This window comes from Micromonospora avicenniae (genome assembly GCF_900156065.1).
In the GTDB taxonomy this organism is placed as follows: Bacteria; Actinomycetota; Actinomycetes; order Mycobacteriales; family Micromonosporaceae; genus Micromonospora; species Micromonospora avicenniae.
In genome coordinates this window covers 1-92699 of the sequence record NZ_FTNF01000022.1, presented here as the reverse complement: position 1 = coordinate 92699, position 92699 = coordinate 1, and the positions used below count along the sequence as shown (strand labels likewise).

The window sequence follows — 92699 nt, the reverse complement described above, 5'->3', positions numbered from 1 at the left end:
AACATCGCCGGCACCACCACCGACACCGACGGCAACACCCACTCCTTCGAAGGCGGCCACTACATCAGCGTCACCGGCTACCACGACGGCGGCAAGACCGTCACCATCGCCGACAGCGCCGACCCCAACATGGCCTCCTACCGGATCAGCGTCGACCACCTCGCCGACTGGATCGCCACCCGCGGCTACTCCACCAACTGACCCGGACCCAACCGAAAGGGCCGACCCCCACAAGGGGCCGGCCCTTTCGCCGTCTCCACGTCACGACCGATGTTGGACAGGTCAGCCGCCGGAATCGGCGAGTTCGGCGCCCTCCGGCACGGTGTCGTCGTCCCGGCTCGCGAGCCAGCCGTCGGGCAGGAAGACCTTGCCCGGCGAGTTGGTACGGCCACGTGGCTGGCCCAGCGTCTCCACCGGGAAGGGTACGGTCGGGTCGAGCTTGGCGAGCAGGTCGTCGAGTTGGGACAGGCTCTCGATCATCGCCAGCTCGCGGCGCAACTCGCCGCCGATCGGGAAGCCCTTCAGGTACCAGGCGACGTGCTTGCGGAAGTCGGTGCAGCCGTCCCGCTCGCCCCGGCCCGGAGTACGCTCGCCGGCGCTGAACTGCTCGACCAGCAGCTCGGCGTGCCGGCGCATGGTCGACGCCACCTCGCCGAGGTTGGGCAGCCGGCGTTCGGGGCGGCCGTTGAACGCGGCCTCCAGGTCGGCGAAGAGCCAGGGCCGCCCCAGGCAGCCGCGGCCGACCACCACCCCGTCCACGCCGGTGTGCGCGACCATCCGCAGCGCGTCGTCCGCCTCCCAGATGTCGCCGTTGCCTAGCACCGGCACGTCCAAGGCCTGCTTGAGGGTGGCGATCGCGTCCCAGTCGGCGGTGCCCGAGTAGCGCTGGGCGGCAGTACGCCCGTGCAACGCCACCGCCGCCACCCCGGCGTCCTGGGCGGCGAGCCCCGCCTCGACGTACGTCAGATGGTCGTCGTCGATGCCCTTGCGCATCTTGACCGTGACCGGCACTCCGGCGGGCGACGCGGCGTCCACCGCCGCCTTGACCAGCCGGGCGAAGAGCCGGCGCCGCCACGGCAGGGCCGCTCCGCCGCCTCTGCGGGTCACCTTCGGCACCGGGCAGCCGAAGTTCAGGTCGATGTGATCGGCGAGATCCCGTTCGACGATGATCCGCACGGCGGCCGCGGTGATCTCCGGGTCCGTGCCGTAGAGCTGGAGGCTGCGGGGCTGCTCGTCATCGCCGAAGGCGATCATCCGCAGCGTCTTCGGGTTCCGCTCGACCAGCGCGACGGTCGTGATCATCTCGCAGACGTAGATGCCGCCGCCCTGCTCCCGGCAGAGCTGCCGGAATCCGACGTTGGTGATGCCCGCCATCGGCGCCAGCACCACCGGCGGCCACACCTGGTGCCGCCCGAGGGTGAGTGGTCGCAGCGCAGGCAGGGTCGGGGCGGTCACCCGACAAGTGTACGGGGCCCCGGCGGAGGCTCTCGCTCGCCGCCGGGGCCCGCCTCGCAGCTCAGCAGCCGGGCAGGCGCTCGATCAGGTAGCGCTCGACCTGGTCGAGAGAGACCCGTTCCTGGCCCATGGTGTCCCGGTTGCGTACGGTAACCGCGTTGTCGTCCAGGGTGTCGAAGTCGACAGTCACGCAGAACGGCGTGCCGATCTCGTCCTGCCGGCGGTAGCGGCGGCCGATCGCCTGCGAGTCGTCGAACTCCACCACCCAGCGCTTGCGCAGCGTGGCGGCGAGCTCCTTGGCCTTCGGCGAGAGCGCCTCGTTGCGGGACAGCGGCAGCACCGCGACCTTCACCGGCGCGAGCCGCGGGTCGAAGCGCATGACCGTCCGCTTGTCCACGCCGCCCTTGGTGTTCGGCGCCTCGTCCTCGTCGTACGCCTCGAGCAGGAAGGCGAGCACCGCGCGGGTGAGGCCGGCGGCCGGCTCGATCACGTACGGCATCCAGCGCTCGTTCTTGGCCTGATCGAAGTAGGACAGGTCGACACCGGAGTGCTTGCTGTGCGTGGAGAGGTCGAAGTCGGTCCGGTTGGCGATGCCCTCCAGCTCAGCGAACTCGGTGCCACCGAACTGGAAGCGGTACTCGATGTCGACGGTCCGCTTCGAGTAGTGCGACAACTTCTCCTTCGGGTGCTCGTAGAAGCGCAGGTTCGCCTCCGACAGGCCGAGGTCGATGTACCAGTTCCAGCGCTCCTGGAGCCAGTACTCGTGCCACTTCTCGTCGGTGCCCGGCTCGACGAAGAACTCCATCTCCATCTGCTCGAACTCGCGCGTACGGAAGATGAAGTTGCCCGGTGTGATCTCGTTGCGGAACGACTTGCCGGTCTGCGCGATGCCGAACGGCGGCTTCTTGCGGGCGGCGGTCGCCACGTTGTTGTAGTTGACGAAGATGCCCTGGGCGGTCTCCGGCCGCAGGTAGTGCAGACCCTCGTCGCTCTCCACCGGGCCGAGGTAGGTCTTCATCAGGCCGTTGAACATCTTCGGCTCAGTGAAGGTGCCCTTGTTGCCACAGTTGGGGCAGTTCAGCTCGGCCAGCGAGGTCAGCGGCTTGCCGTGCTTCTCGGCGTACGCCTCCTCCAGGTGGTCGGCGCGGAACCGCTTGTGGCAGGACTGGCACTCGGTGAGCGGGTCGACGAACTCGGCGATGTGACCGGAGGCCTCCCAGACCTTCCGGGCCAGGATCACGGCCGAGTCCAGGCCGACGACGTCGTCCCGCCCCTGGACCATGGTCTTCCACCACTGCCGGCGGACGTTCTCCTTGAGTTCCACGCCGAGCGGACCGTAGTCCCACGCCGACCGGGTGCCTCCGTAGATCTCGCTGGAGGGAAAAACGAAGCCCCGGCGCTTGGCGAGGCTGACGACGGCGTCGATACGGTCGACTGGCATGTTTCCTCCTACGCCGGCTGGCGGTCGGCGGGGACGTGATGGGGACGGAACGAGCAGTTCGGGACAACGCTAGCGACGGCAGCGTCCTGAGCCCAGCAGAATACCGGGGCGGGTTCAGTTGATCCCGCAGACCTCCAGGCCACCGGTCTGCGGGTCCTGACCGAGGATGACCTGTTGCCGCTCCCGCCGACCACCCTCGAGCATCACGTCGACGGGCACGGTGAGGTTGTTGGTGTCGACGTCGCCGACCCGGTACGCGGTCACCTGCGGCTCCGCGGCCACCCGGCTCTCGAAGTCCGGCCGCGACTCGCGGCGCTGCGCGTCGTCGCAGAGCTGGTCGTACGCCTGGCCGAAGTTCTGGTCGACGAGCGCCTGGTAGTAGTCGGTGGAGACCGTGCGGCCCTGCTCACGGACCGCCTGCACGCCGCTGACCGCGAGACCGACCACTGCACTGCCGCCTCCGCCGCAGCAGAGCAGCACGGCCAGGGCACCGACCCCGAGGCCCAGCCAGAGCCGGGCCCGGCGACCCTCGGTGGGCGGTGCGGCGAACGGCGGCGACACCCCGGGACCAGGCGGCGGGGCGGGCACGGCGGGAGGTTGTTCTTCGCCGGGCGGCCCGGGCGGCGAGGGGTGCGGCGGTGGGGCTGCCGGTCCGGGATCGGTCATACGAGCAATCTAGTGCCCGCGGGCTCAGCGGTAAGGACCAGCGGCACGATCACTGGCACTGACCACCACCGCCCCGCCGGGCGCGGCGGTGGCGAGTGCCTCGTACGCGGACGGCTCGTCGAGCGACTGGGCGAGCAGCGGAACAGCGGCGACCTTGACCTCGAAGCCGCCGAGCGCCCGCCGGTACGCCCCGACCGACTCCCACTCGGTGACCAGGCACCAGTGCGTCGGGTCGTCGAGCGCCCGGACCAGTTGGCCGCGCAGGTAGCCGGGGCGGGCGGCCAGCGCGGTGAGGGCGGCGTGCGCGCGTTCGGTGAACTCGTCGGCGACATCGACGTCGACCACGAACCTGTTGGTCACCAGCACCGGCATCCTCCTCGTAGAGTCTGTGGGATGCAGCGTACGCAGAGCCCTGTGTTGGGCCGACTGGCCCGGGTGAACCCCACGGCGGTGTTCCTGATCACCCTGGCGCTGGTGCTGGTCGCCCTCTTCGCACCCGGCGTGATCGGCGGGGTGCTGCTGCTGGCGCTCGCCGCGGTCCTGGTCGCACTGCTGGCCACCACCTGGCCGGTGCAAGCGCCGCAGACGCGCCTGGTGCGGCTGCTGATGCTGACGCTGCTGGTGGCGGTGGCCCTGGTCAAGCTGCTGTGACATGCACTCATGCGTTTTTGACAATCATTATCGTTACGACGGACAGTTGGCGTCATGAACAACCGCCGCACCGTCCGCGCCCTGGCCGCCGCCACCACCGCCCTACTCACTCTCGGCGGCGCCGCCGCCTGTTCCTCCGGCGGGCCGGCCGGCGCCGACCCGCAGCGGGTGGACGTGGTGGCCGCGTTCTACCCGCTCCAGTTCATCGCGGAGCGCATCGGCGGCGACGCGGTCCGGGTCACCAACCTGGTCAAGCCCGGGGCCGAGCCCCACGACCTGGAGCTCACCCCGAGCCAGGTCGGCGAGGTCAGCCAGGCCGAGCTGGTCGTCTACCTGAAGGGCTTCCAGCCGGCGCTGGACGAGGCGGTCCAGCAGAACGCCGGCGATCGAGCGTTCGACGTCTCGACTGTCGAGCCGCTGCTGGACGCCACCACCGGTGGCCACCAGCACGACGGCGAGGAGGCCGAGGAGGAGGAAGCGGCACTCGGAGGCAAGGACCCGCACTTCTGGCTCGACCCGACCCGTCTCGCCACCGTCGCCGACCAGCTCGCCGACCGGCTGGGCAAGGCCGACCCCGACCAGGCCGCCAGCTTCACCTCCCGCGCCAAGGAACTCCACGCCGACCTGGCGAAGCTGGACACCGAGTACGCCACCGGCCTGAAGACCTGCGAGCGCCAGGAGATCGTGACGAGCCACACGGCCTTCGGCTACCTGGCCAAGCAGTACGGGCTGGAGCAGGTGGGCATCACCGGCCTCAACCCGGAGAGTGAGCCCTCTCCCCAGCGGCTCGCCGAGGTGGCCGAGGAGGCGCGGGCACACAAGACCACCACGATCTTCTTCGAGACTCTGGTCAGCCCGAAGATCGCCGAGACCATCGCGTCGGAGGTCGGCGCGAAGACCGCCGTGCTGGACCCGATCGAGGGCCTCACCGGCGACAGCGGCTCGTCGGACTACCTTTCAGTCATGCGTACGAACCTGCAAGCGCTGCGCACCGCGTTGGGCTGCTCGTGAACCCTCCCGTGATCGCCGTCGCACACGCGGCCGTCGGCTACGACGGCCGCGCCGTGCTGCGCGACGTCTCGCTCACCGTCACCGCCGGTGAGGTGGTCGCCGTGCTCGGCGCCAACGGCTCCGGCAAGTCCACGCTCATCCGGTCCGTGCTCGGGTTGGTGCCGCTGAGCGCCGGGTCGGTCAGCCTCTTCGACCGCCCGCTGCGCCGCTTCCGGCAGTGGGAGCGGATCGGGTACGTCCCGCAACGGCTCGGCGCGGGCGGCGGCGTACCGGCCACCGTCCGGGAGGTCGTGGCCGCGGGCCGGCTCGCCCGGCGGGGCATCCTCCGCCCGCCCGGCGCCGCCGACCGGGCCGCCGTGGACAGCGCGCTGCGCGCGGTCGGGCTCACCGACCGGGCGAACGACGCCGTCGCCACCCTCTCCGGCGGCCAGCAGCAGCGCACCCTGATCGCCCGGGCCCTCGCCGGCCGCCCCGAACTGCTGGTGCTGGACGAGCCGACCGCCGGAGTGGACGCCGCCAGCCAGGAGGCGTTCGCCGCGGCGCTGCGCGACTTCGTCACCGACGGCGGGACGGTGCTGCTCGTGGCGCACGAGCTGGGCCCGCTGCGGCCGGTGATCAGCCGGGCGATCGTCGTCCACGAGGGCGGCATCTGCCACGACGGCCCGGTGCCGGAGCCGGCCGGTCACCACGCCGAGCCCGACCACGACCACGTGCACCCGCACTGTCCCGACGAGCCGGCCCGGCTCTGGAGCATCTGACCATGGAACTCTTCCAGTACCCGTACATGCAGCGCGCCCTGATCGCGGCGCTGATCATCGGCCTCGCCGCGCCGGCGCTCGGGATCTACCTGGTGCAGCGCCGGTTGGCGCTGATCGGCGACGGAATCGGGCACGTGGCGCTGACCGGTGTCGGCGCCGGCCTGCTGCTCAACCGCTCCCCGGTGCTCGTCGCGGTGATCGTGGCGACCCTCGGCGCGATCGCCATCGAGCTGGTCCGCTCTCGTGGGCGCACCTCCGGGGACCTCGCCCTGGCGCTGCTCTTCTACGGCGGCATAGCCGGCGGCGTGATGCTCGTCGGGCTCTCCCACAGTCCCAGCGCGAACCTCAACGCGTACCTCTTCGGGTCGCTGACCACCATCTCGCCGGGCGACCTGACCACGATCGTGGTCCTCGGCGCGGTGATCCTGGTGGCCATGCTCGTGCTGCGCCCGGCGCTCTTCGCGGTCAGCCACGACGAGGAGTACGCCCGGGTCTCCGGTCTGCCGGTGCGGACGCTGAACATGCTGATCGCGATCACCACCGCGGTCACCGTGACGATCGCCATGCGGGCGGTCGGCGTACTGCTGATCAGCGCGCTCATGGTGGTGCCGGTGGCCAGCGCCCAACAGGTGACCCGCGGTTTCCGGACCACCATGACGGCGGCGATGGCGCTCGGCCTCTTCGCCGCCGGCTCGGGCGTCTGGGTGGCGGCCACCGCCGACACCGCCCCCGGCGCATCGGTGGTGCTGATGGCGATCGCCTCGTTCCTCGTGGTCGCGCTGGCCGCAGCCGGCTGGCGGGTGCTGCGCCGCCGGCGCGTGCCCGCGGCGGCGGCGCCGGCGGCCCCGGAGCCGCACGAGGTCGTACTTGGCTGACCGCGGCGGGCGCGATCCGGACGGAACTGGTTACCGTTACGGGGTGAGCGGCGGATCCGGCTACGACGGCTTCGAAGGTGCCAGCGAGCTGTTGCGCGCGCTGTCGGCCCCGATCCGGTTGGCCATCGTCAGCGAACTCGCCACCGGGGAGCGGTGCGTGCACGAGTTGGTGGAGAAGCTGGGCGTGACGCAGCCGCTGGTCTCCCAACACCTGCGGGTGCTACGGGGAGCCGGTGTGGTGCGGGGCTCCCGGCGGGGTCGGGAAATCGCGTACTGCCTGGTCGACGAGCACGTCGCGCACATCGTGGCGGACGCGGTCAGCCACGCCGGGGAAAGATCATGAGGCGGCGACGGGTCGGAGGTGTCACGTGGTGAGCGAGAGCAGCGCAACCCTGCGCAACACCCGTCAGCGCAGTGCGGTCAGTGCCTTGCTGGCCGAGGTCGAGGGATTCCACAGTGCGCAGGATCTGCACGCGATGCTGCGCACGCGGGGTGAGCGGGTCGGCCTCACGACGGTCTACCGGACGCTGCAGGGGCTCGCCGACGCCGGCGAGATCGACGTGATGCGCCCGCCGGGCGGCGAACACCTCTACCGCCGGTGCAGCGAGGGGCACCACCACCATCTGGTCTGCCGGGCCTGCGGGCGGACCGTCGAGGTCGAGGGCCCCGCCGTGGAGAGCTGGGCCGAGCGGGTCGCCGCCCAGCACGGCTACGCCGACGTGAGCCACACCATGGAGATCTTCGGCACCTGCCGCGGCTGCGCCGGCTGACCTCCCCAACCGGCCGCCGGCCGTGACACGCTGTCCGGCGTGAAGATCTATGCCGATCGCTTTCCGACCGCCGCCCGACAGTTCCTCACCGACCTGCTCGTCGTGGTCTGGGTGTACGCCGCGATCCGCGGCGCGCTCTGGCTGCACGATCTGGTGCAGAAACTCGCCGTACCCGGTCAGAAGCTGGAGGGCGCCGGCGGCGGGCTCGCCGACAACCTGGCCGAAGCCGGCGGCAAGGTCGGCCGGGTACCGCTGGTCGGCGACGAGCTGACCGCCCCGTTCGAACGCGCCGCCGGCGCCGCCCGGGCGCTGGCCGAGGCCGGCCGTGACCAGCAGGAACTCGTCGACCAACTGGCCGTCGCGCTCGCCGTGGCCGTGCTGATCTTCCCGCTCGGCCTGGTGCTCGTCGGCTGGCTGCCGCTGCGGGTGCGCTGGATCCGCCGCGCCGGGTCTGCCGCGAAGCTGGCCACCGCGCCGGCCGGGCGAGATCTGCTCGCGCTGCGCGCACTGGCCGGCCAGCCGCTGGATCGGCTGACCCGGATCGCGCCCGACGTGGCCGAGGCGTGGCGCCGCGGCGACGACGCCACCGTCGAGGCGCTCGCCGCGCTGGAGCTGCGCAGGCTCGGCCTACGGGCGGGCCGCTAAGGTCTTCGGGTGTTCTACTTCCTGGTCGTCATCGCCGTTCTGCTGCTCGGCTACGCCGCCGTACTGGTCAGCCTGGTCCGTAAGGGCCGTCGCATCCCGCCCGCGGCCTACCTCGGCCTGGCGGCACTCAACGGGCTGATCCTCGCGGCGGTCCTGGCCTGGGCCATCGCCCGCTGACGCTGCCCGGTGCCCGGCGGCCTCCCGCCGTCGGCGACCTCCCGGAACGGCGACCCCCGGGGATGGCGACCTGCCGGAACGGCGACCCCGGGGATGGCGACCTCCCGGGACGGCGTCCCCTCAGCGCGGCGTCCCCTCAGGGCGGCGTCCCCCAGGGCGACGTTCCCTGGGATCGGCGGACTGCGGGGAAGTGTGGCTCAGCCTGGAGGCAGGTCTCTCCAAAAGCCTGATACCTCAGAGGCATAAATATGCCTCTGAGGTATCAGGCTCATTTCAGAGATGCTTGTCCACCGCCGCGGCGAAAGATGCCGGCACGTCGTGCATCATGACCGGCCGTCTCCACGTGCTGCGCGACCGTCGTGACTGCGACCGGACGGTGCGAGCCGACCGCGGCGCAGCCCGAGAGACGCCCGGGGGACGGCTCAGGTCACTGGGGCGGTGGGATCCGCCGGCGGACGTCGGCCGCGACGGACGGGCCGGGCGACCAACGGGCGACCCAGGGCAGCTCGTCGGGCGGGGTGATCACGCCGGACTCCAGGTCGGCGTAGCGGCCGGCGAGGATCCGCTTCGCCGCCGCGACGTCGACCGAGTCGGTGTTCTCCCAGAGCGCCGTGAGGAGAGCGTCGACCCGTACCCGGGCCTGCCGGCAGAAGAGGTCGGCCAGTTCGACGTTCTCCGGCCGGGTGTCCCGCTCGGCGTGCGCGCGGACGCACACCGCGGCCATCGCGAACAGCTCCGCGCCGATGTCCACGATCCGCCCCAGGAACGCCTGCTTGCGCTCCATCCGGCCCTGCCAGCGGGACATCGCGTAGAACGTCGAACGGGCGAGCTTGCGCGAGACTCGCTCCACCTGCCGCAGGTGACCGGCGAGCGGCCCGAACTCGGCGTACGCCCTGGGGCTCTGACCCCGGCCGACGGCGAGCGTGGGCAGCCACTTCGCGTAGAAGGCCCCGGCCCGGGCCCCCGCCTTAGCCTTACGACCGAGGCCGGCGTCCGGGTCGATGACGTCCCCGGCGACCGAGAGGTGCGCGTCGACCGCCTCCCGGGCGATCAGCAGGTGCATGATCTCGGTCGAGCCCTCGAAGATCCGGTTGATCCGTACGTCGCGCAGGAGCTGCTCGACGGCGGCGGGGCGTTCACCACGGGCGGTCAGCGACTCGGCCGTCTCGTAGCCGCGACCGCCGCGGATCTGGATCAGGTCGTCGGCGATCCGCCAGGCCATCTCGCTGGCGTAGAGCTTGACGAGCGCCGCCTCGATCCGGATGTCGTTGCGGTCGTCGTCGGCGAGCCGGCAACAGATCTCCAGCATGGTCTCCATGCCGTACGTCGTCGCGGCCATGAAGGCGAGCTTCTGGGCGACCGCCTCGTGCGTGCCGACCGGCCGGCCCCACTGCACCCGATCGGCGGCCCAGTTCCGGGCCACGTTCAACGACCACTTGCCGGCGCCCACGCACATGGCCGGCAGCGACAGGCGGCCGGTGTTGAGCGTGGTCAACGCGATCTTCAGCCCCTTGCCCTCACCGCCGATGACGTTCTCCCTGGGCACGAAGACGTCGTGGAACCGCGTGACGCTGTTCTCCAGCCCGCGCAGTCCGAGGAAGCCGTTGCGGCGCTCCACCGTGATGCCGTCGGCGTCGCCGTCCACCACGAAGGCGGTGATCCCACCGCGGCGCCCCTCACCGGCCGGCACCCGGGCCATCACGACGAGCAGGGTGGCCACGGTGCCGTTGGTCGCCCAGAGCTTCACACCGTTGAGCCGGTAGCCGGTGCCGTCCTCGGTCGGCTCCGCAGTGGTCGCCAACCTGGCCGGGTCGGAGCCGACGTCCGGCTCCGTCAGCAGGAACGCGGAGACCTCACCGGCGGCCAGCCGGGGCAGGAAGCGCTGCTTCTGCTCCGCCGTACCGAACATCTTCAGCGGCTGCGGCACGCCGATGGACTGGTGCGCGGAGAGCAACGCGCCGATCGCCGGGCTGACCGAACCGGCGAGCATCAGCGCCCGGCAGTACTGGAGGTTGCTCAGTCCGAGCCCGCCGTACGTCCGGTCGATCTTCATGCCGAACGCGCCGAGGCGGCCGAGCCCCTGGAACACCTCGTCGGGGATGCGCGCGTCCCGCTCGATCGCGGCGCCGTCCACCTCGGTCACGAGGTACTCCCGGAGCCGGGCGAGGAACTCCTCGGCGCGGGCGTCCTCGTCCGCATCGGAGCTCGGCCAGGGGTTGATCAGGTCGAGTCGGAACCGGCCGAGGAAGAGCGACTTGCCGAAGCTCGGGCGGTCCCAGGTGGACTCACGGGCCGCCTCGGCGACCTGGCGGGCCTCCTTCTCGGAGACGTGACCCGCCTCGCTCGGCAGCAGGGCGGCGGTGCCGCCGCTGGTCTCGGTTGGCTCCGGAGTGCCGCCGGAGGCGTCCGGCTCGGGTCGGCTGTTCTGCGTCGTGGTCACGGCTGCCCCCTCGAACCTCGGTCCGCTGCGTCAACGTGCTCGACAAACGCCACGCTACCCCCGGTTGTTACCCAGAGGTAGCTCTCCGTAAAGATCGAGTTCCGGCGATGGGGGCCGGTCGGGCGTACGCCTCCGGTCGGCGCCTCGGGGTCAGTCGCCGGTGAGCGTACGGGGGTCGTCGTCCTCGTCGTCGATGTCGTCCTCGCCCCAGTTGCGGCGGACGAACGGCAGCAGCCCCCAGAAGGCGAGGAACCAGAGCCCGGTCAGCCCGCTGATCACGAACGCGAACGGACGGTCGAGGACGAAGTCGGTGATCAGCAGCACGGCGCTGACCATCGAGACCAGCATGAAGGCGAGCCCGTAGGAGGCCATCCGGTGGGCGAACCGGACCAGCTCCGGCTTGCGCCCCTGGCGGAAGAGCGCCCGGTGGAACGCCACCGGCGAGATGATCAGCGCCGTGGCGGCCGCGGCGGCCAGCAGCGCGACGACGTAGACGTCCTTCTGGAAAGCGGTCGTACGCGTGAAGCCGTTGCTGAACGGCAGAGTCAGCAGGAAGGCGAACAGGATCTGCACGCCGGTCTGCGCCACCCGCAGCTCCTGGAGCAGGTCGGCGAAGTTGCGCTGCCAGCGCTGCCGCTCGGTCTCCTTGGACACGCGCTACCTCCTGCTCCGACGCTACCGCCGGCGGAGCCGGCCGCCGGCGGTAGCGCCAGTGCCCGATCGCCCGTCATCCGAAACGGGCTCACAAGAAGTCGGGTGGGACCCCACCCGGTCGGGCGGCCGGGGTCAGGAGCCCCGGCGGATACGACCGGCGTACCGGGCCTCGAGCGCGTGGTTGTGCTCGTCGCCGCCGGCGATGTTGGCGGACAGGTAGACCGGGGGCTGCTGCCCGGCGGCGAGCAGCCGGGCCACCACCTCGACCGTGATCTGCTGCGCGAGCAGGGCGGCGGTGATGGAGGAGACCGCGCCGACCGCGCCACCGCCGGGCAGCGGCAGCGTCGCGTCGCCGTACGGAGCGCCGTTGTCGAGCACCACGTCGGCGAAGTCGGCGAGCTTGCGCCCGGACGGGTGGCGGGACGTCATCTGGCCGGAGTGCTGCGCCGAGGTGATCGCCACCAGAGCGTGACCGTTCTCCTTGACGACGGATGCGAACTCCACCATCGCGCCGTTGACCCCCGAGTTCGAGGCGAGCACGAAGACGTCCTGCGGGCGTACCGGGGCCAGTGCGTAGAGGCGGTGCGCGACCGTCGGATCCCGCTCCAGGGTGGGGCCGAGCACGTCGGCCGGAGCACCGCCGAGCAGTACCAGGTCGCGCAAGGCGATCCGGTTGGTGGGCACCAGCCCGCCGGCCCGGCCGGCGATCTCCATGGCGAGCGCCTCGGAGTGCCCGGTGCCGAAGGCGTGCACCACCCCGTCGGCGCGTACCGCCTCGGCGATCAGGTCAGCCGCGCGGCCGACGGCCTCCCGCTGGCTGCCGGCCACCCGGTTCATCGTCTCGGTCACCATCGCCAGGTAGCCCTCGGCGCTCAGTGTCATCGTTCCTCCGTCCCATCCGTGCTGATGTCCCCCACCGAACCCGGGTACGGCCCCGCTCAGGCCGTGCCGCGTACCCGGGTCAGGATCGCCTCGGCCAGCGGCGCCGGCGCCTCGTCCGGGATCCAGTGGCTCACCCCGGGCAGCTCCACGAAGCGGTAGTCGCCGGTCACGTGCTGCGCACACAGCTCCGCGACGCCTCGGCCGATCGCGTTGTCGCGGTCGCTCCAGACGTACGTGGTGGGCACGGTCACCGGCCCGACGGCGCCCAGCGCGGCCCCCGACATCGCCCGGTACCAGTTCAGCGCCCCGGTCAGCGCGCCGGGTTCGCGCATCGGCTCCGCGTACGCCGCCACCCGGGCGGTGTCGCCGACGCCGCGGAGCAGCCGGCGCAACCCTGCCGCCCGCAGCCCGAGCAGCGCCTTCTCCGCCTTCCCGGCCTGGCGGAACAGCACCATGTACGACGAGCGGGCCTTCTGCTTCGGGTCGTGCGCGAGCGCGTACGCCATGGCGGCCGGGTGTGGCACCGAGACGGCGGTGAGCGTCCGCACCCGCTCGGGGTGCGCCGCGGCGACCGCCCAGGCGACGGCCGCGCCCCAGTCGTGCCCGACGAGGTGCGCCGCCTCGACGTCCAGCGCGTCGAGTAGCGCCACCGTGTCGGCCACCAGTTCCGGCAGCTGGTACGCCTCGACCTCCGCCGGCCGGGCGCCGGGCGAGTAGCCGCGCTGGTCGGGGGCGTACGTGCGTAGCCCGGCGGCGTGCAGGGCGGGCACCACCTCGTCGAACTCTCCGCCATGTTGCGGGAAGCCGTGCAGCAGCAGGACGGGTTCGCCGCGCTCCGGGCCGCCGGCGCGTACCACGAACTCCAGACCACGGGCGTCGATGCGCATGATCGGCAGCCTACCCAGGTCGGGCGGCATGGCCCGGCCCCTGCACGCAGTGCTAGCGTCTCCGTATCAATTTCACATCCGACAGGGGAGCGCACAGCGCTGAGAGTGCGGGCACGCCCGCAGACCCTCGAACCTGATCTGGGTAATGCCAGCGCAGGGAGTTCGGTCGACCTCCAGCCGCGTCGCCGTCCGGTGAAAACCGGGCGCGGCGTGCGTCTTCTCCTGGTTCCTGCGGCTGAACTGGGAGCAAACAGATGAAAAGCAACGACACCAATCGCTGGCGAACCATCGACATCGTCGTCGCGTCGGTGATCGCCGTCGCCTTCGGCGTCATCTTCTGGGCCTGGAACCTGGTCTGGAGCGCCACCGACGCGGCGTTCGCCTTCTTCCCGCCGGCCCAGACGCTGATCTACGGCGTCTGGCTGGTCCCGGCCGTGCTCGGTGGCCTGGTCATCCGCAAGCCCGGTGCGGCGCTCTACTGCGAGACGGTGGCCGCGATCCTGTCCGCGCTGCTGGGCAGCCAGTGGGCGAGCATCACGATCGTCCAGGGCGTGATGCAGGGCATCGGCGCCGAACTGGCCTTCGCAGCGTTCCGGTACCGCTCGTTCCGCCTGCCGGCGGCGGTGCTGGCCGGCGCGCTCACCGGCGTCAGCGCGGCGGTCTTCGACTTCGTCTACTGGAACACCGAGACCGACCTGGCGAGCTACCGACTCCCGTACGCCCTGCTCACCGTCGTCAGCTCGACGATCGTGGCCGGCGTCGGCGGCTGGGCGCTGACCCGCGCGCTCGCGAACACCGGCGCCCTGGACCGCTTCCCCGCCGGCCGCGAACGCGCCGCCATCTAACCCGACCCCCGACCCCCGACCCCGTTGATCAAGAGGTTTGCGTCAACGGTGGTCGCGATCCTGACGCAAACCTCTTGATCAACGTTGCTGGGCGACGGGCGGGGCAGCCCGCCGGGTGGATGGGTGGGGAGGAGGTGGCGGTGGTGAGCGGTGTCACGCTGCGGGGGTTCGGGTGGCGGCACGCCGGGCGGAAACGCTGGGCGGTCCGCGGCGTCGACCTGCGCATCGAGCACGGCGAGCGGGTGCTGCTGCTCGGTCCCTCGGGCGCCGGCAAGAGCACCCTGCTCGCGGCGCTCGCCGGGCTGCTGCCCGAGGACTCGGGCGAGCAGAGCGGCACCGTCGAGATCGACGGACTCGACCCGCGTAAGGCCAGGGAACGCGTCGGCATCGTCTTCCAGGACCCGGAGAGCCAACTGGTGATGGCCCGCTGCGGCGACGACGTGGCGTTCGGGCTGGAGAACCGGGGCGTGCCGACCGACGAGATCTGGCCCCGGGTCGACGAGGCGCTGCGCCGGGTCGGCTTCCCGTACCGCCGGGACCGGCTCACCGCCCAACTGTCCGGCGGCGAACAGCAGCGGCTGGCGCTGGCCGGCGCGCTCGCCCTGCGGCCGGGGCTGCTGCTGCTCGACGAGCCGACCGCCAACCTCGACCCGGCCGGCGCGACGCTGGTGCGTTCGGCGGTCGCCGGTGCGCTGGACGCCGACACGACGCTGATCCTGGTCGAACACCGGGTGGCCGAGGCGCTGCCCCTGGTCGACCGGGTGGTGGTGCTGGAACCCGGCGGCGGCGTACGCGCCGACGGCACGCCGGAAGCGGTCTTCGACGTGCACGGTGACGCGCTCGCCGCCGAGGGTGTCTGGGTGCCGGGTCGCACCGTGCCGTCGCGCCGCGCCACCGTCGCCCCCGGCGAGGCGCTGCTCACCGCCGATCGGCTCGGCCTGCCGCCCCGCCTGGCCGAAACCGACCTGACCGTACGCGCCGGCGAGGCGCTCGCCGTGCTCGGTCCCAACGGGGCAGGCAAATCCACCCTGGCGCTGCTCCTCGGCGGGCTGCTCAGGCCCGGCAGCGGCGCGGTCACGGCGAGCGCGGAGCTGGCCGGCCGGGACGCCCGCACTCCCCCGTATCGCTGGCGCGCCCCGGCCCTGGCCACCCGGATCGGCTCGGTGTTCCAGGATCCGGAGCACCAGTTCGTCACCGGCACGGTCTTCGACGAACTGGCGCTCGGCCCGCGCCGCACCGGCCGGCCCGAGGCGGAGGTCCGCACCACGGTGGACGAGCTGCTCGACCGGCTGCGGCTGACCGCGCTCGCGGCCGCCAACCCGTACACCCTCTCCGGCGGTGAGGCGCGGCGGTTGAGCGTGGCGACGGCCCTGGCCACGGCGCCCCGGCTGCTGATCTGCGACGAGCCCACGTTCGGCCAGGACCGGCGGACCTGGCTGGAGCTGGTGGACCTCCTCGCCGACCTGCGCGACGCCGGGCACGGTGTCGTCACGGTCACCCACGACGCGGAGTTCGTCGCCGCGCTGGCCGACCGGCAGGTCACCCTGACCCGCCCCGTGCCGGCCGACGGTCGGCCGGCGGCCTCGACCGGGGGGCCCTCGTGATCGACCTCGAACCGGTCGCCGTCCCCGGCGCGCCGCTGGCCCGGCGCAACCCGGTGGCCAAACTCGCCGCCGCCCTGCTCTTCTCGTTCGTCCTCGTCGCCACGCTCGACCCGATCGCACCGGCGATCGCCATCGCCGTCGAACTGGTGGCGTTGCCGCTCTTCGGCGTCCGCTACCGGGTGCTGGCCCGCCGTGCCTGGCCGCTGCTGGTGAGCGCGGCCGGCATCGTGGTCACCCTGGTGCTCTTCGCGGCGGAGCGCTCCGGCCGGCTGCTGTTCGAGGCGGGCCCGGTCGTGGTCACCTCGGGCGTGCTGCTGACCGCGCTCGGCCTGGTGCTGCGGATGTTCGCGGTGGCGCTGCCCGGCGTGATCGTGTTCGCCACCACCGACCCGACGGACCTCGCCGACGCGCTGATCCAGAACGCGAAGGCGCCGGCGCGGTTCGCCGTCGGCGCGCTGGCCGCGTTCCGCCTCGTGCCGCTGCTCGGGCACGAGTGGCAGGCGATCAGCATGGCCCGCCGGGCCCGCGGGGTGGACGCCGGACGCAACCCGGTGGCGAAGCTGCGGCTCTTCGTGTCGACCGCGTTCGCCCTGCTGGTCGGGGCGATCCGGCGGGGCACCCGGCTCGCCGTCGCGATGGACGCGCGAGGGTTCGACGCCGGCATTCCGCGTACGGTCGCCCGCCGCCAACGGTTCACCGCCGCCGACGCGTGGCTCGTGATCGGTGCGGTGGCGCTGGCTGCGGCCGCCCTCTCCACCAGCATCGTGCTCGGGACCTTTCGCCCCCTGATCGGCTGACGGGAACCGCGCTGCGGCACCCGCGAGGCGGGCCGGACCGGCGACGCCTCCCGCCCCGACGCAACGCGACGGCACGGGCGGCGAGCCGAAGCGGGTGCGGCCCATCGCCGCGACGATGGGCCGCACCCGGGCCGGTCAGCTGCGTCGGAAGGCGTACCGGCGGGGCTGGCCCGCCCGCTGGCTGCCCCGGCCCGACCCCGAACGGCCGTGTGCGACCGGCGGACCGGCCTTCGGCGGCGCCGTACGTGACTGCGGCTCAGCCAGGCTGTCCGGCAGCGGCACCACGGCGGGCGCCACCGACAGCCGGTCGAGGTCGACAGGCGTCAGGTCCTCGACGGTGCGGGCGGTACGGGTCGTACGGGACTTCGCAGTGCGCTTGGCAGGCATCCGGGCCTCCTTCTCCGCGGACCGGCCGGGCGGGACGTGCCGACACCGACGGTCACGGCGCCGCACGGCCCGGCCGGTCATCGGCTGGGCGGGAACCGGGCTGGAGTGAGCCACGGTCGGGACGGACAGGGACTGGTCCCGGGATCGGCCACGCCCGGCACACCACTACGGCGGCGGGAAGAGATGCGGACGCCCGGGAACGCACGGACCGCGCGCACGGGCGGCGGGCCGGCTCGGAACTGGACGTCATCAGCGCATGGACGGACCCTATCCACCACCCGGGCGTACGCGCACCCGAATTAGGATCTGTCCATGCTGATCGCGTTCTCGATCACCCCGCTCGGCGTCGGCGAATCCGTGGGCGACCTCGTCGCGGACGCGGTCCGGGTGGTCCGCGAGTCCGGCCTGCCGAACCGGACCGACGCCATGTTCACCACGATCGAAGGCGAGTGGGACGAGGTCATGTCGGTGGTGAAGCGGGCCGTGGACGCGGTCGCCGAGCGCGCGCCGCGGGTCAGCGTGGTGCTCAAGGCAGACGTCCGGCCGGGGGTCACCGACGCGCTCAGCGGAAAGGTCGCCCGGATCGAGGCCCGGCTCGCCGAGGGCTGATCGAAGGCACGCCCCTACCGACGGTGACGGGATCACGATCACTGGTATCCGTCGCCGTCCGTCGCGATAGGTTCGAAACGCGAACAGCGACAGTGAGAGGTGGCGGCGCATGGCCGAGCAGGCGAAGGCGCAGATCGGCGTTACCGGGCTCGCGGTGATGGGCCGGAACCTGGCCCGCAACCTGGCCCGCAACGGGTTCCGGGTAGCGGTGCACAACCGCACGCCGGAGCGCACCCGCAGCCTCGTCGCCGAACACGGCGACGAGGGCACCTTCGTGGCCACCGAGTCGATGGCCGACTTCGTCGCGGCGCTGGAACGGCCACGCGCGGTGATCGTCATGGTCAAGGCGGGCGGACCCACCGACGCGGTCATCGACGAGCTGGCCACGCTGCTGGAGCCGGGCGACATCGTGGTGGACTGCGGGAACGCCCACTTCGCCGACACCCAGCGCCGGGAGGCGGCGCTGCGCCGGCACGGCCTGCACTTCGTCGGCACCGGCGTGTCGGGCGGCGAGGAGGGCGCGCTGCACGGGCCGAGCATCATGCCCGGCGGCTCCGAGGAGTCGTACCAGAAGCTTGGGCCGATCTTCGAGAAGATCGCCGCGCAGGTCGACGGGGTGCCGTGCTGCCGGCACATCGGCCCGGACGGCGCCGGCCACTTCGTGAAGATGGTGCACAACGGCATCGAGTACGCCGACATGCAGCTCATCGCCGAGGCGTACGACCTGCTGAGGGCCGGTCTGGGCGCCGAGCCGGCGGAGCTCGCGGAGATCTTCCGGGAGTGGAACCGCGGGGAGTTGGAGTCCTTCCTCATCGAGATCACCGGGGACGTGCTGGCGCACACCGACGCCAGCACCGGCCGGCCGTTCGTCGACCTCGTGCGCGACCAGGCGGAACAGAAGGGCACCGGCCGGTGGACCGTGCAGAGCGCGCTCGACCTGGGCATTCCGATCACCGGCATCGCCGAGGCGACGTTCGCGCGTTCGCTCTCCGGGCACGCCGACCAGCGTGAGGCTGCCCGCCGGGCGTTCCCCGGCGGCGGCGCGAAACTGAAGGTCGACGACCGCGACACGTTCGTCGAGGACGTCCGCCGGGCGTTGCTGGCCTCCAAGATCGTCGCTTACGCGCAAGGCTTCGACCACATCAGCGCGGGCAGCCGCGAGTACGACTGGAACATCGACCTGGGCGGCACCGCCACCATCTGGCGGGGCGGCTGCATCATCCGGGCCCGGTTCCTGGACCGCATCCGCGAGGCGTACGACGAGCAGCCCGACCTGTCCACGCTGCTGGTGGCACCGTACTTCGCCGAGGCGGTCAGCGCGGGCGTGCCGAGCTGGCGTCGGGTCGTGGCCGAAGCGGCCCGGGCCGGGGTGCCGGCTCCGGCGTTCTCCTCGTCGCTGGCGTACTTCGACGCGCTGCGCGCGGAGCGGCTGCCGGCCGCGCTGATCCAGGGCCTGCGGGACAACTTCGGAGCGCACACGTACCACCGGGTCGACCGTCCGGGCACCTTCCACACCCTCTGGGCCGGCGACCGGTCCGAGGTGGAGGCCTGAACGCGCCCAGCCCCGTCTGGCCGCGATTCCCGCGACGCTCGGCGAGGAGAGGGAACTCTTCGAACAAGTAGCACTCGCCCCGCGCTAGGGCCGGCCCGGCGCGCACCACCACCGTCGAGCCATCTCAGCTACTCCTCTGATACCTGAGAGGCATATTTATGCCTCTCAGGTATCAGGCTCGGGGAGAGACTTGCCTCCGGCGGCCACGCCCGGAACGGAAGGCGCCCGAACCGGCGGGCTCGCACCGGACGGCAGACCGACGGGGCCCGGCCTCACCAGGCGCGCTGCGTCTCCTCCGCCGGCGTCGGCGCCCAACCCGCGGCCGGCTCCCCCTGGGCCAGCTCGCCGATCTCACCGGAGCGGATGGCCGGGGTGTGACCGAGTTCGGCGCAGTAGCGCTCGGCGACGTCGGCGCAGATGTCCGCGACCCGTTCCCGCTGCGCGGCGTCGACCAGGTCCGCGACAGCCAGCGCGGCCGTCATCTCGTACCGGAGATCCCGCATGACCACCCCCGCGTCGGGGGCGTACCCCCGCGACACGCCCCGCGCCTCCGATCCTAGGCGGAGATCACCAGAAGCGACGGCGCTTGGACTTCTGCGGGCGTAGCTTGTCCGCGCCCTTGGCGAGCAGCCGGCTGACTCTCGAAGGGCCACGACGGGCCTCCATCTTGCGGCTGAGCTGACGCGCGCCGGCTGCCGCCACCGGAACGGCGATCGCCATCAGCGCCCACTGGGCGATGCGCTTCTGGATCATGTGGGTTCACCTCTCTCAGTGGCTCCTGAGGAGACAGATACCCAGCGTGACGGCGAAGTAAGCCTCCCGGTGGCCCGCCCGGGACCGTGAGGCTCAGCCCTGCGTGGGCGGGGCGACCGGGTTGGGCAGCGCACCGCCGAAGCGCCGGTCACGCTGCGCGTAGAGCTCGCAGGCGTACCAGAGGTGCCGACGGTCGAAGTCCGGCCAGAGCGTGTCGAGGTAGATCAGTTCGGCGTACGCGCTCTGCCAGAGCATGAAGTTCGAGGTCCGCTGCTCCCCGGACGGGCGGAGGAAGAGGTCCACCTCGGGGACCTCCGGGTGGTAGAGGTACTTCGCCACGGTCTTCTCGTTGACCTTGGACGGGTCGAGCCGGCCGGCCGCCACCTCGCGGGCGATCGCCGCCGCCGCGTCGGCGATCTCCGCCTGCCCGCCGTAGTTCACGCAGAACTGGAGGGTGAGCGTCGAGTTGCCGCGGGACATCTCCTCGGCGGTCTGCAGTTCGGAGATGACGCTCTTCCAGAGCCGCCCCGCCCGGCCCGACCAGACCACCCGTACGCCGAGGTCGACCAGTTGGTCACGCCGGCGGCGGATCACGTCGCGGTTGAAGCCCATCAGGAAACGGACCTCTTCCGGCGATCGCCGCCAGTTCTCCGTGGAGAAGGCGTACGCCGACAGGTAGGGGATGCCCATCTCGATGGCACCCTCGATCGTGTCGAAGAGGGAGAATTCCCCCGCCTCGTGGCCCTTGGTGCGCGGCAGCCCACGCTCCTTGGCCCACCGACCGTTGCCGTCCATCACCACCGCGACGTGCCGCGGCACCGCGTCCGCCGGCAGCGCGGGCGGACGAGCACCGGACGGGTGCGGTGTGGGTGGCACCGGCTCGCGCCGACCGGCCCTCAAAGATCGAATCACCTGCTACTCCCTGTTCACGCTATCGGCGCCAGGTGCCGGAGCACCCCGGTCTACCAGCGGAAGCGAGCGTAGCGCGCGTTCCAGGTGCCACTGCAGGTGCGCCGCGACCAGGCCACTGCACTCCCGGCGTACACCGGCCTCGGTGGCGTCGGCGATCCGCCAGTCGCCACTACTCAACGCGAACATCAGATCGATGGTGGCGGGCGCCGGATGGGCCGCGCCGGGCGGCCGGCAGTCCGGGCACACGATGCCACCGGCCGGTACGGAGAAGGCCCGATGCCGCCCGGGCGTGCCGCAGACGGCGCACGCGACGAGCGCCGGCGCCCAGCCGGCCAGCGCCATCCCCCGCAGCAGGTACGCGTCGAGCACGAGGGTGGTGGCGTGGCTGCCCTCGGCGAGCGCGCGCAGGGCGCCGAGGGTGAGCTGGAACAGCCGCAGCGAGGGCTCCCGCTCGACCGGGGTGAGCCGCTCGGCCGTCTCGGCGATCGCGCTGGCCGCGGTGTAGCGCGGGTAGTCGCCGAGGAACCGCTTGCCGTAGAGGTCGATCCCCTCGACCTGGCTCACCGTGTGCAGCGAGCTGCCCTGGTTGCCCTTCGGGTCCCCGGCGAGCTGGAGGTCCACGTGCCCGAACGGCTCCAGCCGGGCACCGAACTTGCTGGTGGTGCGCCGCACGCCCCGGGCCACCGCGCGGATTCGACCGTGCCGTCGGGTGAGCAGCGTGATGATCCGATCGGACTCGCCGAGCTTCTGCACGCGCAGCACCACCGCGTCGTCGCGGTAGAGCTGTCGGCGGTACCCGGCCATCCGGCCATTCTCCCTCGGGGTGCGATATCAGGGTTCCTTCGGGGTGCCGCGGCGACGGATCCCCGATGCGCCTCGGGCGGTACCGCCCGTAGCGTGCTCGCCATGACCGCTCAGCCTTCCGGCGGCTCCGCTCGCGCCGGCCGCCGCCGTACCGTCGCCCCCGTCGCGCTCGGTGCCGCCGCAACCCTGATCCTTCTCACCGGGTGCGACAACCTGTCGTACCGGCGGCTGGACTTCGACAACACGGAGACGGCCCGGATCACCACGATCCGGGTGCTTCCCGGCTCGGGGGACGTGGTCGTACGGGCCACCGGCACGGCGTCCGAGGTACGGATCAAGCGGGTGGTGCGCTATCAGGGTGCCGAGCCGAAGGCGAAGTACGAGATCAAGGGCAGCGAACTGGTGCTGGACACCGACTGCGGGTCCCGGTGCAGCGTGTCGTACGAGGTGACCGCCCCCGAGGGTGTCGCCGTTCGGGGCGAGAGCAGCTCCGGCGACGTCGAACTGACCCGGGTCGGCGCGGTGGAGTTGCAGGTCCGCTCGGGAGACGTCCACCTCACCGGCACCACCGGCCCGGTACGGCTGGAGGCCAGCTCCGGCGACATCGAGGTGTCCGAGGCCAGCGGTCCGCTCACCCTGCGCGCCTCCTCCGGCGACATCTCGGCCCGCCGGCTGCAGGGCGAGGTGGACGCCGAGGCCAGGTCCGGAAACGTCACCCTCGAGCTGGAGAAGGCCGCCTCGGTCCGGGCGCACGCGAGCAGCGGCGAGGTCAATCTCGTCGTGCCTCCCGGCCCGTACCAGGTCCGGGCCGACGCCAGTTCCGGCGACGAGCATGTCACGGTCACCGACGACCCGACCGCCAAGCTGGTACTCGACGTGAGCACCCGCAGCGGCGACCTCAACCTCAGCCAGCGGTGACCTCCGCCGTGGCCGACTCCGGGGCGCCGCGCTGCGCGGGTACCCGGTTGCCGGTCGAGGACGACGGCGGCCCGGTACGGGTCGCGGTCCGGCGGCCGCCCGGGAGCAGTTCCGGCCGCCGCCGCGCCGCGATGTCCTCCACCCATCCCACGGCGAGCGTCACCACGCCGACCAGGGCGAAGACCAGCACCACCCGGATCGCCAGCCCGCGCGGATCCTCGTGCGACCAGCCCACCCCGTCGAACAGCGGGGTGAGCCCGACCACGAACGGCATGTGCCAGAGGTAGATCGTCAGCGCCCGCCGGTTCAGTACGGTCACCACCCGCCCGAACACCGCGTTGCGGTCGACCCACGCCGCGCCGGACGGCCCTCGGCCGAGCACGACCAGGATGAACGCCAGCGACCAGAGGGCGTTGCCGAGGTGGTTGTCGTTGAGGTCGAAGCCACGCGGCCCGGGATGCGTGAGGATCCACGCGCCACCGGCCGCGGCGAGCAACAGCACCGCCGGGACGAGCACCCGGTTGGCGAGCCGGCGCAGCATGCCCGCGTGGTGCGCGAACCCCAGCATCCAGGCGCCGAAGTAGAGGCCGAACTCCCGGAACGGGCCGGGCGCGTCGGGCCAGATCCCCGACTCGATCACCACGAGCAGCACGTACGGGGTCAGCAGGGTCGGCAGCGGGGCCCGACGGAACAGCCAGAGCGCGATCGGCGAGGCGAAGACGAACCACAGGTAGTCGCGCAGATACCAGATCGGGCTCAGCGCCAACGCCCCCCAACTGTTGGCGGGCGGGTCCGAGACCGGAAAGAGCCAGAGCAGCACACGTGGTGTCAGTGGCAGCCCGGTGAGCAGCATCGCCGGCACGAAGACGGCGGCCAGCACCCAGAGCGACGGCAGCAGGCGGCGCAGGCGGCGCAGCACCGCCGCTGGGCCGGACCGGTCCAGCGAGGCGGCCATCAGCGAGCCGGCCAGCGCGAACATCACCGACATCGCCGGGAAGACCAGCGTCAGCGAGGCGAGGCCGGTGACGTGGTAGACGACGACTCGAACGATGGCGAGGAAGCGGAGCAGGTCAAGGTATCTGTTTCGCATCAGCCTGCATCTGTCTCGGGGGCGCGACGGATGCCTCCTACCCTCCGCCGCGTCGCCGGCAAACTGCCGCACGCCCCACTCAGAGGTGAAACTTCCCATACGCCCGACCGAGTCGGATCAACGTATCGCGCCGTCCAGCCGATATCTGATCGACTTTCGACCGATGCTGATCAGCCGGACGGCTGCGCCGTCCGGCTGATCGTTGACGTTGAGTACGGGGGCTGGGCGAAACGCCTCAGAAGCCGAGCTTGCGTAACTGCTTCGGGTCGCGCTGCCAGTCCTTTGCCACCCGTACGTGCAGGTCCAGGAAGATCCGGGTGCCCAGCAGCTCTTCAATCTGCCGGCGGGCGTTGGTGCCGACCTCCTTGAGCCGGCTGCCCCGGTGACCGATCACAATCGCCTTCTGGCTGGGCCGCTCGACGTACAGGTCGGCGAAGATCCGGACGAGCTGCCCCTCGGGGATCATCTCCTCCACCACCACGGCGATGGAGTGCGGCAGCTCGTCACGCACCCCCTCCAGCGCCGCCTCCCGGATCAGCTCCGCGACGAGCACCTGCTCCGGGTCGTCGGTGAGCATGTCGTCCGGGTAGAGCTGCGGGGACACGGGCAGGTACCCGGTCATCACGTCGACCAGGGTGTCGATCTGGTGACCGGAGACGGCGCTCACCGGCACCACTGCCGCGAACTCGCCCAGCTCGCTCACCGCGAGCAACTGTTCGGCGAGACGCTTGCGATCCACGAGGTCGGTCTTGGTGACCACGGCCAGCACGGTCGCCTTCAGCTCGGCGAGCTCGCCGCTGATGAACCGGTCACCCCGCCCGATCGCCTCGTCGGCCGGGATGCAGAGCCCGATGACGTCGACCTCGCTCCAGGTCTGGCGGACCAGGTCGTTGAGCCGCTCGCCGAGCAGCGTACGGGGACGGTGCAGGCCCGGGGTGTCGACGAGGACGAGCTGCGATTCCGGCCGGTGCAGTACGGCCCGGATGACGTGCCGGGTGGTCTGCGGCTTGTTCGAGGTGATCGCGATCTTCTGGCCGACGATCGCGTTGGTCAGGGTCGACTTGCCGGCGTTCGGTCGTCCCACGAAGCACGCGAAGCCGGCCCGGTAGGGGCGCTCCTCCGGGTCCCTCACTGGATCACCGTGCCCAGGACGGTGCCGTCCGGCGCGGCCACGTGGATCGGCGCGTCCGCGGCCAGGTCGCGGACCGCCGCGTGCCCGGCGCCGTCCAGCGTCGAGGCTTCGGTCACCACCACGGCGGCCTCCAGCCGGGTCGCGCCGGCGGCCACCGCCGAGGCGACCGCGAGTTGGAGCGCGGTGAGCGTCAGCGAGGGCAGCGCCACGCTGGCGGCCGCGTACGTGCGGCCGTCCTGGTCGCGCACCGCCGCACCTTCCACGGCTCCCACCCGGCCGCGGGCCCCCCGGGCCAGGACGACCAGCTTGGCGTCCTCGGCGCTCAGCTCCGGCACGGCGGACGGGGTCGGCCGCGCCGCGGGCACGGTGGACGACTCAGGCATCGGCGGGTTGCCTCTCCTCGACTCGGTTCTGATTGCCCCGGGACTCGGCTCGCTCGCCGCGCCCCGGGTTCTCCTGCACGTCTGTCGGTTCGACCCGGCTGACGAGCACGGTGTCGATCCGGTTGCGCCGGCCGGTGGTGCCCTCGGCGACCAGCCGCAGGCCGGCCACCTCGACCCGGGCCCCCGGGATCGGCACCCGACCCAGCGACTGGGCCAGCAGTCCGCCGACCGTCTCCACCTCGTCGGTGGGCAACTCGATGTCGAACAGCTCGCCCAGGTCCTCCACGGGGAGCCGGGCGGTGACCCGCACCGACCCGTCCTCCAGTCGCTCGACCGGCGGGCGCTCGACATCGTACTCGTCGGTGATCTCGCCGACGATCTCCTCGAGGATGTCCTCGATGGTGACCAGGCCGCCGGTGCCGCCGTACTCGTCGACGACGATCACCAGGTGGTTGCGGGCCGCCTGCATCTCGGAGAGCAGGTCGTCGACGGGCTTCGACTCCGGCACGAAGGTCGCCGGGCGCATCAGCTCCGAGACCGGCAGCTGCTCGGCCGCCGGATCTCCGCCGCGCACCCGACGGATCAGGTCCTTGAGGTAGAGCACGCCGAGCACGTCGTCGACGCTCTCGCCGATCACCGGGATCCGGGAGAAGCCCGAGCGGAGGAAGAGCGCGAGCGCCTGCGAGAGCGTCTTGCTCTCCTCTATCCACACCATCTCCGTACGGGGCACCATCACCTCGCGGGCGATGGTGTCGCCGAGGGCGAAGACGGAATGGATCATCTGCCGCTCGCCGTGCTCCACCACACCGCGCTGCTCCGCGAGGTCGACCAGCTCGCGCAGCTCGATCTGGGTCGCGAACGGGCCCTCCCGGAAGCCGCGCCCCGGCGTCACCGCGTTGCCGATGAGGATCAGCAACGAGGCGAGCGGATTGAGCGCGCGCCCCAGCCAGCGGACCAGCGGGGCCACCGCCCGGCCGACCACGTAGGCGTGCTGCCGGCCGAGCGTCCGCGGGGCTACCCCGACCACCACGAAGCTGACCACGGTCATCGCGCCGGCGGTGACGAGCGCCGCCCGCCAGCCCGCGCCGAAGGTGTCGACCGCGACCAGCGCCACCAGCGTGGTGGCGGTCAGCTCGGCAAGCAACCGCAGCAGCAGGAGCAGGTTGAGGTGCCGGACCACGTCACCGGCGACGGCCTGCAACGTACGCGCGCCGCGGGCGCCGTCACGGGCCAGTTCGGCGGCCCGCGCCGGCGATACCGCGGCGAGCGCCGCCTCGGTCATCGCGATCAGCCCGGCGAGCACCACCAGACCGGCGGCGAAGACGAGCAGCTGCGCGTCCGGCAGGCCGGCGGCGGCTGTGGAGGCCTGGGCGGACATCACTGTGACCGGCTCGACCGCCAGCTGGACAGCAGTCGGGCCTGGAGCGCGAACATCTCCCGCTCCTCCTCCGGTTCCGCGTGGTCGTACCCGAGCAGGTGCAGCACCCCGTGCACGGTCAGCAGGTGCAGCTCGTCGGCGGTCGAGTGACCCGCGGTGGCCGCCTGTTTGGCTGCGACATCGGGGCAGAGCACGATGTCGCCGAGCAGGGCCGGCTCACCGCCGGCCGGGGCGCTCTCGCCCGGGCCGTGGTCGACGCTGCCCTCGTCCATGGGGAAGGCGAGCACGTCGGTCGGCCCGTCGCCGCCCATCCAGCGGTGGTTGAGCTCGGTCATGTAGTCGACGTCGACCAGCAGCACGGAGAGCTCGGCGAGTGGGTTGACCCCCATCTCGTCGAGGGCGTGCCGGGCGACGGCGAGCACGGCGTCGGTGTCGACCTCGACACCGGACTCGTTGGCGATCTCGATGGACAACTGTTTCCCCTGATCTAGCGGCGGCGACCGGACCGGCCGCCACCCTGGGCGGTCCGCCCCGGTACGGCGTGCACGCCCTGCGCCTGCTGGTTCTCCCGCTCGGCGTCCCAGCGGGCGTACGCGTCGACGATCTCGCCGACCAGCCGGTGCCGAACCACGTCGGAGCTGGACAACTGGGCGAAGTGGACGTCTTCCACGTTCGCGAGGATCTCCCGTACCACGCGCAGACCGCTGGTCGTCCCGCCCGGCAGGTCGACCTGGGTCACGTCACCGGTGACGACGATCTTGGAATTGAAGCCGAGCCGGGTGAGGAACATCTTCATCTGCTCGGGCGTGGTGTTCTGCGCCTCGTCGAGGATGATGAACGCGTCGTTCAGCGTCCGACCGCGCATGTACGCCAGCGGCGCCACCTCGATCGTGCCCGCGGCCATCAGCTTCGGGATCGAGTCCGGGTCGAGCATGTCGTGCAGCGCGTCGTACAGCGGGCGCAGGTAGGGGTCGATCTTCTCGTTCAGCGTGCCGGGCAGGAAGCCCAGCCGCTCCCCCGCCTCCACCGCCGGCCGGGTGAGGATGATCCGGTTGACCTGCTTGGCCTGGAGGGCCTGAACGGCCTTCGCCATCGCCAGGTAGGTCTTGCCGGTGCCGGCAGGGCCGATGCCGAAGACGATGGTGTGCGAGTCGATGGCGTCGACGTAGCGCTTCTGCCCGAGGGTCTTGGGACGGATGGTGCGTCCGCGCCGGGAGAGGATGTTCAGCGTCAGAACGTCGGCGGGCCGCTCGGCGCTGCCCTGCTCGAGCATGCCGACGGTACGCCTGACGGCGTCAGTGGTCAGGGTCTCGCCTTTCTCGATGAGTTCGAGCAGCTCGGTGAAGAGGCGCTCGGCGAGGGCGTTGTCCGAGGGCGCACCGGAGATGGTGATCTCGTTACCCCGGACGTGCACGTCACTGTTGACCGAGCGTTCGACGAGTCGCAGGATCTCGTCACCCGCACCGAGCAGGTTGACCATGATCTTCGGATCCGGAACGGTGATCCGGGTCTGCACCTGGGGCGGGCCGGGAGGTGGGGTGCCGGTCATAGGTCGGGCCGAAGGGCCCTGTGCCACCTGCTCTCGATCTCGGCGCCGGCCCTGGTGGCGCGGCGTACGGACGTTCCACCCATCGTATCGGTTCAACACCGGCGGCATCGTGCGCATTTCCCCGCCCTGAGGTGGCACGCGCACGGCCTACCAACAGCGACGAAAGACACAAAGAGGCCAAAGCAGCGCAGGACGGTACGAACCCGTCCTGCGCCGCCCGCGGGTCAGTTCCCGGCGCGGAAGTCGAACCGGTCGAACGTCTCCTGGTTGCGGGTGAACCGGTAGGTCGCCCAGTGCATCCGCACCACCGTCCCCCGTTCGTCCCGGCTCAGCCGCAGCAGCTCACCGACCTCCCGGCCGGAGACCGTCCGGAACACGTCCGGCTGGTCGGGCAGCGGGGCGAAGACCGCCGGCGGCTTGCCGGGCGGATCCCCGGCGCCGCGGGCCCGCAGCGACCCGTCGTGCCAGGAGAAGACGTACTCGTACCCCTCGCCCCACCAGCGGCCGAGCATGCCGCGCAGCGGCGCCGGGGCGGGCAGGCCCGGCCGCCACGGCTCGATCTCCGCCGGATCGTGTTCGACCGCCGCGGCGAGCAGCTGGTGCGGCAGGTCGAGGGCTTCGGACGCGCTGCCGGACGAGAGGAGAACGGCGCAGCCCATCGCCCCGGGAGTGCCCGCCCCGCCGCGTCGGCCGTAGACGCCGGCCAGGAAACCCGGCATCGCGCCGTCGTGCCCCACGTGCATCACCCGATCGCCCTGCGGCACCAGGATCAGGCCCAGCCCGAAGCCGCCGGCCCAGAGGGTCTCGTCGGTCACCGTCACCGGCCAGCGCATCTCGTCGAGCGTGGCCGGGGCGAGCACCGTACCGGCCGGCTCGACCGCCGCCGGATCGGCCAGGAAGGCGGCCCAGCGCGCCATGTCCCCGGCGGTGCTCCAGAGCTGGGCGGCCGGCCCCACGGCACCGAAGTCGGTCGGCGGCTCCGGGTGCGCCTCGTCCGAGTACGCGTCGACCAGGAAGCCGGTGGCGGCCGCCGGACCTGGACTCACCGTGGTGTCGGTGAGCCCCAGCGGCAGCAGCACCCGGTCGCTGAGCACCTCGGCCCACGTTCCCCCGCGCAGCCGGCCGACCAGTTGCCCGAGCAGCGCCATGCCGAGGTTCGAGTAGTGGAAGCGGCGGCCCGATGGCAGCACCCGCTCCGCCCGCGCCAGGTCGGCCAGGAGCTGCTCGGTGTCGGGCGCGCGCAGCGTGTCCCACACGTCGCCGTACGGCTCACGTTGCAGACCGGCGGTGTGGGACAGCAGCCGGCGTACGGTCAACTCGCCGTGCGCGGGCAGGTCGAGGTGCCGGCCCACCGGGTCGTCCAGGTCGAGCAGCCCGTCGTCCCGGCACTGGAGCGTCAGCACGGCGGTGAACGTCTTGGTGACCGAGCCGATCCGGAACTGCGTCCGAGGCCCGAGCGGGCTGTCGTTGCCCGTACCGCCGACGGTGCAGGTCCAGAGCGGCCGGTCGGCCCGGTGCAGGGCCGCCGAGACCGCCGGAATCCGGTTGTGCGCCTGCGTCTGGCGCACCAGCCGGTCCAGCCGGTCCGTCACCGCGCTCACGCGAGATCCCGGGCGAGCATCGGGCCGAGCGGCGCCCCACCGAGCAGGTGGGCGTGCACGTGGAAGACCTCCTGGCCGCCGTACGCCCCGGTGTTGAACATCAGCCGGAAACCGTCACCGAGCAGGCCCTCGTCGTCGGCGATCGCGGCCGCGGTGGCGAGCACCTCACCGGCGAGCGCCGGGTCGCCCTGGGCGAGCGTCGCGACGTCGGCGTAGTGCTCCTTGGGGATCACCAGCACGTGCACCGGCGCCTTCGGGTTGATGTCGCGGAAGGCGAGGGTGTTACGGGTCGCCCGGACGACGGTGGCCGGGATCTCCCCGGCGACGATGCGGCAGAACAGGCAGTCTGATCCCATCCGGGCAGTGTAAGGAAGGGCCCCTGTTCGATGCCTCTGCTATGGGAAGGACCGCTTCCCGCCCCCGGAGGCAGGTGCGGCAGGATGGCCGCGTGACTTCACGGGCGGTACTGGTGACGGGAGGCTCGCGCGGCATCGGGCGGGCGGTGGTGAAGGCCTTCGCGGCCGGCGGCGACCGGGTGGCGATCCACCACCGGGACTCGGCGGAGCTGGCCGAGGAGCTGCGGGCGCAACTGCCCGGCGAGGGACACGTGGTGGTGCGGGCCGACCTCGCCGACCCGGACGCGGTCCGGGCGATGGTGGACGAGGCGGCGGGCCTGCTCGGCGGGCTGGACGTGCTGGTCAACAACGCGGGCACCTTCGGACCCGCCGACCCACCGCACCCGGTCTTCGAGAGCACGTACGAGCAGTGGCGGCAGCGCTGGCGTGAGGTGCTGGACACGAACCTGTTCGGCGCGGCCAACGCCGCCTGGTGCGCCGCCCAGCACATGCGCGACCGGGGCGGCCGGATCGTCAACGTCTCCTCCCGGGGCGCGTTCCGCGGCGAGCCGGCGAACCCGGCGTACGGGGCGAGCAAGGCGGGCATGAACGCGATGGGCCAGTCGCTGGCCGTGGCGCTCGCGCCGTACGGCATCGCGGTGGCCACCGTCGCGCCCGGCTTCGTGGAGACCGACATGACCAACGAGCACCTCAAGGCTGAGCGCGGCGTGGCGGTACGGGCGCAGAGCCCCTTCAACCGGGTCGCCCGCCCCGAGGAGATCGCCGCCGCGGTGCACTGGCTCACCTCTCCGGAGGCCGAGTGGGCGACCGGCACCATCGTCGACCTGAACGGCGCCTCGTACCTGCGCAGCTGACTCCTGCCCCGGCTCAGGACGCGGGTGTCACCAGCGGGAGAGGCGGGTGGCGAGGACGGCGAGGGCGGCGACCCCGGCCGTCGAGGTACGCAGCACGGAGGGGCCGAGGCGTACGGGGCGGGCACCGGCGGCGGCGAACGCGTCCACCTCGGCCGGAGCGATGCCACCCTCGGGGCCGACCACCAGCACGATCTCGCCGGCGTCGGGAAGGTCCACGGTGGTGAGCCGGTCGTCGGCCTCCTCGTGCAGCACGAACGCGGCGGCGGACCCGCCGATGCGCCGGGCGACCTGGTTGGTCGACTCGTCCGGGGACCCGGCCACCACCGGCAGCCACGAACGCCGGGCCTGCTTGGCCGCCTCCCGGGCGGTCGCGACCCACTTCTCCCGCGCCCGTACGCCCCGGTCACCGCGCCACTGCGCCACCGAGCGGGACGCCGCCCAGGGCACGATCTCGTCCACCCCGACCTCGGTCATCGCCTGCACCGCCAACTCGCCCCGGTCCCCCTTGGCGATCCCCTGCACCACGACCAGCCGCGGGACGGACGCGTCGACGTACCCCCGGGAGGTCACGTCGAGTTCCAGGCTGCCCCGGCCGACGGCCGTGACCACGGCGGTGGCGGTGCCGCCCTTGCCGTCGGCGAGCAGCAGTTCCTCGCCCACCCGCAACCGCTGCACGGTGGCCGCGTGGTGGCCCTCGGGGCCGTCGAGGGTCAGCGTGTCGGCGGTGGGCAGCGAGTCGAGGAGGAAGAGCGGGGCGGACACGGTCAACAGGCTAACCGCCCCGGCCCCGGCCGGAACGGTCAGCCGGCCGGCTCAGCCCGGCCGGCTGCGGACGGGACCCACCGACCGGCCGGCTCACGTCTCAGGCCCGCCCGGTGTCGGACCGGGCCGGGCGGGCGGGCCGACGCGTCAGGCGTGACCGTTGAAGGCGTCGCGCATCCGGGAGAAGAAGCCGCCCTGCTTGGTCAGCTCGGCGACCTCCTCGCCCCGGGTCTTGGCGAACTCCCGCAGCATCCGCTCCTGTTCGGCGTCGAGCTTGCTGGGCGTACGCACGTCGAGGTGCACGTAGAGATCGCCTCGGCCGGTGCCGCGCAGGTGCGGCACGCCGCGGGCGCGTAGCCGCAGCGTGCTGCCCGGCTGGGTACCGGCCTTGACGTCGACGGTTTCCTCGCTGTCCAGCGTCTTGATGGTCAGCCGGGTGCCGAGCGCCGCCGCGGTCATCGGCACGGTGACCCGGCAGTGCAGGTCGTCGCCCTTGCGGGAGTAGACGTCGTGGGGACGCTCGTGGATCTCCACGTAGAGGTCACCGGCGGTGCCGCCGCCAGGGCCGACCTCGCCCTGCTGGGCCAGGCGGATCCGCATGCCGTCCTCGACGCCGGCCGGGATCTTGACGGTGAGCGAACGGCGGGTACGCACCCGGCCGTCACCGGCGCAGGTCGGGCAGGGGTGCGGGATGGTCGTGCCGTAGCCCTGGCAGACGGTGCACGGCCGGGCGGAGACCACCTGGCCGAGGAAGGTGCGCTGCACGGACTGCACCTCGCCGCGGCCCCCGCACGCCTCGCAGGTGGCGAGGTGGGTGCCCGCCGCGGTGCCGGCGCCCGAGCAGGTGGTGCAGAGGACGGCGGTGTCGACGGTGATCGGCGCCTCGACGCCGAACGCGGTCTCGTGCAGGTCCAACTCCAGACGCAGGATCGCGTCGGCGCCCGGCCGGGTACGTGGCCGAGGCCCCCGCGAGCCGCCGGCGGCACCGCCGAAGAAGGCGTCCATGATGTCCTGGAAGCCGACGAACGGGCCGGCCCCACCGGCACCACCCGGGCCACCGGCGCCACCGCCCCCAGGCGCGAGGGGGTCGCCGCCGAGATCGACGATCTGCCGTTTCCGGTCGTCCGAGAGGACCTCGTACGCGGCGTTGATGTCCTTGAACTTCTCCTGTGCCTCCGGATCCGGATTGACATCCGGGTGGAACTGGCGCGCGAGCTTGCGGTAGGCGCGCTTGATCTCGTCGTCGGAGGCGTCCCGGCTCACGCCGAGAATGCCGTAGTAGTCCCTGGCCACTGCGTTCCGTGTCCTCATGTTCGTTTGCGTTGCGCCGGCCGCCGACCGGATCCGGTCGGACGGTACTGCCTAGTTCTGGGCCAGCAGATCGCCCACGTAGCGTGCCACGGCCCGAACCGTGGCGATGGTGCCTGGGTAGTCCATCCGGGTCGGCCCGAGCACGCCGAGGCCACCCACGATCGTCGAACCCGGGCCGTAGCCGGTGCTCACCACCGAGGCGGCGCGGAGATTGTCGATCTCGTTCTCGTCCCCGATGCGAACCCGCATCGAGCTCTCCTCGACCTCGCCGATCAGCTTCAGCAGGACGACCTCCTCCTCGAGAGCCTCGAGGATCGGGCGTAGCGATCCCTGGAAGTCGAGCAGCCCGCCGCGGGTCAGGTTGGCCGTGCCGGCCAGCGCGATGCGCTCCTCGTGCCGCTCGACCAGCGTCTCCAGCAGCACGCTGGAGAGGGTGGCCATGGCCGGGCGCAGGTCGGGGCTGACCTCGTCGACCAGCGCCTGCACCAGCGGGGGTGTCTCCGACAGCCGGGTGTCGACCAGCTTCTCGTTGACCAGCCGGCGCAGGTCGGTGACGTCGTCGGCCGGGATCGGCCCCGGCATCTCCACGAGCCGCTGCTCGACCCGCCCGGTGTCCGCGATCATGACCAGCATCAGCCGGGTGGTGGAGATCGGCACCAGCTCCAGGTGCCGGACGGAGGAGCGGGCGAGGCTCGGGTACTGCACGACTGCGACCTGCCGGGTCAGCTGGGCCAGCAGCCGGACTGTGCGGTGCACCACGTCGTCCAGATCGACGGCGCCGAGCAGGAAACGCTCGATGGCCCGGCGCTCGGCCGGGCTGAGCGGCTTGACCCGGGACAGCCGGTCCACGAAGAGCCGGTAGCCTCGGTCGGTGGGCACCCGGCCGGCGCTGGTGTGTGGCTGCCGGATGTACCCCTCCTCCTCGAGCACCGCCATGTCGTTGCGAACCGTCGCCGGGGAGACTCCGAGCTGGTGTCGCTCGACCAGCGCGCGGCTACCGACCGGCTCCTGCGTGGCGACGTAGTCCTCGACAATCGCGCGGAGCACGGCGAGCTTGCGGTCGTCGAGACCCATCCTCCCCACCTCCTACGCGCATCGGCCGCCGGCGTTCTGCGTCACGCGCGGCGTTCCTGGCACTCGACTGTAGCGAGTGCCAGTCTACGTCGGCAGGCCCGCCAACGCGATGATCAAGGACGGACCACGGGTGCGGGTCCCGTCCGCGTCAGGGCCGTCCAGCCGCCCGGTGGCGCTCGACAGATCGACCGGGTGCGCCCGTCCGCGCCGCTCTGGCGCGTCCTTGTCGGCGACCCCTACCGTGACGTTCATGACTGAACCACCTCGCCCTCCCGGCGCGGGCGACCCGGGCGACCGCCCGGACCCGACCCCGCCGCCGGTAACTCCCGGCCCGTCCGCCGAGAACGAGCCCACCGCACCACTGTCCGGGGCACCCGGACCGGGTGGCTATCCCCCGCCCGGTGGCTATCCCCCGCCCGGTGGTGGTCAACCCCCGTCGGGCGGCTACCCGCCTCCGCCCGGCGGCGTCCCGCCAGGCGGCTACCCACCGCCGGGGGCCGGCTATCCGACCGGAGGCAGCTACGGCCCGCCGACGGGCTATGCCAGCAACGAGGACAAGACATGGGCGCTGGTCGCCCACTTCGGCGGGGCGGCCGGCGCGCTGATCAGCTTCGGGCCGCTCGGCTTCGTCGCCCCGCTGATCGCCTACCTGGTGCGCGGGCAGCAGTCCCCGGCCGTGCGGGCGCACGCGCTCGCGGCGCTCAACTTCCAGCTCCTCTGGTCCGGCATCGCCTTCGTGCTGCTGTTCATCAGCTGGTGCCTGCTCTTCCTGCCCAGCGTGGCCGTCGTGGTGATCCAGATCGCGTTCGGCGTGATCGCCGGCATGAAGGCCAACGAGGGCAACACCTACCGCTATCCGATGTCCGCGACCTTCATCAAGTGACCCCTGGCCGGCCGCTCCCCCGGTCGGCCCGGGGCACCGACGGCGCACCGGCGAACGCGCCACGGCCCGTTCCGGTTCGGGCACCGCCGGCTCCACGTCCGACCCGGCCGCAGTGCGGCCCGGCGGTGGTACGGGTGCGGCCCGGCTAGGCCAGCAGGTCCCGTACGACGGCGTCGGCGAGTAGCCGACCGCGCAGGGTGAGCACCGCGCGGCCGGCCGCGTACTCGTCCGGGGCCAGCAGGCCGGCGGCGTGCGCCCGCTCGGCGCCGGCGCGCCCCGTGTCGTCCAGCACGTCGAGCGGGAGCCCGGTGGCGAGGCGCAGCCGTAGCATCACGTCCTCCATGTGCGCCTCGTCGACGGTGAGCAGCTCCCGGGCCAGGCCGGGCGACCGACCCTCCGCCAGGCGCTGGGCGTACGCCGACGGGTGCTTGACGTTCCACCAGCGCACCCCGCCCACGTGACTGTGCGCGCCCGGCCCGAGCCCCCACCAGTCCCCGCCGGACCAGTAGAGCAGGTTGTGGCGGCAGCGGGCGGCGGGCGTACGGGCCCAGTTGGAGACCTCGTACCAGGAGAACCCGGCCGCGCCGAGCGCCTCCTCGGCGGCCAGGTAGCGGTCGGCGGCCACGTCGTCGTCGGGGTACGGCAGCTCGCCGCGGCGCATCCGGGCGGCGAGCCGGGTCCCGTCCTCCACGATCAGGGCGTACGCGCTGACGTGGTCGGCACCGGCGGCGACCACCTCGTCCAGCGAGCGGGCGAAGTCCTCGGCCCGCTCCCCCGGCGTGCCGTAGATCAGGTCGAGGTTCACGTGATCGAACCCGGCGTCCCGCGCCTCGGCGGCGGCCGCGGTGGCCCGGCCCGCGCTGTGCTTGCGGTCGAGGATCGCCAGCACCCCGGGCGAGGCGGACTGCATGCCCAGCGAGATCCGGGTGTAGCCGGCCGCTCGCAGCGCCTTGAGCGACTCGGGCGTGACCGACTCGGGGTTGGCCTCGGTGGTCACCTCGGCGTCGGCGGCGAGCCCCCAGGTGCGGTCGACGGCGTCCAGGATCCGGGCCAGGTCGTCGGCGGGCAGCAGGGTGGGCGTGCCCCCGCCCACGAAGACGGTGTCGACCCGCCGGGGCGGACTGTCGCCGAGCACCCGGGCGGCGAGCCGGAGCTCGGCCAGGACGGTGTCGGCGTACCCCTCGCGGGTGGCGCCGCCACCGAGTTCGGCGGCGGTGTACGTGTTGAAGTCGCAGTAGCCGCAGCGGCTCGCGCAGAACGGGACGTGGACGTACACGCCGAATCCGCGTGCGCCGACCTCGCGGGTCGCGCTGGCGGGCAACGAACCGTCGGCCGGTACGGGTTCGCCATCTGGAAGGACGCCGGGCATGGCCACTAGTGTGCCCGGCATGACCTCTCCCGACGCGCTCGTGCGGGTCGCCACGGCCCGTGGGGTGACCACCCTCACCCTGGACAGCCCGCACAACCGCAACGCGCTCTCCACCCCGCTGATGACGCAGCTGCGCGCCGGGCTGGGCGACGCGGTCGCCGACGACGCGGTCCGGGTCATCGTGCTCGACCACACCGGGCCGGTCTTCTGCTCGGGCGCCGACCTCAAGGAGACCGCCGCCGCGTACGCCAGCGGGACGGTGCCGGCCGGGATGCTCGGCGACGTGCTGGCGGCGGTCTGGGAGTGCCCGAAGCCGGTGCTCGCCCGCGTGGCGGGGCCGGCCCGCGCCGGTGGCCTCGGGCTGATCGCGGCCGCCGACCTGGCGGTCTGCGCCGAGGAGGCCACCTTCGCGTTCACCGAGGTGCGGCTCGGGGTGATCCCCGCGGTGATCTCGGCGACCGTGCTGCCTCGGCTGCACCCGCGGGCGGCAGCCGAGCTCTACCTGACCGGGGACACCTTCGACGGTCGGCGGGCCGCCGAGATCGGGCTGGTGACCGCCGCGGTGCCGGCCGACGGGCTGGACGCCGCGGTACAGCGGTACTGCGCCTCGCTGGTGCGCGGCGCGCCGGGAGCCCTGGCCGGGGCGAAGCAGCTGCTGCGCCGCCCCGCGGCCGCCGACCTGCGGGCCGAAATCGCCGACCTGGCCGCGCTGTCGACCGGCTATTTCCTCTCCGACGAGGGGCGGGAGGGCGTGGCGGCCTTCCGGGAGAAGCGGCCGGCACGGTGGGTGCCGGCGGCGAGTTGACCCCTGGCACCCGGTGGGTCTGCGGCGACGGTGGCGGCGACGCCGAACAGGCCGCGTCGATTCTCGCCCCGATCGGCGGGCGATGGCGACGGCGGCCGGGACACCGCCTGGCGGGGCGGTGTCCCGGCCGTCGCCCGGCTCACCACGCGGTCGCGCCGCCGTCGACCGGGTAGTTCGCGCCGGTGATGTAGCTCGCGCGGTCGGACGCGAGGAAAACCACCAGCTCGGCGACCTCCTCGGGCCGCGCGAACCGCTTGAGCAGGGTCTTCGCCGTGATCGCGTCCCGCGCGGCCCGGTCATCGCCGAGGTCGCGCTCGCTCGCCGGGGTCAGGATCGGCCCCGGGCTGATCGCCACCACGCGGATCCCGCTCGGCGCGCCTTCCAGGGCGAGCTGCCGCGTCATGCCGATGATGCCGGCGTTCGCCGCCGCGTGCCCGACCATGGGCGGCACCTGACCACCGATCATGCCGGCCATGGACGCGGCGTTGATGATCACGCCGCCGCCGCGCCGGACCAGGTGCGGCCAGGCGAACTTCGACACGTAGAAGGGAATGTCGAGCTCGCCGGCGATCGTCGCCCGCCAGTCCTCCACCGAGAACTCGGGCATCGGCCCGAAGCGGAGCGAGGCCGCGTTGTTGTAGACCACGTCGAGTCCGCCATAGGCGGCCACGGCGTCCTCGACGAGCCGGCGCACCTGTTCCGGGTCGGTGAGGTCGACGGGTGCGACGCCCGTCATCTCTCCGCCGGCCCGCCGGACGAGTTCGACGGTCTCGTCGTTGGCGTCGACCTTGACGTCGGCTCCGACGACCCGGGCGCCCTCCCGCGCGAAGGCCAGCGCGGCCACGCGCCCCAGACCTCCACCGGTACCGGTGATGAGCACTACCTTCCCATCCAGCGTTCCCATGGAACTCCTCCTTGGTCGTGAGCTGTCCGGACGACTCGGGTACGAGCCGCTCGGGCCGCCTCCGGGGGCTCGCCTCCTGAGCGGGCCGCTCCGGTTATTGACATGTCAACAGCGGAAAGAGCTTGACCGGTCAAACAATTCCGCGTCGCTTCTCCGCAGTGACGCTCATGACAGACAAGCCCAGGGCCACGTACCGTGCTCTGCCAGAGCGCGGTGGATCTCGCAACGGGCGCCGTCCTCCGGCTCGGCATCGCCTGCCCTCGACGTAACGACGCCGGGCGAGAGGGCGATGCGGGCAGGTGAGACCGCAGCCGGGGCGGGAATCCGGTTCGGCCGGGCCGGGCCGGGCCGGGCCGAACCGGTCAGACGACCCGGCCGGACCCACGGCGGACGTACGCTTGTCGAACTGCCGAACAGGGGGTGTGGGTGCGAACTCGGACCGTGGTGGCGGGTGGCGTGGTCCTCGTCGTGCTCGCCGTGGTGGTTGTCGTGGTGCTCGTCCGACAGCTCGGGAGCGAGTTGCGCCTTCCCCTGGCCAGCCGATCCTGCACCGTGCAGGCCGATGGCCGGGTGGTGCTCGACGCCGACCAGATGGCCAACGCGGCGACCATCGCGGCGATCGGCGCGCAACAGGGCATGCCGGAGCGGGGCGTGGTGGTGGCGCTGGCGACCGCTTACCAGGAGTCCGGCCTGCGCAACCTCCCGAATGGCGACCGGGACTCGATCGGCCTGTTCCAGCAGCGCCCCAGCCAGGGTTGGGGCGACCCCGCACAGCTCAGTGACCCGCGGTACGCGGCCAAACGGTTCTATGCGGCGCTGAAGAAGGTCCGCGGCTGGGAGCGGATGCGGGTCACCGACGCCGCTCAGCGCGTGCAACGCTCCGCCTTCCCTGAGGCGTACCAGAAGTGGGCCGACGAGTCGGCCGTGTTGACCCGGGCCCTGCTCGGCGATGCGACGCGGGCCGTGGCCTGCTCGGTCGGGCGGACGCCGGTGATGCGTGGCGCCGCCGCGGCGGCCGCGCTGACCCGCAACCTGGAGCTGGACTGGGGCGTGATCGGCAGCGCCGCGCCGGCGGAGTTGACCGGGCTCAGCCTGGCGACGACCGACCAACGCGACGGCTGGCGGTACGCGCACTGGCTCGTCTCGCACGCCCAGGACCACGGGGTGAAGCGGGTCCGTTTCGGGGACCTGGAGTGGACGGCCCGCGACGGCAAGTGGGTTGAGGTGCCCGGAGGCCCACCGGCCGGCGCCCGGGTGGTGGCCGAGGTCTTCGCCGACAGCTGATCGACCCAATTCCTCTACCGTCGGTCACCGCAAGAACCGGCTAACCGCTCGAACCATCACTTTTGACATCGCGGTCGTGACGCTTGGTATCCAGCTCGCTGCCCCTGGTCCATCCCCGGCCATTCCCGGCCTTCTGCCCTCCCGGTTCACGGTCGACCGCGTTACGATCGGCGCCCTGTGCCAGGAAATCTTTTCGCCTCATGGGGAGGGGTACGACGTGGCGTTCGACTACGGCGGCCGGACCGGTTACGAACCGATCAGTGACGTAGATCGCAAGGAGTTCCACGAGCAGGGCTTTCTCCTGCTGCGCAATGTCCTGACGGAGGACCACCGGGCGGCGCTCGAAGAGGCGGTCGACCGCGTCTACGCCGAGGAGAAGGCCAAGGGCAACACCAAGAAGGACGGCACCCTGCACCTTCTCGGCTTCCTCGAGCGCGACGAGCTCTTCGGCGACCTGCTCACCCACCCGATCGCCTTCCCGTACATGTGGGGCCTGGCCGGGTGGAACATCTACACGCACCACAACCACCTGGACGTGACCCCACCGGCGTTGGAGCCGGAGAAGCCGTACTGGGGCTGGCACCAGGACGGGTACCGGCAGAACTCCGACCCGGAGACCATGGACCCGAACCTGCCCCGGCCGATGTTCTCGCTGAAGGTCGCCTACGTGCTCTCCGACCTCTCGGAGACCGGGCGCGGCGCCACGAAGGTCATCCCGGGCAGCCACCTGTGGAACTCGCTGCCCCGCCCGGACGACGTGACGGTGCACAACCCCGACCCGGAGGGCACGGTGGAGATCACCGCCAACCCGGGCGACGCGTTCATCTTCGACCGCCGCCAGTGGCACTCCCGGTCGACGAACCTGTCGAACATCACCCGCAAGATGCTCTTCGTGGGCTACACCTACCGGTGGATCCGCCCGCTGGACGAACTGCACATCGACCAGGACGGCGAGTGGTGGGCCAACCGCACCCCGGTGCAGCGCCAGCTCTGCGGCGAGGGTGGCCACACCGCGAACTACTGGGGCATCAACTGGGACGGATACGTCGACGACGAGATCCCGCTGCGCAAGGAGCTGAAGGAGCGCGGTCTCCTCGACCGGAACATCCCCTGGCTGCGCTGACCTCGTAGCGAAGGGCCCTCCGCCGTCGCCTCGCGCGCGGTCGGGGGCCCTTCGTCACATGCCGTAGCGCCGGACGTTCATCGTGCGGCGAGCCGGCGACGCACCTTCTCCCGGATCGACTCCGGCAGGTCCGGCGCGTCCAGCAGCCGGGGCAGCAGCTCCGGCTCCAGGTTGGTGGCCCGGAAGACCTCACCGATGGTCACCCCGTGGGTGGGCCGATCCACCACCTGCACCGGGTCGCCGGGGCCGACCTCCCCCGCACGCAGCACCCGCAGGTAGGCCCCGGGGAGCGCGCGGACCGTGAACCGCTTGATCAGATCCGGTACGCCCCAGAAGCCGGCGAAGGTGGCACACGGCGTGCGCGGCTTGGTCACCTGCAGCAGAGCGGATCCGATCTGCCACTGCTCGCCGATCACCGCTCCGGTCACGTCCACCGCGTACGTGGTGAGGTTCTCGCCGAAGCCGCCGGGCCGGATGTCACGCCCCAGCTCGGTCGCCCACCAGCCGGCGTCTTCCTCCGCGTACGCGTAGACCGCCTGGTCGGGGCCACCGTGGTGGGCCCGCTCGCCGATGAAGTCGCCGGCCACTCCGTCGGCGCGGAACAGCACCGGGCCGTCCACCGGCCGCTTGTCGATGCCGCTGCGGCCGCTCGGGTCGCCCGCCCACTCGGCCTCGGTGACCGCACCCAGGTTCACCGCCACCACCCTGCCCGTCATGGCAGTCAGCCTAGCGGGGACGACGGGATGCGACAGCCCAAGATTCTCGGCCGGCCGTCAGCCCTTGACCGCGCCGGCGACCAGCCCCGAGACCATCCGCCGCTGCACCAGCAGGAAGAAGATGATCACCGGCAGGGTGAACAGTGTGGACGCCGCCATCACCGGCCCCCAGGCGGTGTCGTCGCGCCCGAAGAAGAACGTCATGGCCACCGGCAGGGTGTACCGGCCCTGGTCGTTGATGAAGGTGAGCGCGAAGATCAGCTCGTTCCAGGCGGTGATGAAGGAGAAGATGCTGGTCGCCACCAGTCCGGGAGCGACCAGCGGGAACAGGATCCGGCGAAACGTCTGGGCCCGGCTCGCTCCGTCGATCGCCGCTGCCTCCTCCAGTTCCTTCGGCACCGCGGCGACGAAGCCGCGCAGCATCCAGACGGCGAAGGGCAGCGAGAAGCCCAGATAGGTGAGGATCAAGCTGGGCAGCGTGTTGTAGAGCCCGAGCCGCTGGATCATCAGGAAGAGCGGGATGACCAGGGCCTCCAACGGGATCATCTGCACCACGAGCAGCATGATCAGGAAGCTGGTCCGCAGCCGGAACCGGAACCGGGCCACGGCGGTCGCCGCCAGCAGCGCGACCAGGCCGCTGAGCGCCACCGTGGAGACCGCGACCACGGCGCTGTTGAGGAAGAAGTCCGCGAAGGTCACCCCGGGGATCAGGTTCCCGGTCAGGATCTCCCGGTAGTGCTCCAGCGTCGGGTGCGTCGGCACCGGCCGTGGGGTGGCGGAGAAGATCTCCCGGCTGGGCTTCAGCGACGTGGCGATCATCCAGTAGACCGGGAAGGCCGCGAAGAGCGCCACCAGCAGCCCGGCGCCGTTGAGCGCGACCTTCTTCACGACTCGTCCTCCTGCCTGAGCACCATCCGTACGTAGAAGCCGGTCACCACGAGCAGGATCGCGGTGAGGATCACCGCGATGGCCGCGCCGAGGCCGTACTTCGGCGGGGGCGAGAACGCCTCCGCGTACGAGTAGATGGAGAGCATGAACGTCGGCCGGTCCTGGGTGCCGCCGGCCAGCACGAACTGCTGGGTGAAGACCTTGAAGTCCCAGATCGTGGAGAGCACGATCAGGATCCCGAAGACCGGGCGCAGCAGCGGGAACGTGATCCGCCAGAAGACCCGCCAGGCGCTCGCGCCGTCGACCCGGGCCGCCTCGTGTAGCTCACTCGGCACGCTCTTGAGCCCGGCCAGGACGCTCACCGCGATGAACGGGAACGAGTGCCAGACCACCACCAGGGTCAGGATCGAGAAGAAGAGCAGTGGCGAGTTGAACCAGCCGTAGCCCGTCCAGTCGCTGCGCCCGAAGAGCGCCTGCGACAGCCCGTCCGGCAACGCGTTGAACAGCCAGGTGACCAGGCCACTGGTGTCGTCGAAGATCCACTTCCAGACGATGGTGCCGGTCAGCGCCGGGGTCGCCCAGGCGAGCATCACGCAACTGGCCACGAAGGTGGCCATCTTCCGGCCGAGGCGGTTGAGCAGCAGGCCGACCAGGGTGCCCAGGATCATGGTGAGCGCCACGTTCGCCACCGCGAAGAGCACGGTGTTGCGCAGCACGGTGAGGAAGAACGGGTCACCAAGGATCTGGGTGTAGTTCTCGAGTCCGATCCATGGCCACTCCCGGTCCCCACGCAGCTGCCGGACGTTATTCAGCCGGTAGAACGACATGGTCACCACCTGGCCGAGCGGCCAGAGCAGCAGTACGCCGATGATGACCAGGCAGGGCAGGAGCAGCAGATACGGCAGGCGGTCGACCGGGCGACTCCGCCGCGCGGGGTTCTCCCGCGCGGCGGACGTCTCCGGCGCGTCGGTCAGCGTGGTCACTTGGCGTTGAGGATGCTTTCCATCTCCGCGGCCGCGTCGGCGGTAGCCTTCTCGACCGTCTTCTGACCCTTCATGACCGAGCTGTTCATCGCCTGCGTCACCGTCTTGGTACGACTGACCTCCACCCACTTCGGGGTGAGCGGCGTGACCTTGGTGTTCTGCATCGTGGTCGCGAACGCCGCCATGATCTTGTCACTGGCGTACGTGCCGCCGGCTACGAGGTCCTGGTAGACCGGGAAGAAGCCCAGGCTGTCGGCGAACGCCTGACCGTTCTTCTTGTTCAGCAGCACGGTCATGTAGTCCCAGGCGAGGTCCTGGCGCTCGCTGTCCTTCCAGATCGCGATGTCCGAGCCGCCCGCGAAACCGGGCGCGGCCTTGCCGTCGGGGCCAGGGATCGGGAAGGTGCCCCACACCTTTTCGATGTCCGGGTTGTCCTTCTTAATGGCGCCCTGCTGCCAGCTGCCGGCGAACGCCATGGCGGCCTTACCGGTGGCGAACTGGGTCCGGGCGTCGATCTCGTTCCAGCCGGCGGCGGCCGGCGGCGCGACCTTGTGCACGGTCACCAGATCGGTCCAGAACTTGACCGCCTTCTGCGCCTCGGGCGTGGTGTAGCCGGACTTCCAGGTGCCCCCCTGGTCGGTGGCGATCTCGCCGCCCGCCGCCCAGAGGAAGGAGTAGAACGGCAGCTCGGAGTTGCCAGGCAGCGCGATGCCGTAGGTGTTCGGCTTCTTGGCCTGCACCGCCTTGGCCACGGTCACCAACTCGTCCCAGGTGGTCGGCGGCTTCACGCCGGCCTCGGCGAACCAGTCGGTGCGGTAGTAGATGGCCCGCACGCCGGCGTACCAGGGCACGCCGTACTGCTTGCCGTCGAGCTGCGCGTTCTTCACGAGGTCCGGCAGGATGTCCTTGCCCTCGGCCCAGCCGCTCATCCGGCCACTCAGGTCGGCCAGGGCCTCCTGCGCCGCCCAGCCCTGAGTCTCCGTGTTACCCAGTTCGGTGACGTCCGGCCCCTCACCGCCGGCCAGGGCGGCCTGGAACTTCTTCGGCGCCTCCAGCCACGGGATGTACTGCACCACGACGTCGGTGTCCGGATGCTTCTGCCGGAACTCGGCCTCGACGCCGTCGAGGAACTTGGTCTGGGCCTCGCCACCCTCGCCCATCATCCAGACGGTCAACTTGCTGGTGTCGGCCGCCTCGTCGTCGCCAGAGCCGCCACAGCCGGTCAGCACCATCGCGGCCGAAGCCACCAAGGCGGTGACCGGGGCCAGCCGCTTCCACCTGTTCACGCCACATCTCCCCTCGCGCCGCTTGGCACTAACCTTTACCGCCGCACCTTAGTAGGTAAAAATCCTTTACGACAGTGGGCGGTCGAGAGAAGGCGACGCGACCGTATCGCAGGTCGAGGGGCGTAGGGCAGGGGTCGCTCCAGGCGAATCCGGCCGTACGCAGACGAACGGGCGCCCGACCCGTTCGGTCGGACGCCCGTCGCAGTACCATCGCCGGTCGTACGCCGGCGCGGTCGTCACCGGGTGACGCTGCGGCGCCGGCCCACGCCGGCCACCAGAGCCACCGCGATCGCCGCCAGCACGACCTGCACCAGCAGCTCGCCCCAGTCCACCCCCGAGGTCTCCGTCGCGATCCCCAGCGCCCGCGCCAGCACCGTGCCGAGCAACGCGGCACCCACACCGATCAGCATGTGCAGCCACATCGGCATGTCCTGCCGGCCCGGGACGATCAGACGGCCCAGCGCCCCGACGATCAGACCAACGATGAGCGCAGTGATGATGCCCCAAACGGTCAGCTCCATGGCCGCCCTCCTTCAAGAATGAGTCACACGATGTGTGCTTCCTGTGGTGGCCGCTAAGTTCCCGAGCCATCGAAAGGCCAAACCGGACCGGGCACAAAACGTCTGCATGAATGAATGCGAAAGGTGCGGCCGGGCCATCGTCCACCCAGGTCGGAGCCGGTAGGACGAACTCCGCGACCGGCCGTGGGCCGAGGAAAATTTCCTGCCCCGGCGCGCTGGAACGCCGACGGCCGGCACCCACGGCGCGACGTGCCGTAGAGGTGCCGGCCGTCGTACCAGCCGGTTGGTGTGCGCTATTTCTTTCCGGTGGGCTTCCCCTCGGCGGCGTCGGAGGAGAGCGCCGCGATGAAGGCCTCCTGCGGGACCTCCACCCGGCCCACCATCTTCATCCGCTTCTTGCCTTCCTTCTGCTTCTCCAGCAGCTTGCGCTTACGGCTGATGTCACCGCCGTAGCACTTGGCGAGCACGTCCTTGCGAATCGCCCGGATGGTCTCGCGGGCGATGACGCGGCTGCCGATCGCTGCCTGGATCGGCACCTCGAACTGCTGCCGGGGGATCAGGTTACGCAGCTTCGCGGCGATCGATACGCCGTAGTTGTACGCCTTGTCCTTGTGCACGATGGCGCTGAACGCGTCCACCGGCTCGCCGTGCAGAAGGATGTCGACCTTCACCAGGTCCGACGCCTGCTCACCCGAAGGCTCGTAGTCGAGCGACGCGTAGCCCTTGGTCCGGCTCTTCAACTGGTCGAAGAAGTCGAAGATGATCTCGGCCAGTGGCAGCGTGTAGCGCAGCTCCACCCGGTCGGCGGAGAGATAGTCCATGCCCAGCAGAGTGCCCCGCCGGCCCTGGCAGAGCTCCATCACCGCACCGACGTAGTCGTTCGGCGTCAGCACGGTGGCCCGCACCGTCGGCTCGTACACCTCGGCGATCTTGCCGGTCGGGTACTCGCTCGGGTTGGTCACCACGATCTCCACGCCGTCCTCCTGGAGCGCGCGATAGATCACGTTCGGCGCGGTGGAGATGAGGTCGAGATTGAACTCCCGCTCCAGCCGCTCCCGAATGATCTCCAGGTGCAGCAGGCCGAGGAAACCACAGCGGAACCCGAACCCGAGCGCACCCGAGGTCTCCGGCTCGTACGTCAACGCGGCGTCGTTGAGCTTGAGCTTGTCGAGCGCGTCGCGCAGGTTGGGGTAGTCGGAGCCGTCGATCGGGTAGAGGCCCGAGTAGACCATCGGCTTCGGGTCCTTGTAGCCACCGAGCGCATCCGTCGCCGGATTGGCGTTGATGGTGACCGTGTCACCGACCCGGGACTGGCGCACGTCCTTCACGCCGGTGATCAGGTAGCCCACCTCGCCGACGCCGAGGCCCTCGGCCTTCACCATCTCCGGCGAGATGACGCCGATCTCCAGCAACTCGTGGGTGGCGCCGGTGGACATCATCTTGATCCGGTCGCGGGCACTGATCCGACCGTCGACCACCCGGACGTAGGTGACCACGCCCCGGTAGACGTCGTACACCGAGTCGAAGATCATCGCCCGGGCGGACGCGTCGGCGTCGCCGACCGGCGGCTGGAACTGCCGGACGATCTCGTCGAGCAGGTGCGGCACGCCCTCGCCGGTCTTGCCGGAGACCTTGATGCAGTCGGCCGGGTCGCCGCCGATCAGGTGGGCCAGCTCCTCGGCGTACTTCTCGGGCTGGGCCGCCGGCAGGTCGATCTTGTTGAGCACCGGGATGATGTGCAGGTCGTTCTCGAGCGCGAGGTAGAGGTTCGCCAGGGTCTGCGCCTCGATGCCCTGCGCCGCGTCGACCAGCAGGATGGCACCCTCGCAGGCGGCCAGCGACCGGGACACCTCATAGGTGAAGTCGACGTGCCCCGGAGTGTCGATCATGTTGAGCACGGCCTGCTCGCCGGCCCGGTCGCCCTCGCGGATCGTCCAGGGCATCCGGACGGCCTGGCTCTTGATCGTGATGCCACGCTCGCGCTCGATGTCCATCCGGTCGAGATACTGAGCGCGCATCTGCCGCGGGTCGACCACGCCGGTGAGCTGCAACATCCGGTCGGCCAGGGTCGACTTGCCATGGTCGATGTGGGCGATGATGCAGAAGTTCCTGATGCGCGCCGGGTCGGTGGCACCAGGAGCGTTCGCGCCGGAATCGAGCGTCGGAGGCACAGCTGTCCGTTCTGGTCGGCTGACGTGATCAGGCCGGCACGGAGCCGGCCCCCCTATATGCTCCCACGCCGTCTCGGGCGCGGTCGGATCACTCCTCGGGCGGCTCGACGAAGAGCGCGGCGAGGCGCGGCAACCGCTGCCGCGCCGACTCCTCGTCGTCGAAGTCCCAGAAGTCGAGATCCGGCGCGGGCGCCGGGTCGGGCTCGGCCGGCAGATCGGTAGCGGTCGCCTTCCGGTACGCCTCCCAGGGCACCGCGAGCATGTCCTCCGACTCGAACTCCTCGCCGCTGAGCGCGGCGGACCGGATCTGCGGCAGTTCGGCGAGCGAGTCCGGGTCCGCGACCGCTCGGGCGAAGACCTCCCGCCCCTGGGTCATCAGCCAGCCGCGGAAGTACTCGAAGCCGTCGTCGGAGGCACCCCCATTGATCAGGTACGCGGCTCCCCAGAGATCCACCGTCCGGGACGCGACGAGCACCCGCCGCTGGTGGCGCGCGTAGCCGACGATGTCCGCCGGGTCACGCTCGGCCAGCAGCGCCGTCGCCCGCGCGGCCACCGCCGGGGCCTCTCCCCCGCCGCCGGCCCGGGCCCGGTCGATCAACTGCCAGAACTCGTCGGTCCTCATGAGCTGGCAGTCTCTCAGACGACCGGACGCGACAGCGGAAGGATCTCGCGGGGGGCGGGCGCTCGGGGCCGGCTTCGGGCGCACCGGCGCGGGCGAATCACCGACGTGCTGAGGCTGCACGGCGCCGCCGGGGTACGACAGCATGGGGGAATGCCGGTCACGCCACCGCCGTACGACGCCACGGCCGTGCGGCCGAGCTGGACCGATCTGCCACCCGGCCTGCGGTCGGCAATCGCCGCACGGCTGGGCGCACCGGTCACCGCCGCCCGGATCGCGGGGGCGGGCTTCACCCGAGGCTTCGCCGCCCTGCTGAGCACCGGCGACGGCTCGTCGGTGTTCGTCAAGGCGGCGGCGCGGACCGATCAACCGCGGCTGGTCGACTGGTACGTCCGGGAGGCAGCCGTCCTCGCTCGGCTCCCGACCGGACTGCCGGTCCCGCGGCTGCGCTGGACCCTCACCGCAGCCGACTGGTACGCGATCGGCCTCGACGCCGTGCACGGCCGTACGCCCGACCTGCCCTGGGCGCCGGCCGCGCTCGCGGCCACACTGGCCGGGTACGCCGAGGTGGCGTCCGCGCTGGTCCACCCGCCGGCCGAGTTGGTCGGCCTGGGGTTGCCCCACCTCGCCGACCTGGCCCGGGACGACATCCTCTGGTGGGAAGAGGTCGCCACCGGGCGTGAACCGGCGCCGCCGTTGCCCGCGCCGGTACGGGGCCGGCTGCCCGAACTGGTCGCGCTGGAGTCCCGCCTCCCCGGCTATGCCGCGGCCGGCACCGGGCTCATCCACGGCGACCTCCGCCTGGACAACGTGCTGATCGACGGTCACGGCCGGGCCTGGCTCTGTGACTGGACCTGGCTCTGCCACGGGCCGGCCTGGTTCGACCTGGTGACCCTGTTGATCACCGGGTACGCCAGCGGGCTGGACGCCGATGGTCTCTTCGCCGGGCATCCGGCCGCCGCCGGCGCTCCCCCGGACGCGCTGGACGTGACGCTGGCCGCGCTGGCCGGGTACTTTCTCACCACCGCCGCCGCGGCCCCGCCCACCGCCTCACCACAGATCCGCCGGCACCACCGGTGGAGCGGCGAGCAGGCGCTCGCCTGGCTCGCGACCCGGCAGGGCTGGACCTGACGCTCGGCGGCTCGCACACGTTCGGGGCCGGGACGTGTCGGGGCGGGACGTGTCGGGGCGCAATCGGCGGCAGGGTCGGTCGGGTGCCGTTTTGGCTCGTCCCGGCCGACCTGGTAACCTGGCTTTTCGCGTGGTGATGACGCATGCTCGCCGCGCGCAGAAGCTGACCAACCCGAGCTATCAAGACGAGGCTGTCGCGTGGCGAACATCAAGTCCCAGATCAAGCGCAACCGGCAGAACGAGAAGCGCCGGCTGCGTAACAAGTCGGTCAAGTCGTCGCTGAAGACCGCAGTCCGCAAGTTCCACGAGGCCGCCGAGTCCGGCGACGTCGAGCAGGCCACCGCCCTCATGCGGGACGCCTCGCGCAAGCTCGACAAGGCGGTCAGCAAGGGCGTGATCCACGCCAACCAGGCCGCGAACCGGAAGTCCGCGATCGCCAAGCGCGTCGCGTCGTTCTCCGCCTGACCCACGCGGCGTCAGACCTCGCCGGAAGCCCCGGGCGATGCCCGGGGCTTCCGGCTGTCTACGTTCCGCGCCCCAGCAGCACGCCGATCGCGGCGCCCGGGGTGTCCGGTGACGGGTTTGCGCGACTTCGGGTGAGGTCAGCGGATCAGAGACCGGCGCCGGGACCGATGTCGCGACGGGCGGGCCTGGCGGCCTCGTTCGGATCCGGGCGGACGGCGGGGCCGAGCGGTTCCGCCGAGACCACGAGGCCGGGAACGCTGTGCGTGACCCACTCCACCCGGGCCCGTCCGACCACCGGTTCCATCTGCCGGCGGAACCGGTCGCGTTCCTGCTCCGGTACGAGCGCCGCGGAACGGACCACGACCGCGGCCACCACGTCGTTGAGCTTCACCATGACCGCCACGGCGGCCGGCAGGATCAGCACGGCCCACCAGCTGACCAGTTCAGCGAGGGCGAGCAGCACCGCCAGCGCCACCACTCCCTCGAAGAAGAGGAAGCAGAGCACCCCGCCGGGATTGACGAACCGCAGCCCCAGCACGCGCGCGTAGAGCGGCCGGTACTGCTCCTCGTCGGCTGGGAGAGTGGCCCACGCCGTGCGGGGCGGTCCGCTCACCGGGCGCCGCCCTGCCGAGCCGCAGCCATCGAGAAGACGGCGCGTTCCAGGGCGTACGCCCGGTCGTCGGAACCGCCCTTGACGGCCGCGTTGCACTCGGCGGCGGCCTGCATCGCCTGCGCCAGCCCCTCCGGCGTCCAGCCTCGGCCCTGCCGCTGCGCCCGCTCGATCTTCCATGCCGGCATGCCGAGCGTGCTCGCCAGCTGGTACGGGCTACCCCGTCCGGCGGACGCGACCCGGGCCACGGTACGGACGCCGTCGGCGAGCGCGTCGGCGATCGGCACCGGGTCGACCCCGACGTGCAACGCCCAACGCAGCGCCTCGAGGGCGGCCGGCACGTCGCCGATCATCGCGGCGTCCGCGACCGTGAAGCCACTCACCTCCACCCGACCCCGGTAGTACCGGGCCACCGTGTCCGCGCCGATCCGCCCGTCGGTGTCGGCGATCAGCTGGGAGCAGGCGGCAGCGAGTTCCCGCAGGTCGTTGCCGACCGCCGCGAGCAGCGCCTCGGCGGCGTCCTCGGTGCACTTGCCGCCACCCCGGCGAATCTCGTCGCGGACGAAGGCGACCCGGTCCCGGTGCCCCTTCAGCTTCGCCGCCGGCACCACCGTGGCGCCCGCCGCCTTCAGTCCGTCGGCGAACGCCTTTCCCTTGGCGGCGCCGAGGTGCAGGACGACCAGCTGCACGTCCGGGTCGGGGTTCTTCGCGTACGCCAGCAGGGCGGCGACCAGGTCCTTGCGGGCATCCTGACCGGCGCGGAGCACCAGCAGCCGCCGGCCGCCGAACAGCGACGGGCTGAGCATCTCGGCGACTTCGCCCGGGGTGAGCGCACCGGCCTGGTACTCGCGAACGTCCACGCCGGGGTCGACGCTGCGCGCTTTCGCGACGGCTTCGGTCACGGCGCGCGTGGCGAGCAGTTCCTCATCGCCGAGGACGAGCAGAATGGGGGCGAGGCTGGCGGGGGTCACGCGCCAATATTCGCACGGCCCGCTGCGGGATCGTGCCTGCTCACCGGCCGCTCAAGCGGCGGAGCCTGCACTCAACGCAAATCCCGGCATCCATCCTGATTCATTGCCAATTGGGACAAGGTGCCCCCGGATCCGTGCCGCCTGCCGCTCCGGAGAGCACGCGCAGCGCGTCACCGGGTCCGGCGGCCCGCTCACGGCTGCCGGCCGGCCGGCGTACCCCGGGCCACCACCGCGAGGCCGCCCTCGCCGTGAATGGCCGCCACATCACCGTCCGTGTCGGTACGCAGCACCCGCACACCGTCGCGGGCCAGCCGGGCGAGCAGTTCCGGATGCGGATGCCCGTACGTGTTGCCCGTGCCCACCGGCACCAGCGCCACGGCTGGGCGGACCGCCTCGAAGAACGCCGGGTCCTGATAGGCCGAACCGTGGTGCGCGATCTTCAACACCTCGGCACGCAGCGCGCCCTGCGGCAGCCGATCCAGCAGCGCGCGCTGCTCCTCCGATTCGGCGTCGCCGGGGAGCAGGATCCGGACCCCCGCCACCGTCACACGCAGGACCAGGGAGTTGTTGTTCGGATCAGATCTGGTGCCGCGAAGCGGATACGGCGGGCCGAGCACCACGAGTTCCGCACCACCCACCCGGTACGCCCAGCCGACGGACGCCGTCAACAGTCGGGCCCGCCCGGCGTCGGCCGTCGCCTTCACCAGACCCTGCCCACCCTCCGGCTCGTGCTGCGACGGAGTGAGTACGGCCGCCACCCGGCGCCCGTTGAACACCCCGGCGACGCCGCCGACGTGGTCTGCGTGGTAGTGGCTGACCACGAGCAGCGGCACCTCGCGGATCCCCAGGCGGCGTAGGCAACCGTCCACCGCCGCCGGTTCCGGCCCGGCGTCGACCACGACCGCCCGCCCCAGTGCCACCGGCAGCACGATGGCGTCACCCTGACCGACCGCGCACGCCACCACCACCCATCCCGACGGAGGCCAGCCTCGGGCGACCAGCCGTACCGGCAGGGTGCCCAGCACCGCCGCGACGGTCACCACCGCCACCAGTCGGCGCACCACCGGCCGCCGGACGGCGACCAGCAGTGCCACGGTCGACGCCGCCAGCAGCAGGGCACCCCACACCCCGCCCGGCCAGGGCAGCGTGCCCGCCGGCAGCCGGGCACCGTACCTGGCGACCAGTACCAGCCACCACGCCGGCCAGCTCGCCAGCCAGGCCGCGAACTCGGCACCGGCCGGCCAGAGCGGTGACACGGCGGCCGCCAGCACACCGAGCACAGTGGCCGGAGCTATGGCCGGCACCGCCAGCAGGTTCGCCGGCACGGCGACCACGCTGATCGTCCCGGAGATCCCGGCCACGACCGGCGTGCAGGCCAGCTGGGCGGCGGCGGGCACCGCGAGCGCCTCGGCCAGCCCCGACGGCACACCGCGGCGACGCAGGCTGTCGCGCCAACGCGGGGCGAGCAGCAGCAGTCCAGCCGTGGCCAGCACCGAGAGCGCGAAACCCGCGTCCCCGGCGAGGGCAGGGTCCACGAGCACCAGCACGGTCACCGCGGCGGCCAGGGCCGGGAGGGCTGCTCGGGGTCGACCGGCAGCCAGCGCGGCAAGCCCGATCGCGCCCATCGTCGCGGCGCGGACCACGCTCGGCGAGGGGCGGACCAGGATCACGAAGCCCACCAGGGCGACCCCGCAGAGAGCTGCGGCGAGCCACGGGCCCGCCCGGCACCAGCGGGCTAGCAGCAGCACCGCACCGACCACGATCGCCACGTTGGAGCCGGACACCGCGTTGAGGTGGGTCATCCCGGTGGCCCGGAAGTCCTCTTCGACGGTGGGCAGCAACCGGCTGGTGTCGCCCACCACCAGACCGGGCAGCAAACCACCCTGCTCGTCGGGGAGCGGCGCGCAGGCACGCTGCAGCCCGGCGCGGAGCGATCCGGCGGCACGCTGAGCCCACGACGGTGCGCCCCGCCGGACCGGCGGCCCGCTGGCGCTGAGCACGGCCGCCGTGAGGTCGCCGCCCCGCGCGACGCCGAGCCGCCCCTGGGCGGTCAACCGCTGCCCCGGCAGCAGCCCCCGCCAGGCCGGGTTCGCGGCCAGCACCAGTACCTGGACCGGCGCGCTGAGCCGCCGGCCGTCCGACTCGGTGAGAGTGACCAGCTCGGCGGTGACCAGCAGGGTGGCCGGGCGACCGGGAGTGCCGCTGACCGGCCGGGGATCGTCGCGGACCACGAGTTCGGCGGTGATGCTCGCGCGCTGCTCCGCGAGGGACCGCAGTGCCTCGGCGTCGCGTACGGCCAGCCGGGCGGCGCCGGCCGTGCCACCGCAGACGATGCCGAGGCCCACCGCGACGGCGATCCAGCCGTACCGCCGGGCGCGCCGACCGGGGCGTCCGAGCAGGCCGACCAGGTGCAGCGCGCCGGCTGCGGAGAAGACGCCCGCCAGCACCGCGGCCACCAGCACCGTCGCCGCACCGAGGTGCAGCCCGGCCAGCGCCGTGAGCCAGGCCGCCACCGCGAGCCCGGCCAGCCGCAGATCTGGCACGCCGCCGGCCACGATCGGGTCGTCGCTTCCGCCTGGTGTCGCCCTCACACCGTCACCAGTTCCTTGAGCTGCTCGTAGCGGGCGTCGCCGATGCCGTCGACCTGGCGGAGGTCGCCGACCGACTTGAAGCCGCCGTGCTGCTCCCGGTGGGCGAGGATGCGTTGCGCGAGCACCGGGCCGACCCCGGGCAACGCGTCGAGGTCCGCCAGGGTCGCCGTGTTGAGGTTGACCGGCGCGCCGGCGGCCGGTCCGGCACCCACAGCCGGCGCTCCGCCGGCGACGGGTTGCCCGGCAGGGGCGGGCGGCGGGGTCACCCCGACTACGATCAGCTCGCCGTCGGCGACCTTGCGGGCCGGGTTGAGAAGCGCCACGTCCACCCCCGGCAGCGCCCCGCCCGCCGCCTCGACGGCGTCGGCGAGACGAGCGCCGACCGGCAGCCGCACCAGCCCGGGGCGGCGGACCTTGCCGGCGACCGCGACCACCAGTTCGGCGCTCGGACTCGCCATTGGTTCGACGACGCCGTCGGCCACCGGGACGGTGGTGCCGGCCACGGGCGGAACCGGCTCCGCCTGCGGTCGCGACCGCCAGGCCCAGAACCCGGCGGCCACCACCACCAGCACGGCGACGGCCGCCAGCGCGCGCACCCCGCGCCGCCCCGGGTCGAACGCCCCTGGGCCGGGCAGCCGGCGGGCGGCCGTCGACTCCGATCCGCCCGGCACCGACGACTCGCCCGCGACGACGCCAGCCGGCGAGGTGGACCCGGACTCCAGTGGCCGGCTGTCAGCGAAGGCCGGCCGCATCAGCCGATCGACGTTCGAACCGGCGAGTAGGTCGGCTCCGGAGTCGGACATCTGCTCGGCGGACAGCCCGCCGGGCACCAGCGCGGCAGACGGCCCGCCGGGCACGGCTGCCGCAGGGGACGCCGGCAACGGGTCGACGGACACCGACCCGGGCGGCGGTTGCGCGGTCAGCCGCAGCAGGCGTCGGCGTACCACGGTCTCGTCGTCGTGTGACACGGCGTGACGCTACGGCGACACTCCATCTCCGCGCGGCTCGCAGTTCGCCACCTGTGGACGGTCGCCTACTTGTGGACAACGCCCCGATCATGGCGGCATCTGCTAGGCAGGCCACCGCCACCGTCGCTGCGTTGCTCCAATGGTTGTGAACTAATGCCTCACTATCCGGAGTCAACGGCGGTGGCGGGTGCGGACGCCACGAGAGCCGGTGACCTGCGCGGACTACAGCTCGGATACGCGAGACCGTGCGCCTACCTGCGCCAGCGCCGGATCATGAGCACGATCCCGATCAAGGCCGACCAGGCGGCCAACCGGCGTAAGCGAGGTCGGCGCGGCGGGCGCGAGTATGCGTTCGAGACCACGCACTACAAGCAGCGTCACGCAGTCGAGCGCGGGATCAGCAACCTCAAGCGACACCGCGTGTCGGTATCACTACGACAAGCTCGCTGTCCGCTACGAGGCCACCGTGCAGATCGCCGCCGCCAATGGCTGGTCATAACCCACTTTGAAGGCACAGCCTAGGCGAGCTTGAGAAGCAGTTCGCTGAGTTCGGCCGGCATGGTGATCATGCAGTCGTGGCCGGTCGGCAGCTCCCAGACCTGCGCGGCAGTCCCGTTGGGTTGGATCGGGGGGACGGGGCGACGGGTCACGCCCGCCGGCATAGCGCCGACATTGTGGATGTGGGTGCGGGGGATCGCGTTCACAGCTGGGTTGTTCAGCCGCACCGGCTGCTGCAGACAGCGCACCGGCTGGTCCGAGAGCATCCCACGCAGCCAGGCAACGTCCGCCGGGTCTGTGACGCCGAACAGGCCGAAGGGCGCGGGCTGCTCGGGCATCGGCGGCACGCGCCAGCCGCTCTCGGATTTCTCGGCGAGCTCGATCAGTTGCCGTGTCACAGGTTGGACGTCGACCGCGGACTCGCCGTCCTCCGGGACCATCGCGTCGAGGTAGACCAGGTGCGCGATGCGTTCCGGAATCTGGTTTGCCGCGGAGGAGATCACCAGCCCTGCGTAGCTGTGGCCGACGAGTACGACGTCACTGAGGTTCTCCTCGGTGATCAGCCCGACCACGTCGTCGACGTGCGTATCGAGCCCCACCTCTGGACCGAGTAGGTGCGCCTTGTCGCCATAGCCGGTCAGGGAGGGTGCGAACATCCGGTGCCCGGCGGCCTCCAGCAGCGGCACCACCCGCTCCCAGCACCGTCCGCTGTGCCAAGCACCGTGCACCAGCAGAAATGTTGACATGAGTGAATCAGTCTTCCTTCCCAGAAGCAGAAGAGCACGGCCAAGCGCATGCCGCCGGCTCGCGGCTCCTGCGGTTACCATTCGTGCCCCGGTACTGTTTGAGTACCAAGAGCATGCTGGTGCACGTGACGCACCGGTGGCAATAAGGCACTTTTCGGTGCCCCGGTTCTCTGGAGGTGACCATGGACGTGACACACGGGGATCCGCCGCCGGCGGCGCAGCCCAGCGACGCGTGCCGGACCCGGGTGGTGCTCGACATCGTCGGTGACAAGTGGTCGCTACTGGTCGTGCGCAACCTCAAAAACGGACCGCGCCGTTTCACCGAGCTCAAAAAGGCCATCGACGGAATCAGCCAGCGCATGCTCACCGTGAAGTTGCGCAGTCTGGAGCGTGACGGAATCCTGACACGCACCGTTCACAACGTGATGCCGCCGCATGTCAGCTACGACCTCACCGAGATGGGCATCACCCTCCGCGAGGCCACCGCACCCCTGCTCGAATGGAGCGTCGCGCACCTCGCTCAGATCGACGATGCCCGCGCCGCCTACGACGCCCGCACGGACACACAAGTGGCCTCGTAGCGGACGGCGAGTCGATTTCACCCGACAATCCCACTTCGAAGACCCGGCCTCGGGACGGTGTCGAAGTCGCTGGCCGGCCACGGGGCGGGCCCGGACGACGACCGGCGGCGCCGGCGGGCGGCCGGGTCGACCCGGCCGCGGGCGAGGCACCAGGCAAGACCCTGCTTCGATACAACACCGGTGTCCGGAGCCGTCTGGACTCCGCCTCCTCGACCGAGGACCTCGACACGGGCAATGGGGCAGTCATCCGTGCCCCCGGCGGTCAGGGCCGGCCGGCGTCACCGGCGGGCGCCGGGTCCGACCGGCGGTGCACGACGACCCCGGCCAGGCCCGGTCCCGCGTGCGCCGCGACGACGGCACCGGCCTCCGACACGTACGTCTCGCGCACCTGGTCGCCGAGCCGTTCGGTCAACGCGGCGAGCAGCGCCGCCGCCCGGTCCGCGGCGGCGAGGTGGTGCACGCCCAGATCGACCTCGGCATCGCCGGCCGCCTCGACGGCCAGGTCGACCAGGCGGGCCACGCCCCGGCTGGCCGTACGCACCTTCTCCCGCAGCACGATCGCCCCATCGGGCATGTGCATGATCGGCTTGACCGACAGCGCGGTGCCGAGCAGTGCCTCAGCCGCGTTGATCCGACCGCCACGGCGGAGGAACTCCAGCGTGTCCAGGTAGAAGTAGATGGTGGTCCGGGCCGCGGCGTCGACCGCGGCGCGACGTACCCCGTCGAGATCCGCGCCCTGTGCTGCGGCCGCGGCGGCCGCGAGCACCGGGAAGCCCAGCCCCATGCCGGTGGAGCGGCTGTCGACCACGGCGACCCGGCCGTTCAGGCCGTCGGCCGCGAGTCGGGCCGCCTCGACCGTGCCGGACAGTTCCGCCGACAGGTGCACCGACACCACACCGTCCGCGCCGGTGTCGAGCAGGCGGCGGTACGTCTGCGCGAACTGCTCGGGGGCGGGGCGGGAGGTGCTCGCCGTCAGCCGGCGGGCACCGAGTGCCCTGGTCGCGTCGGTCGGCGAGACCTCCACCCCCTCCAGCCCTTCCGCGCCGTTGAGCACGACGGTCAAGGGCACCACGGTCAGCCGGTGGGCACGCACCAGCTCGGCCGGGAGATAGGCGGTGGAGTCGGTGACGACCGCGACGGGCATGTCCGGCACGCTAGCCCATGCCGTCCGACAGGACGAGGCCGCGCGTCACGAGAGCGCGGGCGGCCGCTCATGGGCTGGGTCGTGGCGCAGCCGATCCGGACCGGGCACGGCCGTCTGAGCCGGCGAGACGGCGTCGGCTCAGACGGCGTCGGCGACCACCGGGGCGACGACCAGGCCGGCGTTGTGCGCCCGCAGGTGCCAGCCCCGTACGTCGTCGTGGCGCAGCTCCGTCCAGTGGCAGTTCTGCAGCGAGCCCACCGTTCGCAGCACGGATGCGTCCCAGCCGAGCAGGTGTCCCACGCCCTGCCGCGCGCCGCCACCGTGCGTGGCGACCACGACGGTGCCGCCCGGAGCGGCGGCCGCGGCAGCGGTGAGGGCGGCCCCGACCCGCTTGCCGAGATCGTGCAGCGTCTCGATCTCGGCACCCGGGTCCGGGTCCCCGGCGCGCCAGCGGGCGTACTCGTCGGGAAAGCGCTCGGCGACCTCGGTGAGGGTGAGGCCCTGCCAGCGCCCGAAGTAGCGCTCCCGCAGCCGGGCGTCGCTGGCCACCGGCAGTCCGGTCACGGCGGCGAGCGCGGCAGCGGTGTCAGCGGCTCGGCTGAGGTCGCTCGCCACTATGGCGTCCGGGCGCAGCGCGGCGAGCAGCGGCGCGGACGCGCGCGCCTGATCCCGCCCCAGGTCGTTCAGGGGTACGTCGGTCTGACCCTGGACCCGGTTGGCGGCGTTCCAGTCGGTGTTGCCGTGCCGCCAGACGATCAGCCGGGTCATTCGGCCGCGGAGCCGGCGCCGGACTCGGCGTCGACCAGGGCCCGGTCGACGAACGGGATGGTCGGGCAGTCCTTCCACAGCCGGTCGAGGGCGTAGAACTCACGCTCCTCGGTGTGCTGGACGTGCACCACGACATCGACGTAGTCGAGCAGCACCCACCGGCCGCCACGCTCGCCCTCCCGCCGCACCGGCTTGGCCTTCTCAGGCAGCTCCAGCAGGCGTTCCTCGATGGCGTCGACGATGGCGAGCACCTGACGCTCGTTGGGGGCGGCGGCGAGCAGGAACGCGTCGGTGATGGCGAGCTGGTCACCCACGTCGATGATGACGATGTCCTGCGCCTTCTTGTCGGCGGCGGCCTGCGCCGCGGCGGTCGCCAGCTCGTACGCGCGTTCGGAAACTGTCACCGTTCTCCTTCGATCAACCGTGCGACCTCTCAAGCGTCTCACACGTCGCGTCGTCGAGGCTCGTCAGTTCTGGCCGTTAACCCCCTGAATCAGGGGCATACCGGGCTTATCACCGCTGGTAGAGACCTCGCTTGGCGATGTACTGCACCACACCATCCGGCACCAGGTACCAGACCGGCTCCCCCCGTGCGACGCGCGCACGGCAGTCGGTCGAGGAGATGGCCATGGCCGGCACCTGCACGAGACTGACCGTGTCGGCGGGCAGGTGCTTGTCGGTGAGCTCGAAGCCCGGCCGGGTCACACCGATGAAGTGCGCCAGTTCGAAGATCTCGTCCAGGTCCTTCCAGGAGAGGATCTTCTCCAGCGCGTCCGCTCCGGTGATGAAGTAGAGCTGGACCTTGGGGCCGTACGCGGCGTGCAGGTCCCGGAGCGTGTCGACGGTGTACGTCGGGCCACCGCGGTCGATGTCGACGCGGCTCACCTGAAAGCGCGGGTTGGAGGCGGTGGCGATCACCGTCATCAGGTAGCGGTCCTCGGTCGGGCTGACCGGCGTGTCGGTCTTCTGCCATGGCTGACCGGTGGGCACGAAGACCACCTCGTCCAGCCCGAACCGGTCCGCCACCTCGCTCGCCGCGACCAGGTGCCCGTGGTGGATCGGGTCGAAGGTGCCACCCATGATCCCGATCCGCCGGATATCTTCCTCCACCCAGTGATCGTAGGCCGGAGGCCGCCGCGAGCACCCTCGGTGGTGACGTGGTCCGCACCACGCGCGCCCGCCGGGCCGCCCGGGGACGCGACGATCAACGGCAGCCGTGCCACCCGGCTCGCTCTGCACCCACGGCTCCGTGAAGTCAAAGACGTTGCGCTCGCCACACTCGGATCCGTATACTCGTCTACAAGTAATCGTGAACGAAGGAAGGGAGGGCCCGTGCCGAAGCAACGCCGAGTCGGCAACCTGCTCGCCCTTGCCGTGCTGTCCGCCCTCGCCCAGCGGCCCATGCACCCGTACGAGATCGCCACGACCCTGCGCGCCTGGGGCAAGGACCAGGACATGGACATCAAGTGGGGGTCGTTCTACACGGTGATCCGCAACATGGACCGGCACGGCCTGATCGAGGCCGTGGAGAGCGTGCGCGCAGGCCGGCGCCCCGAGCGCACGGTCTACCGGATCACCGACGAGGGCCACGCGGAGATGCGCGACTGGGCGCGGGAGCTGGTGTCCACCCCGGAGCCGGAGCATCACCGGTTCCGGGCCGGGCTCAGCGTGCTGGCCGTCCTTCCGCCCGACGAGGTGGTGGCGCTGCTACGTCAACGCCTCTCGAAGCTGGAGGAGACCCTCCAGGCCGGGCGCGACAGCCTCGCGGAGTACCAGCGGCAGCTCCCCCGGCTGCTTCTGGTCGAGTCCGAGTACGAGCTGGCCATCCAGGAGGCCGAGGCCGCCTGGGTCCGCGACCTGCTCGCCGAGTTCACCGCCGGCACCTATCCAGGGCTCGACCAGTGGCGCACCTTCCACGAGACAGGTGAGCTGCCACCCGAACTGACCGGACCCACCGAGAGGGGCGACGCGACGCAGTGAGACGGACGGCCCCGGCGCGGTGCGCCAACACCGCGCCGGGGCGCATACCTCGGCACCGCACCTGGGAAGGTGCTCGGCCCCGAAGCGGCAATCACGAGGATAGCCGGGCTTCCCTCCCAGGTAGGTGCGCCAAGGCGGACAGCGACGACACCGTCGGTGCCGCCACGCACGCCGACACAGCACGTCGGCGCGACCACGCACGCACCGACGACACCGCGTCGGTGCCACGCACCCGCATCGACCACCAGGGAGAGGAACATGACGACAGTTGAAACCGCCATCGTCATCGGCGGCGGGATCGCCGGCCCGGTGACCGCGCTCGCACTGAACCGAGCGGGCATCACGGCGACCGTCCACGAGGCGTACCCGAGCACCGCCGACGGCATCGGCGGCACCCTCGCACTCGCCCCCAACGGCGTCGCCGCGCTGGGCGCCGTCAACGCCGACCGTGCGGTCACCGCGATCGCGACCCCCGTCCACCGCTCGGTGATGGCCTTCGGCCGGAAATCCGTCGAGCTGCCGGGCCTGGCCGACACACCGCCGCCGCGGGTGGTCCACCGAGCCGAACTCCATCGGGCGCTGCACGACCACGCCGTCGCCGAGGGCATCGTGATCGAACACGACAAACGCCTGGTCGACGTACGGGAGGGCGGGGACGGCGTCACGGCGCTCTTCGCCGACGGCAGTACCGCCACGGCCGACGTCCTCGTCGGCGCCGACGGAATCCGCTCCACGGTGCGTACGCTCATCGACCCGGCCGCGCCGGGTCCCCACGGCACCGGCCTGCTCGGTTTCGAGGCGGTCGCCCGGCACGAGGTGTCCGCCGAACCGGGCACCATGACGTTCGCCTTCGGCCGGCAGGCGTACTACCTCTACTGGCCGGAGCCGGGCGGCGGCACGCGCTGGGGAGCGAACCTGCCGCAGGAGCATCCGATGACGCTCACCGAGGCGCGCGCGGTGCCCCCGCAGGAGTGGCTGCGCCGGCTCCGCACCGCGTACGGCGACGACGACCCCGGCGCCCAACTCGTGGGTACGACCGACCCCGAGAGCCTCCAGACGGTGGGCTCCCTGCTGATCATGCCCCCGGTGCCGCGCTGGCACCGTGGCCGGATGGTGCTGGTGGGTGACGCGGCGCACGCGCCGTCGAACAGTTCCGGCCAGGGCGCGTCGCTGGCGATCGAGAGCGCCGTGCAACTCGCCCGCTGCCTGCGGGATCTGCCCGACGTCCCGTCGGCCTTCGCCGCGTACGAACGGCTTCGGCGGGCCCGGGTGGAGCGGATCGCCGCACGGGCGGCACGGATCAACCACACCAAGGCACCCGGTCCGCTGGCCAGGACGCTCATGCCGATGCTCATGCCGCTGCTCATGCGGACCGCCATGAACCCGGAGCGGACGCTGGGCCCCGAGCAGCGCCACGTCATCGACTGGGACGCGCCGGTCACCACCGAGCCGGCGTTGCGCTGACGGCCCCAGGGGTGCGCACCTGGGGGTGCGCACCCCGCCACCGAAGCACCCCGCCGCCGAAGCATCCGGTCGCCGGGGCGCCCGGTCGGCGGGGCGGCGCGTCCGAGGGTGGGTCAGGCGGTGGCGGCCGCGACCGCCGTGCGGACGATCAGCGCCCGGCGCAGGTCGTCGTCCGCATCGGTGACCACCCGGCGCAGGCCGGGCGTCAGGTCGTCGCGAGCCAGCAGCGCCGCCGCCGCCTCCCGGGTGGGCTGCGCCACCGCGTAACGGGGAAAGGCGAGGCCGGCGACCCGGTCGGCGGTCCAGGGAGTACGCAGCCGCGCGGTGGCCGGCATGTCGGCGAAGTACCGGTCGACGTACGGCGAGGTCAGCTCGGCCTGCTCGGGTTGCCAGAAGCCTTCCGCGGCCGCCTCCACCAGCCGATTGGAGAGCTCCGTGTTGCTCACCACGATCTCCCAGGCGGCGCGCTTGGCGTCCGCGTCAGGGAGCGCGGCGCGGCACCGGGCGGCCTGTTCGGCGCCGGCCGCGCTGCGGTCGGCCGCGGCCTCGGCAACGATCTCCGGCTCGCCGGCCGCACCGAGCACGACCAGGCGGCGCAGCACCGCCCAGCGCAGCTCGGCGTCGACGGACAGTCCCGCCGGCACCGCCCGGCCGGCGAGCCAGCCGACCAGCAGGTCGGTGTCGGTGGTGGCGCTGATCAGCCCGCGCGCGGCGGCGAGTTGAAGCGACCCGCCGGACGGCGCGCCGCGCAGCAGGGTGGCGCAGGCCTCCGCGATCAGGGCGAGCGACGCCTCGCGGGTCGCCGCGTCGAGATAGCGGTCGACCAGCGACCGGCTCTGCGCCAACAGGTCCTCGGCGATGATCACCTCGGTCTCGGCGGGAAGCGCCGCGGCGATCAGCGAGACCAGCCCGCTCACCGGCCGCTCCCCGTCGGTCGCCGCGTCCAAGGCCTCCCGCCAGAGCAGCGCCCGGGCCAACGGATCGGCCAGACCGGGCAGCACCAACGGCACGGCGTCCGCCGAGGCGGGGTCGAGGCGCACCTTCGCATATGTGAGGTCACCGTCGTTGGGCAGTAGCAGTCTGGCGGCCGGGAGGCCGGTCAGCTCGTCCAGCACCGTCCGGCCGTCCGGCGCGTCGGCGGCCACGTCCACCTCGATGCGGTCGACCGTGCCGTCGGCGGCGTACCGGCCGACGCCGATGCGGTGCGGACGCAGCACCGGGTGCGACTCGGGCGCGGTCTGCACCACTGCGACTTCCCGGTAGCGCCCGTCCGCGTCTACGGTCACCTCGGCTCGCAGCGTGTTCACCTGCGCCTGGCGCAGCCAGCGCTCGGCCCAGTCGGCGAGGTCACGACCGCTGGCCGCCGAGAGGTTGGCGAGCAGGTCGGCGAGCGTCGCGTTGCCGAACCGGTGCGTCGCGAAGTGGCGGTTCAACCCGGCCAGGAATGCCTCGTCGCCCAGCCAGGCGACCAGCTGTCGCAGCACGCTCGCGCCCTTGGCGTACGAGATGCCGTCGAAGTTCAACAGGCCCTCCGCCGCGTCGACCACCTCGTGCGGGGCGACCGGGTGAGTGGAGGGGCGCTGGTCGGCCGCGTACCCCCACGCCTTCCGGCGCAGGGCGAACGTGGTCCACGCCCGGTCGAACCGGGTCGCCTCCGCGGTCACCCGGGTGCCCAGGTAGTCGGCGAAGGACTCGTTGAGCCAGAGGTCGTCCCACCAGCGCATGGTGACCAGGTCACCGAACCACATGTGCGCCATCTCGTGCGCGATGGTGGTGGCCCGCCGCTCACGCTCGGTGTCGGTCACCGCGGACCGGAACACGAGGTCGTCGCGGAAGGTGACCAGGCCGGGGTTCTCCATGGCACCGGCGTTGAACTCCGGCACGAACGCCTGGTCGTACTTGCCGAACGGATAGCGCTCGGTGAACAGCTCGTGGAACCGGTCGAAGCTCTGCTTGGTGACGGTGAAGATCTCGTCGGCGTCGGCGTCGAGGTGCTCGGCCAGCGACCGGCGGCAGTAGACGGCGAGCGGGATCCCGTCGTGCTCGTCCCGCCGGACGTGGTACGGCCCCGCGATCAACGTGAAGAGGTACGTGGAGAGCGGCCGGGTCGGGGCGAACTCCCAACGCCCGGGCCGGGGCGTGGCGACGACCTGTTCGTTCGCCGCGACCGTCCACTCCTCAGGTGCGGTGACGGTGAGCGTGAACGACGCCTTCAGGTCGGGCTGGTCGAAGGCGGGGAAGATGCGCTGCACGTCGTCGAGGAACGACATGGCGTAGAGGTAGGTCTCCCCGTCAGCCGGGTCGACGAAGCGGTGGAGGCCCTCACCCGTGTTCGAGTACGCCATCTCCGCCTCGACAATCAGCGTGTTGCGCTCCCGCAGCCCGCTCAGAGGGAGCCGGTTGTCGGTCAGCAGCGCGGGGTCGAGGTCCTCGTCGTTGAGGCGTACCGCCAGCAGCTTCGCGGGCTTCACCTCGGCGAACGTGTCGACGCCGGGAACCGCCCGGAACCGGATCGTCACGTGCGAACGGAACAGCTCCGGGCCACCGGTCAGGTCGAGGTCCACTTCGTAGGACTCGACGGTAATCGCCGCGCCACGCGCGGTCGCCTCTACACGGGTAAGGCTGGGCATCCGCTTATCCTGCCCGATAGGGATCCATATGTGCTTCCCGCCTTCGACCCGTGTGCACTGGAGGAATGACCATGGCTCAGCACCCCAAGGGAGACTTCGACCTGTCCCGGGCGGTCTGGCAGCGGGCCGAGAGTGACACCTCCGACAGCGCCGTGGAGGTTGCCTTCGTCGACGACCTGATCGGCATGCGCAACTCCGCCGAGCCGGACGGGCCGGTCCTGGTCTTCACGCAGGCCGAGTGGGACGCGTTCGTCGCCGGCGCCCAGGACGGCGAGTTCGACCTGGCCTGAGGCCAGCTCCGCACCGGGCCTGACCGACGCGGGTCCGGCGAAGGAGCGGTGCGGGTTCGCCGCGCCGCCCTCCGCCCGGGTAACCGGGTCACGAGTCACCGTCGCCCCAGCCGAGCCCGCCCGGTCCGGGAGCGTGGTGGAAGCCGGGGTGACCGGCCACATCGACGCAGTGCTCACCGTCCGGGCCGACCGCGCCGCAGAAGAGTCGCTCGGCCCGGTGCCAGGCATCGGCCGCCGAGAGGGCTGCCGCACCGAGTGCCAGTTCGGGCCGGAGCAGGCTCAGCGCCTCGGCGTAACCGACGGCCAGTTCGCGGGCCTGCGCCAGGCCGGCCGCGACGAAGCCCAGGTGCACCGTGAAGTGCCGAGGTGGCGGGGCGGGCCGCCGTGGCGGCGCGATCAGCGGGGTCTCCGCAGCACCCGACGCCAGGTCGAGCGGGCGGCCGCCCGCCCTGCCCGGCCCGCCGCCGGGCGCACCGGTCGTCCGCCGCCACCGCGACGAGCTGTTCCCCCGCATTTCCGCCTCCCCGTGATCCGTGTGCCCGCCGGCGTACCCGCTCGCAGCGCCGGACGGCGCTCCACGGGCTGAGCCGCTCACCGCAGCCAACCAGGTTTCCGCGCTCCTGGGAGGGGCCAGCGGATGTCGTGATCCGCTGGCCCCTCCCCCGACGACCACCCACCATCTCCCGTACGCCCGCTCGGGATTCAGCACCCCCGGACCCGGGTAGACGACAGGGGCCGAGGGGGCCGCCCCGCCGCCACCCGCGTCAGGAGGGCCCGATGGCGAGCATCCCGACCGACCGGAGTCCGGACAGCAGCCTCGCGCTGCTCCGCGAGGGTTACCGTTTCATCGGCGCCCGCTGCGACCGGCACGGCGGCGACATCTTCCAGACCCGGCTGCTGCTGCGGCGCACCATCTGCCTGCGCGGGCGGGACGCCGCGACGCTCTTCTACGGCGCCGACCGCTTCGCGCGGGCGGGTGCCATGCCGTTGCGGGTGCAGCGGACGCTGACCGGGCGCGGCGGGGTGCAGGGCCTCGACGACGCCGCGCACCGCGAGCGCAAGGCGATGCTGATGTCGCTGATGACACCGACCGCGATCCGTCACCTGGGCCGGCTCTTCGACGACGAGTGGGCGGCCCGCCTCTCCCGCTGGGAGCAGGCGGGAACCGTCGTGCTCTATCCGGAGCTGGGCCGGATGCTCACCCGGGCGGTCTGCGCCTGGGCCGGCGTGCCCTTGACCGATGCGCAGGTCGACCGGCGCACCGCAGACCTGCACGCCATGATCGGGGGTGGGGCGTCGGTCGGGCCGGGGCACTGGCGAGGGTTGCTCGCCCGTCGCCGGGGCGAACGTTGGCTGGCCGAGCTCGTCGACAGAACCCGCCGAGGCACGTTGCCCGCCCCCATCGGGAGCGCGCTGCGGGTGATCGCCGAGCACCGTGACGAACAGGGCCGGGTCCTTCCCCGCGGGATCGCCGCCGTCGAACTGCTCAACCTGCTGCGGCCGACCGTCGCCATCGACCGGTTCATCGTGTTCGCCGCGCTCGCCCTGCACGACCACCCCGCCTGGCGGCAACGGGTCCGCGACGACGACACGGCCACCGAGAGCCTCGTGCAGGAGGTCCGGCGGTACTACCCGTTCTTTCCGGCGGCCGCCGCGCGGGTCCGGCGCTCCTTCGACTGGCGGGGGTACCACTTCCCGCAGGGCCGGCGGGTGCTGCTGGACCTCTACGGCACCAACCACCATCCGGCGCTCTGGCCCGAACCCGAACGATTCCGTCCGGAGCGCTTCGACGGCCACCGGCCGAACCCGTTCGGTCTGATTCCGCAGGGCGGCGGGGAACACGCCACCGGTCATCGCTGCGCCGGAGAGTGGATCACCATCGAGTTGATGAAGCGCGCGGTGACCAACCTGACCAGCAGGATGCGGTACGACGTGCCACCCCAGGACCTGGCGGTGAGCCTGCGCCGGATGCCGGCGCTGCCGCCGAGCGGATTCGTCATCACCGGCGTACGTCGCGCCGCCTGACCGGTTCCCCTCCCGGACCCGGAATCTCGGGCCGCACCGACCTGGGGCATCCGCGACAGCTCGCGGCCACTGCTCTCCGGCGATGCCGGCAGGTGACCGCGAGCCGCGGCGGACGACCGGTCGGTCAGTTCCGGCGGACCTGCCGCGCCTGTTCCTTCACGTCGTGCCCGGCCGAGCGGGTGTCGTCCCTGATGGTCGAGGCCGCCTGCCGCGCGGTCTCCTTGACCGACCGGGTGGCGTCCTCGGCGGGTTCCCGCAGCTCCTCCTTGAGCTCGCTCGCGACCTCGGTCAGCTTCTCCGTGACGGCGCCGCCGTGCTGCGTGGCCTTCTCCCGGACCTGGGTGGCCAACTGCTGCTCGCGACGCGTCGCCGGAACGAGCGACGAGGCAAGCCAGCCCACGCCGAAGGCGATGAGACCGGCCGCGAGCGGGTTGCCCTCCGACTTCTGCCGGATGACGCGCGGTGCGCGTTCGGCGGCGTCACTCACCGTGGAGCCGGCCGAGTGCGCTGCATCGCCGACGGTGGAGGCGGCCGACGCGGCCAGCTCGCCCATCGAATGCGCCGCCTGGCCGGTGCCGTGGCCGATGTCCGACGCGGTTCCCATGACGCTGTCCCTCACCTTCTGCAAGGCGGTACGAGCCCGCTGCTTGCGGTCGTCGACGATCCGGGCGGGACTGACCTTGTAGGCCAGCGCGTCCACATCGGAGCTCAGGTTGTTGCGGGTGGCTTCGATCTCCCGGCGGATCTGGTCGGGGTCGGTGCTCATCGGGTGACTCCCTCCGGGTGGGGCTTGAGCGCGTCGGGGATCCGCTGCACGCTGTCGCTGGTCCGCGTGAGTCCGCGTACGCGCCGCGCGTGCCGCTTGGCCGTCGAGTAGAGGAGCGCGGCGATCGCCGCCCAGATGACGGCCACGATCAGCCCTGCCCAGCCGCCGTCCATCACGTTGGACAGGCCGGCCCAGAGCGCGAGCGAGAGGAACAGCGCGACCATGTAGCCGCCGAAGCCGGCGCCGCCGAAGAGGCCGGCGGCCTTGCCCGCCCTGCGGCCCTCCTGCCGGATCTCGGCCTTGGCCAGCTCCACTTCCTGCCGCATCAGGGTGGACAGGTCGGTGGTGACCTCACGCAGTAGCTCGCCGAGTGAACTGCCCCGGACCTCGTCCGCGGTGCGCGTGCTCCCGCCGTCCGGTCCGGCTGCCTGCGTGGGCGTGCTCATGCCGCCACCTCCCCTCGTCCGCTCGGGGCGCTCACGGACGCACCGCCCCACTCGACGGCACCCCGGGCAGCGGGTCGGTGCGGGTCGGCGGCGGCAGCGGCTGACCGGTCCCGCCAGGCGGATCGGCGTAGCTGGTGGTGGTGGCTGGGTCGGGGTACCCGGTCGGGGCCGGGTCGACGTAGCCGCCCGGTGGCGCCTGCTGCCGCACGTGCTGCGGAGTCGGCAGGACGGCGGTCCGGTCCGGGTCGTCGTCGTACCCGCTGCGGTCCTGCTGCCCGGTGTCGCCGGCGGCGGAGAGGTTGCGGGTCAGCCGGCCGGCGAGCACGCCGAGCACGGCCGCGCCGACGAGGAAGGTGCCGGGGCTGCGCCGGGCGTAGTCGCGCACCTCGGTGATCAGGTCGCCGGGCTCGCGCGACTCCAGCCAGCCGGCGACGCCGTGCACCCGGTCGGCAGCCTGGCGGGCCAGTTCACTCACCGGGCCGGCCTGGCCGCCCTGCTCGGCCATCGCACGCATCTCGTCGGCCAGCGAGCGCAGCCCGCCGGCGGCTCGGTGCTGCTGCTCACCGGCCTGCGCGGCGAGCTGGGTGCGGGCCTCCCCGTAGAGGTCGCGGGCCTGCCGGACGGTTTCCCGGCCGACCTCACGGCCCTGTTCCCGGGCGGTCCCGGCAACCACGCCGCCCGCGTGCGCGGCCTCAGAACCGACCTGGCGGGCCTGCTCGCGCACGCCGCCGCCGTTGGCCGAGTCCTGACCGTACGGGGAGGCAGTGGGTGACAGATCGTAGGTCATGATGTCCCTTCCGCTCGAAGAAGTCGTCGCGGTGGTTTTGGGGGATGCGGCGATGTTCGTCACCGCTGTCGGATCACCTACCCTGCGTCGTCCCGTCCACACCTGTTCCGGCATTCCGCTGCGCCGCGGGGCACCTCGACTACAAAATTGAGGACCGTCGGGCTGTGTCACGTCACCACCTCGGACCACGAGGTGAACGCTCCTCACGACCGGCGCCCGACGACCGCGGGCGAGACGAACCTCGGAGGTGGCATCGATGGCACGGGACGCGCGCGGCGGCCGACCGGCCGGGCCCAAGCCCCGGGTGCAACTGGCTGCCGTAGCGGTCGCCGTGGTCTTTCTCCTGGTAGGCGCGCTGGGCTTCGTTCCCGGTGTGACCACCGGCTACGACCAGCTGTACGGCGCGGGGCACCAGTCGGGCGCGAAGCTGTTCGGCGTGTTCCAGATCTCGATCCTGCACAACGCGGTGCATCTGTTCTTCGGCCTGCTCGGCCTCGTGATGGCCCGCAGTCTCGCCGGTTCCCGGCTCTACCTGGCCGGCGGCGGCGCGGCCTACCTCGGCATCTGGCTCTACGGGTTCGCGATCAACCAGCACGGCGCGGCCAACTTCCTGCCGGTGAACAACGCCGACAACTGGCTGCACCTCGGGCTGGGCTTCGGCATGCTCGTCCTCGGGCTGCTGCTCTCCAACCGGTACGGCACCGGCGGACGCCTGGACACCCCCGCCGATCGCCGTTGACGTCCCGACGCCACCGGTACGCCTCGCGCGGCCCCCCGACCGCTCGGTCACTCCTGTCCGTCGCCGCCACCCGATCGGGTGCTGCCCGCGCCGGCCGGCGCTGGTCCGGTTTGCCCGCTGAGCCCACTGGGCAACGGACAGTTGCCGGATCACCGCCGAGGAGGTCGAGATGCCGCGCTGGTTGCGGGACAACGCCCTGGCAGTCGCCATGTTCGGGGCCTTCTTCGTCTTCCTCGCACTGCAGAGCGTATTCGGCTGGCAGAGCCACAACGAGGAACTGGCCGAGTTCGGGGCCGCCCCGCTGAACTGGCCGGCGTACCTGTCCACCGGCCACTTCGTTGAGGCGATCTTCGAGAACTGGGAGTCGGAGTTCCTCCAGATGGGCGGCTATGTCCTGCTCACCGCGTACCTGGTGCAGCGGGGTTCGGCGGAGTCGAAGCCGGAGGGCCAGAGCGACCGGCCCGAGGACGACGAGCGCCGCGCCACTCCGGCCTCACCCTGGCCGGTGCGCCACGGCGGACTGCCGCTCGTGATCTACCGGAACAGCCTCGCCCTCGCGCTACTACTGATCTTCGCCGGCTCGTTCGTCGGGCACCTGCTCGGCGGCACCGCGCAGTACAACGCGGAGCAGGCGCTGCAGAGCGGCGCTCCCCCGGTCAGTGCCCTCCAGTTCCTCGGCACCAGCGACTTCTGGTTCCAGTCGATGCAGAACTGGCAGAGCGAGTTCCTGGCGGTCGGCACCCTGATCGTGTTGAGCATCTTCCTGCGTCAGCACGGGTCCCCGGAGTCGAAGCCGGTCACCAGGGCGCACGCCGAGACCGGCGCCTGAGCCGTACCCGGGCCGCGGCTCGGCACCGGCGTGGCGCACGAGCCGCCCGAGCGCCGGGGGCAGGTCAGGCCAGCACCGGCAGACGCTTGGCGAAGCAGACGCTGTACGGATTGCCGACGTACTCGCCGTAGGCCGGGATGGGCTCGTACCCGCACGAGGTGTAGAGACCGACCGCCGCCGGCAGGTACGTGCCGGTCTCCAGGCGGACGCTGCTGTGCCCCTGCTGGTACGCCAGTTCCTCCAGCGCCGCCAGCAACTGGCGGGCGATTCCCCGACCCCGGTACGCCGGCCGGACGTACATCCGCTTTATCTCGCCGGATTCCTCGTCGAGGGCCTGGACGCCGCCGCACGCGACCGCCCGACCGTTGACCACGACGGCGAGATACCGGATGTCGTCGTGGGTCTGGGTCACCTGCCCGTCCAACCCGCCGTCGGCTTCCCGCAGCTCACGCTGCTGGGCCGTGACCAGGGCGGCGACCTCCGGATCGGTGGCGGCGCGGGACTCGATCAACATCGCTTCACGGTAGGCCGGGCGGATTTCCGCCAGGTTTCCGCAAACCGACCCGATTGCGGACGGTACCGGGCTATTCGGAGTCCTCGACCTCGTCCGCCACGTCGGTCTCGACCTCGTCGGCCACGTCCGTCCCGATCTCGTCGGCGGGCCGTTGCCGGCGCGCCTTGCGGGCGGCCAGCCGCTCAGCCGCCGAGGCGCGCGTCGGCTTCTCTTCCAACCGCTGGTCGGCGCCGCGTACGCCGGGAACGAACTCGGCACCGGCGTAGAGCGTCGGCTGCCAGTCGAACTCGCGCTCCCCGATGCGGACCAGGTCACCGGGCTGGGCGCCGGCCTTCGCCAGCTTCTCCTCGACGCCGAGCCGGGCCAGCCGGTCGGCGAGGTAACCGACCGCCTCGTCGTTGTCGAAGTTCGTCTGCCGGACCCAGCGCTCCGGACGCGCCCCGCGGACGGTGTAGGAGCCGTCCGTTTCCGCCTCGATCGTGAAGCCGGTGTCGTCCACGGCGGCCGGCCGGATCACGATCCGGGTCGGCTCGATGATCGGCGTCGCGGCGCGGGCACCCTCGACGAGTTCCGCCATGGCGTACGTGAGTTCCTTCAGCCCCTCGCGGGTGGCGGTGGAGACCTCGAAGACCCGGAGCCCACGCGCCTCCAGGTCCGGCCGGACCATCTCGGCCAGGTCCCGGCCGTCCGGTACGTCGATCTTGTTGAGCGCCACCAGCCGGGGCCGGTCCGTCAGGCCGCCGTACTCGTTCAGCTCGGCCTCGATGGCATCGATGTCGGCGAGCGGGTCCCGGCCGAGCTCCAGGGTGGCGGTGTCGATGACGTGCACCAGCACGGCGCATCGCTCGATGTGCCGGAGGAACTCCAGGCCGAGGCCCTTGCCGCTGGCCGCACCGGGGATCAGGCCGGGCACGTCGGCGACGGTGAAGGTGTGGTTGTCGACCCGGACCACGCCGAGGTTGGGCACCAGCGTGGTGAACGGGTAGTCGGCGATCTTCGGCTTGGCCGCGGAGATCACGGAGATGAGCGAGGACTTGCCGGCCGACGGGAAACCGACCAGGCCGACGTCGGCGACGCTCTTCAGCTCCAGCACCACGTCGAGCGTCTCGCCCGGCTCGCCGAGCTCGGCGAAGCCCGGCGCCTTGCGCCGGGAGTTGGCCAGCGAGGCGTTGCCCCGGCCACCCCGGCCGCCGCGCGCCGCCTCGAAGGTCGTGCCGGCGCCGACCAGGTCGGCGAGCACCGTGCCGTCCTGGCTCTGCACCACGGTGCCGCTGGGGACCTTGAGCACCAGGTCGGTGCCGTTCGCACCGTCCCGGTGCGATCCGGCGCCACCCTTGCCGTTCGGCGCCTTGACGTGCGGGCGGAAGTGGAAGTCGAGCAGGGTGTGCACCTGCGGGTCGACGACCAGCGTCACGCTGCCGCCGTGCCCGCCGTTGCCGCCGTCCGGCCCGCCGAACGGCTTGAACTTCTCCCGGTGGATCGAGACACAGCCGTGCCCGCCGTCGCCGGCCTGCAGGTGCAGGACGACCCGGTCAACGAACGTCGTCACGCTGTCAATCCTTCCAGCGGGGAGCGCCCCGCACGAGAAAAGCGAAGCGGGCCGGGACACCAGGTCCGCGGCCCGCTTCGCCGGAAAACTACTGCTGCGGCACGATGCTGACGGTCTTACGACCGCGCTTGGTGCCGAACTGGACCGCACCGTCGGACAGCGCGAAGAGCGTGTCGTCCCCGCCACGGCCGACCAGGTCACCCGGGTGGAACTTGGTGCCACGCTGCCGGACGATGATCTCGCCGGCGCTGACCACCTGGCCACCGAAACGCTTCACGCCGAGCCGCTGGGCCGCGGAGTCACGGCCGTTACGCGAGCTGGACGCACCCTTTTTGTGAGCCATCTGAGGACGACCTACTTCCCGCTGGAGATGCCGGTCACCTTGACCTGGGTCAGCGGCTGGCGGTGACCCTGGCGCTTGTGGTAGCCGGTCTTGTTCTTGAACTTGTGGATCCGGATCTTGGGGCCCTTGGTGTGCGCGGCGATCTCGCCGGACACCGCGACCTTGGCGAGCTGCGCCGCGTCGGTCACCAGGTCGTCACCGTCGACGAGGAGCACCGCGGCCAGCTGCACCGCGTCGCCGGGCGCGCCGGCGAGCTTCTCGACCTCGATCACGTCGCCCTCGGCGACCTTGTACTGCTTGCCGCCGGTCTTGACGATCGCGTACATCGGAGGCGGACTCCCTGTCGTTGAGGCTGCTGGTGGTCGTCCCCACGGCGGCTCGCCGGGTAGCAGTGGCACGGCGGCGCGGGCACGCGGGAACTCGGCACACAAGAGTGCGCCGCAGGCAAGCGTACGCCATGCCCGCCCCGCAGCCCAAACCGGCCCGCGGATCAGCCCGGACAGAGCCGGTCGAGGCGCTGCTGGAGGCGGTCCAGCTCGGTCTCGTCGAGCGGTCCTTGGCCCGGTCGTTCTGCCCGGGGAACAGGCGGGGCCCCCACCGGCGCCATCGTGCCGGTGGGGGCCCTGCCGTCCACGCGTAGCGGCGACCGGTCAGATCACGGGCGGGTACGCCGCCGAGCGCCGCCGCGGCGGGCTCTGCGCCGGCCGGTGGTCTCCTCTTCGCTCTCCTCGGTGAGCGCGTCGGGGTCGTCGGCCGCGGCCAGCCGGGCCGAGTCGCCCTCCTGGCTGTCGGCGACCGCCGGGGCCGCCGCGGTGCCCGTCTCGTAGCGGGAGAGGTCGTAACCCATCGGGTCGTAGTAGTCGGCGTCGTGGCCCGCGGTCGTGTCGGCGCCGGTGACGGCGGCCGCGCTGGTGGTGGCGTCCACCTCGGTGGTGTCGGCACGGGGCTCGGTCTCGCTGACCTCGGCCACCGTCCGCTCCACCGGGGCCGCCTTACGCGCGCGACGCCGGGACGTGCCGGCGGACTCGGCCGCCGGGGTGACCACCGCGGAGGCCACCGCCTTGACCTTCTCCGCCGCCCCACCGGTACGCGGCTTCTCCGGCACCGGCTCGGTGTGGATGATCACGCCGCGACCCTTGCAGCACTCGCAGGTCTCGCTGAACGCCTCCAGCAGCCCCGCGCCGATCCGCTTACGGGTCATCTGCACCAGGCCGAGCGACGTGATCTCGGTTACCTGGTGCTTGGTGCGGTCCCGGCCCAGGCACTCGGTCAGCCGGCGCAGCACCAGCTCACGGTTCGACTCCAGCACCATGTCGATGAAGTCGATCACCACGATGCCGCCGAGGTCGCGCAGCCGGAGCTGGCGCACGATCTCCTCGGCCGCCTCCAGGTTGTTGCGGGTGACCGTCTCCTCCAGGTTGCCCCCGGAGCCGGTGTACTTGCCGGTGTTGACGTCGATGACGGTCATCGCCTCGGTACGGTCGATCACCAGGGAGCCGCCGGAGGGGAGGAAGACCTTACGGTCCAGCCCCTTGAGGATCTGCTCGTCGATCCGGTACTCGGCGAAGACGTCAGCGGTGCCGACGTACCGGCGCAGCCGGGGAACCAGGTCCGGCGAGACGTGCGACAGGTACGACTCGACCACGTCGTACGACTCGTCGCCCTCGATGACCAGCTCGCGGAAGTCCTCGTTGAAGAGGTCCCGGACCACCCGGATGACCAGGTCCGGCTCCTCGTAGAGCAGCACCGGAGCGCCGCCCTCGGCCGCCTTGGCCTGGATGTCCTCCCACTGTGCCTGGAGCCGCTTGACGTCGCGCGCCAACTCGTCCTCGCTGGCACCCTCGGCGGCGGTACGGACGATCACGCCCGCGCCGTCCGGGACCAGCTTCTTCAGCACGTCCCGCAGCCGCTTGCGCTCGTTGTCCGGCAGCTTGCGGCTGATCCCGGACGCGTTGCCGTTCGGCACGTAGACCAGGTGCCGGCCGGAGAGCGCGATGTGGCTGGTCAGCCGGGCCCCCTTGTGCCCGATCGGGTCCTTGGTGACCTGCACCAGCACCGAGTCGCCGGACTTGAGCGCCTGCTCGATCGAGCGGGCCCTCCCCTCCAGGCCGGTGGTGTCCCAGTTGACCTCGCCGGCGTAGAGCACCGCGTTGCGCCCTCGGCCGATGTCGACGAAGGCCGCCTCCATGCTCGGCAGGACGTTCTGCACCTTGCCCAGGTAGACGTTCCCGGCCATGGTGCCCGAGGAGTTGCGGGTGACGTAGTGCTCGACCAGGACGCCGTCCTCGAGCACCGCGATCTGGGTGCGGTCACCACGCTGACGTACCGCCATCACCCGGTCCACCGCCTCGCGGCGGGCCAGGAACTCCGCCTCGCTGAGGATCGGCGGCCGCGTACGCCGCTGCTCCCGGCCGTCCCGGCGGCGCTGGCGCTTCGCCTCCAGTCGGGTGGAGCCGGAGACCCCCTGGACCTCATCCACGGTCCGGCGCGGCTCACGGATCTTGACCACGGTCGGGACGCCGTCGTCCGCGCCCGCCTCGACGTCACCGGCGCCACGGCGACGGCGCCGCCGGCGGCGGCGGGTCAGGCCGTCTCCGCCCTCGGTCTCCTCGTCCTCGGCCCCCTCAGCCTCGGCTTCCTCAGCCTCGGTCTCGGCCTCGGCCTGCGCGGCCTCCTCGGCCTCCTCGTCCTCGGCCTCCTCGGCACCGCCCTTGCCCCGGCCACGGCCCCGGCGGCCGCGCCGGCGCCGGCGCCGAGCGGCGAGGGAATCCTCCTCGTCCTCTTCCGCCTCGGCGGCCTCCTCGGCCTCGACAGCCTCCTCGATCAGCTCCTGCTCCGCCTCGACCGGCTCCACCAGCTCGGCCTCCCGGCGGCCACGCCGCCGGCGGCGGGCAGGCTCGGCAGGCTCCTCGGCGGCCGGCTCCTCGACGGGGGTGGGCTCGGCCGCCCGCACGACAGGTGCCACTTCCGGCTGCGGGGCCATGAACAGCACAGTGGGGGCGGCGAGCGCGGCCCGCCGGCGGCGGCCACGCGGCTGCTCCGCCAACTCGGCCACGTCGGTGGGCTGCTCGGCGGCGGGCACGGCCACCCCGGGCGCGACATCGCCGGTCTGGGCCTCGGCGCTGCTGTCGGGCCCCGGCTGCGCCGCCTGCTCGGCCGCGGTCTCCGGCTCCTCGGCCGTCGCGGTGGCCGGCGGAACCTCCTCGGTGGCTGCCGGCGCCGCCTCCTCGGTGGGTTCGGCCGGAGTCGCGGCGGCCGGCTCGACGGTGGGCTCGGTCTTCCGCCGCCGGGTACGGGTGACCTTGACCGGCGGGACGAGATCCGCGGCACCCTCCTCGACGGCCTCCGCGACGACGGGCTCCTCGACCGCCTTCGCGGCCGTCGACTTGCGGCGGCGGCGCGGGGTCTTCGGAGCGGCGTCCGAGTCGCCGGAGATCGGCGCGAAGACCTCCGCCTGCGGAGACTCGGCGCTGCCCACACCGGTGGTGGGTGCCGCGACGGGGACCTCGCCCTCCTCCGGCTTGTTGACCGGCGTGGCGCGCCGCCGGGTGGTACGCCGCTTGGTCGGCGCCGGCTCGGCGGCGCCGGACTCCTCGGCGCCCTCCACGCCGATCCGGCTCTCCACGGCGCCCCCGTCGACGGGGTTGTGCTGCTGATCGGCGGTGTCGCCGGCCGGCTGTGAACCGGTCCGTTCGCCGCCCTCGGGCTCGTTCTCGAGCATGGACGTTCTCCAGTTCTGGCTGCCCCGGGCGCGGGTGAGCGCTGCCACGCAGGGTCGCCGCAAAAGGTGTTCCGCCGGTGCGCGAGGTGCGCGACCGCCGAAGTCTGCCTACTCGAACACTGACCGTCGGTCAGCGTTCACCGATGGTTGCCCCGTCGCGGTCCGCATCCAACGGATCCACGATCTCGCCCTGCGCGGTCAGCGTGCCCTGAGCCAGCCGAGTCACTCTCGGCGGAACCGGCGGCTCCAGGCCGGCCACCACGCGGAGGCCGGAAAGGACGTCATCGGGTCGTACGGACGGGGTGACCTGCCGCACGACCACTTCGAGTATCGCACACGGTACGGCCGGTTCCCCGGAAGGCGTCTCCGACGGTGGGAGCATATCGATGGCGATGACGGCGGCACGCGCGTCGAAGGTGCGCCGCCCCTGCTTGGTCATCCGCTCGACCTGGATCTCCCCGGCTGCCGTGAACGCCGTCACCGCCCGCTCCAGCGCGGCCGGGTCGACGTCGGGCAGTTCGATCCGCCAGCGGGACGCCTCGATCCGGTCGGCGAGGCTGCCGCCGGCCGCCTCCACGGCGTCGAGCACGTCGAGCCCGGGCGAGAGCGCCGCGTCCAGGGCGTCACGCAGCCGCGCCGGGTCGACCGGCTCGCGCAGGCCGATCTCCAGGTACTCCGCCTCACTACCCACGCCGGTGGGCGCGGCGGAGGCGTACGAGATCTTCGGGTGCGGGGTGAAGCCCTGGGAGAAGGCGATCGGCACGCCGGCCCGGCGCAGCGCGCGCTCGAAGGCCCGGGCGAAGTCCCGGTGCGAGGTGAACCGCAGCGGGCCACGCTTGGCGTACCGGATTCGAACCCGCTGGACGACGGGCGCCTGGCCGCCCTCGGGCTGAGGCTTTCTGGCGATCGTGAACTCCTCGGATGTACCTGCGTGTCCGCCCCATCCTGGCGCAGGGTCCGTGACGGTACGCGGCCGGGGCGGAGACCTCTCGACGCTACTGCTGGGTGCCGGCGGGCAGTTTCAACCCGTTCACCGGCGTCAGCGGGAGCAACTTCTTACCGGTTGGCCCGATTTGGATCTCGGTGTCCATCGCCGGGCACACACCGCAGTCGAAGCACGGCGTCCAACGGCAGTCGTCCTGCTCGTACTCGCTCAGCGAGTCCTGCCAGTCCTGCCAGAGCCAGTCCTTGTCCAGCCCGGAGTCCAGGTGGTCCCACGGGAGAACCTCGAGCTCGTCACGCTCACGCGTGGTGTACCAGTCCAGGTCGACCCCGAACGCGGGCAGCACCTCGGCCGCGGCGTCCACCCAGCGCTGGTAGGAGAAGTGCTCGCTCCAACCGTCGAACCGGCCACCGTTCTCCCACACCTTGCGGATCACCGCCCCGACCCGGCGGTCACCCCGGCTGAGCAGCCCCTCGATCAGCGACGGTTCGCCGTCGTGGTAGCGGAAGCCGATGGCCCGGCCCAGCGACCGGTCGGCGTTGATCGCCTGCTTGAGCAGCTTGAGCCGGCCGTCGATGACCTCGGGCCGCTCCATCGCAGCCCACTGGAAGGGGGTGTGCGGCTTCGGCACGAATCCACCGATGGAGACCGTGCAGCGGATGTCCTTGGAACCGGTGGCCGCCCGCCCGGCCCGGATGACCTCGTGCGCCATGTCGGCGATCTCGAGGACGTCGTCGTCGGTCTCGGTGGGGAGGCCGCACATGAAGTAGAGCTTCACCTGCCGCCAGCCGTTGGTGTAGGCGGTGACCACGGTGCGGATGAGGTCGTCCTTCGACACCATCTTGTTGATCACCTTGCGGATCCGCTCCGACCCGCCCTCGGGGGCGAAGGTCAGACCGGTCCGCCGGCCGTTGCGGGACAGCTCCTGGGCCAGGTCGATGTTGAAGGCGTCCACCCGGGTCGACGGCAGCGAGAGCGACACGTTGGTGCCCGCGTACTGCTCGGCCAGGCCGGAGCACATGTCGCCGATCTCGGAGTGGTCGGCGGACGAGAGGGAGAGCAGCCCCACCTCGTGGAAGCCGGAGAACTCCAGCCCCTCCTGCACCATCTGCCCCACCGTGGTGATGGAGCGTTCCCGCACCGGCCTGGTGATCATGCCCGCCTGGCAGAACCGGCAGCCGCGGGTGCAGCCCCGGAAGATCTCCACCGCGTACCGCTCGTGGACCGTCTCGGCGAGCGGCACCAGCGGCTTCTTCGGGTACGGCCAGGCGTCCAGGTCCATGGTCGTGCGCTTGTGCACCCGGAACGGCACGTCCGCCCGGTTCGGCACGACCCGCTGGATCCGGCCGTCCGGCAGGTAGTCCACGTCGTAGAAGCGCGGCACGTACACGCTCTCGGTACGGGCGAGCCGCAGCAGCAGCTCGTCACGCCCGCCCGGGCAGCCCTCGGCCTTCCACTCCCGGACGATCGCGGTGATCTCCAGGACCGCCTCCTCGCCGTCGCCGAGCACGGCGGCGTCGATGAAGTCGGCGATCGGCTCCGGGTTGAACGCGGCGTGCCCGCCAGCCAGGACCACCGGGTCGGCGTCGGTGCGGTCGGCCGCGAGCAGCGGAATGCCGGCCAGGTCGATGGCGGTGAGCAGGTTCGTGTAGCCCAGCTCGGTGGCGAAGGAGATGCCGAACACGTCGAAGTCACGCACCGGGCGGTGGGCGTCGACGGTGAACTGCGGCACGCGGTGCGCGCGCATCAGCTTCTCCAGGTCCGGCCAGACCGCGTACGTCCGCTCGGCCAGCACGTCGGGCAGCTCGTTGAGCACCTCGTAGAGGATCTGCACACCCTGGTTGGGCAGACCCACCTCGTACGCGTCCGGGTACATCAGCGCCCAGCGAACCGCCGCCGCGTCCCAGTCCTTCACCACCGCCCCCAGCTCACCACCGACGTACTGGATGGGCTTGGTCACCTGAGGCAGCAGCGACTCCAGCTGGGGCCAAACGGAGTTGGCCGCGACCGGGCGCGGCGTCGTGGACTGGACGCTCATGATGCCCAAGCGTACGCGAGCACCGGTGGCGGCCACGCGCGCGGCGGCGGCCCGCCGGCACGGGCGGCGGCTCACCCGGTCCGTCCCCGCGCTGGTCAGCCACCAGCACCGTCCGAGGCGCGGTGGTCGGCTCCCCGCGCGTGGCGGACCGGTACTAACCTCGGGTCGGCGCGAGAGGAGATTGCCGGATGCCGGAGCCGCAGCCGGGGGCGGACCGGCCGGCCCACGGGAACCCCCCGGGCACGGGGTCGGACCGTGATCCGGCCGTCGCCGGACAGCCCGATCCCTCCCCCACACCAGCCGGACAGCCCGATCCCTCCCCCGCACCACCGGAAGCCGCCGCCACGGGCCCGGCGGCTCCGCCCGGCGGTTCGGTCGCCGCTCCCACTGACGCGCCGACCACGAGCGGGCCGGACGACCCGATCGGTCCCGACGGCACACACCGCCTCGACGAGACCGCGCCCGCGGACCCGACCGACGGCACGCGCCGCCTCGACGAGACCGCGCCAGCAGACCGGACGGACGGCACGCTCCGCCTCGACGAACCGACGAGGACCGACGGGCCCGCGGGCACCGACCCGACGGAGTCCACCGCCGTCGACGAGCGCGAGGGCGGCCGCCTCGACGAGACCGCGCCGACGGGCGGAGACGCGCCACAGCCCGACGGTCCCGCCGGCACCAAGCCGCTGCCCGTCGGCGAGGCAGCCGACCCGGCGCCGCGCTGGAGCGGTTCCGCCCCGGTGCCGCCGCCACCGCCACGGCGACGTTCCTGGGGCGAGTCCGCCGAGCCGACCCCGCCGCCGATGCCCGAGTCGCCCGAACACCGGATCCCGGTGGATCCCTGGGCCGGCGCGGACACCGGCGGCTGGGAGCTGCCCTCGGCCGAACTGCCGGCCCTGCCGCCGACGCTGCCCTACCCACCCGCTCCGCCGACGCGCCCCTACTCCGGGCCCCCCGCACCGGCCCCACCGCCGCCGGTCGCGCGCCCGGTGCCGTCGCCCGTCCACCCGGTTCCCTCGCCACCGAGCGCGCCGGCCCGGCAGCCGGCGGCGGGCCCGCCAGCACCACCACCGGCCGCAGCACTACCGCCGCAACCGGGCGCAGCACTACCGCCGCAACCGGCCGCACCACTACCACCGCAACCGGTCGCGCCGCCGAGACAGCGCCGGTCCAAGCGACGGCCCGCTCCGCCACCGGCCGCGCCGCCGCCCGGTTCGCGGGCCCCGAAGGGGTACGTGCCCGTCCCGGTCCGGAAGCGACGCCGCTGGCCGTGGCTGCTGCTGCTCGCCCTCGCCTGCTGCTGTGGCTGCCCGGCGTACTACGGGATGCCGATCTGGTCGCAGTACCCGGCTCACGCCGCGCTCCCCGCCCGGGTAGCCGACCTGTCGCTACGGCAGGACGGCCGCAGCACGCAGGCCGCCCAGCAGCTCGAGGCGGAGGTACGCAAGGCGCACCTGCTCGCCGAGGACACCTTCGCCGGCGTCTACGCGAACCCGGACGGCAAGCAGGTGACCGTCTTCGGCGGCACCGGCTTCCGGTTCGACCCCGAATCGGCCGCGGACGACGAGATCGCTCGGCTCACCGAGAAGTACCAGCTCGGTTCCGTCGAAACCGTCGACACGGGCGTACGCGGCCGGCACCAGCGCTGCGCGGTGGGACGCGCCGAGGGTGACGCGGTGGTCGTCTGCACGTCGGTCGACCACGGCAGCATCGCCAGCGCGGTCTTCACCCGCCTCTCCCTGCAGGACAGTGCCGGCCTGCTCGACACCCTGCGCGGCCAGATCGTCAGCTCGGACCGGAACTGAGCCGGCCACCGGCCCGCCGTTGCACCCGTCCCGGGCGACCGGGGCGGGAATCCCGCCGGTACGCACAGCTCGACTGTGCAACATGGACAGGCCTCACCCGGAAGAGCCCGGTGACGATCGCCGTGCGCGGACGGCCGTTGCACCGAACCCGCCCGGCGTCAGCCGGAATCGGTCGGTCGCCTCCCGCTGCCAGTCCAGCGGCTCAGACGGGATCGGGGCGGGTCGGGCTCTGCTGGAGGCGCAGCATCGGCGCGTACCGCGAGACGTACTCCTGGCCGGTGAGTTTCTGGATCTCGCTCATCACCTCGTCCGTCATGGCACGCAACGAGGCGCTGTCATCCGGACGCCCGGTGAAGTCCAGAGGCTTGCCGAACCGGATGGTGACCTTACCGGTGCCGGGACGCGGGATCCGGGCACCGATCGGCTGCACCTTCTCGGTACCGATCGTGCCGACCGGGATGATCGGCACTCCCGCGCCGACCGCCAGCCGCACCGCTCCGGTGCGTCCCCGGTAGAGCCGACCATCCGGCGACCGGGTTCCCTCCGGATAGACGACCACCAGCTCGCCGGCCTTGAGCGCCGGGATCGCCGCGTCGAACGCGGACAGCGCGGCCCGCCCACCGGCCCGCTCGACGGGGATCGCGCCGAGCCCGGTGAGCACGAACTTCGAGAACGCCCCCTTCAGCCCGACGCCCTTGAAGTAGTCGGACTTGGCCCAGAACGCCAGATGCCGCGGCACCACCGTGCCGAGGAACAGCTCGTCGGCGACCGAGAGATGGTTACCGGCGAAGATCGCTCCACCGGTCTCCGGCACATGCTCCAGCCCCTCCACGGTCGGGCGGAAAGCCAGCCGCATCGTGGGCGCCACGGTGAGCTTGCCGATGGTGTAGAGCAGCGGCACTGGTCCTCCGGCAGATCGTGTGCGAGCGGGCGGTGTCACGGTAGCGGACGGACCCCAGATCCTCGAACGGGTGGTGGCCGCCCTGGGCTGCGCTCCGGTACGGCTGGATCGCAGGTGCGCGTACCTCTGTACCCGACGGACGGGCAACGTAGGCGCTGGATGGCGGGACCGTCACCCGAATGTGCCGGCGGCCCCGGGGCGCGCCCGGGACCGCCGAAGTTCCCAGGCGGTGGCCCGGCGTCCCGGGCCACCGCCGCCGCTGACCGCCTCCCGTCAGCTGGTCGGGGCCGCCAGCGTCCTGCTCCAGAGCGAGACGCCGTCGCGGTCCCGCAGGTGGACGGTGAAGGCACCCGTGTCGCCGTCGATGCTCACCTCGCCGAAGTGCTGGAATCCCTCGGCGGGTGAGGTGTTCGACCGGGGCGGAGCGTGTACGAACACCGCCTCCGGGCCGAACGTGCCGTCCAGTGCGTTCGGACCGAACGCGCCGGCGTGCGCCGGGCCGGAGACGAACTCCCAGAACGGGGTGAAGTCGCCGATCGCCGCCCGCGCCGGGTCGTAGTGGTGCGCGGCGCTGTAGTGGACGTCGGCGGTGAGGAAGACGATGCCTGTCACTCCGGCCCGGTGCGCCGTCCGCAGCACCTCGGCGAACTCGAGCTCCCGTCCGGCCGGCACGCCCGGGTCGCCCTGGGCCACGCCCTCCTGGGTGCCGGGGCCGTCCGGTACGACCACGCCGATCGGCAGGTCCGCGGCGATCACCTTCCACGTCGCCCGGGACCGCTTCAGCTCCCGAATCAGCCATTCGCGCTGCTCCCGGCCGAGCAGACCCCGGTTCGGGTCGGCGTAAGTGTTGCCGTCGTTCGGGTCCTTCCACGTGCGCATGTCCAACACGAACATGTCCAGCCACGACCCGTACGACAACCGTCGGTAGAGGCGCCCGTCCAGCGGCGTGGGCACCCACTCGTGGAACGCCTGCCGGGCCCGGGCGGCGAGCACGTCGACCCGACGCTCGGTGTACCGGTCGTCGTTCAGCACCTCCCCCGGGTACCAGTTGTTGGTCACCTCGTGGTCGTCCCACTGGTTGATCTGCGGCACCTCGGCGACGAACCGGCGCAGATGCTCGTCGAGCAGGTTGTACGCGTACTGGCCCCGGTACTCGGTCAGCGTCTCGGCAACCTTGCTCTTCTCCGGGGTGACGACATTGCGCCAGACCCGCCCGTCCGGCAGGGTCACGCTCTCGGTCAGCGGGCCGTCGGCGTAGACCGTGTCCCCACTGCACAGGTAGAAGTCGGGACGGGTGGCCCGCATGGCCCGGAAGATCGACATGCCGCCGAAGTCCGGGGCGATGCCCCAGCCCTGCCCGACGATGTCACCGGTCCAGACGAAGCGCACGTCCCGGCGGTCGTGCGGGCGCGCGGCGGTGGTCAGGGTGCCGGTCAACGGCTCGCTGACCAGCCCGTGCCGGTCGAGGCTCTCCACCCGCACCCGGTAGTGCAGCCGCTCGCCCGAGGGCAGCCCACGCAACCGCACCTTGCCGGTGAGGTCGCCGGACGGGTCGAGCACGGGGCCGGTCAGCCGGCGGGCGCCACGGAAGTCGGGCCGGCGGCTCACCTCCACCAGCATCCGGCCGGGCCGGTCGGCGCGGGTCCACACCAGCGCGGAGTCGGCCGTCGCGTCGCCGCTCTGCACACCGTGGGTGAGCACGGGCCGCCCGGCCGGCCGCCACGCGGGTGCGGCCGCCGCGCCGGCCGCCCCGAGCAGCTGACCGCCGAGCACACCGGCACCGGCCACCAGGCCCGCGCGCAGCACCGTACGTCGATCGAGTTCGGTCATCGTTCCTCCCGGATCGGGGACTGATCCCGTGGGTGTACCGGTTGGACGTGTCCGGTTCCCGGGGTGTGAGTGACAGTGACCGGAACGGAGGCTGTCCGGCCGGAATGAACGACGTCACAGGCCCGGCCTGTCACAACGCTCCCCGGCGCTTCCGTCGTACTGGCGTCACACGCCGATGAAGGAGGTAGTCATGCGCTTGAACACGTCCGAGGTGGCCCCGGAGGCGCACCAGGCCGTGATGGGGCTGGAGAAGTACGTCCGGGCGAACGTCGAACCGGCGGTCCTGGAACTGGTCAAGCTCCGGGCGTCGATGCTGAACGGCTGCGCGTTCTGCGTCGACATGCACAGCACCGAAGCACTGCACGGCGGCGAGTCGACCCGGCGGCTCTTCGCCGTCGTGGCCTGGCGAGAGGCGCCGTTCTTCACGGAACGGGAGCGGACCGCGCTGGCACTGACCGACGCGGTCACCCGGCTCGGTGAGCACGGTGTGCCGGACGAGGTCTGGAACGCGGCCGCGGCGGTCTGGTCGGAGAAGGAGCTTGCCGATCTGCTCATGGCAATCGCGACAATCAACGTGTGGAACAGGCTCGCGGTGACGACCCGGAAGCAGCCTCCGACGGAGGCATGAACGTGGTCGGTGCGGCGGAGGCCGGCGCGGAGTCGGCGAGCGTCACACGTGTCGTCAACGCCGACGCGGTGGCATCGGCCGGTGCGCTCGACGCGCACCGGCCGATGCTGCTCGGCCTGGCGTACCGCCTGCTCGGCAGCCGCCACGACGCCGAGGACGTGCTGCAGGAGGCGTACCTGCGCTGGTTCGGCGCGAATCGCGCGGCGGTGGCCGAGCCGCGGCGCTACCTCTCCCGGGTGGTCACCCGACTCGCGATGGACCGGCTGCGGGCCCGGCAGGCCGCCCGGGAGACGTACGTGGGACCGTGGCTGCCCGAACCGGTGCCGACCGACCCGCCCCCGTTCAGCCCGCTCGATCGGGCCGAACAGCGCGACTCACTCGCCATCGCGCTGCTGCACGTCCTCGAGCGACTCACCCCGCCCCAACGGGCGGTCTACGTGTTGCACGCCGCCTTCGAGCTGCCGTACGCGGAGATCGGCGAGATCCTGGACCGGTCGGCGGCGGACTGCCGGCAGCTGCAGCACCGCGCCGAAGCCCGGATACGCCAGGACCGGCGCCGGTTCACCGCGGGCCCGGCCGAGCAGGAACGGCTGCTGGACGCCTTCCTCGCCGCCGCCCGCGACGGCGACCTCGCGGCGCTGACCGGACTGGTCGCCCAGGACGCGATCGCGTGGACCGATGGTGGCGGACGGGTACGCGCGGCCCGCAATCCGATCGTCGGAGCGGACCGCGTGGCCCGCTTCGTCGCCGGTGTCTACGGCCCGCGGCGTCCGGTGACGGTACGGCGAATGGAGTTCAACGGCCAACCGGGCGCCCTGATCGGGAAGCCCGTCGGCACCTTCTACGCGCTGACCCTGGCCGCCGCCGCGGGCCGGATCACCGGCCTGTACCTCGTGGGAAACCCGGAGAAACTACCCGTGCCGCCGGGCTGAGCCCGGCGGCACGGTGGTGAGCAGGAGCGACGACGTCAGGCCAGCTCGGGGAACCAGAGCGCGATCTCGCGCTTGGCGCTGTCGACGGAGTCGGACGCGTGCACCAGGTTCTCCCGGTTCGACAGGGAGAAGTCGCCGCGGATGGTGCCGGCCGCCGCCCGCCGCCCGTCGGTGGCGCCGACCAGGTTGCGGACCACGTCGATGACCTGGTCGCCGGAGAGCACCAGGGCGACGAGCGGTCCGCCGGTCATGAAGGCGTGCAGCGGAGGGTAGAACGGCTTGTCCACGTGCTCGGCGTAGTGCGCGTCGGCCAGCGCGGCGTCCATGGTCCGGACGTCCATCGCGTCGATCCGCAGCCCCTTGCGCTCGAAACGCGAGATGATCTCGCCGACGAGGCCGCGGCGGACCGCGTCAGGCTTGATCAGTACGAGCGTGCGCTCCTCGGGGATGCTGCTGGACACGCTGAGTTCCTCCTGTGCGCGGAAGCCGGTCTGGCTGGGTACGGTCAGCCTAGCGACCCGGTCCCGGCACCGGCGCGGCGGCTGACCTTTCCCCCGGTGGCCGCTGCGGCCTAGCCTGGCCCTTGACCCCCGGGAGGTCCACTGTGGCGAATGGCGGGAGCCGGCCCATCGCACCGGTACGCAAGCTGATCGCCGCGGTGCTCGGCACCGTGGCCACCTTCGTGATGCTCTTCGGCCTCGGCATGATGAGCTGGGCCATCGTAGCGCTCGGCACTGCCCTGCTGGTGCTGGCGATCGCGCTGGCCACGGTACGGGCCGGGGGGCGCACCTGGGTGATCGGCGAGGGGCACGTACACAGCGCCTCCGAGCCACCCACTCAGTACGCGTTCGGCCGGTGCGAGCTGCAACTGGTCATCGACGCGCCAGGGCTGCCCCCTCGTAGCAAGAAGATCATCGAACCGCGGGTGCCGGTGTCCAAGTGGCCGTCGCTCGGGCAGACCCTGCCCATCCGGGTGGCGCTCGACGACCAGCGGCACGTCCGGGTGCTCTGGGACGAGGTGCCCACGCACGCCGAGACGGCCGCGGCCGCCGCCGACCTTCCACCCGAGTACGCCGGCACCGAGCCGGTGGACGAGGTGCTGATCGCGCAGGACGCCCCGCCCTGGGCGGGACGCTCGGCCGACGACGACTTCCGCGACCCGCTCGGTGGTGATCCACTCCGCGGCGATCCGCTGCGCGACGACCCGGGCGGCCCGCCCGCCGAGCGCGAGCCGGTCGTGGTGCACCAGCGCCCGGGCGGACCGGTCGTGCTGGAGGGGACGTTGGTCGAGCCGGCGGCGAGCAGCTCACTGCCGCGCCGGGCCACCCCGGCTCCGCGCCCGCCGGCCGAGGAGGACTTCGACACGGTCACCCCGGCGACCACGGCTCCCACCACCACCCGGGAGGACCCGCTCGACCCCCTCGATCTGCCGCTGGACGAGCCCACCCCGCTCCGCGAGCCGCGCGACGAGCACGTCACGCCGGCCGAGCTCGACGAGGCGATCTTCGGCGGCGACCCGACGGACGATCCGGCTGATCCCGCCGCACCGATCAGCGGGATCGGTCTGACCGTGCTGGTCACCGAGCTCTCCCGGTCGCTCGACTTCTACCGCGACGTGCTCGGCTTCACCGAGGTCGACCAGGGCGACGGCAACGCGCTGCTCGCCTCGGGCCCGACCCGGCTCGTGCTCCGCCAGGTGAGCGAGGCCGCGCCGGTGAGCCGCCGGCTGGTGCACGTCAACCTCGAGGTGGACGACATCCAGGCGGCGTACGGGCGGCTGCGCGACTCCGGCGTGCGTTTCACGTACGCACCCCGCGTGGTCAACCGGGGTGCCAAGTTCGAGGTGTGGGCGGCGGCCTTCCGTGACCCCGACGGCCACGGCATCGCCCTGACCCAGTGGCGCGAACGCGCCGACGCCTGACCCGCTCCACCCGCGCCGCCCCTGCGCCCCTGAGACGCCTCTTTCACGGAAAGAGTGGCCGTTCCGCGCGGGATGGCCACTCTTTCCGTGAATGCGTGCGCCGGCATCGGGCGCGGGAGGAGGGAGGGAGGTGGGGGGGGTTAGCCGAGGATCACTCGGCGGACGTGCAGGGCGTAGCCCCAGACGAGGGCGAAGATGATGCCCAGCACCAGCAGCGACCAGTGCAGCAGGCCGGAGAGCAGCAACAGCCCCTGCAGGACAGTGCCGGCGTGCCACGCCCACGGGCGACGCATCATGCCCGCGAGCACCGCCCCCAGCACCGCCAACGCCACCACGGTGCCGATCGCGGCTCCGCTCAGGTTCGCGCCGACCACCCGGATGGGCTGGATGGCGAGCAGCAGCACCAGCGCCTCGATGCTCAGGGTGGCGGCGCCGAGGCTGCGTACCGATCGCTCCGGGTTACGCAGCCCGGAACGGCGCGGCTGTTCCGGCCCGGTCATCGCTTCAGCAGCCGGCGGGCGTCGGCCACGGTCACCACCGACCCGGTGATCAACACACCCACCCCACTCAGCTCGCCCGGTACGTCCTCCTCGGCCAGCGCCACCGCCGTCTCGATCGCGTCCGGCATCTCCTCCGCCACCTCTACCCGATCGGGGCCGAACACCTCGGCGGCCAGCGCCGCCAGTTCCCGCGCGGGCATCGCGCGCGGCGAACTGTTGGTGGTGACCACCACCTGGTCGACCACCGGCTCCAGCAGCTCGAGCAGGGCGGGGGCGTCCTTGTCGCCGAGTACGCCGACGACCGCCACCAGCTTGCTGAAAGCGAACTCCTCCTGCAGGGCGGTGACGGTGGCGGCCATCCCGTGCGGGTTGTGCGCGCCGTCGAGCAGGATCGTGGGGGCGCTGCGTACCCGCTCCAGCCGTCCCGGCGAGCTGGCCGCCGCGAACCCCTCACGTACCGCCTCGATGTCGAGCTGGCGACGGGCACCGGCGCCGAGGAACGCCTCGACCGCGGCGAGCGCCACCGCCGCGTTCTGCGCCTGGTGCGCGCCGTGCAGCGGGACGAACACCTCCTCGTAGACGCCACCGAGACCCTGGAGGGTCAGCACCTGCCCACCGACGGCGACCGACCGGCGCAGCACGCCGAACTCCGAGCCCTCCCGGGCGATGGTGGCCCCCACCTCGGCGCAACGCTCCAGGATCGGCCGGGCAGCCTCCTCCTCCTGCGCCGCGGAGATCACCGTGGCGCCGGGGTAGATGATGCCCGCCTTGTGCAGGGCGATGTCCTCGAGCGTGTCGCCGAGCCACTCGGTGTGGTCCAGGCCGATCGGAGTGATGACCGCGACGCCGGCCTGGAGCACGTTCGTCGAGTCCTCGGCGCCGCCAAGCCCCACCTCGACCACCGCGATGTCGACGGGCGCGTCGGCGAAGGTCGCGAACGCCAGGGCCGTGGTCATGTCGAAGTAGGTGAGCGGTTCCGCCGAACGCTCGTCGACCAGCTGGGCGAGCGGGGCCACCTCCCGGTAGGTGGCGACGAACCGCTCCTCGCTGACCGGCTCCCCGTCCAGGCTGATCCGCTCCCGGACGGTCTCCAGGTGCGGGCTGGTGTAGCGGCCGGTGTGCAGGCCGAACGCCCGCAGCAGGGAGTCGATCATCCGGGCCGTCGACGTCTTGCCGTTGGTCCCGGTCAGGTGGATCGACGGGTACGCCCGCTGCGGGCTGCCGAGCAGGTCGAGCAGGGACTCGATCCGGTCCAGCGCGAAGACCATCCGGGTGAAGCCCCGCTCGGCCAGTTCGGCCTCCACCTCGGTGAAGGCTTGGTGATCGGTCACGACGGCAGCGCCTCCAACGCGGCGTCGACGCGGACCAGGTCCGCCTCGGCCACCGCGAGTCGCTCACGGATCTTGGCAACCACGTGCTCCGGCGCCTTCCCTACGAAAGCGGGATTGTCGAGCTTCGCCCGCGCTTGCGCGGCCTCCTTCTCGGCGGCCGCCCGGTCCTTGGTGAGCCGGGCCCGCTCGGCGGCCACGTCGATCGAACCCCGGGTGTCCAGCGCCACGCTCACCTCGCCCGGCATGGCCAGCGTCGCGCTCGCCTGGAAGTCGGCATCGGCCGCGTCCAGCCGGGCCAGGGACCGGATCAGCGGCTCGTGCGCGGCGATGCCCGCCGGGACGAGCCCATCGAGCCGGGCGGCGACCCGCTGGGTCGGCCGCAGCCCCTGATCGGAGCGGAACCGGCGGATCTCGGTCACCACCCGCTGCAGGGTGCCGACCTCCGCCTCGGCGGCGTCGTCGACGAGCGTACGGTCGGCCACCGGCCAGGCGGCGACCATCACGCTCTCCGCGCCGGTCAGGGCGGTCCACAGCTCGTCGGTGACGAACGGGATCACCGGGTGCAGCAGCCGCAGCAACTGGTCCAGCACGTGCCCCAGCACCCGGCGGGAGACCTCCGCGGCCGGCCCGCCCTCGCCGAGCACCGGCTTGCTCAGCTCGACGTACCAGTCGCAGACGTCGTCCCAGGCGAAGTGGTACAGCAGGTCGCAGACCTTCGCGAACTCGTACGCCTCGAACTGCTCGTCGACCTCGGCGGTGACGTGCGCGAGCCGGGACAGGATCCACCGGTCGACGGTGGAGAGCTGCTCGGCGGCCGGCAGCGGCCCGTCGGTGTGCGCACCGTTCATCAGCGCGAACCGGGTGGCGTTCCAGAGCTTGTTGCAGAAGTTGCGGGAGCCCTGGCACCACTCCTCGCTGACCGGCACGTCCTGGCCCGGGTTGGCGCCGCGCGCCAGCGTGAACCGGGTGGCGTCGGCGCCGAACCGGTCGATCCAGTCCAACGGGTCGACCACGTTGCCGAACGACTTGGACATCTTCTTGCCGTGCTCGTCACGGACCATGCCGTGCAGGGCGACCACGTCGAACGGTTGCACCCCGTCCATCGCGTACAGGCCGAACATCATCATCCGGGCGACCCAGAAGAACAGGATGTCGTACCCGGTGACCAGGACACTGGTCGGATAGAACTTCGCCAGGTCCGGGGTCTGCTCCGGCCAGCCCAGGGTGGAGAACGGCCACAGGCCGCTGGAGAACCAGGTGTCGAGGACATCCTCGTCCTGCCGCCAGCCCTCGCCGGTCGGCGGCTGCTCGTCCGGGCCGACGCAGACGATCTCACCGTTGGGCCCGTACCAGACGGGAATGCGGTGGCCCCACCACAGCTGGCGGGAGATGCACCAGTCGTGCATGTTGTCCACCCAGGCGAAGTAGCGCTTGGCCAGCTCGGCCGGCTCGATCTTCACCCGGCCGTCCCGGACCGCGTCGCCGGCGGCCTTGGCCAGCGGTGCGGTGTTCACGAACCACTGGAGCGACAGGCGCGGCTCGACGGTGGTCTTGCACCGCGAGCAGTGCCCGACCGCGTGCACGTACGGCCGCTTCTCGTTGACGATGAGGCCCTGCTCGCGCAGCGCGGCGACGATCGCGGGGCGGGCCTCGTAGCGGTCCAGCCCCTGGAACGGGCCGTGCGCGGTGATGATGCCCCGCTCGTCCATGATCGTCAGTGCCGGCAGGTCGTGCCGCTGACCGATCTCGAAGTCGTTCGGGTCGTGCGCCGGGGTCACCTTGACCATGCCGGTGCCGAAGCTCGGGTCGACGTGCTCGTCGGCGACGATCGGGATCCGCCGGTCGGTGAGCGGCACCGCCACCTCGGTGCCGATCAGGTGCTTGTACCGCTCGTCGTCCGGGTGCACAGCGACCGCGGTGTCGCCGAGCATGGTCTCCGCCCGCGTGGTGGCCACGACCACCTCGTCGCTGTAGCGGATCGAGATCAGCTCGCCTTCGTCGTCGGTGTGCTCCACCTCGATGTCGGAGAGCGCGGTGAGGCAGCGCGGGCACCAGTTGATGATCCGGTTGGCCCGGTAGATGAGGCCGTCGTCGAAGAGCTTCTTGAACATGGTCTGGACGGCGCGGGACAACCCGGCGTCCATCGTGAAGCGCTCCCGGTCCCAGTCGACGGCGTCGCCGAGGCGCCGCATCTGGCCGAGGATCGCGCCACCGGACTCGGCCTTCCACTGCCAGACGCGCTCGACGAACTTCTCCCGACCCAGGTCGTGCCGGGACAACCCCTCGGCGGCGAGCTGCCGCTCGACCAGGTTCTGGGTGGCGATGCCGGCGTGGTCCATGCCGGGCAGCCAGAGCGCCTCGAAGCCCTGCATCCGCTTACGCCGGCTCAGCGAGTCCATGAGGGTGTGCTCGAACGCGTGCCCCATGTGCAGCGAGCCGGTGACGTTCGGCGGCGGGATGACGATGGTGAACGGGGGCTTGTCACTCTGCGCCGACGCCCGGAAGTGGCCGGCGGCTACCCACTGCTCGTACCGTCGCTGCTCTACCTCACCCGGCTGGTACTGGCCGGGCAGGGTGGGGGCGTCGGGGCGTCGGGCATCCAGTCTCTCGGTCACCCGTGAAAGTCTACGGAGGGCTTCGGCGGACCTGGCGTGCGCCACCTCTCATTCGCGTACGGTGTCGGCTATGTCCGACGCACATCTCACTGATCGCCAGCTTCCCGACGGCCCGGAGCCCGTCGAGCTGACCGAGGAGCCCATTCAGCTGAGCAACCGGGACCCCGCCAGCGGCCCGGAGCGGCGGGCGGGTTGGTCCCGGCGGCAGCGGATCGCGTGGAGTGCGGCGCTCGCGGTGGGCCTGGCCGGAGCCGGCGCGCTGGGCGTGATGGGCTGGCGGATCGCCCAGGAGAAGGACACCAGGATCTCCTCGCCGGACCAGGTGGCCGGGCTGACTCGGGACGACAGTGATCGGGCCCGCAGCACGGCGGACTATCTGCGTAGCGGCTTCGCCGCGGACATCGAGCTCGACCGTAGTTTCGGCACCGTCTACCGCGACCCGGCCGACGAGAAGCGTTCCGTCCTGGTCTTCGGCGGCACGACCCTGCTGTGGCAGCCGGAGCGTGACCTCGACAGTCTCTTCGGCCTGATGGCCGATGAGACGGGGAAGGTGACCCGGCTGCGGGAGGTGCCCGCCGGCGACCTCGGTGGCGTCATGAAGTGCGGCACGACCAGCGGGGAGGGCGGCGACTTCGCGGTCTGCGGATGGGCCGATCACGGCAGTGTGGTGCTCGGCATGTTCCCCGGCCGCACCGTCGACGACGCGGGCAAGCTCTTCCGCGACATCCGGGCCGCCATCCAGAGCCGCGGCTGATCGCCGCCGGTCGGTCTTCGTCACCCGCCGGTCCGGGCCGGTGGAATGAACTCCGGTCCGCTTCCGCACGCGGGCGCCCTTCGTCTCCTGCCCGATTCGGTGGCCAGGCCCGTCGCCGCATTCCCGCCCTGCGGGCGGTCGGCATTCTTGCCCGCGGGTCATCTTCGTTCACACCCCCATCCCGGCGCCGGCAGGACGCGGCGGCCTCGCGGGTGTTCAGCAGGTTACCGAGAGGGCCGGCGGGGATTTGCGGGATCGGCGGACAGCGTCCACCCCTTCCTTGATCCGCCCCGGAAACACGTTCAGGGCCACCCCTTTTCGGGGTGGCCCTGAACGGAAAGAATGTCCGGCGGTGTCCTACTCTCCCACACCCTCCCGAGTGCAGTACCATCGGCGCTGGAGGGCTTAGC

94 protein-coding genes, 1 pseudogene and 1 riboswitch are annotated in these 92699 nt (G+C 72.0%); of the genes and pseudogenes, 34 read left to right on the top strand and 61 right to left on the bottom strand.

What is annotated here, in order from left to right; genetic code table 11:
• Positions 1-201, top strand: a pseudogene (locus tag BXA10_RS25295) (C39 family peptidase); the annotation flags it as partial.
• 81 nt (positions 202-282) lie between these two features.
• On the opposite strand, the gene dusB reads toward BXA10_RS25295, so the two are convergent.
• From dusB to BXA10_RS25275, 4 genes are all read right to left on the bottom strand, one after another.
• Positions 283-1455 carry a tRNA dihydrouridine synthase DusB gene (dusB, locus tag BXA10_RS25290; RefSeq protein WP_076473335.1) on the bottom strand — a complete coding sequence of 391 codons (1173 nt, stop codon included), beginning with the start codon at positions 1453-1455 and terminating at the stop codon, positions 283-285.
• A gap of 61 nt (positions 1456-1516) precedes the next feature.
• Complete coding sequence (locus BXA10_RS25285) at positions 1517-2896, bottom strand: glycine--tRNA ligase (RefSeq protein ID WP_076473334.1); 1380 nt, start codon at positions 2894-2896, stop codon at positions 1517-1519.
• Positions 2897-3010: 114 nt separating this feature from the next.
• A complete protein-coding gene (locus BXA10_RS25280; RefSeq protein WP_076473333.1) occupies positions 3011-3484 on the bottom strand; it encodes a hypothetical protein in 474 nt (157 codons plus the stop codon).
• A gap of 102 nt (positions 3485-3586) precedes the next feature.
• Positions 3587-3928 (bottom strand): antibiotic biosynthesis monooxygenase family protein, encoded by a 342-nt coding sequence (locus tag BXA10_RS25275; protein WP_076473347.1) that lies wholly within the window; start codon positions 3926-3928, stop codon positions 3587-3589.
• Positions 3929-3955: 27 nt separating this feature from the next.
• Here BXA10_RS25275 and BXA10_RS25270 point away from each other — a divergent pair, with 27 nt between their 5' ends.
• The 8 genes from BXA10_RS25270 to BXA10_RS31675 are packed head-to-tail and all read left to right on the top strand — an operon-like array spanning position 3956 to position 8449.
• On the top strand, positions 3956-4213 hold the full coding sequence (locus BXA10_RS25270; protein WP_076473332.1) for a DUF6703 family protein: 258 nt from the start codon (positions 3956-3958) through the stop codon (positions 4211-4213).
• A gap of 54 nt (positions 4214-4267) precedes the next feature.
• On the top strand, positions 4268-5224 hold the full coding sequence (locus BXA10_RS25265) for a metal ABC transporter substrate-binding protein (RefSeq protein WP_076473331.1): 957 nt from the start codon (positions 4268-4270) through the stop codon (positions 5222-5224).
• Complete coding sequence (locus BXA10_RS25260) at positions 5221-5982, top strand: metal ABC transporter ATP-binding protein (RefSeq protein WP_076473330.1); 762 nt, start codon at positions 5221-5223, stop codon at positions 5980-5982. The genes BXA10_RS25265 and BXA10_RS25260 overlap by 4 nt, the downstream gene beginning before the upstream one ends.
• Before the next feature lie 2 nt (positions 5983-5984).
• Positions 5985-6857, top strand: a complete 873-nt coding sequence (locus BXA10_RS25255; RefSeq protein WP_076473329.1) for a metal ABC transporter permease — start codon at positions 5985-5987, stop codon at positions 6855-6857.
• 43 nt (positions 6858-6900) lie between these two features.
• Positions 6901-7200 (top strand): ArsR/SmtB family transcription factor, encoded by a 300-nt coding sequence (locus tag BXA10_RS25250; protein WP_076473328.1) that lies wholly within the window; start codon positions 6901-6903, stop codon positions 7198-7200.
• A 28-nt stretch (positions 7201-7228) separates the two neighbouring features.
• On the top strand, positions 7229-7627 hold the full coding sequence (locus BXA10_RS25245; RefSeq protein ID WP_076473346.1) for a Fur family transcriptional regulator: 399 nt from the start codon (positions 7229-7231) through the stop codon (positions 7625-7627).
• Between the two features lie 39 nt (positions 7628-7666).
• A complete protein-coding gene (locus BXA10_RS25240; RefSeq protein WP_076473327.1) occupies positions 7667-8272 on the top strand; it encodes a hypothetical protein in 606 nt (201 codons plus the stop codon).
• A 9-nt stretch (positions 8273-8281) separates the two neighbouring features.
• A complete protein-coding gene (locus BXA10_RS31675) occupies positions 8282-8449 on the top strand; it encodes a hypothetical protein (RefSeq protein ID WP_175649303.1) in 168 nt (55 codons plus the stop codon).
• A 427-nt stretch (positions 8450-8876) separates the two neighbouring features.
• Here BXA10_RS31675 and BXA10_RS25235 read toward each other — a convergent pair whose 3' ends face one another.
• The 4 genes from BXA10_RS25235 to BXA10_RS25220 all read right to left on the bottom strand — a co-directional run bounded on the left by BXA10_RS25235 (position 8877) and on the right by BXA10_RS25220 (position 13312).
• Positions 8877-10889 carry an acyl-CoA dehydrogenase family protein gene (locus tag BXA10_RS25235; RefSeq protein WP_076473326.1) on the bottom strand — a complete coding sequence of 671 codons (2013 nt, stop codon included), beginning with the start codon at positions 10887-10889 and terminating at the stop codon, positions 8877-8879.
• A gap of 150 nt (positions 10890-11039) precedes the next feature.
• Positions 11040-11543 (bottom strand): DUF6328 family protein, encoded by a 504-nt coding sequence (locus BXA10_RS25230; RefSeq protein ID WP_076473325.1) that lies wholly within the window; start codon positions 11541-11543, stop codon positions 11040-11042.
• Positions 11544-11675: 132 nt separating this feature from the next.
• Complete coding sequence (locus BXA10_RS25225; protein ID WP_076473324.1) at positions 11676-12425, bottom strand: sugar isomerase domain-containing protein; 750 nt, start codon at positions 12423-12425, stop codon at positions 11676-11678.
• A gap of 56 nt (positions 12426-12481) precedes the next feature.
• Positions 12482-13312 carry an alpha/beta fold hydrolase gene (locus tag BXA10_RS25220; RefSeq protein WP_076473345.1) on the bottom strand — a complete coding sequence of 277 codons (831 nt, stop codon included), beginning with the start codon at positions 13310-13312 and terminating at the stop codon, positions 12482-12484.
• 73 nt (positions 13313-13385) lie between these two features.
• A riboswitch (TPP riboswitch) is annotated at positions 13386-13490 on the top strand.
• A 76-nt stretch (positions 13491-13566) separates the two neighbouring features.
• Between BXA10_RS25220 and BXA10_RS25215 the strand changes: the two genes are divergently transcribed.
• From BXA10_RS25215 to BXA10_RS25205, 3 genes are all read left to right on the top strand, one after another.
• Positions 13567-14157, top strand: a complete 591-nt coding sequence (locus tag BXA10_RS25215) for an ECF transporter S component (RefSeq protein WP_076473323.1) — start codon at positions 13567-13569, stop codon at positions 14155-14157.
• Between the two features lie 143 nt (positions 14158-14300).
• Positions 14301-15761: an ABC transporter ATP-binding protein gene (locus BXA10_RS25210; protein ID WP_076473344.1), complete on the top strand. Its 1461-nt coding sequence runs from the start codon at positions 14301-14303 to the stop codon at positions 15759-15761.
• Positions 15758-16558 (top strand): energy-coupling factor transporter transmembrane component T family protein, encoded by an 801-nt coding sequence (locus BXA10_RS25205; protein WP_076473322.1) that lies wholly within the window; start codon positions 15758-15760, stop codon positions 16556-16558. Before BXA10_RS25210 ends, BXA10_RS25205 begins: the two co-directional genes overlap by 4 nt.
• A gap of 135 nt (positions 16559-16693) precedes the next feature.
• On the opposite strand, the gene BXA10_RS31035 is transcribed toward BXA10_RS25205, so the two are convergent.
• Complete coding sequence (locus tag BXA10_RS31035) at positions 16694-16945, bottom strand: hypothetical protein (RefSeq protein WP_245828475.1); 252 nt, start codon at positions 16943-16945, stop codon at positions 16694-16696.
• Positions 16946-17251: 306 nt separating this feature from the next.
• Between BXA10_RS31035 and BXA10_RS25195 the strand changes: the two genes are divergently transcribed.
• Positions 17252-17554 carry an MTH1187 family thiamine-binding protein gene (locus BXA10_RS25195; RefSeq protein WP_245828479.1) on the top strand — a complete coding sequence of 101 codons (303 nt, stop codon included), beginning with the start codon at positions 17252-17254 and terminating at the stop codon, positions 17552-17554.
• A 109-nt stretch (positions 17555-17663) separates the two neighbouring features.
• Positions 17664-19106, top strand: a complete 1443-nt coding sequence (gene gndA / locus BXA10_RS25190) for an NADP-dependent phosphogluconate dehydrogenase (RefSeq protein ID WP_076473319.1) — start codon at positions 17664-17666, stop codon at positions 19104-19106.
• A gap of 272 nt (positions 19107-19378) precedes the next feature.
• Here the strand turns inward: gndA and BXA10_RS25185 are convergent, their stop codons facing one another.
• The 4 genes from BXA10_RS25185 to recO all read right to left on the bottom strand — a co-directional run bounded on the left by BXA10_RS25185 (position 19379) and on the right by recO (position 21575).
• On the bottom strand, positions 19379-19645 hold the full coding sequence (locus BXA10_RS25185) for a thioredoxin reductase (RefSeq protein ID WP_245828472.1): 267 nt from the start codon (positions 19643-19645) through the stop codon (positions 19379-19381).
• Between the two features lie 28 nt (positions 19646-19673).
• Positions 19674-19859 (bottom strand): hypothetical protein, encoded by a 186-nt coding sequence (locus BXA10_RS25180; RefSeq protein ID WP_076473318.1) that lies wholly within the window; start codon positions 19857-19859, stop codon positions 19674-19676.
• A 93-nt stretch (positions 19860-19952) separates the two neighbouring features.
• On the bottom strand, positions 19953-20735 hold the full coding sequence (locus tag BXA10_RS25175) for an isoprenyl transferase (RefSeq protein ID WP_175649307.1): 783 nt from the start codon (positions 20733-20735) through the stop codon (positions 19953-19955).
• Positions 20736-20774: 39 nt separating this feature from the next.
• Positions 20775-21575 carry a DNA repair protein RecO gene (gene recO, locus BXA10_RS25170; RefSeq protein ID WP_076473316.1) on the bottom strand — a complete coding sequence of 267 codons (801 nt, stop codon included), beginning with the start codon at positions 21573-21575 and terminating at the stop codon, positions 20775-20777.
• A 102-nt stretch (positions 21576-21677) separates the two neighbouring features.
• On the opposite strand from recO, the gene BXA10_RS25165 reads away from it, so the two are divergent.
• Positions 21678-22493 carry a DUF4097 family beta strand repeat-containing protein gene (locus tag BXA10_RS25165; RefSeq protein WP_076473342.1) on the top strand — a complete coding sequence of 272 codons (816 nt, stop codon included), beginning with the start codon at positions 21678-21680 and terminating at the stop codon, positions 22491-22493.
• On the opposite strand, the gene BXA10_RS25160 is transcribed toward BXA10_RS25165, so the two are convergent.
• The 8 genes from BXA10_RS25160 to BXA10_RS25125 form a co-directional block, all read right to left on the bottom strand.
• Positions 22480-23583, bottom strand: a complete 1104-nt coding sequence (locus BXA10_RS25160; RefSeq protein WP_076473315.1) for an acyltransferase family protein — start codon at positions 23581-23583, stop codon at positions 22480-22482. The genes BXA10_RS25165 and BXA10_RS25160 overlap by 14 nt on opposite strands.
• 235 nt (positions 23584-23818) lie before the next feature.
• Positions 23819-24715 carry a GTPase Era gene (gene era, locus BXA10_RS25155; protein ID WP_076473314.1) on the bottom strand — a complete coding sequence of 299 codons (897 nt, stop codon included), beginning with the start codon at positions 24713-24715 and terminating at the stop codon, positions 23819-23821.
• Positions 24712-25098, bottom strand: a complete 387-nt coding sequence (locus BXA10_RS25150; RefSeq protein WP_076473313.1) for a cytidine deaminase — start codon at positions 25096-25098, stop codon at positions 24712-24714. Before BXA10_RS25150 ends, era begins: the two co-directional genes overlap by 4 nt.
• On the bottom strand, positions 25091-26500 hold the full coding sequence (locus tag BXA10_RS25145; RefSeq protein WP_076473312.1) for a hemolysin family protein: 1410 nt from the start codon (positions 26498-26500) through the stop codon (positions 25091-25093). Before BXA10_RS25145 ends, BXA10_RS25150 begins: the two co-directional genes overlap by 8 nt.
• Positions 26476-26949 carry an rRNA maturation RNase YbeY gene (ybeY, locus tag BXA10_RS25140; protein ID WP_076473311.1) on the bottom strand — a complete coding sequence of 158 codons (474 nt, stop codon included), beginning with the start codon at positions 26947-26949 and terminating at the stop codon, positions 26476-26478. The genes BXA10_RS25145 and ybeY overlap by 25 nt, the downstream gene beginning before the upstream one ends.
• A 14-nt stretch (positions 26950-26963) precedes the next feature.
• Complete coding sequence (locus tag BXA10_RS25135) at positions 26964-28025, bottom strand: PhoH family protein (protein ID WP_076473310.1); 1062 nt, start codon at positions 28023-28025, stop codon at positions 26964-26966.
• Between the two features lie 224 nt (positions 28026-28249).
• Positions 28250-29626 (bottom strand): serine hydrolase domain-containing protein, encoded by a 1377-nt coding sequence (locus tag BXA10_RS25130; RefSeq protein ID WP_076473309.1) that lies wholly within the window; start codon positions 29624-29626, stop codon positions 28250-28252.
• Positions 29623-29982, bottom strand: a complete 360-nt coding sequence (locus BXA10_RS25125) for a histidine triad nucleotide-binding protein (protein WP_076473308.1) — start codon at positions 29980-29982, stop codon at positions 29623-29625. The genes BXA10_RS25130 and BXA10_RS25125 overlap by 4 nt, the downstream gene beginning before the upstream one ends.
• Positions 29983-30074: 92 nt before the next feature.
• Here BXA10_RS25125 and BXA10_RS25120 point away from each other — a divergent pair, with 92 nt between their 5' ends.
• On the top strand, positions 30075-30836 hold the full coding sequence (locus tag BXA10_RS25120) for an SDR family NAD(P)-dependent oxidoreductase (RefSeq protein ID WP_076473307.1): 762 nt from the start codon (positions 30075-30077) through the stop codon (positions 30834-30836).
• Between the two features lie 27 nt (positions 30837-30863).
• On the opposite strand, the gene BXA10_RS25115 is transcribed toward BXA10_RS25120, so the two are convergent.
• The 4 genes from BXA10_RS25115 to BXA10_RS31670 form a co-directional block, all read right to left on the bottom strand.
• Positions 30864-31598 (bottom strand): 16S rRNA (uracil(1498)-N(3))-methyltransferase, encoded by a 735-nt coding sequence (locus BXA10_RS25115; RefSeq protein ID WP_076473341.1) that lies wholly within the window; start codon positions 31596-31598, stop codon positions 30864-30866.
• 147 nt (positions 31599-31745) lie between these two features.
• Positions 31746-32891 carry a molecular chaperone DnaJ gene (gene dnaJ / locus BXA10_RS25110; protein WP_175649306.1) on the bottom strand — a complete coding sequence of 382 codons (1146 nt, stop codon included), beginning with the start codon at positions 32889-32891 and terminating at the stop codon, positions 31746-31748.
• Positions 32892-32960: 69 nt separating this feature from the next.
• The gene (gene hrcA / locus BXA10_RS25105) at positions 32961-33983 is read right to left on the bottom strand and encodes a heat-inducible transcriptional repressor HrcA (RefSeq protein ID WP_076473305.1); all 1023 of its coding nucleotides are present in this window, start codon (positions 33981-33983) and stop codon (positions 32961-32963) included.
• Positions 33984-34067: 84 nt separating this feature from the next.
• Entirely contained in the window at positions 34068-34235 is a 168-nt protein-coding gene (locus BXA10_RS31670; RefSeq protein WP_175649301.1) for a hypothetical protein, read from the bottom strand.
• Between BXA10_RS31670 and BXA10_RS25100 the strand changes: the two genes are divergently transcribed.
• Positions 34234-34866: a DUF4870 domain-containing protein gene (locus BXA10_RS25100; RefSeq protein ID WP_076473304.1), complete on the top strand. Its 633-nt coding sequence runs from the start codon at positions 34234-34236 to the stop codon at positions 34864-34866. The two genes, BXA10_RS31670 and BXA10_RS25100, sit on opposite strands and share 2 nt — an antisense overlap.
• Before the next feature lie 145 nt (positions 34867-35011).
• On the opposite strand, the gene hemW is transcribed toward BXA10_RS25100, so the two are convergent.
• A complete protein-coding gene (gene hemW / locus BXA10_RS25095) occupies positions 35012-36235 on the bottom strand; it encodes a radical SAM family heme chaperone HemW (protein WP_175649305.1) in 1224 nt (407 codons plus the stop codon).
• A gap of 19 nt (positions 36236-36254) precedes the next feature.
• Between hemW and BXA10_RS25090 the strand changes: the two genes are divergently transcribed.
• A complete protein-coding gene (locus BXA10_RS25090) occupies positions 36255-37040 on the top strand; it encodes an enoyl-CoA hydratase family protein (protein ID WP_076473303.1) in 786 nt (261 codons plus the stop codon).
• Between the two features lie 139 nt (positions 37041-37179).
• On the opposite strand, the gene BXA10_RS25085 is transcribed toward BXA10_RS25090, so the two are convergent.
• A complete protein-coding gene (locus tag BXA10_RS25085; protein ID WP_076473302.1) occupies positions 37180-37944 on the bottom strand; it encodes an SDR family NAD(P)-dependent oxidoreductase in 765 nt (254 codons plus the stop codon).
• 420 nt (positions 37945-38364) lie between these two features.
• On the opposite strand from BXA10_RS25085, the gene BXA10_RS25080 reads away from it, so the two are divergent.
• Both BXA10_RS25080 and BXA10_RS25075 read left to right on the top strand, forming a co-directional pair.
• On the top strand, positions 38365-39228 hold the full coding sequence (locus BXA10_RS25080) for a hypothetical protein (protein ID WP_076473301.1): 864 nt from the start codon (positions 38365-38367) through the stop codon (positions 39226-39228).
• Between the two features lie 217 nt (positions 39229-39445).
• Entirely contained in the window at positions 39446-40351 is a 906-nt protein-coding gene (locus BXA10_RS25075) for a phytanoyl-CoA dioxygenase family protein (RefSeq protein WP_076473300.1), read from the top strand.
• 77 nt (positions 40352-40428) lie between these two features.
• On the opposite strand, the gene BXA10_RS25070 is transcribed toward BXA10_RS25075, so the two are convergent.
• The 7 genes from BXA10_RS25070 to BXA10_RS25040 all read right to left on the bottom strand — a co-directional run bounded on the left by BXA10_RS25070 (position 40429) and on the right by BXA10_RS25040 (position 47538).
• Entirely contained in the window at positions 40429-41067 is a 639-nt protein-coding gene (locus tag BXA10_RS25070) for an MOSC domain-containing protein (RefSeq protein WP_076473299.1), read from the bottom strand.
• A 57-nt stretch (positions 41068-41124) separates the two neighbouring features.
• Positions 41125-41955 (bottom strand): carbohydrate ABC transporter permease, encoded by an 831-nt coding sequence (locus tag BXA10_RS25065; RefSeq protein ID WP_076473298.1) that lies wholly within the window; start codon positions 41953-41955, stop codon positions 41125-41127.
• Complete coding sequence (locus BXA10_RS25060) at positions 41952-42938, bottom strand: carbohydrate ABC transporter permease (RefSeq protein ID WP_076473297.1); 987 nt, start codon at positions 42936-42938, stop codon at positions 41952-41954. Before BXA10_RS25060 ends, BXA10_RS25065 begins: the two co-directional genes overlap by 4 nt.
• Entirely contained in the window at positions 42935-44224 is a 1290-nt protein-coding gene (locus BXA10_RS25055; RefSeq protein ID WP_076473296.1) for a sugar ABC transporter substrate-binding protein, read from the bottom strand. Before BXA10_RS25055 ends, BXA10_RS25060 begins: the two co-directional genes overlap by 4 nt.
• A gap of 236 nt (positions 44225-44460) precedes the next feature.
• Entirely contained in the window at positions 44461-44745 is a 285-nt protein-coding gene (locus BXA10_RS25050) for a GlsB/YeaQ/YmgE family stress response membrane protein (RefSeq protein ID WP_076473295.1), read from the bottom strand.
• Between the two features lie 293 nt (positions 44746-45038).
• Positions 45039-46916: a translation elongation factor 4 gene (gene lepA, locus BXA10_RS25045; protein ID WP_076473294.1), complete on the bottom strand. Its 1878-nt coding sequence runs from the start codon at positions 46914-46916 to the stop codon at positions 45039-45041.
• 88 nt (positions 46917-47004) lie between these two features.
• On the bottom strand, positions 47005-47538 hold the full coding sequence (locus BXA10_RS25040; protein ID WP_076473293.1) for a DUF4240 domain-containing protein: 534 nt from the start codon (positions 47536-47538) through the stop codon (positions 47005-47007).
• A 150-nt stretch (positions 47539-47688) separates the two neighbouring features.
• On the opposite strand from BXA10_RS25040, the gene BXA10_RS25035 reads away from it, so the two are divergent.
• The gene (locus BXA10_RS25035) at positions 47689-48666 is read left to right on the top strand and encodes a phosphotransferase family protein (protein ID WP_076473292.1); all 978 of its coding nucleotides are present in this window, start codon (positions 47689-47691) and stop codon (positions 48664-48666) included.
• A 198-nt stretch (positions 48667-48864) separates the two neighbouring features.
• The gene (gene rpsT / locus BXA10_RS25030) at positions 48865-49131 is read left to right on the top strand and encodes a 30S ribosomal protein S20 (RefSeq protein WP_076473291.1); all 267 of its coding nucleotides are present in this window, start codon (positions 48865-48867) and stop codon (positions 49129-49131) included.
• A 145-nt stretch (positions 49132-49276) separates the two neighbouring features.
• Here the strand turns inward: rpsT and BXA10_RS25025 are convergent, their stop codons facing one another.
• The 5 genes from BXA10_RS25025 to BXA10_RS25005 form a co-directional block, all read right to left on the bottom strand.
• On the bottom strand, positions 49277-49744 hold the full coding sequence (locus tag BXA10_RS25025) for a hypothetical protein (protein WP_076473290.1): 468 nt from the start codon (positions 49742-49744) through the stop codon (positions 49277-49279).
• The gene (gene holA / locus BXA10_RS25020) at positions 49741-50712 is read right to left on the bottom strand and encodes a DNA polymerase III subunit delta (RefSeq protein WP_076473289.1); all 972 of its coding nucleotides are present in this window, start codon (positions 50710-50712) and stop codon (positions 49741-49743) included. The genes BXA10_RS25025 and holA overlap by 4 nt, the downstream gene beginning before the upstream one ends.
• 191 nt (positions 50713-50903) lie before the next feature.
• The gene (locus tag BXA10_RS25015; protein ID WP_076473288.1) at positions 50904-53303 is read right to left on the bottom strand and encodes a ComEC/Rec2 family competence protein; all 2400 of its coding nucleotides are present in this window, start codon (positions 53301-53303) and stop codon (positions 50904-50906) included.
• Complete coding sequence (locus tag BXA10_RS25010) at positions 53300-54271, bottom strand: ComEA family DNA-binding protein (protein WP_245828470.1); 972 nt, start codon at positions 54269-54271, stop codon at positions 53300-53302. Before BXA10_RS25010 ends, BXA10_RS25015 begins: the two co-directional genes overlap by 4 nt.
• 518 nt (positions 54272-54789) lie before the next feature.
• Positions 54790-55515 (bottom strand): alpha/beta hydrolase, encoded by a 726-nt coding sequence (locus BXA10_RS25005; RefSeq protein ID WP_076473287.1) that lies wholly within the window; start codon positions 55513-55515, stop codon positions 54790-54792.
• 182 nt (positions 55516-55697) lie between these two features.
• Here BXA10_RS25005 and BXA10_RS25000 point away from each other — a divergent pair, with 182 nt between their 5' ends.
• Complete coding sequence (locus BXA10_RS25000) at positions 55698-56096, top strand: winged helix-turn-helix transcriptional regulator (protein ID WP_076473286.1); 399 nt, start codon at positions 55698-55700, stop codon at positions 56094-56096.
• Positions 56097-56358: 262 nt separating this feature from the next.
• On the opposite strand, the gene BXA10_RS24995 is transcribed toward BXA10_RS25000, so the two are convergent.
• The 4 genes from BXA10_RS24995 to nadD all read right to left on the bottom strand — a co-directional run bounded on the left by BXA10_RS24995 (position 56359) and on the right by nadD (position 59118).
• Positions 56359-57240: a DegV family protein gene (locus tag BXA10_RS24995; protein WP_076473285.1), complete on the bottom strand. Its 882-nt coding sequence runs from the start codon at positions 57238-57240 to the stop codon at positions 56359-56361.
• A gap of 138 nt (positions 57241-57378) precedes the next feature.
• Positions 57379-58008 carry a histidine phosphatase family protein gene (locus BXA10_RS24990; protein ID WP_076473284.1) on the bottom strand — a complete coding sequence of 210 codons (630 nt, stop codon included), beginning with the start codon at positions 58006-58008 and terminating at the stop codon, positions 57379-57381.
• Positions 58005-58412 (bottom strand): ribosome silencing factor, encoded by a 408-nt coding sequence (gene rsfS, locus BXA10_RS24985; RefSeq protein ID WP_076473283.1) that lies wholly within the window; start codon positions 58410-58412, stop codon positions 58005-58007. The genes BXA10_RS24990 and rsfS overlap by 4 nt, the downstream gene beginning before the upstream one ends.
• 109 nt (positions 58413-58521) lie before the next feature.
• The gene (gene nadD, locus BXA10_RS24980) at positions 58522-59118 is read right to left on the bottom strand and encodes a nicotinate-nucleotide adenylyltransferase (protein ID WP_076473282.1); all 597 of its coding nucleotides are present in this window, start codon (positions 59116-59118) and stop codon (positions 58522-58524) included.
• A 222-nt stretch (positions 59119-59340) separates the two neighbouring features.
• Between nadD and BXA10_RS24975 the strand changes: the two genes are divergently transcribed.
• Both BXA10_RS24975 and BXA10_RS24970 read left to right on the top strand, forming a co-directional pair.
• Positions 59341-59988, top strand: coding sequence for a PadR family transcriptional regulator (locus BXA10_RS24975; RefSeq protein ID WP_076473281.1), 648 nt, complete (start codon positions 59341-59343; stop codon positions 59986-59988).
• A 258-nt stretch (positions 59989-60246) separates the two neighbouring features.
• Positions 60247-61452, top strand: a complete 1206-nt coding sequence (locus BXA10_RS24970; protein WP_076473280.1) for an FAD-dependent oxidoreductase — start codon at positions 60247-60249, stop codon at positions 61450-61452.
• Between the two features lie 113 nt (positions 61453-61565).
• Here the strand turns inward: BXA10_RS24970 and pepN are convergent, their stop codons facing one another.
• Positions 61566-64082 (bottom strand): aminopeptidase N, encoded by a 2517-nt coding sequence (pepN, locus tag BXA10_RS24965; RefSeq protein ID WP_076473279.1) that lies wholly within the window; start codon positions 64080-64082, stop codon positions 61566-61568.
• 71 nt (positions 64083-64153) lie between these two features.
• Between pepN and BXA10_RS24960 the strand changes: the two genes are divergently transcribed.
• Complete coding sequence (locus tag BXA10_RS24960) at positions 64154-64372, top strand: DUF397 domain-containing protein (RefSeq protein WP_076473278.1); 219 nt, start codon at positions 64154-64156, stop codon at positions 64370-64372.
• A gap of 88 nt (positions 64373-64460) precedes the next feature.
• On the opposite strand, the gene BXA10_RS24955 is transcribed toward BXA10_RS24960, so the two are convergent.
• Positions 64461-64886 carry a hypothetical protein gene (locus tag BXA10_RS24955; protein WP_245828465.1) on the bottom strand — a complete coding sequence of 142 codons (426 nt, stop codon included), beginning with the start codon at positions 64884-64886 and terminating at the stop codon, positions 64461-64463.
• A 263-nt stretch (positions 64887-65149) separates the two neighbouring features.
• Here BXA10_RS24955 and BXA10_RS24950 point away from each other — a divergent pair, with 263 nt between their 5' ends.
• Positions 65150-66397, top strand: a complete 1248-nt coding sequence (locus BXA10_RS24950) for a cytochrome P450 (protein ID WP_076473277.1) — start codon at positions 65150-65152, stop codon at positions 66395-66397.
• 124 nt (positions 66398-66521) lie between these two features.
• On the opposite strand, the gene BXA10_RS24945 is transcribed toward BXA10_RS24950, so the two are convergent.
• From BXA10_RS24945 to BXA10_RS24935, 3 genes are read right to left on the bottom strand one after another with little or no spacing between them, the layout of a single operon-like run.
• The gene (locus BXA10_RS24945) at positions 66522-67163 is read right to left on the bottom strand and encodes a DUF3618 domain-containing protein (RefSeq protein ID WP_076473276.1); all 642 of its coding nucleotides are present in this window, start codon (positions 67161-67163) and stop codon (positions 66522-66524) included.
• The gene (locus BXA10_RS24940; protein WP_076473275.1) at positions 67160-67609 is read right to left on the bottom strand and encodes a phage holin family protein; all 450 of its coding nucleotides are present in this window, start codon (positions 67607-67609) and stop codon (positions 67160-67162) included. Before BXA10_RS24940 ends, BXA10_RS24945 begins: the two co-directional genes overlap by 4 nt.
• Positions 67610-67640: 31 nt before the next feature.
• Positions 67641-68396 (bottom strand): hypothetical protein, encoded by a 756-nt coding sequence (locus BXA10_RS24935; protein ID WP_076473274.1) that lies wholly within the window; start codon positions 68394-68396, stop codon positions 67641-67643.
• Between the two features lie 256 nt (positions 68397-68652).
• Here BXA10_RS24935 and BXA10_RS24930 point away from each other — a divergent pair, with 256 nt between their 5' ends.
• Both BXA10_RS24930 and BXA10_RS24925 read left to right on the top strand, forming a co-directional pair.
• A complete protein-coding gene (locus BXA10_RS24930; protein WP_076473273.1) occupies positions 68653-69135 on the top strand; it encodes a DUF4383 domain-containing protein in 483 nt (160 codons plus the stop codon).
• Between the two features lie 169 nt (positions 69136-69304).
• A complete protein-coding gene (locus tag BXA10_RS24925; RefSeq protein WP_076473272.1) occupies positions 69305-69964 on the top strand; it encodes a DUF6766 family protein in 660 nt (219 codons plus the stop codon).
• Positions 69965-70028: 64 nt separating this feature from the next.
• On the opposite strand, the gene BXA10_RS24920 is transcribed toward BXA10_RS24925, so the two are convergent.
• The 7 genes from BXA10_RS24920 to BXA10_RS24890 all read right to left on the bottom strand — a co-directional run bounded on the left by BXA10_RS24920 (position 70029) and on the right by BXA10_RS24890 (position 79072).
• On the bottom strand, positions 70029-70478 hold the full coding sequence (locus tag BXA10_RS24920) for a GNAT family N-acetyltransferase (RefSeq protein ID WP_076473271.1): 450 nt from the start codon (positions 70476-70478) through the stop codon (positions 70029-70031).
• A 70-nt stretch (positions 70479-70548) separates the two neighbouring features.
• The gene (gene obgE, locus BXA10_RS24915) at positions 70549-72027 is read right to left on the bottom strand and encodes a GTPase ObgE (RefSeq protein WP_076473270.1); all 1479 of its coding nucleotides are present in this window, start codon (positions 72025-72027) and stop codon (positions 70549-70551) included.
• Positions 72028-72115: 88 nt separating this feature from the next.
• Positions 72116-72370 carry a 50S ribosomal protein L27 gene (gene rpmA, locus BXA10_RS24910; protein WP_076473269.1) on the bottom strand — a complete coding sequence of 85 codons (255 nt, stop codon included), beginning with the start codon at positions 72368-72370 and terminating at the stop codon, positions 72116-72118.
• Between the two features lie 11 nt (positions 72371-72381).
• Positions 72382-72696 carry a 50S ribosomal protein L21 gene (gene rplU, locus BXA10_RS24905; protein WP_076473268.1) on the bottom strand — a complete coding sequence of 105 codons (315 nt, stop codon included), beginning with the start codon at positions 72694-72696 and terminating at the stop codon, positions 72382-72384.
• Positions 72697-73025: 329 nt separating this feature from the next.
• A complete protein-coding gene (locus BXA10_RS24900) occupies positions 73026-76091 on the bottom strand; it encodes an Rne/Rng family ribonuclease (RefSeq protein ID WP_076473267.1) in 3066 nt (1021 codons plus the stop codon).
• Between the two features lie 130 nt (positions 76092-76221).
• A complete protein-coding gene (locus tag BXA10_RS24895; RefSeq protein ID WP_076473266.1) occupies positions 76222-76941 on the bottom strand; it encodes a TIGR03936 family radical SAM-associated protein in 720 nt (239 codons plus the stop codon).
• Positions 76942-77086: 145 nt separating this feature from the next.
• Complete coding sequence (locus tag BXA10_RS24890) at positions 77087-79072, bottom strand: TIGR03960 family B12-binding radical SAM protein (protein WP_076473337.1); 1986 nt, start codon at positions 79070-79072, stop codon at positions 77087-77089.
• Between the two features lie 803 nt (positions 79073-79875).
• Here BXA10_RS24890 and BXA10_RS32750 point away from each other — a divergent pair.
• The gene (locus BXA10_RS32750) at positions 79876-80877 is read left to right on the top strand and encodes a hypothetical protein (protein WP_425436115.1); all 1002 of its coding nucleotides are present in this window, start codon (positions 79876-79878) and stop codon (positions 80875-80877) included.
• Between the two features lie 202 nt (positions 80878-81079).
• On the opposite strand, the gene BXA10_RS24880 is transcribed toward BXA10_RS32750, so the two are convergent.
• Both BXA10_RS24880 and BXA10_RS24875 read right to left on the bottom strand, forming a co-directional pair.
• A complete protein-coding gene (locus tag BXA10_RS24880) occupies positions 81080-81778 on the bottom strand; it encodes a lysophospholipid acyltransferase family protein (RefSeq protein WP_076473264.1) in 699 nt (232 codons plus the stop codon).
• A 273-nt stretch (positions 81779-82051) separates the two neighbouring features.
• A complete protein-coding gene (locus tag BXA10_RS24875) occupies positions 82052-83608 on the bottom strand; it encodes an alkaline phosphatase D family protein (RefSeq protein ID WP_076473263.1) in 1557 nt (518 codons plus the stop codon).
• Positions 83609-83798: 190 nt separating this feature from the next.
• Here BXA10_RS24875 and BXA10_RS24870 point away from each other — a divergent pair, with 190 nt between their 5' ends.
• Positions 83799-84236: a carboxymuconolactone decarboxylase family protein gene (locus BXA10_RS24870; RefSeq protein WP_245828462.1), complete on the top strand. Its 438-nt coding sequence runs from the start codon at positions 83799-83801 to the stop codon at positions 84234-84236.
• Positions 84185-85168 (top strand): RNA polymerase sigma factor SigJ, encoded by a 984-nt coding sequence (gene sigJ, locus BXA10_RS24865; RefSeq protein WP_245828459.1) that lies wholly within the window; start codon positions 84185-84187, stop codon positions 85166-85168. The genes BXA10_RS24870 and sigJ overlap by 52 nt, the downstream gene beginning before the upstream one ends.
• A gap of 35 nt (positions 85169-85203) precedes the next feature.
• On the opposite strand, the gene ndk is transcribed toward sigJ, so the two are convergent.
• Positions 85204-85629: a nucleoside-diphosphate kinase gene (gene ndk, locus BXA10_RS24860; RefSeq protein ID WP_076473261.1), complete on the bottom strand. Its 426-nt coding sequence runs from the start codon at positions 85627-85629 to the stop codon at positions 85204-85206.
• Positions 85630-85772: 143 nt separating this feature from the next.
• Here ndk and BXA10_RS24855 point away from each other — a divergent pair, with 143 nt between their 5' ends.
• The gene (locus BXA10_RS24855; RefSeq protein WP_076473260.1) at positions 85773-87089 is read left to right on the top strand and encodes a VOC family protein; all 1317 of its coding nucleotides are present in this window, start codon (positions 85773-85775) and stop codon (positions 87087-87089) included.
• A gap of 140 nt (positions 87090-87229) precedes the next feature.
• Here BXA10_RS24855 and BXA10_RS24850 read toward each other — a convergent pair whose 3' ends face one another.
• From BXA10_RS24850 to BXA10_RS24840, 3 genes are read right to left on the bottom strand one after another with little or no spacing between them, the layout of a single operon-like run.
• Positions 87230-87589, bottom strand: a complete 360-nt coding sequence (locus BXA10_RS24850) for a DUF4233 domain-containing protein (RefSeq protein ID WP_076473259.1) — start codon at positions 87587-87589, stop codon at positions 87230-87232.
• Positions 87586-88857 carry a bifunctional folylpolyglutamate synthase/dihydrofolate synthase gene (locus tag BXA10_RS24845; RefSeq protein WP_245828477.1) on the bottom strand — a complete coding sequence of 424 codons (1272 nt, stop codon included), beginning with the start codon at positions 88855-88857 and terminating at the stop codon, positions 87586-87588. The genes BXA10_RS24850 and BXA10_RS24845 overlap by 4 nt, the downstream gene beginning before the upstream one ends.
• Before the next feature lie 59 nt (positions 88858-88916).
• Complete coding sequence (locus BXA10_RS24840) at positions 88917-91535, bottom strand: valine--tRNA ligase (protein ID WP_076473257.1); 2619 nt, start codon at positions 91533-91535, stop codon at positions 88917-88919.
• Between the two features lie 70 nt (positions 91536-91605).
• Between BXA10_RS24840 and BXA10_RS24835 the strand changes: the two genes are divergently transcribed.
• Entirely contained in the window at positions 91606-92289 is a 684-nt protein-coding gene (locus BXA10_RS24835; RefSeq protein WP_076473256.1) for a hypothetical protein, read from the top strand.
• Positions 92290-92699: the final 410 nt, after the last annotated feature.

Excerpts from the sequence above, each read along its gene's own strand:
- hrcA (WP_076473305.1), bottom strand. The coding sequence starts at position 33,983 with ATGGGTCTCGACGACCGCAAGCTCGCCGTGCTCCGCGCGATTGTCGAG.
- pepN (WP_076473279.1), bottom strand. The coding sequence starts at position 64,082 with ATGCCCAGCCTTACCCGTGTAGAGGCGACCGCGCGTGGCGCGGCGATT.
- BXA10_RS24930 (WP_076473273.1), top strand. The coding sequence starts at position 68,653 with ATGGCACGGGACGCGCGCGGCGGCCGACCGGCCGGGCCCAAGCCCCGG.
- BXA10_RS25165 (WP_076473342.1), top strand. The coding sequence starts at position 21,678 with ATGACCGCTCAGCCTTCCGGCGGCTCCGCTCGCGCCGGCCGCCGCCGT.
- BXA10_RS25265 (WP_076473331.1), top strand. The coding sequence starts at position 4,268 with ATGAACAACCGCCGCACCGTCCGCGCCCTGGCCGCCGCCACCACCGCC.
- BXA10_RS25035 (WP_076473292.1), top strand. The coding sequence starts at position 47,689 with ATGCCGGTCACGCCACCGCCGTACGACGCCACGGCCGTGCGGCCGAGC.
- BXA10_RS25255 (WP_076473329.1), top strand. The coding sequence starts at position 5,985 with ATGGAACTCTTCCAGTACCCGTACATGCAGCGCGCCCTGATCGCGGCG.
- BXA10_RS32750 (WP_425436115.1), top strand. The coding sequence starts at position 79,876 with ATGCCCGAGTCGCCCGAACACCGGATCCCGGTGGATCCCTGGGCCGGC.
- BXA10_RS25040 (WP_076473293.1), bottom strand. The coding sequence starts at position 47,538 with ATGAGGACCGACGAGTTCTGGCAGTTGATCGACCGGGCCCGGGCCGGC.
- recO (WP_076473316.1), bottom strand. The coding sequence starts at position 21,575 with ATGGCCGGGTACCGCCGACAGCTCTACCGCGACGACGCGGTGGTGCTG.
- BXA10_RS24920 (WP_076473271.1), bottom strand. The coding sequence starts at position 70,478 with ATGTTGATCGAGTCCCGCGCCGCCACCGATCCGGAGGTCGCCGCCCTG.
- BXA10_RS24845 (WP_245828477.1), bottom strand. The coding sequence starts at position 88,857 with ATGGTCTTCGCGCTGGACCGGATCGAGTCCCTGCTCGACCTGCTCGGC.
- BXA10_RS25180 (WP_076473318.1), bottom strand. The coding sequence starts at position 19,859 with ATGATCCAGAAGCGCATCGCCCAGTGGGCGCTGATGGCGATCGCCGTT.
- gndA (WP_076473319.1), top strand. The coding sequence starts at position 17,664 with ATGGCCGAGCAGGCGAAGGCGCAGATCGGCGTTACCGGGCTCGCGGTG.
- BXA10_RS25000 (WP_076473286.1), top strand. The coding sequence starts at position 55,698 with ATGGACGTGACACACGGGGATCCGCCGCCGGCGGCGCAGCCCAGCGAC.
- BXA10_RS25220 (WP_076473345.1), bottom strand. The coding sequence starts at position 13,312 with ATGCGCATCGACGCCCGTGGTCTGGAGTTCGTGGTACGCGCCGGCGGC.
- BXA10_RS25090 (WP_076473303.1), top strand. The coding sequence starts at position 36,255 with ATGACCTCTCCCGACGCGCTCGTGCGGGTCGCCACGGCCCGTGGGGTG.
- BXA10_RS31670 (WP_175649301.1), bottom strand. The coding sequence starts at position 34,235 with ATGAACGTCACGGTAGGGGTCGCCGACAAGGACGCGCCAGAGCGGCGC.
- BXA10_RS25285 (WP_076473334.1), bottom strand. The coding sequence starts at position 2,896 with ATGCCAGTCGACCGTATCGACGCCGTCGTCAGCCTCGCCAAGCGCCGG.
- BXA10_RS24925 (WP_076473272.1), top strand. The coding sequence starts at position 69,305 with ATGCCGCGCTGGTTGCGGGACAACGCCCTGGCAGTCGCCATGTTCGGG.
- BXA10_RS25100 (WP_076473304.1), top strand. The coding sequence starts at position 34,234 with ATGACTGAACCACCTCGCCCTCCCGGCGCGGGCGACCCGGGCGACCGC.
- rplU (WP_076473268.1), bottom strand. The coding sequence starts at position 72,696 with ATGTACGCGATCGTCAAGACCGGCGGCAAGCAGTACAAGGTCGCCGAG.
- BXA10_RS24970 (WP_076473280.1), top strand. The coding sequence starts at position 60,247 with ATGACGACAGTTGAAACCGCCATCGTCATCGGCGGCGGGATCGCCGGC.
- BXA10_RS24940 (WP_076473275.1), bottom strand. The coding sequence starts at position 67,609 with ATGAGCACGCCCACGCAGGCAGCCGGACCGGACGGCGGGAGCACGCGC.
- BXA10_RS24870 (WP_245828462.1), top strand. The coding sequence starts at position 83,799 with ATGCGCTTGAACACGTCCGAGGTGGCCCCGGAGGCGCACCAGGCCGTG.
- BXA10_RS24990 (WP_076473284.1), bottom strand. The coding sequence starts at position 58,008 with ATGACCCGGCTGATCGTCTGGCGGCACGGCAACACCGACTGGAACGCC.
- BXA10_RS25050 (WP_076473295.1), bottom strand. The coding sequence starts at position 44,745 with ATGGAGCTGACCGTTTGGGGCATCATCACTGCGCTCATCGTTGGTCTG.
- BXA10_RS31035 (WP_245828475.1), bottom strand. The coding sequence starts at position 16,945 with ATGCCTGCCAAGCGCACTGCGAAGTCCCGTACGACCCGTACCGCCCGC.
- BXA10_RS25070 (WP_076473299.1), bottom strand. The coding sequence starts at position 41,067 with ATGACGGGCAGGGTGGTGGCGGTGAACCTGGGTGCGGTCACCGAGGCC.
- hemW (WP_175649305.1), bottom strand. The coding sequence starts at position 36,235 with ATGCCCGGCGTCCTTCCAGATGGCGAACCCGTACCGGCCGACGGTTCG.
- BXA10_RS25215 (WP_076473323.1), top strand. The coding sequence starts at position 13,567 with ATGAAAAGCAACGACACCAATCGCTGGCGAACCATCGACATCGTCGTC.
- BXA10_RS25160 (WP_076473315.1), bottom strand. The coding sequence starts at position 23,583 with ATGCGAAACAGATACCTTGACCTGCTCCGCTTCCTCGCCATCGTTCGA.
- BXA10_RS24935 (WP_076473274.1), bottom strand. The coding sequence starts at position 68,396 with ATGACCTACGATCTGTCACCCACTGCCTCCCCGTACGGTCAGGACTCG.
- BXA10_RS25270 (WP_076473332.1), top strand. The coding sequence starts at position 3,956 with ATGCAGCGTACGCAGAGCCCTGTGTTGGGCCGACTGGCCCGGGTGAAC.
- BXA10_RS25125 (WP_076473308.1), bottom strand. The coding sequence starts at position 29,982 with ATGGGATCAGACTGCCTGTTCTGCCGCATCGTCGCCGGGGAGATCCCG.
- BXA10_RS24835 (WP_076473256.1), top strand. The coding sequence starts at position 91,606 with ATGTCCGACGCACATCTCACTGATCGCCAGCTTCCCGACGGCCCGGAG.
- BXA10_RS24890 (WP_076473337.1), bottom strand. The coding sequence starts at position 79,072 with ATGAGCGTCCAGTCCACGACGCCGCGCCCGGTCGCGGCCAACTCCGTT.
- BXA10_RS25225 (WP_076473324.1), bottom strand. The coding sequence starts at position 12,425 with ATGACACTGAGCGCCGAGGGCTACCTGGCGATGGTGACCGAGACGATG.
- BXA10_RS24960 (WP_076473278.1), top strand. The coding sequence starts at position 64,154 with ATGGCTCAGCACCCCAAGGGAGACTTCGACCTGTCCCGGGCGGTCTGG.
- BXA10_RS25150 (WP_076473313.1), bottom strand. The coding sequence starts at position 25,098 with ATGCCTGAGTCGTCCACCGTGCCCGCGGCGCGGCCGACCCCGTCCGCC.
- BXA10_RS25005 (WP_076473287.1), bottom strand. The coding sequence starts at position 55,515 with ATGTCAACATTTCTGCTGGTGCACGGTGCTTGGCACAGCGGACGGTGC.
- rpmA (WP_076473269.1), bottom strand. The coding sequence starts at position 72,370 with ATGGCTCACAAAAAGGGTGCGTCCAGCTCGCGTAACGGCCGTGACTCC.
- BXA10_RS24995 (WP_076473285.1), bottom strand. The coding sequence starts at position 57,240 with ATGCCCGTCGCGGTCGTCACCGACTCCACCGCCTATCTCCCGGCCGAG.
- BXA10_RS24950 (WP_076473277.1), top strand. The coding sequence starts at position 65,150 with ATGGCGAGCATCCCGACCGACCGGAGTCCGGACAGCAGCCTCGCGCTG.
- BXA10_RS25135 (WP_076473310.1), bottom strand. The coding sequence starts at position 28,025 with ATGACCGGCACCCCACCTCCCGGCCCGCCCCAGGTGCAGACCCGGATC.
- BXA10_RS24900 (WP_076473267.1), bottom strand. The coding sequence starts at position 76,091 with ATGCTCGAGAACGAGCCCGAGGGCGGCGAACGGACCGGTTCACAGCCG.
- BXA10_RS24955 (WP_245828465.1), bottom strand. The coding sequence starts at position 64,886 with ATGCGGGGGAACAGCTCGTCGCGGTGGCGGCGGACGACCGGTGCGCCC.
- BXA10_RS24850 (WP_076473259.1), bottom strand. The coding sequence starts at position 87,589 with ATGACCGGGCCGGAACAGCCGCGCCGTTCCGGGCTGCGTAACCCGGAG.
- BXA10_RS25085 (WP_076473302.1), bottom strand. The coding sequence starts at position 37,944 with ATGGGAACGCTGGATGGGAAGGTAGTGCTCATCACCGGTACCGGTGGA.
- BXA10_RS24875 (WP_076473263.1), bottom strand. The coding sequence starts at position 83,608 with ATGACCGAACTCGATCGACGTACGGTGCTGCGCGCGGGCCTGGTGGCC.
- BXA10_RS24945 (WP_076473276.1), bottom strand. The coding sequence starts at position 67,163 with ATGAGCACCGACCCCGACCAGATCCGCCGGGAGATCGAAGCCACCCGC.